General features: G+C 72.1%; 82 protein-coding genes and 1 pseudogene (1 of these 83 only partly in view). 43 read left to right on the top strand and 40 right to left on the bottom strand.

The genetic code is table 11. The features are described from left to right. The 9 genes from ABZ576_RS23165 to ABZ576_RS23125 form a co-directional block, all read left to right on the top strand. Nucleotides 1-1,157: alpha/beta hydrolase (locus ABZ576_RS23165; protein ID WP_360743848.1), on the top strand; the 1,157-nt coding region annotated here is incomplete at its 5' end. A 15-nt stretch (nt 1,158-1,172) separates the two neighbouring features. Continuing rightward, a complete protein-coding gene (locus tag ABZ576_RS23160; RefSeq protein WP_360743845.1) occupies nt 1,173-1,751 on the top strand; it encodes a hypothetical protein in 579 nt (192 codons plus the stop codon). Nucleotides 1,752-2,040: 289 nt separating this feature from the next. Further along, the gene (locus tag ABZ576_RS23155; RefSeq protein ID WP_360743842.1) at nt 2,041-3,276 is read left to right on the top strand and encodes a M20 family metallopeptidase; all 1,236 of its coding nucleotides are present in this window, start codon (nt 2,041-2,043) and stop codon (nt 3,274-3,276) included. 278 nt (nt 3,277-3,554) lie between these two features. Beyond that, nucleotides 3,555-4,607 (top strand): BMP family ABC transporter substrate-binding protein, encoded by a 1,053-nt coding sequence (locus tag ABZ576_RS23150; RefSeq protein WP_360743839.1) that lies wholly within the window; start codon nt 3,555-3,557, stop codon nt 4,605-4,607. Nucleotides 4,608-4,806: 199 nt separating this feature from the next. After that, entirely contained in the window at nt 4,807-6,333 is a 1,527-nt protein-coding gene (locus ABZ576_RS23145; RefSeq protein ID WP_360743889.1) for an ABC transporter ATP-binding protein, read from the top strand. After that, nucleotides 6,330-7,457 (top strand): ABC transporter permease, encoded by a 1,128-nt coding sequence (locus ABZ576_RS23140; protein WP_360743836.1) that lies wholly within the window; start codon nt 6,330-6,332, stop codon nt 7,455-7,457. The genes ABZ576_RS23145 and ABZ576_RS23140 overlap by 4 nt, the downstream gene beginning before the upstream one ends. Further along, entirely contained in the window at nt 7,457-8,743 is a 1,287-nt protein-coding gene (locus tag ABZ576_RS23135) for an ABC transporter permease (protein WP_360743833.1), read from the top strand. The genes ABZ576_RS23140 and ABZ576_RS23135 overlap by 1 nt, the downstream gene beginning before the upstream one ends. Then, a complete protein-coding gene (locus ABZ576_RS23130) occupies nt 8,740-9,144 on the top strand; it encodes a cytidine deaminase (RefSeq protein WP_360743830.1) in 405 nt (134 codons plus the stop codon). The genes ABZ576_RS23135 and ABZ576_RS23130 overlap by 4 nt, the downstream gene beginning before the upstream one ends. 76 nt (nt 9,145-9,220) lie before the next feature. Further along, nucleotides 9,221-10,504 carry a thymidine phosphorylase gene (locus ABZ576_RS23125; RefSeq protein ID WP_360743827.1) on the top strand — a complete coding sequence of 428 codons (1,284 nt, stop codon included), beginning with the start codon at nt 9,221-9,223 and terminating at the stop codon, nt 10,502-10,504. Nucleotides 10,505-10,624: 120 nt separating this feature from the next. On the opposite strand, the gene ABZ576_RS23120 is transcribed toward ABZ576_RS23125, so the two are convergent. Further along, nucleotides 10,625-11,545: an AEC family transporter gene (locus ABZ576_RS23120; protein ID WP_360743824.1), complete on the bottom strand. Its 921-nt coding sequence runs from the start codon at nt 11,543-11,545 to the stop codon at nt 10,625-10,627. Nucleotides 11,546-11,681: 136 nt separating this feature from the next. Between ABZ576_RS23120 and ABZ576_RS23115 the strand changes: the two genes are divergently transcribed. Then, complete coding sequence (locus ABZ576_RS23115; RefSeq protein WP_360743821.1) at nt 11,682-12,068, top strand: STAS domain-containing protein; 387 nt, start codon at nt 11,682-11,684, stop codon at nt 12,066-12,068. On the opposite strand, the gene ABZ576_RS23110 is transcribed toward ABZ576_RS23115, so the two are convergent. Both ABZ576_RS23110 and ABZ576_RS23105 read right to left on the bottom strand, forming a co-directional pair. Beyond that, a complete protein-coding gene (locus ABZ576_RS23110) occupies nt 11,952-12,965 on the bottom strand; it encodes a sigma-70 family RNA polymerase sigma factor (RefSeq protein ID WP_360743818.1) in 1,014 nt (337 codons plus the stop codon). The two genes, ABZ576_RS23115 and ABZ576_RS23110, sit on opposite strands and share 117 nt — an antisense overlap. A 192-nt stretch (nt 12,966-13,157) precedes the next feature. After that, a complete protein-coding gene (locus tag ABZ576_RS23105; protein WP_360743815.1) occupies nt 13,158-14,456 on the bottom strand; it encodes an MFS transporter in 1,299 nt (432 codons plus the stop codon). Between the two features lie 63 nt (nt 14,457-14,519). Between ABZ576_RS23105 and ABZ576_RS23100 the strand changes: the two genes are divergently transcribed. Further along, the gene (locus tag ABZ576_RS23100) at nt 14,520-15,482 is read left to right on the top strand and encodes a LysR family transcriptional regulator (protein ID WP_360743812.1); all 963 of its coding nucleotides are present in this window, start codon (nt 14,520-14,522) and stop codon (nt 15,480-15,482) included. Between the two features lie 19 nt (nt 15,483-15,501). On the opposite strand, the gene ABZ576_RS23095 is transcribed toward ABZ576_RS23100, so the two are convergent. Continuing rightward, nucleotides 15,502-16,263 carry an alpha/beta hydrolase gene (locus tag ABZ576_RS23095; protein WP_360743809.1) on the bottom strand — a complete coding sequence of 254 codons (762 nt, stop codon included), beginning with the start codon at nt 16,261-16,263 and terminating at the stop codon, nt 15,502-15,504. Nucleotides 16,264-16,397: 134 nt separating this feature from the next. Between ABZ576_RS23095 and ABZ576_RS23090 the strand changes: the two genes are divergently transcribed. Together ABZ576_RS23090 and ABZ576_RS23085 are read left to right on the top strand one after the other, a co-directional pair. Continuing rightward, nucleotides 16,398-17,585, top strand: a complete 1,188-nt coding sequence (locus ABZ576_RS23090; RefSeq protein ID WP_360743806.1) for an adenosine deaminase — start codon at nt 16,398-16,400, stop codon at nt 17,583-17,585. A 151-nt stretch (nt 17,586-17,736) separates the two neighbouring features. Beyond that, nucleotides 17,737-18,120, top strand: coding sequence for an ATP-binding protein (locus ABZ576_RS23085; protein WP_360743803.1), 384 nt, complete (start codon nt 17,737-17,739; stop codon nt 18,118-18,120). Nucleotides 18,121-18,195: 75 nt separating this feature from the next. Here ABZ576_RS23085 and ABZ576_RS23080 read toward each other — a convergent pair whose 3' ends face one another. The 5 genes from ABZ576_RS23080 to afsQ1 form a co-directional block, all read right to left on the bottom strand. Beyond that, nucleotides 18,196-18,396 (bottom strand): PspC domain-containing protein, encoded by a 201-nt coding sequence (locus tag ABZ576_RS23080; protein WP_360743800.1) that lies wholly within the window; start codon nt 18,394-18,396, stop codon nt 18,196-18,198. A 109-nt stretch (nt 18,397-18,505) separates the two neighbouring features. Continuing rightward, complete coding sequence (locus ABZ576_RS23075) at nt 18,506-19,072, bottom strand: VanZ family protein (RefSeq protein WP_360743797.1); 567 nt, start codon at nt 19,070-19,072, stop codon at nt 18,506-18,508. A 114-nt stretch (nt 19,073-19,186) separates the two neighbouring features. Further along, entirely contained in the window at nt 19,187-19,801 is a 615-nt protein-coding gene (locus ABZ576_RS23070) for a hypothetical protein (RefSeq protein ID WP_360743794.1), read from the bottom strand. Next, on the bottom strand, nt 19,798-21,396 hold the full coding sequence (locus ABZ576_RS23065) for a HAMP domain-containing sensor histidine kinase (protein ID WP_360743791.1): 1,599 nt from the start codon (nt 21,394-21,396) through the stop codon (nt 19,798-19,800). The genes ABZ576_RS23070 and ABZ576_RS23065 overlap by 4 nt, the downstream gene beginning before the upstream one ends. Beyond that, complete coding sequence (gene afsQ1, locus ABZ576_RS23060) at nt 21,393-22,070, bottom strand: two-component system response regulator AfsQ1 (RefSeq protein ID WP_106980762.1); 678 nt, start codon at nt 22,068-22,070, stop codon at nt 21,393-21,395. Before afsQ1 ends, ABZ576_RS23065 begins: the two co-directional genes overlap by 4 nt. Nucleotides 22,071-22,312: 242 nt before the next feature. Between afsQ1 and ABZ576_RS23055 the strand changes: the two genes are divergently transcribed. After that, on the top strand, nt 22,313-23,038 hold the full coding sequence (locus ABZ576_RS23055) for a SigE family RNA polymerase sigma factor (RefSeq protein WP_360743789.1): 726 nt from the start codon (nt 22,313-22,315) through the stop codon (nt 23,036-23,038). Between the two features lie 232 nt (nt 23,039-23,270). Here ABZ576_RS23055 and ABZ576_RS23050 read toward each other — a convergent pair whose 3' ends face one another. Further along, the gene (locus ABZ576_RS23050) at nt 23,271-23,906 is read right to left on the bottom strand and encodes a uridine kinase (RefSeq protein WP_360743786.1); all 636 of its coding nucleotides are present in this window, start codon (nt 23,904-23,906) and stop codon (nt 23,271-23,273) included. Nucleotides 23,907-24,033: 127 nt separating this feature from the next. On the opposite strand from ABZ576_RS23050, the gene ABZ576_RS23045 reads away from it, so the two are divergent. Then, the gene (locus tag ABZ576_RS23045; RefSeq protein ID WP_360743783.1) at nt 24,034-24,435 is read left to right on the top strand and encodes a hypothetical protein; all 402 of its coding nucleotides are present in this window, start codon (nt 24,034-24,036) and stop codon (nt 24,433-24,435) included. Nucleotides 24,436-24,516: 81 nt separating this feature from the next. On the opposite strand, the gene ABZ576_RS23040 is transcribed toward ABZ576_RS23045, so the two are convergent. Genes ABZ576_RS23040 through deoC form a run of 3 tightly spaced genes read right to left on the bottom strand, consistent with a single transcriptional unit; the run spans nt 24,517 to nt 27,790 of the window. Continuing rightward, nucleotides 24,517-25,404, bottom strand: coding sequence for an aldehyde dehydrogenase family protein (locus tag ABZ576_RS23040; protein ID WP_360743780.1), 888 nt, complete (start codon nt 25,402-25,404; stop codon nt 24,517-24,519). Continuing rightward, a complete protein-coding gene (locus tag ABZ576_RS23035; protein WP_360743777.1) occupies nt 25,397-26,827 on the bottom strand; it encodes an aldehyde dehydrogenase family protein in 1,431 nt (476 codons plus the stop codon). Before ABZ576_RS23035 ends, ABZ576_RS23040 begins: the two co-directional genes overlap by 8 nt. 6 nt (nt 26,828-26,833) lie before the next feature. Further along, complete coding sequence (gene deoC, locus ABZ576_RS23030; protein ID WP_360743887.1) at nt 26,834-27,790, bottom strand: deoxyribose-phosphate aldolase; 957 nt, start codon at nt 27,788-27,790, stop codon at nt 26,834-26,836. A 135-nt stretch (nt 27,791-27,925) separates the two neighbouring features. Between deoC and ABZ576_RS23025 the strand changes: the two genes are divergently transcribed. Next, nucleotides 27,926-28,627 (top strand): PH domain-containing protein, encoded by a 702-nt coding sequence (locus ABZ576_RS23025; protein ID WP_360743774.1) that lies wholly within the window; start codon nt 27,926-27,928, stop codon nt 28,625-28,627. A 98-nt stretch (nt 28,628-28,725) separates the two neighbouring features. On the opposite strand, the gene ABZ576_RS23020 is transcribed toward ABZ576_RS23025, so the two are convergent. The 3 genes from ABZ576_RS23020 to ABZ576_RS23010 form a co-directional block, all read right to left on the bottom strand. Continuing rightward, nucleotides 28,726-30,372 carry a phospho-sugar mutase gene (locus tag ABZ576_RS23020; protein WP_360743771.1) on the bottom strand — a complete coding sequence of 549 codons (1,647 nt, stop codon included), beginning with the start codon at nt 30,370-30,372 and terminating at the stop codon, nt 28,726-28,728. Between the two features lie 585 nt (nt 30,373-30,957). Then, nucleotides 30,958-31,782: a purine-nucleoside phosphorylase gene (locus ABZ576_RS23015; protein WP_360743768.1), complete on the bottom strand. Its 825-nt coding sequence runs from the start codon at nt 31,780-31,782 to the stop codon at nt 30,958-30,960. 132 nt (nt 31,783-31,914) lie between these two features. After that, on the bottom strand, nt 31,915-32,352 hold the full coding sequence (locus ABZ576_RS23010) for a gamma-glutamylcyclotransferase (protein ID WP_360743765.1): 438 nt from the start codon (nt 32,350-32,352) through the stop codon (nt 31,915-31,917). 96 nt (nt 32,353-32,448) lie between these two features. On the opposite strand from ABZ576_RS23010, the gene ABZ576_RS23005 reads away from it, so the two are divergent. Both ABZ576_RS23005 and ABZ576_RS23000 read left to right on the top strand, forming a co-directional pair. Continuing rightward, nucleotides 32,449-33,897 carry an NAD(P)H-quinone dehydrogenase gene (locus tag ABZ576_RS23005; protein WP_360743762.1) on the top strand — a complete coding sequence of 483 codons (1,449 nt, stop codon included), beginning with the start codon at nt 32,449-32,451 and terminating at the stop codon, nt 33,895-33,897. A 166-nt stretch (nt 33,898-34,063) separates the two neighbouring features. Then, a complete protein-coding gene (locus tag ABZ576_RS23000) occupies nt 34,064-35,005 on the top strand; it encodes a DeoR/GlpR family DNA-binding transcription regulator (RefSeq protein WP_360743759.1) in 942 nt (313 codons plus the stop codon). Between the two features lie 155 nt (nt 35,006-35,160). Here ABZ576_RS23000 and ABZ576_RS22995 read toward each other — a convergent pair whose 3' ends face one another. Beyond that, a complete protein-coding gene (locus ABZ576_RS22995; protein ID WP_360743756.1) occupies nt 35,161-36,933 on the bottom strand; it encodes a biotin carboxylase N-terminal domain-containing protein in 1,773 nt (590 codons plus the stop codon). A 364-nt stretch (nt 36,934-37,297) separates the two neighbouring features. Here ABZ576_RS22995 and ABZ576_RS22990 point away from each other — a divergent pair, with 364 nt between their 5' ends. Further along, nucleotides 37,298-37,882 carry a hypothetical protein gene (locus tag ABZ576_RS22990; protein WP_360743752.1) on the top strand — a complete coding sequence of 195 codons (585 nt, stop codon included), beginning with the start codon at nt 37,298-37,300 and terminating at the stop codon, nt 37,880-37,882. Here ABZ576_RS22990 and ABZ576_RS22985 read toward each other — a convergent pair. The 4 genes from ABZ576_RS22985 to ABZ576_RS22970 all read right to left on the bottom strand — a co-directional run bounded on the left by ABZ576_RS22985 (nt 37,854) and on the right by ABZ576_RS22970 (nt 40,623). Beyond that, on the bottom strand, nt 37,854-38,471 hold the full coding sequence (locus ABZ576_RS22985) for a nucleoside triphosphate pyrophosphatase (RefSeq protein ID WP_360743749.1): 618 nt from the start codon (nt 38,469-38,471) through the stop codon (nt 37,854-37,856). The two genes, ABZ576_RS22990 and ABZ576_RS22985, sit on opposite strands and share 29 nt — an antisense overlap. 32 nt (nt 38,472-38,503) lie before the next feature. Further along, nucleotides 38,504-38,632 carry a hypothetical protein gene (locus ABZ576_RS22980; RefSeq protein WP_360743746.1) on the bottom strand — a complete coding sequence of 43 codons (129 nt, stop codon included), beginning with the start codon at nt 38,630-38,632 and terminating at the stop codon, nt 38,504-38,506. 132 nt (nt 38,633-38,764) lie between these two features. Next, nucleotides 38,765-38,977 (bottom strand): acyl-CoA carboxylase epsilon subunit, encoded by a 213-nt coding sequence (locus ABZ576_RS22975; RefSeq protein WP_360743743.1) that lies wholly within the window; start codon nt 38,975-38,977, stop codon nt 38,765-38,767. Nucleotides 38,978-39,000: 23 nt separating this feature from the next. Then, nucleotides 39,001-40,623 (bottom strand): acyl-CoA carboxylase subunit beta, encoded by a 1,623-nt coding sequence (locus ABZ576_RS22970; protein ID WP_360743740.1) that lies wholly within the window; start codon nt 40,621-40,623, stop codon nt 39,001-39,003. Between the two features lie 110 nt (nt 40,624-40,733). On the opposite strand from ABZ576_RS22970, the gene ABZ576_RS22965 reads away from it, so the two are divergent. Together ABZ576_RS22965 and ABZ576_RS22960 are read left to right on the top strand one after the other, a co-directional pair. After that, nucleotides 40,734-41,594 (top strand): biotin--[acetyl-CoA-carboxylase] ligase, encoded by an 861-nt coding sequence (locus tag ABZ576_RS22965; protein ID WP_360743737.1) that lies wholly within the window; start codon nt 40,734-40,736, stop codon nt 41,592-41,594. Nucleotides 41,595-41,811: 217 nt separating this feature from the next. After that, on the top strand, nt 41,812-42,936 hold the full coding sequence (locus ABZ576_RS22960; RefSeq protein ID WP_360743734.1) for an adenylate/guanylate cyclase domain-containing protein: 1,125 nt from the start codon (nt 41,812-41,814) through the stop codon (nt 42,934-42,936). Between the two features lie 115 nt (nt 42,937-43,051). Here ABZ576_RS22960 and ABZ576_RS22955 read toward each other — a convergent pair whose 3' ends face one another. Beyond that, a complete protein-coding gene (locus ABZ576_RS22955; RefSeq protein ID WP_360743731.1) occupies nt 43,052-43,660 on the bottom strand; it encodes a hypothetical protein in 609 nt (202 codons plus the stop codon). A 193-nt stretch (nt 43,661-43,853) separates the two neighbouring features. Here ABZ576_RS22955 and ABZ576_RS22950 point away from each other — a divergent pair, with 193 nt between their 5' ends. From ABZ576_RS22950 to hutH, 3 genes are all read left to right on the top strand, one after another. Continuing rightward, nucleotides 43,854-44,648 carry an enoyl-CoA hydratase-related protein gene (locus tag ABZ576_RS22950; protein WP_360743728.1) on the top strand — a complete coding sequence of 265 codons (795 nt, stop codon included), beginning with the start codon at nt 43,854-43,856 and terminating at the stop codon, nt 44,646-44,648. 214 nt (nt 44,649-44,862) lie between these two features. Continuing rightward, the gene (locus tag ABZ576_RS22945) at nt 44,863-46,005 is read left to right on the top strand and encodes a GGDEF domain-containing protein (protein WP_360743725.1); all 1,143 of its coding nucleotides are present in this window, start codon (nt 44,863-44,865) and stop codon (nt 46,003-46,005) included. Nucleotides 46,006-46,093: 88 nt separating this feature from the next. Further along, nucleotides 46,094-47,632 (top strand): histidine ammonia-lyase, encoded by a 1,539-nt coding sequence (gene hutH, locus ABZ576_RS22940; protein ID WP_360743884.1) that lies wholly within the window; start codon nt 46,094-46,096, stop codon nt 47,630-47,632. 52 nt (nt 47,633-47,684) lie between these two features. Here the strand turns inward: hutH and ABZ576_RS22935 are convergent, their stop codons facing one another. Both ABZ576_RS22935 and ABZ576_RS22930 read right to left on the bottom strand, forming a co-directional pair. Further along, on the bottom strand, nt 47,685-48,476 hold the full coding sequence (locus ABZ576_RS22935; protein ID WP_360743722.1) for a hypothetical protein: 792 nt from the start codon (nt 48,474-48,476) through the stop codon (nt 47,685-47,687). Between the two features lie 42 nt (nt 48,477-48,518). Next, entirely contained in the window at nt 48,519-48,845 is a 327-nt protein-coding gene (locus ABZ576_RS22930; protein WP_360743719.1) for an LAETG motif-containing sortase-dependent surface protein, read from the bottom strand. A gap of 109 nt (nt 48,846-48,954) precedes the next feature. On the opposite strand from ABZ576_RS22930, the gene ABZ576_RS22925 reads away from it, so the two are divergent. The 5 genes from ABZ576_RS22925 (at nt 48,955) to ABZ576_RS22905 (ending at nt 56,657) form a co-directional block, all read left to right on the top strand. Next, a complete protein-coding gene (locus tag ABZ576_RS22925) occupies nt 48,955-49,299 on the top strand; it encodes a hypothetical protein (RefSeq protein WP_360743716.1) in 345 nt (114 codons plus the stop codon). Nucleotides 49,300-49,539: 240 nt separating this feature from the next. Then, nucleotides 49,540-50,790, top strand: coding sequence for an Ig-like domain-containing protein (locus tag ABZ576_RS22920; protein ID WP_360743713.1), 1,251 nt, complete (start codon nt 49,540-49,542; stop codon nt 50,788-50,790). 129 nt (nt 50,791-50,919) lie between these two features. Further along, nucleotides 50,920-52,368: an ABC transporter permease gene (locus ABZ576_RS22915; protein ID WP_360743709.1), complete on the top strand. Its 1,449-nt coding sequence runs from the start codon at nt 50,920-50,922 to the stop codon at nt 52,366-52,368. Nucleotides 52,369-52,426: 58 nt separating this feature from the next. Beyond that, on the top strand, nt 52,427-53,110 hold the full coding sequence (locus ABZ576_RS22910; RefSeq protein ID WP_360743706.1) for an ABC transporter ATP-binding protein: 684 nt from the start codon (nt 52,427-52,429) through the stop codon (nt 53,108-53,110). 241 nt (nt 53,111-53,351) lie between these two features. Next, nucleotides 53,352-56,657: a S8 family serine peptidase gene (locus ABZ576_RS22905; RefSeq protein ID WP_360743703.1), complete on the top strand. Its 3,306-nt coding sequence runs from the start codon at nt 53,352-53,354 to the stop codon at nt 56,655-56,657. Between the two features lie 52 nt (nt 56,658-56,709). On the opposite strand, the gene ABZ576_RS22900 is transcribed toward ABZ576_RS22905, so the two are convergent. After that, entirely contained in the window at nt 56,710-57,621 is a 912-nt protein-coding gene (locus tag ABZ576_RS22900) for a helix-turn-helix transcriptional regulator (protein WP_360743700.1), read from the bottom strand. A 167-nt stretch (nt 57,622-57,788) separates the two neighbouring features. On the opposite strand from ABZ576_RS22900, the gene ABZ576_RS22895 reads away from it, so the two are divergent. Next, the gene (locus ABZ576_RS22895; protein ID WP_360743697.1) at nt 57,789-58,832 is read left to right on the top strand and encodes an NAD(P)-dependent alcohol dehydrogenase; all 1,044 of its coding nucleotides are present in this window, start codon (nt 57,789-57,791) and stop codon (nt 58,830-58,832) included. A 130-nt stretch (nt 58,833-58,962) separates the two neighbouring features. On the opposite strand, the gene ABZ576_RS22890 is transcribed toward ABZ576_RS22895, so the two are convergent. From ABZ576_RS22890 to ABZ576_RS22880, 3 genes are all read right to left on the bottom strand, one after another. Further along, a complete protein-coding gene (locus ABZ576_RS22890; protein ID WP_360743694.1) occupies nt 58,963-60,063 on the bottom strand; it encodes a hypothetical protein in 1,101 nt (366 codons plus the stop codon). Between the two features lie 37 nt (nt 60,064-60,100). Continuing rightward, entirely contained in the window at nt 60,101-61,732 is a 1,632-nt protein-coding gene (locus ABZ576_RS22885) for a M48 family metalloprotease (protein ID WP_360743691.1), read from the bottom strand. A gap of 278 nt (nt 61,733-62,010) precedes the next feature. Then, nucleotides 62,011-63,129 (bottom strand): hypothetical protein, encoded by a 1,119-nt coding sequence (locus tag ABZ576_RS22880; protein ID WP_360743688.1) that lies wholly within the window; start codon nt 63,127-63,129, stop codon nt 62,011-62,013. A gap of 277 nt (nt 63,130-63,406) precedes the next feature. Between ABZ576_RS22880 and ABZ576_RS22875 the strand changes: the two genes are divergently transcribed. Next, on the top strand, nt 63,407-64,561 hold the full coding sequence (locus tag ABZ576_RS22875) for a cystathionine gamma-synthase (RefSeq protein WP_360743685.1): 1,155 nt from the start codon (nt 63,407-63,409) through the stop codon (nt 64,559-64,561). 10 nt (nt 64,562-64,571) lie between these two features. Here ABZ576_RS22875 and ABZ576_RS22870 read toward each other — a convergent pair whose 3' ends face one another. From ABZ576_RS22870 to ABZ576_RS22860, 3 genes are all read right to left on the bottom strand, one after another. After that, the gene (locus ABZ576_RS22870) at nt 64,572-64,820 is read right to left on the bottom strand and encodes a hypothetical protein (protein WP_360743682.1); all 249 of its coding nucleotides are present in this window, start codon (nt 64,818-64,820) and stop codon (nt 64,572-64,574) included. 79 nt (nt 64,821-64,899) lie between these two features. Beyond that, nucleotides 64,900-65,406, bottom strand: coding sequence for a sigma factor-like helix-turn-helix DNA-binding protein (locus tag ABZ576_RS22865; protein ID WP_360743679.1), 507 nt, complete (start codon nt 65,404-65,406; stop codon nt 64,900-64,902). Between the two features lie 130 nt (nt 65,407-65,536). Further along, nucleotides 65,537-66,043 (bottom strand): MarR family transcriptional regulator, encoded by a 507-nt coding sequence (locus ABZ576_RS22860; RefSeq protein WP_360743881.1) that lies wholly within the window; start codon nt 66,041-66,043, stop codon nt 65,537-65,539. Between the two features lie 161 nt (nt 66,044-66,204). Between ABZ576_RS22860 and ilvA the strand changes: the two genes are divergently transcribed. Then, nucleotides 66,205-67,434 carry a threonine ammonia-lyase gene (gene ilvA, locus ABZ576_RS22855; RefSeq protein WP_360743676.1) on the top strand — a complete coding sequence of 410 codons (1,230 nt, stop codon included), beginning with the start codon at nt 66,205-66,207 and terminating at the stop codon, nt 67,432-67,434. Nucleotides 67,435-67,515: 81 nt separating this feature from the next. Here ilvA and greA read toward each other — a convergent pair whose 3' ends face one another. Together greA and ABZ576_RS22845 are read right to left on the bottom strand one after the other, a co-directional pair. Further along, entirely contained in the window at nt 67,516-68,013 is a 498-nt protein-coding gene (gene greA, locus ABZ576_RS22850) for a transcription elongation factor GreA (protein WP_360743674.1), read from the bottom strand. A gap of 188 nt (nt 68,014-68,201) precedes the next feature. Further along, on the bottom strand, nt 68,202-68,600 hold the full coding sequence (locus tag ABZ576_RS22845) for a DUF4307 domain-containing protein (protein WP_360743671.1): 399 nt from the start codon (nt 68,598-68,600) through the stop codon (nt 68,202-68,204). 156 nt (nt 68,601-68,756) lie between these two features. Here ABZ576_RS22845 and mca point away from each other — a divergent pair, with 156 nt between their 5' ends. The 7 genes from mca (at nt 68,757) to ABZ576_RS22810 (ending at nt 78,777) form a co-directional block, all read left to right on the top strand. Next, on the top strand, nt 68,757-69,638 hold the full coding sequence (gene mca / locus ABZ576_RS22840) for a mycothiol conjugate amidase Mca (protein ID WP_360743668.1): 882 nt from the start codon (nt 68,757-68,759) through the stop codon (nt 69,636-69,638). Beyond that, nucleotides 69,631-69,879: a hypothetical protein gene (locus ABZ576_RS22835; RefSeq protein WP_360743665.1), complete on the top strand. Its 249-nt coding sequence runs from the start codon at nt 69,631-69,633 to the stop codon at nt 69,877-69,879. The genes mca and ABZ576_RS22835 overlap by 8 nt, the downstream gene beginning before the upstream one ends. 163 nt (nt 69,880-70,042) lie before the next feature. Further along, entirely contained in the window at nt 70,043-72,073 is a 2,031-nt protein-coding gene (locus tag ABZ576_RS22830; RefSeq protein WP_360743662.1) for a thioredoxin domain-containing protein, read from the top strand. A gap of 215 nt (nt 72,074-72,288) precedes the next feature. Next, the gene (locus ABZ576_RS22825; RefSeq protein ID WP_360743659.1) at nt 72,289-73,557 is read left to right on the top strand and encodes a glycosyltransferase; all 1,269 of its coding nucleotides are present in this window, start codon (nt 72,289-72,291) and stop codon (nt 73,555-73,557) included. Beyond that, nucleotides 73,554-75,203, top strand: a complete 1,650-nt coding sequence (locus ABZ576_RS22820) for a phospholipid carrier-dependent glycosyltransferase (RefSeq protein WP_360743656.1) — start codon at nt 73,554-73,556, stop codon at nt 75,201-75,203. Before ABZ576_RS22825 ends, ABZ576_RS22820 begins: the two co-directional genes overlap by 4 nt. Continuing rightward, entirely contained in the window at nt 75,200-76,384 is a 1,185-nt protein-coding gene (locus ABZ576_RS22815; protein ID WP_360743653.1) for a polyprenol monophosphomannose synthase, read from the top strand. Before ABZ576_RS22820 ends, ABZ576_RS22815 begins: the two co-directional genes overlap by 4 nt. Further along, on the top strand, nt 76,381-78,777 hold the full coding sequence (locus ABZ576_RS22810; RefSeq protein WP_360743649.1) for a galactose oxidase early set domain-containing protein: 2,397 nt from the start codon (nt 76,381-76,383) through the stop codon (nt 78,775-78,777). Before ABZ576_RS22815 ends, ABZ576_RS22810 begins: the two co-directional genes overlap by 4 nt. Here the strand turns inward: ABZ576_RS22810 and ABZ576_RS22805 are convergent. Then, entirely contained in the window at nt 78,774-79,496 is a 723-nt protein-coding gene (locus ABZ576_RS22805; RefSeq protein WP_360743646.1) for a Mut7-C RNAse domain-containing protein, read from the bottom strand. The two genes, ABZ576_RS22810 and ABZ576_RS22805, sit on opposite strands and share 4 nt — an antisense overlap. Nucleotides 79,497-79,529: 33 nt before the next feature. After that, nucleotides 79,530-80,171, bottom strand: coding sequence for a TetR family transcriptional regulator (locus ABZ576_RS22800; RefSeq protein WP_360743643.1), 642 nt, complete (start codon nt 80,169-80,171; stop codon nt 79,530-79,532). A 355-nt stretch (nt 80,172-80,526) separates the two neighbouring features. Between ABZ576_RS22800 and ABZ576_RS22795 the strand changes: the two genes are divergently transcribed. Then, a complete protein-coding gene (locus tag ABZ576_RS22795; protein ID WP_360743878.1) occupies nt 80,527-81,717 on the top strand; it encodes an elongation factor Tu in 1,191 nt (396 codons plus the stop codon). Nucleotides 81,718-81,740: 23 nt separating this feature from the next. Here ABZ576_RS22795 and ABZ576_RS22790 read toward each other — a convergent pair. Then, nucleotides 81,741-82,612: pseudogene (locus ABZ576_RS22790) on the bottom strand (IS5 family transposase); the annotation flags it as partial. A 44-nt stretch (nt 82,613-82,656) separates the two neighbouring features. Then, entirely contained in the window at nt 82,657-83,370 is a 714-nt protein-coding gene (locus tag ABZ576_RS22785) for a hemolysin III family protein (protein WP_360743641.1), read from the bottom strand. A 287-nt stretch (nt 83,371-83,657) separates the two neighbouring features. On the opposite strand from ABZ576_RS22785, the gene ABZ576_RS22780 reads away from it, so the two are divergent. After that, a complete protein-coding gene (locus tag ABZ576_RS22780) occupies nt 83,658-85,478 on the top strand; it encodes a phosphoenolpyruvate carboxykinase (GTP) (protein WP_360743638.1) in 1,821 nt (606 codons plus the stop codon). Between the two features lie 197 nt (nt 85,479-85,675). Here the strand turns inward: ABZ576_RS22780 and ABZ576_RS22775 are convergent, their stop codons facing one another. Next, entirely contained in the window at nt 85,676-86,098 is a 423-nt protein-coding gene (locus ABZ576_RS22775) for a hypothetical protein (RefSeq protein WP_360743635.1), read from the bottom strand. Between the two features lie 85 nt (nt 86,099-86,183). Next, nucleotides 86,184-87,395 carry a pyridoxal phosphate-dependent aminotransferase gene (locus ABZ576_RS22770; RefSeq protein ID WP_360743632.1) on the bottom strand — a complete coding sequence of 404 codons (1,212 nt, stop codon included), beginning with the start codon at nt 87,393-87,395 and terminating at the stop codon, nt 86,184-86,186. Nucleotides 87,396-87,520: 125 nt separating this feature from the next. Between ABZ576_RS22770 and ABZ576_RS22765 the strand changes: the two genes are divergently transcribed. Both ABZ576_RS22765 and ABZ576_RS22760 read left to right on the top strand, forming a co-directional pair. Continuing rightward, nucleotides 87,521-88,216, top strand: a complete 696-nt coding sequence (locus ABZ576_RS22765) for a hypothetical protein (protein WP_360743629.1) — start codon at nt 87,521-87,523, stop codon at nt 88,214-88,216. 196 nt (nt 88,217-88,412) lie between these two features. Next, entirely contained in the window at nt 88,413-89,273 is an 861-nt protein-coding gene (locus ABZ576_RS22760; RefSeq protein WP_360743626.1) for a serine protease, read from the top strand. An 18-nt stretch (nt 89,274-89,291) separates the two neighbouring features. On the opposite strand, the gene ABZ576_RS22755 is transcribed toward ABZ576_RS22760, so the two are convergent. Next, nucleotides 89,292-90,130, bottom strand: partial view of a D-aminoacylase gene (locus ABZ576_RS22755; RefSeq protein WP_360743623.1) — the 3' portion only. The gene runs 772 nt beyond the window's last position; only the last 839 of its 1,611 coding nucleotides appear in the window; the start codon falls outside the window, past its right edge — the gene reads right to left on this strand; the stop codon is at nt 89,292-89,294.

Raw genomic sequence — 90,130 nt, 5'->3', positions numbered from 1 at the left:
ACGCGGGCAAGAAGTACCTCGACTCGCTGCCGCAGCCCCCGAAGGACGGCAGCCCGAAGGACAACGCGGCCTGGTGGAAGGGGCTCACCGACGAGGAGCGCGCGGCCTTGGTCTCCCTGCGCCCGGACGCCGTCGGCGCACTCGACGGCGTCCCGTCGGCAGTGCGCGACGAGGCCAACCGTGTCGTGTTCGACGAGACCCGGGCACGGCAGCAGCTGGAACTGAACTCGATACCGAAGCCGCCGGCCAACGAATGGACCTGGATCACCGCAGGCGGGTATCCGGCCAAGGTGCACACCGACGAATGGATGGAGTGGCACCGGAAGTACGGCGACCGGTACGAATACCTCAACAAGTCCCTCCACGGCATGCAGGACATCCAGAAACGCTTCGACGCAACGGGCACGAACGGACTGCCCGAGGCATACCTTCTGGGGTTCAGCGCCGAAGGAGACGGCCGTGCGATCGTCGCCAACGGCAACCCCGACACGGCCGATCACCAGGCGGTCTACGTTCCGGGTACGACGTCCGACCTGAACGGCATCGGCGGCGATGTCGACCGTATGGTCAATCTGTGGAGCGCGGCCCGGAGCGAGGCCGACGGAAAGACCGTCTCCACGATCACCTGGCTCGGCTACGACGCACCGGACGACGTCGTGAAGGACGCACCGTTCGAGCACTACGCGTACGACGGTGCCCCGGCGTTCACCAGGTTCCTGGACGGGCTGGAGGCGTCACACTCCGGTGACACGCCGCCGCACCGCACCGTGATCGGTCATTCGTACGGAACGACCCTGATCGGCGCAGCGGCCGAGAAGGGTACGCTCAACGCGGACGACGTCGTCCTCGCGGGCAGCCCCGGCGTCAAGGTGTCCCACGCCACCGAGATGGACGTGCCGAAGGGCCACGTCTGGAACGAGGAGGCCAAGGGAGACGCCGTTCCCGACATCGGCCGCTGGGGGCACGGCGGGGACTGGTTCGTCATACCGAGTGACCCGGAATTCGGCGCCAATCAGCTGACCACGGACACGGAGGGGCACAGCGGGTACTGGAACCCCGGCTCCGACAGCCTGAAGAACCAGGCCCTGGTCGTGACCGGGAACGGAGCCGACGCACCGCTGAAGCCGCCGCCCGACCCCTGGGCGCATGTGAAGTAGGTGAAATCTCCCCACATGAAGATGACCACGCGCGCACTCGTGCTCGCCGTACCCCTCGTCCTCACCACCCTCACTGGATGCGGTATGACCGACAACAGCGCTGCCAACGACTCCGACCACACTCCCGGCGCCGGCTCCGGCAACGGTTCCGGCGGTGTCCGGTCCGCCGGCACGAGCACCTCACGGGACGCGTCGGACGCGATGGAGAGGGTGTCCAGCGGCATCTACGACCTCATCGGGGTCAAGGGGGAGGCGTCCGACACCCGTCCGGGTGTGCAGACGTGCCCGGGCAAGGACAGGGACACGTACTTCCAGATCTTCCACCCGTGGAGCTTCTATCCCGCGTCGGCGGCCGATCTCGACAGCGCGATGGAGAACCTCAGGGAGGGACTGCCGAAGCACGGCTGGAAGATCGTCGAGTACGGCCCCGACACCAGCCCGAACAAGAACATCGTCCTGATCGCCGACAACGACGAGAAGAAGGCCGGCGTGCACATCGCCAAGATGCCGAAGAGGGAGCGGCCCAAGCTCAGCCTGACCGTCGTCTCCGGTTGCTACAAGGTCCCGGACGGCCAGGAGGTCGAGCACTTCTAGCCCGGCCGGGCGGCGCCGGACGGGCCGGAGGCCGGCACTTCCGGTGCCTTCCCGGCCTCCCGCAGCCGGTCGTGTGGTGCATGTCGCAGGGGTCCGTTTTGTGGACATCGCGCGCGTGACCCGGGCGATGCGTGGTATGCGTGGAAGGAGAAAACAGAGGTTTTACCCATCCGAGTCCGCCGCCATGCGTCCGCCGGTCAGATTTTCTTCCCCTAACGGGCTGAACTTTTGTTGATCGAGGGGTAGTTGACCACCCGGGCGTCCTACCCTTCAGAGGGTGAAGCAATTGATGTCCCTAGAGTCCGAGGCCGGCCTCCCGGGGGATGTGCTCCCCGGCGTGCTGAGCGAGTCCCTGCACGCCGAACTCGTCGCGTTCCGTCGCGACTTGCACATGCACCCGGAGCTGGGCAACCAGGAGTTCCGAACGACCGCCGCGATCAAGGAGCGGCTGGAGCGCGCCGGGCTCCGGCCCCGCGTCCTCAGCACCGGAACCGGACTCGTCTGTGACATCGGGCTCGCGGAGGGTGAGCGGTCCACCGAGCCGGTGCTCGCACTGCGCGCCGACATCGACGCCCTGCCCATCCCGGACACCAAGACCGACTGCCCGTACCGGTCGACCGTGCCGGACCGGGCCCACGCCTGCGGACACGACGTGCACACGACCGTCGTGCTCGGCACCGGGCTCGTCCTCGCCGACCTGCACGCCAAGGGCCTGCTGCCCCGCCCGGTGCGGCTGATCTTCCAGCCCGCCGAGGAGGTGCTGCCCGGCGGTGCCCTGGACGCGATCGAGGACGGCGCGCTGGCCGGGGTGAGCCGGATCCTCGCCGTGCACTGCGACCCCCGGGTGGAGGTCGGGCGGATCGGACTGCGGCACGGGCCGATCACCAGCGCCTGCGACCGCCTGGAGATCGCTCTCGACGGGGCCGGCGGCCACACCGCCCGCCCCCACCTGACCACCGACCTGGTCACCGCCGCCGCCCGCGTCGCCGTCGACGTCCCCGCGCTGATCGCCCGCCGGGTCGACACCCGCGCCGGTCTCGCCGTCACCTGGGGCCGGATCGAGTCGGGCCACGCCCCGAACGTGATCCCGCAGCACGCGGAGCTGTCCGGCACGGTGCGCTGCCTGGACCTGGAGGCCTGGCGGCAGGCCCCCGACATCGTGCACGCGGCCATCGACGAGGTCGCGACCCTGCACCGGGCCAAGTCCGAGATCACCTACATGCGCGGGGTGCCGCCCGTCGTCAACGACCGGGAGTCCACCGAACTGCTGCGCCGGGCCATGGTCGCCCGGCGCGGGATGAAGTCCGTCGAGACCACCGAGCAGAGCCTGGGCGGCGAGGACTTCTCCTGGTACCTGGAGCAGGTCCCGGGCGCGCTGGCCCGGCTCGGGGTGCGCCGGCCCGGCGAGCGCACGGTGCGCGATCTCCACCAGGGCGACTTCGACGCCGACGAGCACGCGATCACGGTCGGTGTGGAGATGTTCACCGCCGCCGCCTTCCTGGACACGAACGCGGCGCCGAGGTGACCGGACGGCCCCCTCGGGGGCCGTTCCCCTGACTGGCGCAACACGCACGCAAGCCAATCGTGCACGGTGCGCGACGAGCCCGGCGGAGGGCCCCAGACCGAGTTCAAACAGTGTTTGCCTCGAATCGATAACGGCTTCGCGAGAGGGTTTTTTGCGACATCTACGCGCGTTACGATGCCGCGAAGCCGACGCCGAAGGAGGCGTTCCGGCTGGAGCACTGACATGGTGCTCTCATCAAGCGCCTACGTGGCGCTCAGGTCAGGTGAAGGAGCCTTCCCGTGCGCCGGGTAGCCAAGCTTTCCGCTGCGTGTATCGCGTCCGCAGCTCTCGCCGTGACTGCCACTGCCTGTGGCAGCACCTCCTCCGACAACAACGACTCGTCCTCCACCGGTGACGGCAAGGGCGTCAAGGTCGGTCTCGCCTTCGACGTCGGCGGCCGTGGCGACCGCTCCTTCAACGACTCCGCCGCGCGCGGTGTCGACAAGGCCAAGAAGGAGTTCGGCGGCGAGATCAAGGAGCTGACCGCGAAGACCTCGGACACCGAGGCCGACCGCGAGCAGCGTCTGTCGGACCTGGCCGAGGCGGGCTACAACCCGGTCATCGGCGTCGGTTACGCGTACGCCGCCTCCATGACCAAGGTCGCCGCGAAGTACCCGAAGACCAGCTTCGGCATCGTCGACTCGGTCGTGAACGGCAAGAACGTCGACAGCATCACCTTCACCGAGGAGCAGGGCTCCTACCTGGCCGGCGTCGCCGCCGCCCTGAAGACCAAGTCGAAGCACGTCGGCTTCATCGGCGGTGTGGACGTCCCGCTGATCAAGAAGTTCGAGGCGGGTTACGTCCAGGGCGTCAAGGACACCAACCCGAAGATCAAGGTCGACACGCAGTACCTGTCGCACGGCTCCGACACCTCCGGCTTCGCCAGCCCCGACAAGGGCAAGGAAGCCGCGCAGGGCATGCTGGACAACGGCGCCGACGTCGTCTACACGGCGGCCGGCTCCTCCGGCAACGGCTCGATCGAAGCCGTCAGCGGCAAGAAGGGCGCCTGGGCCATCGGCGTCGACTCCGACCAGTACGCCGTCCCGGGTCTGGCCAAGTACAAGAACTCGATCCTGACCTCGGTGGTCAAGAACGTCGACGTCGGCGTCTACGACCTGGTCAAGTCGGTCCACGACGGCAAGCCGCTGACCGGCACCAACAGCTACTCGCTCGCCAAGGACGGCGTCTCGCTGTCCACCAGCGGCGGCTTCATCGACGACATCCAGGCCAAGCTGGACGAGGCGAAGAAGAAGATCATCGACGGCTCCATCAAGGTCAAGACCACCCCGTGACCTGATGGGTCCCGTCGGACCCAGGCTCGGCGCAGGGGCGCCCTCCGGAGCCCCTCGCCGAGCCATAACAATGTGTCAACTCTACGCGTGTAGCGCGGAGTTGCCGCGCTAGCGTCGCCGACGCCTGCCCCCTCCCCGCAGCCCCTTTCCCCGAGGAGAGTGCGCCATCAACGCGTCCAGCCCTCCCGCTGCCGTCGAACTGCGCGGCATCACCAAGCGCTTCCCCGGCGTCGTCGCCAACCGCGACATCGACATCACGGTCCGCACCGGCACCGTCCACGCCCTGTGCGGCGAGAACGGCGCAGGCAAGTCCACCCTGATGAAGATCCTCTACGGCATGCAGCAGCCGGACGAGGGCACCATCACCGTCGGCGGCGAACAGGTCGTCTTCCACAACCCCGGCGACGCCATCGCCCGCGGCATCGGCATGGTGCACCAGCACTTCATGCTCGCCGACAACCTCACCGTGCTGGAGAACGTCGTCCTCGGCGCGGAGAAGCTGCACGGCATCGGGGGCAAGGCACGCGCCCGGATCAAGGAGATCTCCGACGCCTACGGGCTCGGCGTCCGCCCCGACGCCCTCGTGGAGGAGCTCGGCGTCGCCGACCGCCAGCGCGTGGAGATCCTCAAGGTCCTCTACCGCGGCGCCAGGACCCTCATCCTGGACGAGCCCACCGCCGTCCTCGTGCCGCAGGAGGTCGACGCCCTCTTCGACAACCTGCGCGAGCTGAAGGCCGAGGGCCTCACCGTCATCTTCATCTCCCACAAGCTGGGCGAGGTGCTCTCCGTCGCCGACGAGATCACCGTCATCCGGCGCGGCACCACCGTCGGCACCGTCGAGCCGCGGGGCACCACCCCCAAGCAGCTCGCCGAGCTGATGGTCGGCAGCGAGCTGCCCACGCCGGAGACCGAGGAGTCCACGGTCACCGACGTCCCGATGCTGAAGGTGGACGGCCTGCACCTGACGCAGACCGACCTCGACGGCGTCGAGCGGATCATCCTGGACGAGATCACCTTCACCATCCACAAGGGCGAGGTCCTGGGCATCGCCGGCGTGGAGGGCAACGGCCAGTCCGAGCTGGTCGAGGCGATCATGGGCATGCGCCACCCCGACGCCGGCGTGATCACCCTCGACGACACCGACATCTCGCACACCCCGACCCGCGACCGCCGCGAGTCCGGCATCGGCTACATCCCCGAGGACCGCCACCGCCACGGCCTGCTCCTGGAAGCACCGCTGTGGGAGAACCGCATCCTCGGCCACGTCACCGAGAAGCCCAACTCCCGCGGCGGGCTGCTCGACCTCAAGGCCGCCCGCGCCGACACCCAGCGCATCGTCGAGGCCTACGACGTCCGCACCCCCGGCATCGACGTCACCGCCGCCTCGCTGTCCGGCGGCAACCAGCAGAAGCTGATCGTCGGCCGCGAGATGAGCCACAACCCCAAGCTGCTGATCGCCGCCCACCCCACCCGCGGTGTGGACGTCGGCGCGCAGGCGGCCATCTGGGACTACATCCGCGAGGCCCGCCGCGAGGGCCTGGCCGTGCTGCTGATCTCCGCCGACCTCGACGAGCTGATCGGCCTCTCCGACACCCTGCGGGTGATGTACCGCGGCCGCCTGGTCGCCGACGCCGACCCCGCCACGATCACCCCCGAAGAGCTGGGCTCCGCCATGACGGGTGCGGCCACCGGCCACCTGGAGCACACAGAGGACGACGAGCGATGAACAAGCTGACCCAACGCATCGACAAGGAGCGGCTGCTCCTCGGCATCGCCGCGCCGCTGCTGGCGATCGTCGCCGCGCTCGTCGTGACCACCGTGGTGATCCTCGCGACCGGCAAGGACCCCGGCGCCGCCTTCAGCGACATGGCGACCTACGGCTTCGCCAGCGACAGCCAGGTCTACATCCTGAACAAGGCGACGACGTACTACCTCGCGGGTGTCGCGGTGGCCATCGGCTTCCGCATGAACCTGTTCAACATCGGCGTCGACGGCCAGTACCGGCTCGCCGCGTTCATCGCCGCCGTCCTCGGCGGGGCGCTCACCGTGCCCGGCTGGCTCGCCATCCCGCTGATCATCATCTGCGCCATGGCGACCGGCGCCCTGTGGGCGGCCATCGCCGGTGTCCTGAAGGTGAGCCGAGGGGTCAGCGAGGTCATCTCGACCATCATGCTGAACTCGATCGCCACCGCGATCATCGCCTACCTGCTCCAGCCCGGGAAGCTCGGCCAGCTCGACCAGGCCGGCACCCTCGTCTCCACCAAGCCGCTGCCGTCGTCCTCGTACTTCTTCAGCTTCGACACCGGCCCCGCCGGTGAGCTGTGGGGCTTCATCGTCGTCGCCGTGCTCGTCGGCATCGCGTACTGGTTCGTGCTCGGCCGCACCCGGTTCGGCTTCGACCTGCGCACCGTCGGCCAGTCCGAGAGCGCGGCCAGCGCCAGCGGTGTCTCGGTGAAGAAGATGATCGCCACCAGCATGATCATCTCGGGTGCGGTGGCCGGTCTGATCGGCATGCCGACCCTGCTCAACGACAGCCACCAGTTCAGCAACGACTTCCCGGCCGGCATCGGTTTCACCGGCATCGCCATCGCGCTGCTCGGCCGCAACCACCCGATCGGCATCGCGCTCGGCGCCCTGCTGTGGGGCTTCCTGGAGCGCACCACCAACCACCTGGAGTTCCAGGGCTACGACAAGGAAATCCTCGGCGTCATCCAGGGCGTCATCGTCCTGTGCGTCGTCATTGCCTACGAGGTCGTACGCCGCTACGGCATGAAGCGCCAGCAGCAGAAGGTCGGCGCCGAACTCGCCGCCCAGGCCGCCGCCGCGACGAAGAAGCAGGAGGTGGCGTGATGACTGCCACGATGACCGACGCGCCGCCGCCGGCGGCCCCCAAGGCGGAGGGCGCGCCCCGGCGCTCCGGCCGCTCCCTCGGGATGACCCTCATGATCGTCGCGGGCGCGCTGCTGCTCCTGGCGGCGGTCCGCATGATCACCGGCGCCAACCAGCTCGACTCGGCCGGACAGGTCGGCGCCGCCCTCGGCCTCGCCGTGCCGATCGGCCTCGCCGGCCTCGCCGGTCTGTGGTCGGAGCGGGCCGGCGTGGTCAACATCGGCCTCGAGGGCATGATGATCCTCGGCACCTTCGGCGCCGGCTGGGTCGGCTGGCAGACCAGCCCCTGGCTCGGCCTGCTGTGCGGCATCGGCTTCGGTGTCCTCGGCGGTCTGGTGCACGCCGTCGCCACGGTCACCTTCGGCGTCGACCACATCGTCTCCGGTGTCGCCGTCAACCTGCTCGCGCTCGGCGCCACCCAGTACCTCGCCAAGCTGTTCTTCGCCGAGGGCGAGGCCTCCGAGGCGGGCGGCAACCCCAAGCAGTCCCCGCCCGCCGAGTCCCTGCCGCACGTCACCGTCCCCGGCCTCTCCGACGCCCTCGCGTCGGTCGAGAAGCACCACTGGTTCCTGGTCTCGGACCTCGCCGGCATCGTCGGCGGCCTGATCACCAACCTGTCCGTGGTGACGATCATCGCCGTGCTGCTCTTCATCGGCAGCTGGTGGCTGCTGTGGCGCACCCCGTTCGGGCTGCGGCTGCGTTCCTGCGGTGAGAACCCCACCGCGGCGGAGTCGCTCGGCGTCGACGTCTACCGGTACAAGTACGCGGCCGTGGCCGTCTCCGGCGGCCTCGCCGGCCTCGGCGGCGCGTTCCTCGCACTGGTGACCTCGCACACCTACCTGGAGGGCCAGACCGGCGGCCGCGGCTACATCGGTCTCGCCGCCATGATCTTCGGCAACTGGCGGCCGGGCGGCCTGGCGATGGGCGCGGGCCTGTTCGGTTACTCCGACGCCCTCCAGCTGCGCAACGGCGGTGTGACGGTCCACGCCCTGCTGCTCCTGCTGGTCGTCCTGCTCGCGCTGCTGGCCGGCTGGAAGCTCTACAAGAAGGCCCTGCTCCAGGGTGTGATCAGCGCCGTCATGGCGGTGTTGGTCCTGGTCTGGTACCTGCTCACCGACGAGGTCCCGAGCGACTTCGTGGGCGCCACCCCGTACGTCGTCACCCTGCTGGTGCTGTCGCTGTCGGCGCAGCGCCTGCGGATGCCGAAGGCGGACGGCATGCGCTACCGGAAGGGCCAGGGCAAGTGACCCGGGAAGCCGCCGCGTTCGACTGGGAGGCGCTGCGCGCCGTGGCGCGGGAGGCCATGTCCCACGCCTACGCCCCCTACTCGGGGTACCCGGTCGGGGTGGCGGCCCGGGTCGACGACGGCCGCACGGTCACCGGCTGCAACGTCGAGAACGCCTCCTACGGGCTCGGCCTGTGCGCCGAGTGCGGCCTGGTCTCCGAGCTCCAGCGCACCGGCGGCGGCCGCCTGACGCACTTCACCTGCGTGGACGGCACCGGCGCCCTGCTGGTCCCGTGCGGCCGCTGCCGGCAGCTGCTGTACGAGTTCGGCGGGCCCGAGCTGCTCCTGGACACCCCCGCGGGCGTCCTGACGCTCTCCGAGATGCTGCCCCAGGCCTTCGGCCCGGACCATCTCACCAAGTAACGCCGTACGGCCCCCCTGACCCGCATCCGCGCAGGGGGGCCGTGCACTTCGCACCTCCGGAAGGAAGCCACCAGCCATGGCCATGGACGCCATCTCCGTGATCCGCACCAAGCGGGACCGCGGCGAGCTGACCGACGAGCAGATCGACTGGGTCATCGACGCGTACACCCGCGGCGAGGTCGCCGACGAGCAGATGTCCGCGCTCGCCATGGCGATCCTGCTCAACGGCATGAACCGCCGCGAGATCGCCCGCTGGACCGCGGCCATGATCGCCTCCGGTGAGCGCATGGACTTCTCCGCGCTGTCCCGCCCGACCGCCGACAAGCACTCCACCGGCGGCGTCGGCGACAAGATCACGCTGCCGCTGGCCCCGCTCGTGGCGGCCTGCGGCGCGGCCGTCCCCCAGCTCTCCGGCCGCGGCCTCGGCCACACCGGCGGCACCCTGGACAAGCTGGAGTCCATCCCCGGATGGCGCGCCCTGCTCTCCAACGAGGAGATGCTGCACGTCCTGGACACCACGGGCGCGGTGATCTGCGCCGCCGGTGACGGTCTGGCCCCCGCGGACAAGAAGCTGTACGCCCTGCGTGACGTCACCGGCACGGTGGAGGCGATCCCGCTGATCGCCTCCTCGATCATGTCCAAGAAGATCGCCGAGGGCACCGGCTCGCTGGTCCTGGACGTGAAGGTCGGCACGGGCGCCTTCATGAAGACGATCGAGGACGCCCGGGAGCTGGCCTCCACGATGGTGGGCCTCGGCACCGACCACGGCGTGAAGACGGTGGCCCTCCTGACCGACATGTCCACCCCCCTCGGCCTGACGGCGGGCAACGCGCTGGAGGTCCGCGAGTCGGTGGAGGTCCTCGCCGGCGGCGGCCCCGCGGACGTCGTCGAGCTGACGGTCGCCCTGGCCCGCGAGATGCTCGACGCGGCCGGCATCAAGGACGCCGACCCGGCGAAGGCCCTGGCCGACGGCTCGGCGATGGACGTGTGGCGCCGCATGATCGCGGCCCAGGGCGGTGACCCGGACGCCGTCCTGCCCACCTCCAGGGAGCAGCACGTCGTCAAGGCCCCGGCGTCCGGCGTCCTGACCCGCCTCGACGCCTACGACATCGGCATCGCCGCCTGGCGCCTGGGCGCCGGCCGCGCCCGCAAGGAGGACCCGGTGCAGGCGGCCGCGGGCGTCGAGATGCACGCGAAGCCGGGCGACACGGTGACCGAGGGCCAGCCCCTGCTGACCCTGCACACGGACACCCCGGAGCGCTTCGCGTACGCGCTCCAGGCGGTGGAGGGCTCCTACGACGTCGCGGCCCCGGGCACGGACTTCACGCCGTCGCCGGTGGTGCTGGAGCGCATCGCCTGACGCGGCGTCTCCCCTTCGGCTGGACGGGACCGGTGGAGCTCCACCGGTCCCGTCCGGCATGCCGGGGGCCGGTGGCGCCCCGGCGGCGGACCGGCGCGCTCCCCGCCGGCCGGTCCGGTGTCACCCCAGCACCGCCGCCACCCCCACCAGCACCGGTACCGACACCACCGTCGACAGCAGGACCGACTCGCGGGCCAGCGACTCGGCCACCCGGTAGCGGCTGGCGTAGGTGAAGAGGTTCTGGGCGCCGGGCAGGGCCGCGGTCACCACCACGTCCAGCAGGGCGGCGCCGTGCATGCCGAAGACGCCGCGCGCCAGCACCCACGCCACCAGCGGCTGGCCCACGGACTTCAGGGCGACGGACAGCAGCACCAGACGGCCGTCCCGGCCCCGCCCGGGCGGCGGATTGCCGTGCAGGGACATGCCGAAGGCCAGCAGGGCCGCCGGGACGGACATGTTGCCGATCACGGTGAGCGGGTCCAGCAGGGGACCGGGCAGCTGCCGGCCGGCCGCCGACACCACCACCCCGGACAGCGAGCCCACCGCTATCGGATTGCGCAGCGGTGTCAGCAGACGCCGCCACACCGTGCTCTTCCCGCCCGTGCCGGACAGGTCCAGGACCGTGAGGGCCACGGGCGTGACCAGCACGACCTGGAAGAGCAGCACCGGCGCCACCAGGGACGCGTCACCCAGCACGTACGCGGCGATCGGGATGCCGAGGTTGCCCGAGTTGACGTAACCGGAGCAGAGCGCGCCGATCGTCGTACGGCCCACGCCCCAGCGCCGGGCCACCCCGACCGCCACGAAGACGCCCGCGACCGCCGCCGTGCTCAGGGCCGTCACCAGCAGCCGGCTGGAGAAGAGGACGGACAGGTCGGCCGCGGCCAGGGTCGTGAACAGCAGCGTCGGCCCCGCCACCGTGAAGGCCAGCCGCGTCAGCACCTCACCGCCGTGCGCACCGAGCGTCCCGTACCGCCCGAGCACATAGCCCACCCCGATCACGACCGCGATCACCGCGAACCCGCTCAGCACCCCCGCCACAGGCCCCACCCTGCGGGGAGGAGGCGAGAGGGGTCAATGTGATCTCCGACGGCCGGGCGGCCGGGAAGGCGGGCGGTCGTGGGCGGGGAGGGCCGCGCCGGGTGGGGAGGGGAGACTGACGCCCGTACCGCCCGCGATGAGTTCCGGGCCGGCCGTCGGTCTACCGCACGTGGATGCCGAGATCCCCGCCGTCCTCGTGCTGCCCGGGCCCGTCAGCCGTGACGAGGTGCCCGGGCTGTGCGCCGACGCGCGGGCTGTGCTGGAGGGCGGCGGGGCCGGGGTGCTCGTGTGTGACGTGGGCGGGCTCGGGCCGCCGGGGCTGGCGGCCGTCGACCTGCTGGCCCGGCTGGAGCTGACCGCCCGCCGGGCCGGCGGCCGGATCCGGCTGCGGAACGCCGACCCCGCGCTACACGCCCTTCTCGGCCTGGTCGGGCTCCGCTTTCAGGTGGAGGGGGAGCCCGAAGAGGGGGAACCAGCGCGCGGTGTCGAGGAAGCAGTGGAATCCGGTGATCCGGCCGTCTGAGATCTCCAGCACCTGCACCGCCCACGGGGTGAAGCCGCCGCTGTCCGGGTCCGGCTTGTAGTGCGCGAACCCCGGCAGGCCGTTGGCCTGGACCGGGAGCAGCCGGGATCCGGCGCAGGAGGCGCCGAGGGTGGTCATGAAGCCGGTGATGTCGGCGGTGCCGCGCAGCCACAGGTCGAACGGCGGCATCGTCATGACGGCGTCCTCGTGCAGCAGCGCCGTCAGCGCCGTCATGTCGTAGCCCTCGAACGCCTTCACGTAGCGCTCCAGCAGCCTTTGCTGCTCCTCGTCCAGCGGATCGGACACCGCCCCCTCGGCGCCCGCGTCCGCGCGCTCCGCGAGCGTGGCCCGGGCCCGCTGCAAGGCGCTGTTCACCGAGGCGACCGTGGTGTCCAGCAGCTCGGCCACCTCGCTCGCCCGCCAGGCCAGCACCTCGCGCAGGATCAGCACCGCGCGCTGCTTGGGCGGCAGCTGCTGGAGGGCCGCCATGAAGGCCAGCCGTACGGACTCCTTGGCGACCGCGGCCTCCGCAGGGTCCTCGACCGTGGGCAGCACGCGCGCGTCCGGCACCGGCTCCAGCCAGGTGCTGTCCGGGCGCGGGGCGAGCGCCGCCCGGGCGAGCGGCGTCGACTCGCTCAGGTCCATGGGCCGCGCCCGCTTGTTGCCCGCCGTCAGCATGTCCAGGCACACGTTCGTCGCGATCCGGTACAGCCAGGAGCGCAGCGAGCTACGGCCCTCGAACCTGTCGTGGCTCCGCCAGGCCCGCACCAGGGTGTCCTGGACCGCGTCCTCGGCCTCGAAGGAGGACCCGAGCATGCGGTAGCAGTACCCCGTCAGCTCGGTCCGGTGTTTCTCCAGCGCGACCTCGAGGTCCGCCGTCGCCGTGCCCTCGCCCATCGTCCACCCACCCCTGCGGCCGTTCCCGTCGCGCGCCGTCGCGCCCCAGCACTTCGGAAGCTACCGCAGGGCACTGACAATGGCGCCCGGAGTTCACGAACGCGCAGGTGAGGGGCGGGAATAGCCGGGACGGCGGTGCGGACCGCAGGCGGGAGCGGCGCGGCGGCGGCCCCGCGCCGCCTCAGCCGCGGGTCACCGGGCGTCGGCCACCAGCGCGTCCCGCGCGGCGACCCGGGCCGCCCGGGTGCCGAGTACGGTGATCGCCACGACACCGAGGACCGCGAGGAGCCCGACGGCGACCGTGCCGGACCAGCCGCCCGAGTGGAAGGCCAGCGCGCCGGCGGTGCTGCCGACGCTGGAGCCGATGTAGTACGCGGACTGGTACAGCGCCGACGCCTGGGCCCGGCCCCGGGTGGCCGTCTTGCCGACCGCCGAGGAGGCGACCGCGTGCCCGGCGAAGAAGCCCGCCGTGATCAGCACCAGGCCCAGCAGGACCAGCGGCAGCGAAGCGGTCAGCGACAGCAGCAGACCCGCCGCCGTCGTACCGCCCGCCAGGTACAGCGCGCCGCGGCGGCCGAACCGGCCCACCAGCCGGCCCGCCGTGGACGCGGAGACCGTGCCCACCAGGTAGACCAGGAAGATGGAGCCCACGATGCCCTGCGGCAGCCCGAACGGCTCCGCCGTCAGCCGGTAGCCGATCACCGTGTAGACCCCGCCGAACACCGTCATGAACAGGGCGCCGATCGCGTACAGGCGGCGCAGCAGCGGGTCGGAGAGGTGGGCGCGGACGGTACCGAGCAGCACGCGCGGGCGCAGCGAGCCCGCCGAGAAGTGCTGCGGGGCGGGCAGCAGCAGCCGGAACGCCACCGCGCACGCGACCGCGAGCACGCCGATCACCCCGATCGAGACCCGCCAGCCCCACTCCTGCGCGACCCAGCCGGTGATCACCCGGCCGCTCATCCCGCCGACGCTGTTGCCCGCCACGAACAGCCCGATCGCCGTGACCAGCGCCTTCGGCCGGACCTCCTCGGCCAGATAGGCCGTCGCCGAGGCCGGCAGACCGGCCAGCGCCGCGCCCTGCACCGCCCGCAGCACCACCAGCGCGCCGAGCGACGGCGCGAAGGGCACCAGCATGCCGACCGTGACGGCGACGGCCAGCGAGGCCGTCATCACCGTACGGCGGCCGAAGCGCTCCGACAGGGCGCTCATGGGCAGGACGAACAGGGCCAGCCCGCCGGTCGCGGCCGCCACGGTCCAGCTCGCCTCGCTCGCCGCGACCCCGAACTCCGCGGAGATCAGCGGCAGCAGGGCCTGGGTGGAGTACAGGAGGGCGAAGGTCGCGACTCCGGCGAGGAAGAGGGCGAGGCTCATCCGGCGGTAGCCGGGGCCGCCCGGAGCCAGACGGGAGTCGGAACCGGGAGCAGGGTCGGGAACGGGGACGGTGGTGGCGGCGCCCACGCCGGTGGGCGCCCCGGTACTGGCGGGAGACATGCTTCGACGGTAGGAGCGGCGCCTCTCATCCGTCCAATGCATGGAATTGCCATAATCGTTCCCATGGTGCATCAGCAGAGGTCACAGGCGCGGCTGTCACCGTCCGGTGACACAGAAGACATGGCGGAGCTGACCACGCTGCTCGCGCCCCGCCTCGCGTACTTCGCCGGGGTGGCCCGCACGGAGCACGTCACCCGGGCCGCGCAGGAGATGAACGTCCCGCAGTCCACCCTGTCCCGCGCGATGGCCCGGCTGGAGCAGGACCTGGGCGTGGACCTGTTCGCCCGGCACGGCCGCACGGTCTCCCTGACCACCGCGGGCCGCACCTTCCTGGCCTCCGTGGAGCGGGCCCTCGCCGAGATCGAGCGCGCCGCCGAGGAGGTCCGCGCGGACGCCGACCCGGCCACCGGCAAGGTCGCCTTCGGATTCCTGCACACCATGGGCGCCGAGACCGTGCCCGGTCTGCTGCACGCCTTCCGCGCCGACCACCCGCGCGTGCGCTTCAGCCTGGTCCAGAACTACGGCGAGGCGATGCTGGAGCGGTTGCGGGCGGGCGAGCTGGACCTCTGCCTCACCTCACCCGTCCCGGACGCCCCCGACCTGGTCGCCCGCCGCCTCGACGAGCAGAAGCTGCGCCTGGTCGTCCCGGCCGACCACCGGCTGGCCGCCCGCCGCCGCGTCCGCCTGGCGGAGGCGGCCGAGGAAACCTTCGTCACCCTGGAGCCCGGCTACGGCCTGCGGCGCATCTTCGACGACCTGTGCCGCGAGGCCGGGTTCAAACCCCGGGTGGCGTTCGACGGCGAGGAGGCGGAGACCCTGCGGGGCCTGGTGGCGGCGGGCCTCGGCGTGGCACTCCTGCCACCGCCGACCGTCCCCCGCCCGGGCGTGGTGGAACTGGCGGTCACGGCCCCGAGGGCGGTCCGCGAGATCGGCGTCGCGTGGCTGGCCGACCGCCCGGACACCCCGCCGGTGGCCGCCTTCAAGAAGTTCCTGCTCTCCAGAAGGGGCAACCTGCTCCCCGGCTGACGGCCACCGCCCCGGGCGCCTACCGCTTCAGCGACCTGCCGAACCCCGCGGCCAGCGGCATGCGCAGTCCGATCGGCGGCGGTGCGGCCAGCGCGTCCTCCACCGGCCGTGACACGCAGTGCCCGAACAGCGCTCCCATCACGAAGTCCGCGGTCAGGCAGAGCACTTCCTCGCGGTGCCCGTGCAACCCGTGCCCGTCCGAATGGACTTCGAACCGGCACACCTCCCGGTTCGCCTTCTTCGCCCGCGCCGCGAACCGGAAGGACAGTTCGGGATCGGTCCGCTCGTCGTTGGTGCCGTGCACGATCAGCACCCGGCGCCCGGCCAGCTGCCGCACCGGCTCGGCGGGCGCGGCGACGTCGTCCTCGGGCAGCCAGGGGGCCAGCGCGACCACGGAGTTGACGGCCTCGTGGCCGCCCGCCCGCAGGGCGGCGCGCCCGCCCATGTCCACCCCGACCAGGCACACCGGTACGTCCCCGTACCGTCGTACGACCTCGTCGGCGGCCCACTCCGCGTCCGCCGCCAGATGGGCCTCGCCGCCGTTCCAGCCCCGGTAGCGGTAGTGGACGGGGTGGACGGCCAGCCCCTCGGCGCTGCCCGCGCGGGTGAGCGCGCGGCCCAGGGCGCGGATGAGGGTCATCGCCCGGACGGGGGACGGCCGGCGGGCGGAGACCTCCGTACCGGCGGGGAGCAGCAGCACCGCTCCGCTCACGGTCGTCGGCTGCGGGCCGACTGCCTTCCCCAGCCTGGCCGTTCGCACCGGCGTCGCTTGCTGTCCCATGACAGAACAGTGTCAGAAGCCGTGGTGTACGAAACCCGTACGTGCGGTCACCGTTGCGTATCGGCGGAAAAGCGCCGGAAAACAGTCGCCGCGCGCACCGGGTTCTCTACGCGCGTAGGAGTTAAAGTGCGGAAATGACGAGCCAGACTGCACCGACGGGGGCCGTCGCGGCGACCGCCCCGGCCCACGTGCCCACGCAGGACCAGATCCGACGGGCGCCCAAGGTACTGCTGCACGATCATCTGGACGGCGGGCTCCGCCCGCGCACGGTCGTCGACCTCGCCCGGGAGAACGGCTACGCCGACCTGCCCGAGACGGACCCGGAGAAGCTGGGGATCTGGTTCCAGGAGGCCGCCGACTCCGGCTCGCTGGAACGGTACCTGGAGACCTTCCGGCACACCGTCGGCGTCCTCCAGACCGAGCAGGCGCTGATCCGGGTCGCCCGGGAGTGCGCCGAGGACCTCGCCGAGGACGGCGTCGTCTACGCCGAGGTGCGGTACGCGCCCGAGCAGCACCTCGACCGCGGGCTGTCCCTGGAACAGGTGGTCGAAGCCGTCAACGAGGGATTCCGGCAGGGCGAGCGGCTCGCCCGGGAGAACGGCCGGCGCATCCGGGTCGGCGCCCTGCTCACCGCCATGCGGCACGCGGCCCGCTCCCTGGAGATCGCCGAACTCGCCAACCGCTACCGGGACACCGGCGTGGTCGGGTTCGACATCGCCGGTGCCGAGGCCGGCTACCCGCCCACCCGGCACCTGGACGCCTTCGAGTACCTCAAGCGCGAGAACAACCACTTCACCATCCACGCCGGCGAGGCCTTCGGGCTGCCGTCCATCTGGCAGGCGCTCCAGTGGTGCGGGGCCGACCGGCTCGGCCACGGGGTGCGCATCATCGACGACATCGAGGTCCGCGAGGACGGCACGGTCAGGCTCGGCCGGCTCGCCTCCTACGTCCGGGACAAGCGGATCCCGCTGGAGCTGTGCCCCAGCTCCAACCTGCAGACCGGGGCCGCGCCCTCGTACGCCGAGCACCCCATCGGGCTGCTGCGCCGGCTGCACTTCAGGGCCACGGTGAACACCGACAACAGGCTGATGTCGCACACCACCATGAGCCGGGAATTCGAGCACCTCGTCGAGGCGTTCGGTTACACGCTCGACGATCTCCAGTGGTTCTCCGTCAATGCGATGAAATCAGCGTTCATTCCTTTCGATGAACGACTCGCGATGATCAATGACGTCATCAAGCCGGGATATGCCGAGCTGAAATCCGAATGGCTGTTCCGCCAGACCGCTTCCACCAGCGGTTATGCCGGTTCGGAGGGGTGATCACCGGGTAATTCCCGGCCCGGGGTGCGGACACGCTTTCACAAGGTGTCCGCATTTCGGTGTTTGCGGCGGGTGCCTCCGGATGTTTACGGTCGTGGACCGCTCGGATCGTTCGTGATCTCCCGTCTCCGCATACAAGGACGCATTCACCATGAAGCAGTCTGCTGCCAAGACCCTCGGTGTCGCCGCCCTCGGCGCCGCTTTCGCCGCCGCCGGTGCGGGCGCGGCGAGCGCGGCCCCGGCCAGCCCGGACGCCGGTCAGGCGCTGGACACCGTGACCCGGACGCTGCCGCCCGAGCAGGTCATCGACGCGCTGCCGGACAGCGGCGCCGTGAAGACGCTCAAGCCCCTGGCCAAGCGCGGCGTCACCGCGGCGGTGCCGGTCGTCGGCAAGGGCGCGTCCGCCGCGCAGCCGGTTGTGGAGAGCGTCCTGGCCGAGGGTCCGACCAAGCCGGTCGCCGGCCTGCTCGGCGGACTGCCGCTGAAGGGCCTGCCCACGCACGGCGTGCCGGTCAACGGCATCCCGATCGGCTGAGCCGTCCCTTCTTGTGACGCACGCGGGGCGCCCCGGCATGTCCGGGCGCGCCCCTGCGGCGTGTCCGGGCCCCGCTCACCAGGCCGTACGGGCCTTGTCCTCGGACGGCAGCAGCAGCCACAGCGCTATGTAGAGCAGGAACTGCGGGCCCGGCAGCAGGCAGGACACCAGGAAGATCACCCGCATCGTCGTGGCCGAGGTGCCGAAGCGCCGGGCCAGTGCGGCGCAGACTCCGCCGATCATGCGGCCGTGGGTGGGGCGGGCAAGGGCGGTCATGTCGGCTCCTCCGTGATCGTCGGCTCGCTCCCGAGCCGCCGGCGGGCCCCGGTCGGGACCGCCTCGACTGACTTCCACGGTACGGAGACGAAGGGGACGAAGCATCGCTCTACGGGGCGATACCGACCCTGGGAATCGTCGGGGTACGGCCCTGAGACAGCTCCTCCTGCACGGTGACCGCCGCTCCGGCCGCACCGGGCTCCCGCACGCCCCGCCGCCGCAGCCAGGCCCGGCCCGCCGGCACGACGGCCAGGTGGGCCAGGACGACGCCCGCCGTGTTCAGCAGCAGCGAGTCGACGTCCACGACCCGGCCCGGGACGCCGGTCTGGAGCAGGGCGATGCCGAGGGAGAGCAGGGCGCCGGCCGCGGCCGTACGGGCCAGGGACGCGAGCGGGGAGACCGTGAGCCTGCCGTGCGCCATCGGCAGCAGCACGCCGAGCGGCGCGAGCAGCGCGAGCCCCTCGCCGAGGGGTCTGGCGGCCTGCGGCCAGCCCAGCGCCAGCTCGGCCCGGATGCCGGCCAGGGGCCGCAGGTTCGGGGGCATCACCCAGGGGACGTCCAGGGGACGCAGCATCAGCCAGGCGACGAGGGCGAGGTGGGCGACGAGGAGGACACCCCCTGTCACACGGACGCGGATCGCGGCGCTGCCGCCGCCGATGGAGCCTTGACGCTGCACGACCCCCTAGACGCGGGGCCCGGCACGATTGGTTCCGCCATGGAAGCTTTTGGCCGGGCACCCCGTGCCACGGCCCCCGGACGCGGACCGTCCGCGGCCGCGCGCCGGGCCGCCTCAGCCGTCCGTGACCTCGCTGGACGGCGGCTGGGTCGAGCCCGGGTGGTCGCGGACCTCGTCCGTGCACTCGTACCGCCGCGGCGGGCCGCTGTCGGGGCCGCCGGCCGGGCCGCCCAGGATCACCGAGCCGTCGCCCTCCGTCGCCGCCGAGTCGGACAGGGTGCACACCAGCTGGGCCAGGGCGTAGGCGGTCAGGCGCGACGGAGGCGTGCTCAGCCGCAGCGTGTCCTCGGGGTCCTTCGGGGCGGGCCCGGTGACGTTCGTGCCGCCCGGCACGTAGGTCGTGTAGCCCGCGGAGCGCTCCGCGGCCGAGGGCGCCGCGGCGAGCTGGTCGAGCAGCCCCTGCGCCACGATCACCCGGCGCCGGGCGTCCGGGGTGCCCTCCGGGACCCGCACGGTGCGGTCGACGGCCACCAGGGACGCGCCGCACAGCAGGAAGACCTGTACCGGCACCCCGCGCGAGGACTGCGCGGACTGGTCGGTCGCGGTCAGCGAGCACGGCACCCGGGACGGCGCCGGCCCGAAGTCGGTCGGTACCTCCGTGGGCCGGATCCCGCAGCCGGTGAGCAGCGCGCCGAGGAGGGGCAGCGCCAGCAGGCGTCGTACGGTCATGACCCCTCCTCTCCTGGTCTGTCCTGTCCGGTCTCGGTGTCCTTGGCGTTCCCGGTGTCCTCACCGGCTTCCTCGGTCAGCCGTGAGGCGTCCCGGGGCAGCCGGAGCGTGAAGACCGCGCCGCCCTCCGGCGAGTTCGCGGCGGTGATCTCCCCGCCGTGGATGTGGGCGTTCTCCAGGGCGATGGAGAGGCCGAGCCCGCTGCCCTCCGAGCGCGGCCGGGAGGCGCTCGCCTTGTAGAAGCGGTCGAAGACGTGCGGGAGGACGTCCTCGGGGATGCCGGGCCCGTGGTCGCGGACCGCGATCACCACGTCGCCGTCGGCCACGGTCACCGACACCCGCACCGGCGACCCGCCGTGCTTGAGCGCGTTGCCGATCAGGTTGGCCAGTATGACGTCCAGGCGGCGCGGGTCCAGGCGGGCGTGGACGCCGCGCTCGGCGTCCAGCTCCACCGCGTCCAGCCAGGCACGGGCGTCGACGCACGCGGTGATCTGGTCGGCCAGGTCCACGTCGTCCAGGACCAGCCGGGCGGTCCCCGCGTCGAAGCGGGTGACCTCCATCAGGTTCTCGACCAGGTCGTTCAGCCGCCGGGTCTCGCTGACCACCAGCCGGACGGCCGGCTCGATCATCGGGTCCATGCTCCCGGTCTCGGCCTCCAGCTCCTCCTCCAGCACCTCCGTGACGGCGGTGATGGCGGTGAGCGGCGTACGCAGTTCATGGCTCATGTCGGCCACGAAACGGCGTGAGGCATCGTCCCGCGCGGCCATCTCCGCGACCCGGTGCTCCAGCGCCTCGGCGGCGTTGTTGAACGTCCGGGAGAGGTCGGCGAGTTCATCGGTGCCGGACACCCGCAGCCGGGTGTCCAGCTTTCCCTCGCCGAGCCGCCGCGCGGCCACGCCGAGCCGGTGCACCGGTTTCAGCACGGTCGTGGCGGCGGCCTGCGCGAGCAGCGCGGCGCCGATCAGCGCGAGTCCGGTGGCGATCCCCAGCGACCAGGCCAGCGAGTTGAGGTCCTTCGCCTCCGGCTCCAGGGACTTCGCCATGTAGCCCGTCGGGCCGCCGCCGATCACGCGGGTGCCGGCCACCAGGTAGGGCGTGCCCTGGTCCGTGACCCGCTGCCAGTACAGGTGGTACGGCTCCTTGTTGGAGTCGCTCACCTTCTGCTTCTTGTTCACGGCCGTGCGCAGCGAACCGGGCACGTCCTCCAGCGAGAAGCCGTTGATGCCGCCCGAGTTCCCGTACACCGTCTTGCCGTCGGCGTCCTCGGCGACCAGCAGCACGCTGAAGCGCTGGCTGCTGGCGGCCATCTGGCCCGCCGCGCGCTGGAGCTGGTCCTGCGTCGGGTGCGCGGGCAGCGCCCCCGCGCGGTTCTCCATCTCCTGGCGGAAGTCGCGCAGCACCGCGTCCTGGGCGCGGGTGAGCACGGCCTCCCGGTTGAGCCAGTAGGCGATGCCCGACGCCGACACCGCGGCGGTGAGCGCGACCAGACCGAAGACCAGTACCAGTCGCAGTCTGAGGCTGGTGAACCGCAGCCGCGACAGACTTCCCGTGCGCCCCGCGGCCCAGCCGCGCAGCCCCCCTTGCGTATCGGTCACTGAGGCGCGTCCAGGCGGTAGCCGACACCACGGACGGTACGGATCAGGGTCGGTGACGACGGCACGTCCTCGACCTTGGCGCGCAACCGCTGCACACACGCGTCCACCAGGCGGGAGTCGCCCAGGTAGTCGTGCTCCCAGACCAGCCGCAGCAGTTGCTGCCGGGACAGCGCCTGACCGGGACGCCGGCTCAGTTCCAGCAGCAGCCGCAGTTCGGTCGGGGTCAGCTGGAGGTCCTCGCCGTTCTTCGTGACGGTCATCGCCGACCGGTCGATGACGAGGTTGCCGAAGGTCGCCGAGTCGCTGGACTCGCGCTCCCCGCGCCGCAGCACGGCCCGGATCCGGGCGTCCAGCACCCGCCCCTGCACCGGCTTGACGACATAGTCGTCGGCCCCCGACTCGAGACCGACCACGACGTCGATGTCGTCACTGCGCGCGGTCAGCAGGATGATCGGCAGCTGGTCGGTGCGCCGGATGCGCCGGCACACCTCGAACCCGTCGATGCCGGGCAGCATCACGTCCAGCACGATCAGGTCCGGCCGCTGCTCACGCAGCAGCTTCAGACCGTCCTCGCCGCTGGCAGCGGTGGCCACCCGGTGTCCCTGGCGCGTCAGGGAGAGCTCCAGGGCCGTACGGATGGCGTCGTCGTCCTCGATCAGCAACAGGGAAGGCACGCGCTCATTCTGGCCCATGGAGGGGCCGCCGTACGACCTGCCGGCACCAGCCCGTCGCCGGCGCCATGACCTGTGCACAGGCTGTGACGGCCCTGGCCGGAACCCCTGTGACAGGTCTGTGACAGTCGGCGGACACGGCCATGAAGTCACCCCGGCAGTCTTTTGGTCACGGGCAGGCGGCCGGACGGGAGCCGGCCCGGGCAAGGCCCGATTCACCGGAAGTCCACGACGGGGAGCGCGAGATGAACACGCTGCACGGCATGAGCACCAGCGCAGTGGTCACGCGTCTGCACGACGTGCACCGGGGATCCGAGAAGTCCGGTGCCGTGAGCGGGCGGGGGTGCGCTCGCGGCACCGGGCGTCAGCACACCGCCTATATGACGGTGGTTGACGCGCACACGGGGGAGACCGCGTACAGGGAGGGCTCGGGGGAGCGCCGCGCGCTGACCGAGGCGGAGTTCACCGCCTACGTCCAGGAGCGCCGCGCCTCCCTGTACGCCACCGCCTACCACCTGACCGGCGACCGCTTCGAGGCCGAGGACCTGCTGCAGAGCGCGCTGTTCTCGACGTACAAGGCGTGGGACCGGATCAGCGACAAGGCGGCGGTCGGCGGATACCTCCGCCGCACCATGACCAACCTGCACATCAGCGCCTGGCGGCGCCGCAAGCTCAACGAGTACCCGACCGAGGAACTGCCGGAGACGCCCGGCGAGACGGACGCGATGCGCGGCACCGAGCTGCGCGCGGTCCTCTGGCAGGCGCTGGCCCGGTTGCCCGAACTCCAGCGCACCATGCTGGTCCTGCGCTACTACGAGGGCCGCACGGACCCGGAGATCGCCGACATCCTCGGCATCAGTGTCGGCACGGTGAAGTCCAGCATCTGGCGGTCGCTGCGCCGGCTGCGCGAGGACGAGGTCCTCAGCTTCGGCCGTGACGAGGAGGACGCCTTCGGCGAACTGGTCGCCTGAGGGCCAGGGGTCACCGGGGGGGAGACCCCGAGAGGGGAAGCGGGGGGAACGGGGGAGGAACCGGGGCCCACTGGGGGGTGGGCCTCCGGGAAGAACGGGGACCACCGGGGGGTGGGCCCACGGGGGGACACGGGGGAGCGCAGAGGAACGGGACTGGACGGGCCGGGGGGCCCTGCCGGTCCCGTTTCGCGTGCCCGCCGCCCACGTCCCCCGACGGGTGCCGGTACGGCGCTCAGGCCGCCGTGTGCTGCCGTACCGGACGGCCGGCCGCGGCCGCCGCCAGCCGGTCCAGCGCCTCGTCCAGGTCACAGGGGTGCGCGCCGAGGGACACCTGGCGGGAGACGATCGAGCGCTCGTCGCGCATCAGCCGCCAGCCGCGGCGCAGCAGGAACGGCACCGACTTGCGGCCCTCCTTCAGGTCGCGCAGGAAGCGCCGCCGGAAGGTGGTGACCGGACCGCGGGTCAGGCACAGGGCGTCCGCGAGCAGACCCCGTTCCCGGCAGCGTTCGACGATCTCGGCGGCGAAGATGCCCTCCGCGATGAACAGCGGGGCGGGGCCGATGCCGAGCGTCTGCTCGCCGGTACGGGCGCTCAGCGCGATGTCGTACACCGGCACCGGCGTCTCGCCCGTGGCGCACAGCCGGGCGATGGCCTCGACGGCGACGTCCGCGTCCCAGGACCCCGGGTGGTCCCAGTCGATGTCCGAACTCGCCTCCACCAGGGGCAGGGTCGGGTCGTCGCCCTCCTTGTAGAAGTCGTCCAGACGCAGGACGGGAAGCCCGGAACGGGCGGCGACGAGGGACTTGCCCGAGCCCGAGGGGCCGCACAGCAGCACGACACGGGCGGGGGACGGGGGATGAAGGCTCACGGAACACCAGTTTGACGCATGGGAGCCGTGCTGCCGACCCCGCGGGTCGGCTTTTGAGCGTGAGTCTCCACTCAACTACCCTACGTGTCGACCTCATTACCCTGCGCACCAGAAGGTGGCACCAGCGATGGCCCGACACACCTCCCCCCAGTACCCCACCGCGCAGCGCGCCCTGATCGCTCTCGCCACCGCCGGAGCGGCACTGGGCGCGGGCGCGGCCACGGCCTCCGCCGAATCGATCCCCGGGGTCGGCGTCAACTACCGGCCCGCCGGACTCGGCAACATCGACGCGCAGGCCGGCCTGCGCGCCGTGACGGGCATGGTCGGCTACGTCACCGGCCCGGTCGCCGGTCTCAAGCCCAACCCGCTCGCGGGCACCGGCGTCGACCCGCTGGACAACGGCGTGGGCACCCAGCTGGCCGACTTCAAGCCGATCGGCTCCCAGACCCTGACCCGCCCCCTGGCCCAGGCCCCGTCGCTGGGCAGCGTGCCGGTGCTGGGCCAGGCCCTGGGCTCCCTGGGGCGCTGAGCGCACCCCGAAGGGGCGCGGGGAACCGCGCGGCCGGCCGCGGCGGACCCGCGGCCGGCGGCGGGTCCCCACCGGGCCCGGTCAGTAGGAGGAACCGGACGCCCCCAGCGACCCCGTCGGGTGCCAGACCGTCTTCGTCTCCAGGAACGCCGTCATCCGGTCGATGCCGGGCGTCTCGAAGTAGTCCACAGCCTGTGGACGCAGCACGCGCTTCAGGTTGTCGGCCGCCGCGATCTCCAGCTCCTTCGCCAGCGTCTCGTCCGCGCCCGCGAGGTCGATCGCGTTGACGTCCTGGTGCGCGGCCAGCGGAGCCGCGAGCTCCGCCGTACGGCCGGACAGGACGTTGACCACGCCGCCCGGGACGTCGGAGGTGGCCAGCACCTCGCCCAGGGACAGGGCGGGCAGCGGGGCCTTCTCGGAGGCGATCACGACCGCCGTGTTGCCGGTGGCGATCACCGGGGCCACGACCGACACCAGGCCGAGGAAGGACGACTCCCGCGGGGCCAGGACGGCGACCACGCCGGTCGGCTCGGGGGAGGAGAGGTTGAAGTAGGGGCCCGCCACCGGGTTGGCGCCGCCGATCACCTGGGCGATCTTGTCCGTCCAGCCCGCGTACCACACCCAGCGGTCGATCGTGGCGTCCACGACCGCCGCCGCCTTCGGCTTCGACAGGCCCTCCGCGTCCGCGACCTCCCGGACGAACTGCTCCCTGCGGCCCTCCAGCATCTCCGCGACGCGGTAGAGGACCTGACCGCGGTTGTACGCCGTGGCGCCGGCCCAGCCGCCGAACGCCTTGCGCGCGGCCACGACCGCGTCCCGCGCGTCCTTGCGGGAGGAGAGGGGGGCGTTCGCCAGCCAGTTGCCCTTCGCGTCGCTCACCTCGTACACCCGGCCGCTCTCGGAACGCGGGAACTTGCCGCCCACGTACAGCTTGTAGGTCTTGAAGACGGAAAGTCGTGCGTCAGACATCGAGGTACGCCTCCAGGCCGTGGCGGCCGCCCTCGCGGCCGAAGCCCGACTCCTTGTAGCCGCCGAACGGCGAGGCCGGGTCGAACTTGTTGAACGTGTTGGACCAGACGACACCGGCGCGCAGCTTGTTCGCGACGGCCAGGATCCGGGAGCCCTTCTCGGTCCAGATGCCCGCGGACAGGCCGTACTGGGTGTTGTTCGCCTTGGCGACGGCCTCGTCCGGCGTGCGGAAGGTGAGGACCGACAGCACCGGGCCGAAGATCTCGTCACGGGCGATGGTGTGGGCCTGGGTGACGTTCGTGAAGAGCGTCGGGGCGAACCAGTAGCCGCTCTCCGGCAGCTCGCAGGCCGGGGACCAGCGCTCGGCGCCCTCCGCCTCGCCCCGCTCGGCCAGCGCGGTGATCCGGGCCAGCTGCTCGGCGGAGTTGATCGCGCCGATGTCGGTGTTCTTGTCCAGCGGGTCGCCGAGGCGGAGCGTGGACAGGCGGCGCTTGAGGGCGTCCAGCACCTCGTCGTGGACCGACTCCTGGACCAGCAGGCGGGAGCCCGCGCAGCAGACCTGGCCCTGGTTGAAGAAGATGCCGTTCACGATGCCCTCGACGGCCTGGTCGACCGGGGCGTCGTCGAAGACGATGTTGGCGCCCTTGCCGCCCAGTTCGAGGGTGAGCTTCTTGCGCGTGCCGGCGACCGTGCGGGCGATCTCCTTGCCGACGGCGGTGGAGCCGGTGAAGGCGACCTTGTTCACGTCCGGGTGCGCGACCAGCGCGGCACCCGCGTCGCCGTAGCCCGGGAGGATGTTGACGACACCCTTGGGCAGGCCGGCCTGGCGGCAGATGTCCGCGAAGAACAGGGCGCTCAGCGGAGTGGTCTCCGCCGGCTTCAGCACGACCGTGTTGCCGGTCGCCAGCGCCGGGGCGATCTTCCACGCCAGCATCAGCAGCGGGAAGTTCCACGGGATGACCTGGCCGGCCACGCCCAGCGGCTTCGGGTCGGCGCCGAAACCGGCGTGGCCGAGCTTGTCGGCCCAGCCCGCGTAGTAGAAGAAGTGGGCGGCCACCAGCGGGAGGTCCGCGTCGCGGGTCTCCTTGATCGGCTTGCCGTTGTCCAGAGTCTCCAGGACGGCCAGTTCGCGGCTGCGCTCCTGGATGATGCGGGCGATGCGGAACAGGTACTTGGCGCGCTCGGAGCCGGGCAGCGCCGACCACTTCCCGAACGCCGCGCGGGCGGCCCGCACCGCGCGGTCGACGTCGTCGGCGCCGGCCTGGGCGACCTCGGAGAGGACCTCCTCCGTCGACGGCGAGACCGTCTTGAAGACCTTGCCGTCGGCGGCCTCGGTGAACTCGCCGTCGATGAACAGGCCGTAGGAGGGCGCGATGTCGACGATCGCGCGGGACTCGGGGGCGGGTGCGTACTCGAATGCCATGGGGGATCAGTCCACCGTCACGTAGTCGGGACCGGAGTAGCGGCCGGTGGCCAGCTTCTGCCGCTGCATCAGCAGGTCGTTCAGCAGCGAGGAGGCGCCGAAGCGGAACCAGTGGTTGTCCAGCCAGTCCTCGCCCACGGTCTCGTTCACCAGGACCAGGAACTTGATCGCGTCCTTGGTGGTGCGGATGCCACCGGCGGGCTTCACGCCGACCTGGACGCCGGTCTGGGCCCGGAAGTCGCGGACCGCCTCCAGCATGAGCAGGGTGTTGGCGGGGGTCGCGTTGACGGCGACCTTGCCGGTGGAGGTCTTGATGAAGTCGGCGCCGGCCAGCATGCCGAGCCAGGAGGCGCGGCGGATGTTGTCGTACGTCGACAGCTCGCCGGTCTCGAAGATGACCTTCAGCCGGGCGCTGCCGCACGCCTCCTTCACGGCGACGATCTCGTCGTACACCTTCAGGTACCGGCCGGCGAGGAACGCGCCACGGTCGATGACCATGTCGATCTCGTCGGCGCCGGCGGCGACCGCGTCGCGGACGTCGGCCAGCTTCACGCCGAGGGCGGCGCGGCCGGCCGGGAAGGCGGTGGCCACCGAGGCGACCTTCACGTCCGAGCCGGCGACGGCCTCCTTGGCGGCGGCCACCATGTCGGGGTAGACGCAGACCGCGGCCGTGGCCGGGGTCGTGCGGTCCGTGGGGTCGGGGTGGACCGCCTTGGCGCCGAGCGCCCGGACCTTGCCCGGGGTGTCCGCGCCTTCCAGCGTCGTCAGGTCGACCATCGAGATGGCGAGGTCGATGGCGTACGCCTTCGCGGTGGTCTTGATGGAACGGGTGCCGAGAGCCGCGGCGCGAGCCTCCAGGCCGACCGCGTCGACGCCGGGCAGCCCATGCAGGAAGCGGCGCAGCGTGCTGTCGGACGCGGTGACGCCGGCGAGAGCGGGTGCTGTGGGTGCAGAGGTGGGCATGGTCACCAGACGAGCATATCTACGCGCGTAGCGGCTGTACACCCCCGCCGCTCGTCCACGCCGCGGAGATCACGGATGAGCGCCGGTTGCCGGGCGTGTGACCGCGCCCCGGGCGGCGTCGTGCAGAATCGGGCCATGACCACCCAGGACCACCCGTCACCCGCGTCACAGCCTCCCGCGCCCGCCGGCCGGGACCGCGTCTACCGCTCGCCCCTGGGCCTCGCGGGCGGCGTGCTGCTGCTCGTGGTCGTCCTCTGGCTGGGCTTCGACGCGCTGATCCAGGGCGACGGCCGGACGCCGTGGCTGGCGCTGGCCGGGATGATCCTGGTCGTGCCGCTGGTGACCGCCTTCACGCTCCGCCCGGCGGTCTTCGCCAACGAGGACCGGCTGCGCGTCCGCAACCCCTTGCGGGTCATCACCCTGCCCTGGAGCGAGGTCGCCGGGCTGCGCTCCGGCTACTCCAACGAGGTCGTGACCAAGTCCGGCGGCAAGTACCAGCTGTGGGCCGTCCCCGTCTCGCTGCGCGCCCGCAAGAAGGCGGCCCGTCGGCAGCAGCGGGCGGCGGCGGACGCGGCCCGGGGTGTGACGCCGGGCGGCAGCACCGGCGGACTCGCGCCGAGCGGCCTCGGCCTCGGCGGCTTCAGCCTGCGCGGTGCGGACGCCGGGCCGACCCGGGCGGCGACCGACCAGGTCATCGACGACCTGCGGGAGATGCTGGAGCGCCACGGGGAGAAGGAGACGGTACCGGGCGAGGTCACCGTGCGCTGGGCCTACGAGGTGGCGGCGCCGGCGGTCGCCGGGGCGGTGCTGCTGGCGATCCTGCTGGCTGTGGGCTAGGCGGGACGCGGGGCGGGACGTCCCGCCGGGGCCGCCGGGCCCGGCGGGCCGGGGCCGTCCGGCTTGTGGGCGGGACGGCCCCGGCCCGGCGCATCCGGTCAGATGCCGGCAGCCGCCGCGAGGTCACGCTTGACCGCGGCCAGCAGCTCGGTGGCGCGGGTGCGGGCGGCCGGGAGGCCGGCGTGGCCGGCCACCGGTACGACGACCTCCAGGTAGCACTTCAGCTTCGGCTCGGTGCCGCTCGGGCGGACGATCACCCGGGCGCCGTCGAGGGTGTACCGCAGGCCGTCCGTCGGCGGCAGCGTGTCCGTACCCCGGGTCAGGTCCTCGGCCCGGGTGACGGGCAGGCCGGCCAGCTCGGTCGGCGGCTGCTCGCGCAGCCGCCGCATGGCGTCCGCGATCAGCGACAGGTCCTGGACGCGGACCGACAGCTGGTCGGTGGCGTGCAGGCCGTGCTCCACGGCGAGGTCGTCCAGCAGGTCGAGGAGGGTGCGGCCCTCCTCCTTCAGCACCGACGCGAGCTCGGTGATCAGCAGCGCGGCCGTGATGCCGTCCTTGTCGCGCACGCCCTCCGGGTCCACGCAGTAGCCGAGGGCCTCCTCGTAGCCGTAGCGCAGGCCGTCCACCCGGGCGATCCACTTGAAGCCGGTCAGCGTCTCCTCGTACGGCAGCCCCGCCTTCCCGGCGATCCGGCCGAGCAGGGAGGAGGAGACGATGGACTCGGCGAAGGTGCCCCGGGCGCCGCGCCGGACCAGGTGGGCGCCGAGCAGGGCGCCGACCTCGTCCCCGCGCAGCATGCGCCAGTCGCCGCCGTCCCTGACGGCCACCGCGCACCGGTCGGCGTCCGGGTCGTTGGCGATGACCAGGTCCGGCTCGCTCGCGCGGGCCCGCGCGAACGCCAGGTCCATCGCGCCCGGCTCCTCCGGGTTCGGGAAGGCGACCGTCGGGAAGTCCGGGTCCGGGTCGGCCTGCTCGGCGACCAGCACCGGCTCGGGGAAGCCGGCCCGGGCGAAGGCGGCCAGCAGGACGTCCTTGCCGACGCCGTGCATGGCCGTGTAGACCGTGCGGGCGGTGCGCGGGGAGCCCTCGGCCAGGACGGCGTCCGTACGGGCCAGGTAGGCGTCCAGGACCGCGTCGTCCAGGGTCTCCCAGCCGGCGTCCGGGCGGGGTACGTCGTGCAGCGAGGCGATCGCGTCGATCTCGGCGGCGATCTCCGCGTCGGCGGGCGGCACGATCTGGGAGCCGTCGCCGAGGTAGACCTTGTAGCCGTTGTCCCGGGGCGGGTTGTGGCTGGCGGTGACCTCCACGCCCGCGACCGCGCCGAGGTGCCTTATCGCGTAGGCGAGGACGGGGGTGGGCAGCGGGCGCGGGAGTACGGCGGCGCGCAGGCCGGCGCCGGTCATCACGGCGGCGGTGTCGCGGGCGAAGTCGGCGGACTTGTGGCGGGCGTCGTAGCCGATGACGACGAGGCCGGCGGCGCCGTCCCCGTGGGGGGTGCCGTTCTTCTTCAGGTACGCGGCGAGGCCGGCGGCGGCGCGGATGACGACGCTGCGGTTCATGCGCATGGGGCCGGCACCGAGTTCGCCGCGCAGGCCGGCGGTGCCGAACTGGAGGGTGCCGCTGAAGCGGGCCGACAGCTCCTCGACGTCTCCGGCGTCGATCAGCTGGGCCAGTTCCTCGCGGGTCTCCTGGTCCGGGTCCTCGGCGAGCCAGGTCCTGGCCCGGGCGATGAGATCGTCGTGCACCTTGGGATCAACCTCTCTGTGTTTGCCTGGTCCGGCCGGGGGCTCCGCCCCCGGACCCCCGTTCCTCCGCCCACCCGCCACCCGACTCGGTCGGCTGGGAAGCGGACGAGCGGGCCCACGCCACCGTTCCCGGCAGCGGCACCCGCCCAACGCGCCTGGCGCGGGCCGACCGCGACCGCCGCACCCCGCCGACCGAAGCCGCCGACGGCCCGTACGCGCCCGGCGCCGACGAGCCTCCCCGGCCCGAAGCCGACGGCGGCCCGTACGCGCCGATGAAACGCGCACGCGCCTTGCGGCCCACGCCGTAGCGTCGCGTGGTCACGCGGAAACGTCCCGCACCCACGCCGACGCGTCCTCGCTCACGCCGAAGCGCCGCACGCCCACGCCGACGCGTCCGCGCTCACGCCCCCGCTCACGCCGAAGCGCCGCAGGCCCGCGCCGCAGGCCCGCGCCGCAGGCCCGCGCCGCACGCCCGCGCCGCGGCCCCGCTCCGGAGCGGGCCAGCGCCGGGACGGGTGTGCGCCGGGACGGGTGTGCGCCGGGACGGGTGTGCGCCGGGACGGGTGTGCGGGCGGGCGGGTGTGGTCAGATCCTGCCCAGTACCTGGGTCAGCAGCTGGCCCATGCGGGCTGCCGAGTCGCGGCCCGCCTGGAGGACCTCCTCGTGGTTGAGGGGTTCGCCGGTCATGCCCGCGGCCAGGTTGGTGACCAGGGAGATGCCCAGGACCTCGGCGCCGGCCTCGCGCGCGGCGATGGCCTCGAGGACCGTCGACATGCCGACCAGGTCCGCGCCGATCACGCGGGCCATGCGGATCTCGGCCGGGGTCTCGTAGTGCGGGCCGGGGAACTGGGCGTAGACGCCCTCCTCCAGCGTGGAGTCGATCTCCTTGCACATGGCGCGCAGGCGCGGCGAGTACAGGTCCGTCAGGTCGACGAAGTTGGCGCCGACGATCGGGGAGGTCGCCGTGAGGTTGATGTGGTCGCTGATCAGCACCGGCTGGCCGGGGCGCATGCCCTCGCGCAGGCCGCCGCAGCCGTTGGTGAGGACCACGGTCTTGCAGCCGGCCGCGACGGCGGTGCGCACGCCGTGGGCGACGGCGGCGACGCCACGGCCCTCGTAGTAGTGCGTGCGGCCCAGGAAGACCAGGGCCCGCTTGTCACCGAAGGAGTACGAGCGGATCTTGCCGCCGTGCCCCTCGACGGCCGGCGGCGGGAAGCCGGGCAGCTCGGTGACCTGGAACTCGGCGTCGGGTGCGCCCAGGGCGTCGACGGCCGGAGCCCAGCCGGAGCCCATCACGAGGGCGACGTCGTGGGTCTCGGCGCCGGTGAGTACGCGCAGGCGCGCGGCGGCGGCGTCGGCGGCGGCGTACGGGTCGCCCTGGATGTCGTCCGGAAGAAGAGATGCGTTCACGCCGACGAGGGTAACCGGTCTTCGCCTACGCGCGTAGATGCCAGAGCCGACGGAAGTGTGTTCGTTGTCTTGTGGGTTTTGCCAAACGCTGCGCGAGGAGAGGGAAAAGCGCAGGCAGGCGGGGTGAAGCGGTCAGCAGGGGCGCTTGCGGAGCTCCATCACGTAATCGTGCGGTGCCCCCGCCGACTCCGCCGCGTCGGCGACCTCCCCCAGGTAACGCGCCGAGGGCAGGCCGCCCTCGTAGGCGTTGAGGACGTACGTCCAGGCGGACTCCTCGCCGTCCAGGGTGTGCACGCGTACGCGCATCCGCCGGTAGATGTCGAGCCCCACGCCCTCCCACCGGTCGAGCGACTCCTCGTCCATGGGGGCGATGTCGTACAGGCCGACGAAGACCTGGGCCAGCGGGTCCTCGACGATCGTCGCCAGCGCGCCCTCCCAGCCCAGGTGCTCGCCGCCGAAGGTCAGCCGCCAGCCGTTGAGCCAGCCGGTGGCGCGCAGCGGGGAGTGCGGGGCGCGGCGGGACATCAGGCGCGCGTCGAGGTTGCCGGCGTACGCGGCATAGAGCGACATGGGGAGAGGGTACGGCAGCCGCCCCCCAAGCCCCCGGCGTCCCCGGAGTGACCTCGTGGCGCCCCCGGGCAGTAGCACCTTGAAGCGTGCGGGACAATGGAGTACGTGACTCGGATCGTGATCATCGGTGGCGGACCCGGCGGATACGAGGCGGCGCTGGTGGCCGCCCAGCTCGGTGCGGAGGTGACCGTCGTCGACTGCGACGGTCTGGGCGGAGCGTCGGTACTGACCGACTGCGTGCCGTCGAAGACGCTTATCGCTACGGCCGAGGTGATGACCACCTTCGACTCCTCCTACGAGGAGCTGGGGATCATCGTGGCCGACGACACCCCGCCGCTGGAGCAGTCCGCCCGGGTGGTCGGGGTCGACCTCGGCAAGGTCAACCGGCGTGTGAAACGCCTCGCGCTCGCCCAGTCGCACGACATCACCGCCTCCGTCACCCGCGCCGGCGCCCGGGTCATGCGCGGCCGTGGCCGGCTGGACGGCATGCAGGCCCTCGACGGCTCCCGGAAGGTCGTCGTCACCGCCGCCGACGGCACCGAGGAGACCCTCACCGCCGACGCCGTCCTCATCGCCACCGGCGGACACCCGCGCGAGCTGCCCGACGCCCAGCCCGACGGCGAGCGCATCCTGAACTGGACCCAGGTCTACGACCTCACCGAGCTGCCGGAAGAGCTGATCGTGGTCGGCTCCGGTGTCACCGGTGCCGAGTTCGCCGGCGCCTACCAGGCCCTCGGGTCGAAGGTCACCCTGGTGTCGTCCCGGGACCGCGTGCTGCCCGGCGAGGACCCGGACGCGGCCGCCGTCCTGGAGGACGTCTTCCGGCGCCGTGGCATGAACGTCATGGCCCGCTCCCGCGCGCAGTCCGCCAAGCGCGTCGGCGACCGGGTCGAGGTGACGCTGGCCGACGGCCGGGTCATCACCGGCAGCCACTGCCTGATGGCCGTCGGCGCCATCCCGAACAGCGCGGGCCTGGGCCTGGAGGAGGCCGGCGTCAAGCTGCGCGAGTCGGGTCACATCTGGACCGACAAGGTCTCGCGGACGACCGCCCCGGGCGTGTACGCGGCCGGCGACGTCACCGGTGTCTTCGCCCTCGCGTCCGTCGCCGCCATGCAGGGACGTATCGCCATGTACCACTTCCTCGGCGACGCGGTGGCCCCGCTGAACCTGAAGACGGTCTCGTCGAACGTCTTCACCGACCCCGAGATCGCGACCGTCGGCTACACGCAGGCGGACGTGGACGCCGGCAAGATCGACGCCCGGGTCGTCAAGCTGCCCCTGCTGCGCAACCCGCGCGCGAAGATGCAGGGCATCCGGGACGGCTTCGTGAAGATCTTCTGCCGGCCGGGCACCGGGATCGTCGTCGGAGGTGTCGTCGTCGCGCCCCGCGCCTCGGAACTGATCCACCCCATCTCGATCGCCGTCGACAACAATCTGACGGTCGAACAGATCGCGAACGCCTTCACCGTGTACCCCTCCCTTTCGGGGTCGATCGCGGAAGTCGCCCGGCAGTTGCACACGCGCAAGGCGAGCGCGGAGGGCTGACGGTCCGTCCGGCATCGCCGCTGGTCACGGGGGATCGTGGCGTGTGCGTACGGCATAGTCGGGGCGGGTGGGTCCTATACCACTTCCCGCCCCCTCATGCGAACAACATCTGTTATTCGGCGCAAACTGCTGAAACCAGACGGTCGCTGGGGTTACTGTCAGTTTCGTGTTCGCTGCTGAACGTCGCCAATTGATCCTCGAAATGGTGCGAGCGAACGGTGCCGTGTCGCTCCGTGAACTCGCCCGCGTCGTCCAGACCTCCGAAGTGACCGTACGGCGGGACGTGCGCGCACTGGAGGCAGAAGGACTCCTCGACCGCCGGCACGGCGGTGCGGTACTGCCGGGCGGGTTCACGCGCGAGTCGGGCTTCCCCCAGAAGTCCCACCTCGCGACCGCCGAGAAGACGGCCATCGCCGACCTCGCCGCCGGCCTCGTCGAAGAGGGCGAGGCCATCGTGGTCGGGGCCGGTACGACCACGCAGGAGCTGGCCCGCCGGCTCGCGCGCGTGCCGGGCCTGACGGTGGTCACCAACTCCCTGCTGGTGGCCCAGGCGCTGGCCCACGCCAACCGGGTGGAGGTCGTGATGACCGGGGGGACCCTGCGCGGTTCCAACTACGCCCTCGTCGGCTCCGGCGCCGAACAGTCCCTCCAGGGGCTGCGCGTGTCGAAGGCGTTCCTCTCCGGGAGCGGCCTCACCGCCGAGCGCGGCCTGTCCACGTCCAACATGCTCTCGGCATCGGTCGACCGGGCTCTCGTCCAGGCCGCCGCCGAGGTCGTGGTCCTCGCCGACCACACCAAGCTCGGCACGGACACGATGTTCCAGACGGTGCCGACGGACCTCATCACCCGGCTGGTCACCGACGAGCCGCCCGCCCACGACGACCGTGCCGCGACGGAGTTGCAGGCGCTCGCCGACCAGGGGGTGCAGATCGCCGTGGCGGGGGCGAGCGGGAACCCGGGGGGTGACCAGGTCCCGGCGGCGCGACGCGCTCTGCCGGGACCGCGCAGGGGGCACGTACCGGGCTCCTCCGCCCTCCGCTCGACCACGGGCCTGGGCGACCAGGCCGCCTCCGACCGGGGGCGCGTCGCCGACCTGCGCCGCCGCTGACCCCCCGGCGCCCCCGGGCGCCGGGAGCCCGGCGTGCGGTGCGAGCGCCTCGTTCACGAAGCCCCCGGAGCCGGCACCGGAGAAACGCCACGCCCGGCGTACCGGGAGCCGGTACACCGGGCGTGGGCGGACAAAACCGTCCGGGTCGGTCCGGGTCAGTCCTTGATCTCGCAGATCGCGGCGCCCGACGTGATGGACGCGCCGACCTCGGCGCTCAGGCCCTTGATGGTGCCCGCCTTGTGGGCGTTCAGGGGCTGCTCCATCTTCATGGCCTCCAGGACGACGACCAGGTCGCCCTCCTTGACCTCCTGGCCCTCCTCGACCGCGATCTTGACGATCGTGCCCTGCATCGGCGAGGCGAGGGTGTCGCCGGAGGCGACCGGGCCGGACTTCTTGGCCGCGCGGCGCTTGGGCTTGGCACCGGCCGCCAGGCCCGTGCGGGCCAGGCTCATGCCCAGGGACGCCGGCAGCGAGACTTCCAGGCGCTTGCCGCCGACCTCGACGACGACCGTCTCGCGGCCCAGCTCCTCCTCGGCCTCGGCGTCGGCGGGAGCGGCGAACGGCTTGATCTCGTTGACGAACTCGGTCTCGATCCAGCGGGTGTGGACCGTGAAGGGCGCCTCGGAGCCGGTCAGTTCGGGGGCGAACGCCGGGTCCCTGACGACCGCGCGGTGGAACGGGATCGCGGTGGCCATGCCCTCGACCTGGAACTCCTCCAGCGCGCGGGCGGCCCGCTCCAGGGCCTCCTTGCGGGTGCGGCCGCTCACGATCAGCTTGGCGAGCAGCGAGTCCCAGGCCGGGCCGATGACCGAGCCGGACTCCACGCCGGCGTCCAGCCGGACGCCGGGGCCGGACGGCGGGTCGAACCGGGTGACCGTGCCGGGGGCCGGCAGGAAGTTGCGGCCCGGGTCCTCGCCGTTGATGCGGAACTCGAACGAGTGACCGCGCAGCACCGGGTCGCCGTAGCCCAGCTCCTCGCCGTCGGCGATGCGGAACATCTCGCGGACCAGGTCGATGCCGGCGACCTCCTCGGTCACCGGGTGCTCCACCTGGAGGCGGGTGTTGACCTCCAGGAAGGAGATGGTGCCGTCCTGGCCGACCAGGAACTCACAGGTGCCCGCGCCCTCGTAGCGGGCCTCCTTCAGGATGGCCTTGGAGGCGCGGTACAGCTCGGCGACCTGCTCCTCGGAGAGGAACGGTGCCGGGGCCTCCTCCACCAGCTTCTGGTGCCGGCGCTGGAGGGAGCAGTCACGCGTCGAGACGACGACCACGTTGCCGTGCTTGTCGGCCAGGCACTGGGTCTCCACGTGCCGCGGCCGGTCCAGGTAGCGCTCGACGAAGCACTCGCCGCGGCCGAAGGCGGCCACCGCCTCGCGGACGGCGGACTCGTACAGCTCGGGGACCTCTTCCAGGGTCCGGGCGACCTTCAGGCCGCGTCCGCCGCCACCGAAGGCGGCCTTGATGGCGATCGGCAGGCCGTGCTCCCGGGCGAAGGCGACGACCTCCTCCGCACCCGACACCGGGTCGGGGGTGCCGGCGACCAGGGGCGCGCCGGCGCGCTGGGCGATGTGCCGGGCGGCGACCTTGTCACCCAGGTCCCGGATGGCCTGCGGCGGCGGGCCGATCCAGATCAGGCCGGCGTCCAGGACGGCCTGCGCGAAGTCGGCGTTCTCCGAGAGAAAGCCGTAGCCGGGGTGGACGGCGTCCGCCCCCGACTCGCGCGCCGCGTTCAGGATCTTGTCGATGACCAGGTAACTGGTGGCCGGGGTGTCACCGCCCAGGGCGAACGCCTCATCCGCGGCGCGGACGTGCAGAGCGTCCCGGTCGGGGTCTGCGTAGACGGCCACGCTCGCGATCCCGGCGTCCCGGCAGGCCCGGGCCACGCGGACAGCGATTTCGCCACGGTTGGCGATGAGCACCTTGCGCACGATTGAGGCTCCCTCCTTGAAACAAGCCGAGTTTAGGGACTGCCGACACGGCACTTCGACCCGTCCCCAGTGGTGAGCTTGCCCACACGGAGCGTGATGCGAGGCCCGCTCGACCAGAGAAAGCCCATGTCGCACCTCGGTACGCAGGACTCCTTCGGAAAACCCTAGCCCTGTCATGTGGCCAAGGTCTCTGTGAGAGCGTGCTGCGGCCCACTCTGTTTCTTTGTCGAGTCCCTACGAATGGCCCAATGATTCTTTGCTGCCGCCCGAACCCTTGTCCCAGGGTTTACCCGTTAGTAGCGTTCGCGCTGTCCCGGACGTACCTGAGGTAACAGGCTGATGGTGTGAGAGTGGGTGGGGGCCGGTGGTGCGCAGACCGGTGGCATGGGTGGTGGCGGTCGTCCTCCTCGCGGAGGCCGTCCTCGTCGCCGCGCTCAACTGGTTCCTCGGGGTGGTCGTCGACCGGCAGGACATGTCGCTCGCCGGTCTCGACCCGGACGTCATGGCGACGTCCTCGAAGGTCGGCGGGGTCGTCTTCGGGCTCTACTTCGCGCTGTGCGCGCTGGTGGCGGTGCTCGTCGCGGTACGCGACCGCGCCCCGGCCGGCTTCGGCCGCGTCCTGCTGGTCAGCGCCGCCGTGGTGCACGGGCTGCTCGGCGCCTTCGTCTGGGGCCTGGTCGGCTGGACGGCGTTCCTGTTCATGGTGGCCGTGCTCGGGCTGATCGTGCTGCTCCTGATGACGTACGACCGCGGCCGCGGCCCGGAGCGCGCCGCGGCCGGCGGTGCGCCCGGGGCGGGGGAGGGGCCGGCGGACCGGGCCGAGCCCGGCACGGCCCCCGCCGCCGGCGCGCCGGCAGGCGGCGGTACGGACGAGCCGCGGGACGGGGACGACGAGCCGCAGGACTCCGTCCCCGCCCAGATCACCGCTCCGGCGACCACAACTCCGTGATGCCCACACCCAGTTCCGCGAGGAGCCGGCGGACGAGCGGCAGGCTGATGCCGATCACGTTGCCGTGGTCGCCCTCGATGCCCTCGATGAACGGCGCCGAACGGCCGTCCAGGGTGAAGGCGCCGGCGACGTGGAGGGGCTCTCCGGAGGCCACGTAGGAGGCGATCTCCGCGTCGCTCGGGTCACCGAACCGGACGACGGTGGAGGCGGTCGCCGACACGTACCGCTTGGCCTGCGTGTCCCACACACAATGACCCGTCTGGAGTACACCGGCCCGGCCGCGCATGGTCTTCCAGCGGGCGGTGGCCTCCTCGGCGTCGGCCGGCTTGCCGAGCGCCTGCCCGTCCAGCTCGAGCACCGAGTCGCAGCCGATCACCAGGGCGCCCTGCACCTCCGGCCGGGCCGCCACGACCGACGCCTTCGCCTCGGCCAGGGCGAGCGCCAGCTCCGCCGGGGTGGGGGCGGTGACGGCGTCCTCGTCGACACCGCTCACGATCACCTCGGGGGCCAGACCGGCCTGCCGGAGCAGGCCCAGCCGGGCGGGGGACTGGGAGGCGAGCACGAGTCGCCTGCGGCGTTCAGCAGTCATGCGGCCAGGTTAGTCAGGGTGCGCGGGCCGGCTCACCTCAGACCGCTGACGATCATGAACAGGACCATGGCCAGGGCCATGACGAGACCGAGCCGCCGAAGCATGTTCTGCATGTCGCGCAGTTCTTCCGGCGGCTCGTTCTCGGGGTCTGACCACAGCACCCCACCAGCGTGCGGCCCGGGCGGGCCGGGGCGCCTGAGTAGGGGTACTCAATTCGGCGCACCGTGCCGGCCGGGCCGCCGGCTCCGCCCGGCCGGGCCGGTGGCGTGGGCCCGCCGGCCCGCCGGCTCCGCCTAGCCGGGCCAGTAGGTGCGCGTCCAGGACGCCTGACCCGGCCGGGGCACGCGCGCCGCCGCGATCCGCGAGGGGTCGGACCACGCGTCCCTCGGGCCGCTCTCCGCGCCGGACGGCACGACGGCCGCCGCCGCGGCGCGGGCGCGGACCACCGCCAGGGCGGCGGCCAGCTCCTCCGGGGTCGGATTGCCTCGTACGACCTTGATGTTCATGACGCTCCCAGGGTCCGCGGGGCCTAGAGGGGGATGTTGCCGTGCTTCTTCGGAGGCAGGGATTCCCGCTTGGTGCGCAGTTGACGCAGCCCGCGGACGATGTGGGCGCGGGTGTCGGACGGCATGATCACGGCGTCGATGTAGCCGCGCTCGGCCGCGACGTAGGGGTTGAGGAGGGCGTCCTCGTACTCCTGGATCAGGCGCGCCCGGACGGCCTCCGCGTTTTCGGGGTTCTCGCCGTTCGCCTCCGCCTCGGCGAGGGTGCGGCGGTGCAGGATGTTGACCGCGCCCTGCGCGCCCATGACGGCGATCTGGGCCGTGGGCCAGGCGAGGTTGAGGTCGGCGCCCAGGTGCTTGGAGCCCATGACGTCGTACGCGCCGCCGAACGCCTTGCGGGTGATGACGGTGATCAGGGGGACCGTGGCCTCGGCGTAGGCGTAGATCAGCTTGGCGCCGCGCCGGATGATGCCGGTGTGCTCCTGGTCCACGCCGGGCAGGAAGCCGGGCACGTCCACGAAGGTCAGCACGGGCACGTTGAAGGCGTCGCAGGTCCGCACGAAGCGGGCGGCCTTCTCGGAGGCGTCGATGTCCAGGCAGCCGGCGAACTGCATCGGCTGGTTGGCGACCACACCGACCGGGCGCCCCTCGACCCGGCCGAAGCCGGTGACCATGTTGGGCGCGAACAGCGCCTGCGTCTCGAAGAACTCGGCGTCGTCCAGGACGTGCTCGACCACCGTGCGGATGTCGTACGGCTGGTTGGCGCTGTCCGGGACGAGCGTGTCCAGCTCCCGGTCCTCGTCGGTGAGGGTGAGGTCGGCCTCCTCGGGGAAGACCGGGGGCTCGGAGAGGTTGTTGGACGGCAGGTACGACAGCAGCTGCTTGACGTACTCGATGGCGTCCTTCTCGTCGCCCGCCATGTGGTGGGCCACGCCGGAGGCGGAGTTGTGGGTGCGGGCGCCGCCCAGCTCCTCGAAGCCGACGTCCTCGCCGGTGACGGTCTTGATGACGTCGGGGCCGGTGATGAACATGTGCGAGGTCTGGTCGACCATGACCGTGAAGTCGGTGATGGCCGGCGAGTACACCGCGCCGCCCGCGCAGGGGCCGACGACCAGGCTGATCTGCGGGATGACACCGGAGGCGAGGGTGTTGCGGCGGAAGATCTCGCCGTACGCGCCCAGGGAGGCCACGCCCTCCTGGATCCGCGCGCCGCCGGAGTCGTTGATGCCGATGACCGGGCAGCCGGTCTTCAGCGCGAACTCCATCACCTTGACGATCTTCTGGCCGTAGACCTCGCCGAGGGCGCCGCCGAAGACCGTGAAGTCCTGGGAGAACACGGCCACCGGGCGGCCGTCGATCGTGCCGTACCCGGTGACGACCCCGTCGCCGTACGGGCGGTTCTTCTCCAGGCCGAAGTTGGTCGAGCGGTGCCGGGCGAACTCGTCCAGCTCCACGAACGAGTCCTCGTCGAGCAGCAGCTCGATCCGCTCACGGGCCGTCAGCTTGCCCTTGGCGTGCTGCTTTTCGACGGCGCGCTCCGAGCCGGCGTGCGTCGCCTCGTGGATGCGCCGCTGGAGATCCGCGAGCTTCCCCGCGGTCGTGTGAATGTCGATCTCTTGGATCTCGTGACGCTCTTCCGGCTCGGACATCGGGATGCGGCTCCCTGCCTGCTCAAAAGGGGGGACGGTTACTCGTTCGTAGAGTAGTGGGGGGACTACCGATCAGCAGTGCGTCGTTTACCACACCTAGGGTGGCTTGCATGACGCCGCAGAATCCATCAGACGACAGCCGCTGGTCCGACCTGGACCGCCCGCCCCTGAACGCCGCGGCACTGCGGCGCGGGCTGATCCGGGAGGGGAGCCTGTACCGCCGGATCGACGTGGTGCAGCGGACCGGTTCCACCAATGCCGACCTCGTCGCGCGGGCCGCCGCCCGGGACGCCGGCGAGGGCACGGTGCTGGTGGCGGAGGAGCAGACGGCCGGCCGGGGCCGGCTGGACCGGCAGTGGACGGCTCCGCCGCGCTCCGGCCTGTTCTTCTCCCTCCTGCTGGAGCCGCGCGAGGTGCCGGTGGCGCGCTGGGGGTGGCTGCCGTTGCTGACGGGCGTGGCGGTGGCGACCGGGCTGGCCCGGGCGGCCGGCGTGGACACGGCACTCAAATGGCCCAACGACCTGCTGGTGACCGTCGGCGGGGAGGAGCGCAAGGCCGGGGGCATCCTCGCCGAGGGGGCCGGCGCGGACGGCGTCGTCATCGGCGTGGGGATCAACGTCTCCCTGCGGGAGGCGGAGCTTCCCGTTCCGCAGGCGGGCTCGCTGGCCCTCGCCGGGGCACAGACCACGGACCGGGACCCGCTGCTGCGGGCGGTGCTGCGCTCGCTGGAGGAGTGGTACGGGCGGTGGCGGGACGCGGACGGCGATCCCGCGGTGAGCGGCCTCCAGGAGACCTACACGGCGGGCTGCGCCACGCTCGGCCGGACCGTGCGGGCGGAGCTGCCGGGAGACCGGGCGCTGGTCGGGGAGGCCGTGGCGCTGGACGGTGACGGACGCCTGGTCATCGCCACGGACCAGGGTGTGCAGGAGCCGGTGGGCGCGGGCGACATCGTGCACCTGCGACTGGCGTGACCCGCCCTCGCGGCCGGGGCGCCCCGCGCCCGTGACCGGCACGGCACGCCGTCGCGGCCGGGTGCGGCGACGGGGCGTCGTCGGACCGGGCGGGGTCCCCCGGCCGGTGCCGGGCGGCGGCCCGTCGGCCGAACCCGACGGAGTGAGCTGGCGCACACCTGCCGTAGAGTTGAGGCCGGTCGAAACCTGACCGCGGCAGATCGGAAGGGCAGCAGGCGTGACCGTCGACGACACGGGCTCCGGCGCGGGCGGGGACGGCCGGATGGACCCCCACGCCCCGGACGGCGGCGAGGACCCGCTGGCCCTGCGGCTCGAACAGCTCATCCTGGGCGCCGAGCGCCGGTACACCCCGTTCCAGGCCGCCCGCAGCGCCGGTGTCTCCATGGAGCTGGCGTCGAGGTTCTGGCGGGCCATGGGCTTCGCGGACATCGGCCAGGCCAAGGCCCTCACCGAGGCCGACGTCCTGGCCCTGCGCCGGCTCGCCGGTCTGGTGGAGGCGGGGCTGCTGAGCGAGGCCATGGCGGTGCAGGTGGCCCGGTCCACCGGGCAGACCACCGCCCGGTTGGCGGAGTGGCAGATCGATTCCTTCCTGGAGGGGCTGACCGAGCCCCCCGAGCCCGGCATGACGCGCACCGAGGTGACGTACCCCCTGGTCGAGCTGCTGCTGCCGGAGCTGGAGGAGTTCCTGGTCTACGTCTGGCGCCGGCAGCTGGCCGCGGCGACGGGCCGGGTCGTGCAGGCCGCCGACGACGAGGAGATGGTCGACCGCCGGCTGGCCGTCGGCTTCGCCGACCTCGTCGGCTTCACCCGGCTCACCCGCCGGATGGAGGAGGAGGAGCTCGGCGAGCTGGTCGAGGCCTTCGAGACCACCGCCGCCGACCTGGTGGCGGCACGCGGCGGCCGGCTCATCAAGACCCTCGGCGACGAGGTGCTCTATGCCGCCGACGACGCCGGCACGGCCGCGGACATCGCGCTGCGGCTGGTGGAGACGCTGGCGAACGACGAGACGATGCCCGAACTGCGGGTCGGCATGGCGTTCGGCACGGTGACCACCCGTATGGGCGACGTGTTCGGCACGACGGTGAACCTGGCCTCCCGCCTGACGTCCATAGCCCCCCGGGACGCGGTCCTGGTGGACAGCGCCTTCGCCGAGGAGCTGATCCGTACGGGTGAGGCTCCGGCCTCCGAGGCGGAGGCCGCCGAGGCCGCGGCCGCCGCGGAGAAGGAGGGCGAGGAGCCGCCGGCGTACCGCTTCGCGCTCCAGCCGATGTGGCAGCGCCCGGTCCGCGGACTCGGCGTGGTCGAGCCATGGCTGCTCGCGCGCCGCGCCGGCCGGCCCTGACAGGGGCCCCTCGCCCCTCTCGCCCTCTCACCCCTCTCGCCCCCTCACCCCTCTCGCCGGGCTCCCGCTGATCCGGCCTGATCAGCGAGGCACCTCCGTGGGGGCGTCCGGCCGGTCAACCGGACCCGACCTCCACGCACAGCCCGATGACCGGGACGCACACGCCGCCCGGATCGGGCCGGTCCGGGCCGTCATCCGTCGGTGTGGATGAAGGCGCGGGGGGCGGTGTCGCCGGAGCGGACGCCGTCGGCGCGGGCCGCGGGGTGCGGCCGGGGGTGTCCGGAGCGCCGGTCGGGATCGTGGTCGGGGCGGCGCCCGGTACGGCGGTGCGGCCGGGCGGTGCCGCGGCCGTGGCCCCGGCCGTGCCCGGCGCCGCGGGGGCCGGGGACCCGGAAGGCGCCGCCGCGGGGCCGCGGCCGCCCAGGACGGAGGACGCCGAGGGCAGCGCGGTGGGGCCGGCGGCGACGCGGGCCCCACCGTCCGCCGCGCGGGCCGGGGCCTCGCCGCCCGTGGCGGTCCCGGGCCCGGACTCCGCCGTGCCCGGCGCGCCGGCCCCCGGCTCCGGGGTCACCCGGACCAGGCCGAGCACGCCCGCGGCGAGGGCGAGACCGCCGGCGGCCAGCAGCGCCTTGCGGGGGCGGGGCTTGCGGTGCCGTCCGCGCCGCGGCCCCGGGGGGCTCCCCGGCTCCCGTCGCGCGCCGGACTGTCCGGGTATCGGTGTCATCGGTTCCCTCCCCGCCGCGCGCCCGGGGCGCGTCATGGCGGAGCGCACGCTATGCGTTCGTGTGGGCGGTGTGCGGGGAGACGGCCGGGATGTCACTCGAACGGGCGTAGCCCCCCGGGCTTTCCCCAGGTCGGGTCCGGCTGCGATGATCGGGCCGACAGTGAGTTAACCCGCGTTAACCGGAGGGTGTGTCATGAGCGAGGAGCGGTACGGGGAGTTCGTGCTGGTACGGCGGCACGGGCACGTCGCCGAGCTGGTACTGGACCGGCCCAAGGCCATGAACGCCGTCTCCACGGAGATGGCCCGCTCCCTCGCGGGCGCGTGTGCCGCGCTCGCCGCCGACCGGGACGCCCGGGTGGTCGTCCTGACCTCGTCGCACGAACGGGCGTTCTGTGTGGGGGCGGACCTGAAGGAGCGGAACTCCTTCACCGACGCCGATCTCGTCCGCCAGCGGCCGGTGGCGCGGGCGGCGTACACCGGGGTGCTGGAGCTGCCGATGCCGACCGTCGCGGCGGTGCACGGCTTCGCGCTGGGCGGCGGTTTCGAGCTGGCGCTGTCCTGCGACCTGATCGTGGCCGACCGTACGGCGGTGGTCGGGCTGCCCGAGGTGTCCGTGGGGGTCATCCCGGGCGGCGGCGGTACGCAACTGCTGCCCCGGCGGGTCGGCGCGGCGCGCGCGGCCGAGCTGATCTTCTCGGCCCGGCGGGTGGAGGCGGCCGAGGCGGCCGGGCTGGGGCTCGTGGACCGGCTGGTGGAGGAGGGGCGGGACCGGGAGGAGGCGCTGGCGCTCGCGGAGCGGATCGCCGGCAACTCGCCGGTCGGTCTGCGTGCCGCCAAGCGGGCGCTGCGGCTCGGGCACGGGCTGGACCTGCGGGCCGGGCTGGAGGTGGAGGACGCGGCGTGGCGTTCGGTGGCGTTCTCCGGGGACCGCGCGGAGGGCGTGGCGGCGTTCAACGAGAAGCGCGCGCCGCGGTGGCCCGGAGAGTGAGCCGGCCCGCGGCGGAGCGCCCCGAAAGGGGTGCGGGCCACCGCGCGGCCGGCCACGACGAGCCGGCACCCGGCGGTGGCCCGCGGTGACCGCGTGGCCGGCCACCGCGCATCCGCACCCGGCGACGGCCCGCGGTCCCGGCTCGTAGCCGTACATTCCACCTGATCGCCGCAGTAACAGTCCCAAGTGCACTATTCCTCCCTAATCTGGAGTAATGGGTGAGGACAAGCGGCTGGCCGCGGTCGTGGCGCTGGCGCAGGGCATGGCGGCGGCGCACACCCCGCGGGAGTGCTGGCAGGCCGCCGCCCTCGGCGCCTGCCACGCGCTGGACGGCAGCTTCGCCGCGCTGTCGGTGTGGGAGCGCGAGCTGGGCCGGCTGCGGGTCCTCGTGAACGTGGGGGACCGCGCCCCGGACGAGGAGGACTTCCCGGAGGCCGAGGCGTACCCGGTGCACCAGTTCCCGGAGATCACCGAGTTCCTGCACGAGCGGTGGGCCGGCGGCGGTGGGCCGAACGCCTGGGTGGAGACGGCCGAGGGGACCGCGAAGGGCGAGCCCGGTTACTTCCACCAGCGCGTCGCCGCCCTGCGCCGCCGGGGCCGCGGCTGCTGCGTGGTCGCCCCGGTCGTGCTGCACGGCCGGGCCTGGGGCGAGCTGTACGTGGCCCGCCCGGCCGGCGCGCCCCTGTTCGTGCGGGACGACGCCGACTTCGCCACCGTGCTCGCGGCCGTCGTCGCCGCGGGCATCGCGCAGACCGAGCGGCTGGAGGAGGCACGCCGGCTCGCGTACACCGACGCCCTGACCGGTCTCGCCAACCGCCGTGCCGTGGACGTACGCCTGGAGGAGGCCATCGAGCGGCACCGCGCGGAGGGCGCGGTGGTCAGCCTGGTCGTCTGTGACCTCAACGGGCTCAAGCGGGTCAACGACACCTGCGGGCACGCCGTCGGCGACCGGCTCCTGGAACGCTTCGGCTCGGTGCTGTCCCTGTGCGGTGCGATGGTGCCGGGCGCGCTGGCCGCACGGCTCGGCGGGGACGAGTTCTGTCTGCTCGCGGTCGGCCCGCCGGCCGACGACGTGGTGAAGGCGGCGGACGAACTGTGCCGCAGGGCGGCGGAGTTGGAGCTGGGCGAGGGGGTCGCCTGCGGGATCGCCTCCACCGAGGACCCGATCGGGGAGGTGCGGGACGCCCGCCGGCTGTTCCGGCTCGCGGACGCCGCCCAGTACCGGGCCAAGGCGCTGCGCCTGGACCGTCCGGTGGTGGCGGGCCGGGAGGGGCCCGACGATCCGGTCGTACGGCTGGCCGACGAGCCGCCGCCCTCGCGTGCCGAGCGGCGCCGGTTCCGCGGGCGCCGGACGTGAGGCGAAGCCCACACCGGGCGGTAAGGGTCGCCCCCGCTCCCCACTAGTGACACCGCCGCATTCAATGCGTACGCTCCTGAATATGGATATGCACACTGTGGTGGTGGGGACGTCCGGTGTCACGGCGTCCGACGTTCTCGCCGTGGCGCGCGGCGGTGCCCGCATCGAGCTGTCGGCGGAGGCGGTGGCGGCCCTCGCGGCGGCCCGGGAGATCGTGGACGCGCTGGCGGCCAAGCCGGACCCGGTCTACGGCGTCTCCACCGGTTTCGGCGCCCTGGCGACCCGGCACATCAGCCAGGAGCTGCGCGCCCAGTTGCAGCGCAACATCGTCCGCTCGCACGCCGCCGGCATGGGGCCGAGGGTGGAGCGCGAGGTCGTACGGGCCCTGATGTTCCTGCGGCTCAAGACCGTCTGCTCCGGGCACACCGGCGTCCGTCCCGAGGTCGCCCAGACCATGGCCGACGTGCTGAACGCCGGGATCACCCCGGTCGTCCACGAGTACGGCTCGCTCGGCTGCTCCGGCGACCTGGCGCCGCTGTCCCACTGCGCCCTCACCCTCATGGGAGAGGGCGACGCGGAAGGCCCCGACGGCGCCGTCCGCCCGGCGGGCGAGCTGCTCGCCGAGCACGGCATCGCCCCCGTCGAGCTGCGCGAGAAGGAGGGCCTCGCCCTCCTCAACGGCACCGACGGCATGCTCGGCATGCTGATCATGGCCCTCGCCGACCTGGACACCCTCTACAAGTCCGCCGACGTCACCGCCGCCCTCAGCCTGGAGGCGCTGCTCGGCACGGACAAGGTCCTCGCGCCCGAGCTGCACGCCATCCGCCCGCACCCGGGGCAGGGCGCCTCCGCGGCGAACATGCTCGCCGTACTGGAGGGTTCGGGACTCACCGGGCACCACCAGGACGACGCGCCCCGGGTCCAGGACGCCTACTCGGTGCGCTGCGCCCCGCAGGTCGCCGGCGCCGGACGCGACACGATCGCACACGCCCGCCTGGTCGCCGAGCGCGAGCTGGCCTCGGCCGTCGACAACCCCGTCGTGCTGCCCGACGGCCGCGTGGAGTCCAACGGCAACTTCCACGGCGCGCCCGTGGCCTACGTCCTGGACTTCCTCGCCATCGCCGCCGCCGACCTCGGCTCCATCGCCGAGCGCCGCACCGACCGGCTGCTGGACAAGAACCGCAGCCACGGCCTGCCGCCGTTCCTCGCCGACGACGCCGGCGTCGACTCCGGCCTGATGATCGCCCAGTACACGCAGGCCGCCCTGGTCAGCGAGCTGAAGCGGCTCGCCGTGCCCGCCTCGGCGGACTCCATCCCGTCCTCCGCCATGCAGGAGGACCACGTGTCCATGGGCTGGTCGGCCGCGCGCAAGCTGCGCACCGCCGTGGACAACCTCACCCGGGTCGTCGCGATCGAGCTGTACGCGGCCACCCGCGCCATCGAGCTGCGCGAGGGCCTGACCCCGGCGCCCGCCTCCCAGGCGGTCATCGACGCCGTCCGGGCCGCCGGTGTGCGGGGCCCGGGCCCGGACCGCTTCCTGGCCCCGGACCTGGCCGCCGCCGACGCCTTCGTGCGCGGCGGTGACCTGGTGGCGGCCGTGGAGAAGGTCACCGGCCCGCTCCGGTGAAACGCACGGGGGCCCCGGCGACAGCCGGGGCCCCACGGTGTCGATCCCAGGGTCACTTCAGCTTGGCGGCCTGCGCCTTCACGACCGGAGCGGAAACCGTGTAGGGCTTCTTGCTCATCATCGCGCCGATGTTGATCGTGGTGTAGGTCGCGAGGGTGTTGCCGTGCCGCACCACCTCGGCGTGCAGCGGCAGGGAGCCGTCCTTGCCCGCGTCGTTGGTCGCGGTGAAGGCCACCGACTCGTCACCCGTGCCCGAGGACTTCTCCTCGGCGACCTTGGTGAACTTGCCCTTCTCGCCGTCCTGCTCGCCGGAGAAGCCGCCGGTGCACGCCTTGACCGCGTCGGAGACGGACTTCAGGGCCTGCTCGGCGCCGTCACCGTCGTACGAGGCCAGGGTGACCACGGTGACGTCCAGGTCCATGGACTCGTTGATCGCGTCCTCGAACTTGCCGTCGGCCATGTCGTCCAGCGACGTGGCGTCGTCCGTCGGGTCCTTCTTGTCCTGGGTGGCCATGCGGCTGGTGTTCGCCGCCGGCTCGCCCGGGGCGATGCCGGTGAACGCCTGGAGCACCGGCTGGCACTTGGCGTCGTCGGACTTGACCTTGCTCTTGTCCGGGATGCCGCCCTCGACGGGGCCCACCTTGTACCCGGACACGTCGCCCTGGGCGATGATCTTCTGCTTCAGCTCGGCGGCGGTCAGCGCCTTCGCCGCGCCGGCGCCCTTGGCGTCCTTCGAGCCCTTCGAGTCCTTCGAATCCCCGTCGGCACAGCCGGTGATGAGGGCGAGCGACAGCACGCTCACAGCTGCGGTGGCGCACAGCCGCACGCCCGATGATCTCTTCATGAGCGAACTATGTGTGGCCTGTCAAGGATTCGTCAAGACAGATTAAAACCCCAGACGTTCCCGACGGGCTGAATACATGACGAAACCGGCACCCACCGCGAGGAAGAGGCTCCCGCCGACCACGTAGGGGGTGGTGTCGGGGCTTCCCGTGTCGGCCAGTTCGGTCTCGTCCGCCGCCTGGGGCGCGGAGTCGGTGGTCGCCGCGGTCACCGCCCTGGCCTGCGTGATCCGGGCCGGGGACGACACGGCGTCCGCCGTCTGTCTCGCCGGGGCGTCCTGCGAGGCGTTCGCGGACGGGACGAACCACAACGCGCACAGCAGGGTCCCCGCGGCGGTGGCGGTCAGCAGCGGACGGCGAGCGGATGACACGGAATATCGATCCCCTTGTGACGCTGGCGAATTGGCCGTGTGGGGCGATGTTAGTGAAAGGCGCGGGTCACAGGAAAGTCACGGGAGGTTTCGGTCGTACGCTCGCGCCATGAGTACTGAAGAGACATCACGTTTTGTACGGCTTCGCGTGGAGCTGGTCCTGGAGGTGCAGGACGACGACGCGGTCACCAAGGCCGCGCTGCGCCGCCTCGCCCAGGACTCCGAGGTGCCCGAGGCGGAGCGGGCCCAGGCGGAGAGCGCTGTGACGGAGGACACCGCGGAGGCGCTGGCGTACCTCGTGGACCCCTTCGACCTGGTCGGTGAGGTGCCCGGGGTGGAGCTCCAGCAGGCGTCCTGGTCCAGCGAGCGCATCGACTACGACCCCGATTCGCCCGAGTGGGACCTCGACGGGGAAGATGGGGACGGCGACGAGGAAGAGGGCGGCATCGGCTGATCGTCCCGGGGCACTCCTACCCCGGACGGCAACCGCCGTCCGGGGTTTCGTCGTCTCTGGGGGCGCACGGACGGCCTCCGCCCCACCCGCACCACCCGAGCCGCCGCGGACCCGTGCCGCGGACGTGGGATGCCCCACAGCCGCCGGGGGTGGGGAACGGGAGGGACCGGCCGTAGCGTTGAAGGTTCTTGACGGGGACTCCCGGGGTTATCGCGACTCGCAACGATGGAGAAGCTTGTGATGACGGACAGTAAGCGGCGCAAGGGCCTGGCGGCCGCGTCCGCTCTGCTCGGCGGTGTGCTGGTGCTCACGGCGTGTTCCGGCGGCGACGACAAGGCCTCGGGCAGTGGCAGCGGCGACTCCTCGCAGGCCAAGGTCGACGAGGCGGCGGCCGAGAAGTCGTCGGAGGCGCAGATCGCGATCACGCCCAAGGACGGCTCCAACAACGCCTCGATCAACAACTCCGCGGCCGTGAAGGTGAGCAAGGGCACGCTCACCGGTGTCACGATGACCACCCAGGACGGCAAGGCCGTCGCCGGGCAGCTGTCCGCCGACAAGAAGAGCTGGAAGCCCACCGTCCAGCTGGAGCGCTCCACGACCTACAAGGTCGCCGCCGAGGCCGAGGACTCCGAGGGCCGCATAGCCCACGAGAACGCCACCTTCACCACGGTCTCCCCGGCCAACAGCTTCATCGGCACCTTCACCCCGGACGACGGCGCCACGGTCGGCGTGGGCATGCCGGTGTCGATCACCTTCGACAAGGCGATCAGCGACAAGGCGGCCGTGCAGAAGGGCGTCACGGTCAGCACCAGCAGCGGCCAGGAGGTCGCCTGCCACTGGTTCAACGCCAACCGCATGGACTGCCGTCCGGAGGAGTACTGGAAGGAAGGCTCCACCGTCACCCTGAAGCTGGCCCTCGACGGCGTCGAGGGCGCGAGCGGCGTCTACGGCGTCCAGCAGAAGACGGTCACCTTCCACATAGGCCGCAACCAGGTCACCTACGTCGACGCGCAGACCAAGCAGATGAAGGTCACGCGGGACGGGAAGGTCGTCAAGACCATCCCGATCTCCGCAGGCTCGCCCGACAACAAGACGTACGAGGGCCAGATGGTCATCTCGGAGAAGTTCAAGCAGACCCGGATGAACGGCGCGACGGTCGGCTTCACCGACGACGACGGCAAGGGCGAGTACGACATCAAGGACGTGCCGCACGCCATGCGCCTGACCACCTCCGGCACCTTCATCCACGGCAACTACTGGGGCGCGCCCTCGGTGTTCGGCAACGTCAACACCAGCCACGGCTGCGTCGGCCTCCAGGACAAGAAGGGCGCGGGCGACTCGAACACGCCGGCGGCCTGGTTCTACGACAACTCGCTCATCGGCGACGTCGTCGTCGTCCAGCACACCGGCGACAAGACGGTCTCGCCGGACAACGGCCTCAACGGCTGGAACATGGACTGGGCGCAGTGGAAGGCCGGTTCGGCCGTCTGACGCCTCCCCGTATCCGCTCCAGTGCCGCCCCCCGGGGCGGCACTGGCGTTCGTGGGCCCCTCAGCCTTCTCATGCTGCTCTTATGCCGGCCTTACCGTGTCATCAGGGTCGGTCCCTAGCTTGCGGGCCATGTTCTTCACCTACCTGAGGCGCGAACTGCGCCGCCGCAGAAAGGCGGCCCTCGTCGTCGCCTCCGGCCTGGCGCTGGGTATCGCGCTGGTCATCGTCGTCAGCTCCGTGTCCAACGGCATGGGCAAGGCGCAGGACAAGGTCCTCCAGTCGCTGTACGGGCTGGGTACGGACATGACCGTCACCAAGGCGGCGTCCGCGTCCACCGGCGACACGCAGCGGCCCCGCTTCCGCTTCGACGCGCAGGGCGACGACGACTCCACCCAGAGCAGCGACCGGGTCATGGTGCAGGGCTTCCAGACCCTGGCGGCCTCGACGGTGACCGAGGTCGGCGCGCAGCCCGGGGTCTCGGACGCGGTCGGCGGACTGAGCCTCCAGGTCCTCAAGGTCAGCGGCCAGTTCACGCGGGGTCAGTTCCAGCAGGACGGCGGCGGGTTCCAGCGCGGTGGCGAGGCCGGGCAGCCGCAGGGCGAGGTCACGGGCGGCGGCGCCGACTTCGACGTCAACAACTACTCCGTCTACGGCACCGACGTCACCGAGCCCGCCCTCGGCCCGCTGACCTCCTCGAAGATCACCAGCGGCCGTACGTTCAAGGAGACGGAGACCGACGCCGAGGTCGTCGTCGTGGACTCCGCCTACGCCAAGGAGAAGAAGTACAAGGTCGGCTCCACCGTCACCGTCAAGGGCGTGAAGTTCACGGTGATCGGCATCGCCACCGCCGACAGCGGCGACGCGGCCGCCGACCTGTACATCCCGCTCAAGCAGGCGCAGACCCTCGGCGACGTGAAGAACAAGGTCACCACGGTCTACGTCAAGGCGACCGACTCGCAGAAGATCGACAGCGTCAAGTCGCGGATCCGGAAGAACGTCCCGGGCACGACGGTGACCACCTCCGCCGACCTCGCGGACACCGTCTCCGGCTCGCTGTCCACGGCCTCCTCCCTCGCCGCCGACGTGGGCACCTGGCTCTCCGTCGCGGTGCTGGTGGCCGCCTTCCTCGTCGCCGGCCTGCTCACCTCCGCCGCCGTCTCCCGGCGCGTCAGGGAGTTCGGCACGCTGAAGGCCCTGGGCTGGAAGTCCGGCCGGGTGACCCGGCAGGTGATCGGCGAGGCCATGGTCAACGGCCTGGTCGGCGGCGTCCTCGGCATCGCGCTCGGCCTGGCGGGCGCGTACGCCGTCACCGCCGTCAGCCCGAACCTGCAGGCACAGCTCGGCGGCGGCACCGGCGGCGGCAACCCGGGCGGCGGCCCCGGCGGCGGGGGCGGCCTCGGCGGACCGGGCCGGCAGGCGGCGAAGACCCTGGAGGTGGCCCTCACGGCCCCGGTGAGTGTGACGACGATCGTCCTCGCGGTGGGCCTGGCGGTGGCCGGCGGCCTGATCGCCGGAGCCTTCGGCGGCTGGCGGGCGTCCCGGCTGCGTCCCGCGGACGCGCTCCGGCGGGTGGAGTAGCGGCCACCCACCCGCGGCCGCACCCCGACGCGCACACCCCGAACCCCCAGGAGCCACCATGTACGAACTGAAGAACGTCACCAAGCGCTACGCGCGGGGCAAGGACACCGTCCACGCCCTCGACGGGATCGACCTCACCATCGCCGACGGGGACCGGCTCGTCATCCAGGGCCCGACCGGCGGCGGGAAGTCCACCCTCCTCCAGATGCTCGGCGCCCTCGACCGTCCCACCTCCGGCGAAGTCGTCCTCGACGGCACCGATCTGGCCGGGCTGACCGAGGCCCGGCTGACCCGGATCCGCAGCGAGAGCATCGGATTCGTCTTCCAGTCCTTCAACCTCATCCCGACGCTGACCGCGCAGGAGAACGTGGAGACGGCACTGGTGCCCCTCGGCATCAAGGCCGGGGAGCGGCGGGAACTGGCCGCCGAGGCACTGCGTTCGGTCGGCCTCGGCGAGCGTCTCGGACACCTTCCCGGCGAGATGTCCGGAGGGCAGCAGCAGCGCGTCGCCATCGCCCGCGCCGTGGTGAAGAAGCCGAAGGTGCTGCTGGCCGACGAGCCGACCGGCAATTTGGACGAGGGTATGCGGGACGAGATCATGGACGTGCTCGAACGGCTGTGGAAGGAGCACGGGCTGACCTTCGTCATGGTGACCCACGACTCCACGCTCGCGAAGAAGGCCCCGCGCCTCGCCACCCTGCGCAAGGGCAGGATCACCGTGACGGAGAACGCACGGGCCTGACGGCGTATAACACCCTTTGCGCGCACGGCACTTCGCGGTTCTGTAACGGTGTCCCGGCCGGCGCGTAACAGTTTCCCGGCGTGCTTCCATGCCGTCCCGTCAGCTATTGAGCCCTCTGATCACCCCCCGGCATACTTCGTGAACCGGGGGGTGACGTGCATGCGTACGAAACCGCCCCCGGCCGGGTGAACGGGGAATTCGCCCGGTACTTCATCTCCAGGGGGAGAACTTGCGCAGACAAGTGAAAAGAGCAGCTGCGGCCACCGTGGCAACGGCCGCAGCGGTCGCCCTCGCAGCGGGTATGACCAGCCCGGCGTCGGCGAAGCCCGCGGGTGCCCCGGCATCCGCCACCGCCGCCTCGAGGACCACCGCCAAGCACCACGTCACGCTCATCACCGGTGACCGCGTCGCCCTCGACGGCAAGGGCCGCATCGTCGGCCTGGAGCGGGCCGAGGGCCGCGAGCACATAGCCTTCCAGGTCCGCAAGTCCGCCGGACACACGCTGGTCATCCCCGCCGACGCGGCCCGCCTGGTCGCCTCCGGCACGCTGGACCAGCGCCTGTTCGACATCACCGAGCTGAACAAGGCCGCCACCCGCAAGGCCCAGAAGAACGGCCTGAAGGTCATCGTCGGCTACCGCGGCTCCGCCACGGCCGCCAAGGCCGACGTCCGGGACGCGGGCACGCTGCGCCGCAGCCTGAAGGCGCTCAACGCGGACGCCGTGCAGGCCCCGGTCCAGGACACCGCCGAGCTGTGGGACGCGGTGACCAACGGCGACCGCTCGGCCTCCGGCATCGCCCACGTCTGGCTCGACGGCGTCCGCAAGGCGTCGCTCGACAAGTCCGTGCCCCAGATCGGCGCCCCGACCGCGTGGAAGGCCGGCTACACGGGCAAGGGCGTGAAGGTCGCCGTCCTGGACACCGGTGTGGACACCACCCACCCGGACCTCAAGGACCAGGTGGTCGGGTCCAAGAACTTCACCCCCGCCGCCGACGCCACCGACCACTTCGGTCACGGCACCCACGTCGCGTCCATCGTGGCGGGCACCGGCGCCAAGTCGGGCGGCACGTTCAAGGGTGTGGCCCCGGACGCCGAGCTCCTCAACGGCAAGGTCCTGGACGACACCGGCTCCGGCGACGACTCCGGCATCCTCGCCGGCATGGAGTGGGCGGCCTCCCAGGGCGCCTCCGTCATCAACCTGAGCCTCGGCGGCTACGACACCCCCGAGATCGACCCCCTCGAGGCCGAGGTCAACAAGCTCTCCGCCGAGAAGGGCATTCTGTTCGCGATCGCCGCGGGCAACGAGGGCCCCCAGTCGATCGGCTCGCCGGGCAGCGCGGACGCCGCGCTCACCGTCGGCGCCGTCGACGGCAAGGACAAGCTCGCCGACTTCTCCTCCACCGGCCCGCGCGCCGGCGACGGCGCCATCAAGCCGGACGTCACCGCGCCCGGCGTGGACATCACCGCCGCCGCGGCCAAGGGCAGCGTCATCGACCAGGAGGTCGGTGAGAAGCCCGAGGGCTACCTGACCATCTCCGGCACGTCGATGGCCACCCCGCACGTCGCGGGCGCCGCCGCCATCCTGAAGCAGCAGCACCCCGACTGGGGCTACACCGAGCTGAAGGGCGCCCTGACCGGCTCCACCAAGGGCGGCGCGTACACGCCGTTCCAGCAGGGCTCGGGCCGCATCCAAGTCGACAAGGCCATCAAGCAGTCGGTCGTCGCCGACCCGGTTTCGGTGAGCTTCGGTGTGCAGCAGTGGCCGCACACCGACGACAAGCCGGTCACCAAGCAGCTGACCTACCGCAACCTCGGCGACAAGGACGTCACGCTCAGCCTGGCCAGCACCGCCACCAACCCCAAGGGCGCGGCGGCCCCGTCGGGCTTCTTCAAGCTCGCCGCGACCAAGGTGACCGTCCCGGCGCACGGCAAGGCGTCGGTCGGTTTCACCGTCGACACCAAGCTGGGCGGCACCGTCGACGGCTCCTACTCGGCGTACGTGACGGCGACCGGCGGCGGTCAGACGGTCCGTACCGCCGCCGCGGTCCAGCGCGAGGTGGAGTCCTACGACCTCACGCTGAAGTTCATCGGCCGTGACGGCAAGCCGGCCCCGAACTACGGCGCCGACCTCAGCGGCGTGGCGGGCCTCGCCAACGGCGTCTGGCTGAACCCGTACAACAAGTCCGGCACGGTGAAGGTGCGCGCGCCCAAGGGCACGTACATCCTCAACACCTCCGTCTTCGCCGACCCGCAGGACGCCTCCAAGGGCATCGACTGGATCGCGCAGCCGAAGCTGACCGTCGGCAAGAAGCAGACGATCACCATCGACGCGCGCAAGGCCAAGCCGGTCGACATCACCGTCCCGGGATCGGGCCTGAAGGACCAGTTCGCGTTCCCGGAGTTCGACGTCACCGTCGGCAACGGCACCTACGGCTACGGCTGGTTCCTCGACAGCTACAAGAACTTCCACACCGCCCACCTGGGTCCGGAGCTGCCCTCGGGCGCGCTGTGGCAGCAGTGGGACGGCCACTGGACCAAGGGCGCGAACGAGCAGTACGACGTGACCACCGGCGGTCCGGTCAAGAAGCTCGCCACCGGCTACACCAAGCACTACAAGGCGGGCGACCTGGCCACGGTGAAGGTCCGCATGGGCGCGGCGGCGAGCGGCAAGAAGGGCTCCGTCGACGCGGTGGGCTGGCTGCCCGGGAGCTCCGGCGCCTCCTCCATCAGCATCCCGCAGAAGCTGCCCGGCACCCGCACCCTGCACCTGTCGGCCAAGGACGGCGTGAAGTGGCAGCTGGGGTTCGCCCAGGACGGCGGGGTCGACCAGGACGGCTTCCCGCTCTCCGAGGCCGGCTACGACATCGGCTCGTTCGCCTTCAAGGGCGGCCAGACGTACACCAAGACGGTCAACACCGCGGTGTTCGGCCCGCACGTCGGCAAGGACTACGGCATCTTCCGCGACGGCAACGAGATCTTCGGTGCGCTGCCGCTGGTCGCCGACTCCGCCAAGCACGCCGGGTACTCGGACTTCACCTCGGTGAAGACCACCCTGTACCGCAACGGCACCAAGGTCGGCACCAACGACGACCCGCTGTTCGGCGACAAGACCTTCAAGGTCCCGGCCGGTGACGCGGCCTACAGGCTGACCACCTCGGTCACCCGGTCGCCGAAGGTGTCGGAGGCCTCGACGCGGATCGACGCGGCCTGGACCTTCCGCTCCAAGAAGCCGGCCGACTTCGTCCAGCTGCCCGCCTCCGCCCTGCACTTCGGCGCCACGACCGGCCTGGACAGCCGCGTCGAGGCCGGCAAGACGGTCACCTTCCCGGTCACCGTCGAGGGCTCGGCCGCGGGGAGCAACCTGAAGTCCCTCGCCGTCTACGTCTCCTACGACGGCAAGAACTTCAAGAAGGTCACCGTCAAGAACGGCAAGATCACCGTCAAGAACCCGGCGAAGAACAAGGCCGTCTCGTTCCGCGCCAAGATCACCGACAAGAAGGGCAACACGTCGGAGATCACGATCCACAACGCGTACTACGGCAAGTAGGCCCTGACGCACCTGGATGGGGGCACACCGGGGACAGTCTCCGGTGTGCCCCTCAGCGCGTCGCCGCGCGCGTCGCGTCCGCGCCCCAGCTGGCCAGCAGACGCAGCGACTCGGCCGACGCGGAGTCCGGCTCGGCGTGGTAGGTGACCAAGGACTGGTCCGAGCCGTCCGTCAGCCGGAAGCTCTCGAAGCTGAGGGAGAGGTCGCCCACCAGCGGGTGGTGCAGCCGCTTGACGCCGTGGCTCTTCTCCTTGACGTCGTGCGTGGCCCACAGCCGGCGGAACTCCTCGCTCTTCACCGACAGCTCACCCACCAGCGCCGACAGCCGCGGATCGTCCGGATGACAGCCCGCGTCCATCCGCAGCGCGCACACGATGTCGATCGCCTTCTGCTCCCAGTCGACGAAGAGGTCCCGGTAGTCGGGCCGCAGGAACACCAGCCGGGCCCAGTTGCGCTCGCCCGGCGGCAGTTCCGCCCAGTCACCGAAGAGGGCCGCCGCCATCCGGTTCCAGGCGAGGATCTCCGCACGCCGGCCCACCACGTACGCCGGTACGGCCTCCAGCGCGTCCAGCAGCTGCCGCAGCGCCGCCCGCACCTGCTGCTGCCGTGCCGCCGGCTTCTTCTTGTGCGCCTTCGGCTTCGCCAGGTGCGTCAGGTGGGCGTGCTCGGCGTCCGTCAGCCGCAGCGCCCGCGCGATCGCGTCCAGCACCTCCGCCGAGACGTTGCGGCCGTTGCCCTGCTCCAGCCGCGTGTAGTACGCCACCGACACCCCGGACAGCTGCGCCAGCTCCTCGCGGCGCAGCCCCGGCACCCGGCGGTGCCGTCCGAAGTCGGGCAGTCCCACGTCCTCGGGCTTGAGCCGGGCCCGCCGGCTGCGCAGGAACTCGCTCAGCTCCGCCCGCCGGTCCAGGGTCCGGCCGGTGGCTGCCGCTGCCGCGCCGGGCTGCTCGTTCCTGCCGTCCATGCGTCCAGTATCGCTGGTCGTAGGCACGGCAGCCTGATCCCGCCAGTGGTACGCACGGCAGTCGTACGCAAAGCCGTGGACTGGGTGGCCGCGCCCATCGCAGGCACGCTGGAACCGTGCCCGGACGGAAGGCGGCCGGGCGCGACCCCACCTAGGAGAACCCTGGCATGACCACTGTTGCTGCTTACGCCGCGCCCGCACCGAAGGCCCCGCTGGAGCGGACCACCATCGAGCGGCGCGCGGTCGGCGAGTCCGACGTCCTGATCGACATCAAGTTCGCCGGTATCTGCCACTCCGACATCCACCAGGTGCAGGACGGCTGGCGCCCCGGCACCTTCCCGATGGTCCCGGGCCACGAGATCGCGGGCGTCGTCGCCGAGGTCGGCCCCGGTGTGACCAGGTTCGCCGTCGGGGACCGGGTGGGCGTCGGCTGCATGGTCGACTCCTGCCGCGCCTGCGACAACTGCGCGGCCGGCCTGGAGCAGTACTGCACGGGCGGCGGCCCCACCTGGACCTACAACGACACCGGCAAGGACGGCGAGCCCACCTACGGCGGCTACGCGCAGAAGATCGTCGTCGACGAGAACTACGTCGTCCGGATCCCCGAGGGCCTGGCACTGGACGTGGCCGCGCCGCTGCTCTGCGCGGGCATCACCACGTACTCGCCGCTGAAGCACTGGAACGCCGGCCCCGGCAAGAAGGTCGCCGTGGTCGGCCTGGGCGGCCTCGGCCACATGGGCGTCAAGATCGCGCACGCGCTCGGCGCCGAGGTCACCGTCCTGTCGCAGTCGCTGCGCAAGAAGGACGACGGCCTGCGGCTGGGCGCCGACCACTACTACGCCACCAGCGACCCGAGCACCTTCGAGGAGCTGGCGGGCACCTTCGACATCATCCTGAACACCGTCTCGGCGCCGCTCGACTTCTCCGCGTACGTCTCCCTGCTGCGCACGGACGGCACCATGGTCAACGTCGGCCTGCCCGAGGAGCCGGTCCAGATCGTGCTGCAGTCGCTGTTCGGCAACCGCCGCAGCATGAGCAGCTCCGGCATCGGCGGCATCGCCGAGACCCAGGAGATGCTGGACTTCTGCGCCGAGCACGGCCTGGGCGCGGAGATCGAGCTGATCGGCGCCGACCGGATCAACGAGGCGTACGAGCGGGTGCAGGCCAGCGACGTCCGCTACCGCTTCGTGATCGACACGGCCACCATCTGACCGCGGGCCGCTCGCCGGGTTCGCCGCCGGGGGAGCGGCCCCGCCGGCGAACCGCGTGGGCCGGCCACGCGCGGGTGCGGGGGGACGCCCCGGCGGCGCCGCCCCCCCGCGCGCGGAGCGTCCGGGCCGGTCAGACCGTCGCCGGTGCTCCCTCGGCCACCAGGTGGGCCACCGTGTTGCGGACCTGGCAGAAGTACCCGGCCTTGTCGCCCCGGTAGCGCCAGGGCAGCGCGTCGACGTACCCGTCGACCAGCTTGAACTGCTCCAGCGCCGCCTCGTTGCGGTCCTGGAGGTGCAGGTAGAACGCCAGCAGGTGCCGCAGCTCCGGCAGCCGCGGGTGGGCCGGGTCCGCCGCGGCCGCGTCCGCGAGCGCCGCCTCGACCCGGGCCCGCATCTCCGGGGTGTTGTCGGCCGCGGTGTCCTCCGAGTCGTCGTGCTCGAAGTGCGCGATGAGCGGCAGCGCCGTCAGCAGGCTGCCCGGCGGAGCCGCGGCCGCGGCGCGCTCGGCGAACTCCATGGCCAGCCGCTCGGAGCCGCGCCACTTCGCGCACCAGTACTGCAGCGCCGAGAAGTGCGCCTCGTAGTGGTGCGGGGCGCGGGCGGTGATCTCCGCCCAGAGCTGGTCCATCTTCGCGTTCGGGTAGCCGAGGCCCAGCGCCACCCAGATCTCCGTGATGTACGGCGTCGGGTCGTCGGGGTTCAGCGCCGCCGCCCGCGCGATCTCGTCCCGGGCGGAGGCCAGCGTGCGGTGGAAGCCCTCGGCCTGCTCCCGGGTCGTGTACTGGGCCGTCTTGGCGCCGCGCAGCTTCCAGGCGAGGATCACCGTGCTGCGCGCCCGGACGACGGCCGCGTCGGGATCGTCGCGCCGCGCCGCCTCCCACGCCAGCAGCCACGTGTCCTCCTCGGCCGCGCACTCGGCGAGCAGGTAGGCGGCCGACGACCGCCGCTCCCAGTCCCGGCCGATCGCCGCGAGCAGCTCGGCGGCCGGCTGCCAGTCGCCGCCCCGCACCGCGGTGAGCGCGGCCGTCCACCGCTCCGGCAGGGGCGCGGCGAGGTCGGTGTTCTGCCGCTCGGCCGGGAGCAGGCCGAGCTTCTGCGCGCTCGCGGCCTCCTCCGCGCCGTCGGCGGGGCTGGGGGAGAAGAACTCCTTCAGGAACACCCAGGCCAGCCACAGCACGAAGAGCAGTGTGGGCACGGCCAGGATGCCGAGGATCCAGTAGAGGACGGTCATCGGGTCGGTCCGTTCGTTTCCTTGGCGGGAGGGTCGGTCAGGCGTTCTGGATCGCCGGCGGGAGCAGGGCGCGCAGCGGCGTGGTGTCGGGGTGGTCGGCGACCGCCGCGTCCACCGCCGCCGTCAGCGCCGCCTCGGGACCGTCCTCCTCCGTCTCGGAACCCCAGCCGGGCAGCCGCACCGACGCCGGCTGGGTCCAGGAGAACTCCCAGTGCAGCAGCGAACGGGAGCTGAACTCGGCCAGCACCATGGTGCGCAGCGACCGGCGCAGCACGGGCCGGACGAACTCGCGGAACGCCCGCCCCTTCGCCGCGGCCGCCTCCTGGGACAGCGGCAGCTGTTCCGCCAGCCGCCACAGCCGGCCGTCGTCGATGGCGTCCAGCAGCGCGGCCAGGGTCGCCGGCTGCCCGGTGTACCCGGCCAGCGCCCGGTGCAGCGGGGTCTGCGTGGCCGACAGGCCCGAGGCCATCGAGGCGTCCAGCAGCTCCTGCCAGCCGGCGGCGCGCGGGTAGCCGAGCAGCTCGTCGGCGAGGACGGCGTCCTCCAGGGCGGCCAGGGTGCGCGCCGGGTCGGCGAGCAGGGCCAGCGCCGCACCCTTGGCCTCGCCGGCGCGCCCGTCGGCGGGCAGCGCCTCGATCCGGCGGACACGATCGGCGATCGGCGGGTGGGAGTCGTACGGCGAGACGGGCTCCTCCGGCAGCTGCGTGCGCAGCTCCACCAGCTCCAGCTCACGGGCCGTCAGCAGCCGGCCGAAGCCGCCGAAGAACTCGCCGCGCGGCGGCAGCATCCGGGCCTGGAGGCCCAGGGTGGCGTACGACTCCAGGTAGAAGTCGTGGGAGGCGGACAGGACCGGGATCTCGCGCAGCGCCGACGCGGTCGCGTCGCGTCCGGCGATCCGGGCGGCGGTCAGGTCGGCGGCGTACTCCTGGCCGCGCGCGGTGGACAGGGAGGCGCGCAGGTAGAGCTTGCCGTAGGCGGTGTAGATCCGTGCCATCGTCCGGTACGTCGCCCCGACGCCGGTCGTGTCGACCTGCTTGGCCTTCTTGCCCTTGGCGACCCGCTTGGCGGACGCCTTCTCCTGCCGGGCGCGGTCGGCGGCCACCTTGTCGTCCGCCCTGGCGTGGAACTGGCCGATGACCCGGCCGATCTGCACGCGCCCGCGCACCACCAGCGCGGACAGCCGGGTGTCACCGCCGGTGAAGTGGCCGTACTCGTGGGCGAGCACGGAGCGCAGCTGGGCCTCCGTCAGGCCGGTCAGCAGCGGGACGCCGAGGTAGAGCAGGCGCGGCCCGGGGAGCAGGCCGAGCAGCCGCGGGCTCTCGCTGACGGCCGCGTTGACCTCGCCGGTGAGCAGGATCCGGTCGGGGGCGCGGGTGCCGGCCGCCGCGGCGAGCTCGCGGACCAGCGCCCACAGCCGGGGCTCGTCGGCCTCGGTGACCGGGATGCCGGGCGCGTCCTCGCCCTTGGGGGTGCGCAGCATCAGCATGCCGCGGACGACCGGGACGGCCAGCAGCACCGTGACGATGCCGACCTTCAGCGTGAGCGGGCCGTGCCCCCAGGAGTAGACGAGGACGTCGAGGCCGATCAGCGCGGCGAGCAGGACGAGGCTCAGCAGATAGAAGCCGAGCAGCAGGACGAGAGCGCGCAGTGCACGCAGAGTAGCGCCCATCGGGCAGATCCCCCCACAGGACCTCAGGAACAGGACATGAACAGGACATGACGGAGCACCGGCCGGCGGAAAAGATCGGTGCGGGCGGTGCGGTGTGGGGGGATGCGGAGTATGCCCTACCGCAGGTCAGAAGGGCAATGCGGGCAGGGACGAAGGGTGCTGTGCGGGGGCGAAGGGGGCACTGCCGGGGGGCGGGGCGGGGCCAGCCGGGCGGTGGCGCCGCGTCAACCGGGCAGGGTGGCCGGCCAGCCGGGCGGTGGCGCCGGGTCAGCGCCGGGTCAGCCGGGCAGGGTGGCCGGGCTGCCGCCGTTGGCCTCGTAGCCGGCCACCGCCAGCGCGCGGTACACGGCGAACGCGGCGGCCGGGTCGGCGGACAGGGTCCACGGCAGCGCGCCGACGTGTCCGTCGACGTGTATCAGCTGGTGCATGGCCTCCGCCCAGCGTTCGGAACGGACCAGGAAGAGGACGAGCAGGTGCCGGACGTGCGCGAGCATCGGGTCGTCGGGGCGGGCGGCGTGCACCGCGTGCAGCGCGCCGTGGATCGCCTTGGTGACGACCTCGCTCTGGTAGAAACTCGCGACCAGGTTCACCTCCGGGAGGTGCTCGAAGACCGCGAACAGCGGCAGCGCGGCGAGCAGCGAGCCCTCCGGGGCGCGGGCCGCGGCGGCCTCCGCGAAGGCGTACGCCTGCTCGCGCGAGCCGTGCCACTTCTCGCACCAGTAGTGCAGCGCGGCCAGGTGCGCGCCCATGTGCTGCGGGGCGCGGTCGAGGATCTTCAGCCACAGCTGCTCGAACTCGGCCCGCTCATAGCCCAGGCCGCGCGCGATGGACAGCTCGACGATGTACGGCACCGGGTCGCCGGGGGCCAGCAGGGCCGCCTGCGCGCACGCGGACCGGGCCTCCTCCATGATGATCCGGAAGTCGTCCCGGCCCGGCCGCGACGTCCGCCAGGCCTGCTGCACCAGGAACTCGGCGTGGACGGCGGCGCCGCCCGCGTCCTTGGGCCGCTCGGCCCGCCACACCCGCAGCCACTGGCCGCCCGGCACCTCGTGCACCCCGCCGGGCCGCTCGCCCAGCTCCAGCGCGGCGGCGCCGGCGAAGGCCTGCACCCGCTGCCAGCGCACCTCGCCCTCGGACTCGGTTCCGGCCAGCAGCTGGGCGGCGGCCCGGTAGTCCCCGGTGCGCTGCACCAGCTCCAGGACGTCCAGCAGGTCCTGGTCCGGGCCGGGCACGCGGACGTCCAGCTCCTCCTCGCGCACGAAGCCGTAGTCCGCCGGGTCGGCGGCGTCCGGGTGCCCGGGGGGAACCTGCTCGACCATCCCGCGCCTGCGCCGCATGACCGGGACCAGGACGAGGCTCAGCATGAGCAGCGCCATCAGCAGCCAGAGAATCGCCATGCCTCAAGCGAACCAGACACCGCCACCACTTGGCGAACCCCGCCACCGCCCCTGTGGAAAACTCCCGACCAGGGCAGGTCAGCGAGCCGCGGGGCCGCGCCGGACGTCACAGGCGCCCCCGGGCCCACCACCGCCTCACCACCGCACGTGTGCATGACAGCCGGCGCGCGGTGCGGGCGCGCCGGCGTGGGTGCTCCTGCGCGGAAGACCCTCGCGCCCGTACCCGGGATGCCCGTCGGGCGCCAGGATCCGGTCAGGAGCACTACGCTCGATGCACATGAGCGACAGGCATATCAGTCAGCACTTCGAGACCCTCGCGATCCACGCGGGCAACACCGCGGATCCCCTCACCGGCGCGGTCGTCCCGCCGATCTACCAGGTCTCGACCTACAAGCAGGACGGCGTCGGAGGGCTGCGCGGCGGCTACGAGTACAGCCGGAGCGCCAACCCGACCCGCACCGCCCTGGAGGAGAACCTCGCCGCGCTGGAGGCCGGCCGCCGCGGCCTGGCCTTCGCGTCCGGCCTGGCGGCCGAGGACACCCTGCTGCGTACGCTGCTCACCCCGGGCGACCACGTGGTGATCCCCAACGACGCCTACGGCGGCACCTTCCGGCTCTTCGCCAAGGTCGCCACCCGCTGGGGGGTGGAGTGGTCGGTCGCCGACACCGCCGACCCGGCCGCCGTCCGGGCCGCGATCACCCCGAAGACCAAGGCCGTCTGGGTGGAGACCCCCTCCAACCCGCTGCTCGGCATCACCGACATCTCCGCCGTCGCCCAGGTCGCCCACGACGCGGGCGCGAAGCTGGTCGTCGACAACACCTTCGCCACCCCCTACCTCCAGCAGCCGCTCACGCTCGGCGCGGACGTCGTCGTGCACTCGCTCACCAAGTACATGGGCGGACACTCGGACGTGGTCGGCGGCGCGCTGATCGTCTCCGACCAGACGCTCGGCGAGGAGCTCGCCTACCACCAGAACGCGATGGGCGCCGTCGCGGGCCCCTTCGACTCCTGGCTGGTGCTGCGCGGCACCAAGACCCTCGCGGTGCGCATGGACCGGCACAGCGAGAACGCCACGAAGATCGCCGACATGCTGACCCGGCACCCGCGCGTGACGAGCGTGCTCTACCCGGGGCTGCCGGAGCACCCGGGCCACGAGGTCGCCGCCAAGCAGATGCGGGCGTTCGGCGGCATGGTGTCGTTCCGGGTCGAGGGCGGCGAGGAGGCCGCGGTCGAGGTGTGCAACCGCGCCCGCGTGTTCACCCTCGGCGAGTCCCTCGGCGGTGTCGAGTCCCTCATCGAGCACCCCGGCCGGATGACGCACGCCTCCGCGGCCGGCTCCGCGCTGGAGGTGCCGGGCGACCTGGTGCGCCTGTCGGTCGGCATCGAGAACGTCGACGACCTGGTGGAGGACCTCCAGCAGGCCCTCGGCTAGCAGCCGGGTCTCACCAGCCGGTGACCGGTGGAGTCGTCTGCGAGGGCGGCTCCACCCACGGGTGGGCGTCCGCCGCCCACACGGCGAACGCGACGGCCGCGGCCCACGCCAGCAGCCACAGCACCCGGCGGACGAGCCGCCACCGCCGGAGCAGACGGTCCCCGTGGCGCACCGCGTCCGCGCACAGCTCCGGCGGCACCGCCACCGTGCCCTGCTCCATGATCCGCCGCACGGCGGCCTCCCGTTCGGACCGGTTCACCGCGACCTCCCGTCCCGCGCTCCACGGCCCCGGCGACGGGGCCTTCCGTGCGCCGGGCGGCGCACCCGCCGTGTCCCCCTCATGACGCAGCCGGCTCAGGGCCGCCCGCCGCGCGGGGCGCGGCCGGCCGGACGGGGTGCAGGAGGGTGGCCGCCGCGCGGTCGCAGACGGTGCGGACCCGTTCCGCGGGCAGAGCGAGCAGGGCGGCCGTCTGCTCCTCGGCGACCCCCTCGTACAGCCGCAGCACCAGGACCAGGCGCTCCCGCGGGGCCAGCGAGGCGAGCGGGGCGCGCGGATCCGGCCGGGCCCGGACCAGGGCGCCGTACCGGTGCCAGGTCACGCGCGCGAAGCGCGTGGCGAGGTGCTGCCGGGCGCAGTCGTACGGGTCCTCGCCGCGCAACCGGTCCCAGCGGGCGTAGGTGTGGGCGAGCGCGAGCGTCAGCAGCCGGCGGGCGCGCGGGTTGGCGTCCGGCGCCTCCGCGGTCAGCAGCGTGGCGGCGTGCAGCAGGCGCCCGGCCGCACCCGCGACGAACGCCTCGAACTCCCGGGCCCGCCGGGCCTCCCGGGCCACCCGCCGATCACGCACCGCGCCTCCCCCCGCCGGGGCCCCGTCCGCTGCGGCACAGGCGGACCGCGCACGGCGGGGACCCGGTCTCATATGAGGCCAGTGGCGGCCCGGGGTCAAGACCGCGGACCGCACCCGCGCACCAGGCGGCTCAGGAGGCCGGCGGCTGCTCCGCCGCCGGGACCCCCTGCAGGGCCATCCGCGCGGAGAGGGCGTCATTGAAGCGGGTGAGGAGCGTGCAGAACTGCTCGCGCTCCTGCGGCGCCCAGTCGTGTGTCAGCTCGGCCATGAGCTGACGCCGGGAGGAGCGCACCTCCTCCAGCCGGGCGGCGCCGCGCGGGGACAGCTGCAGCACCACCGCGCGCCCGTCCTCCGGGTGCGAGGTCCGCTTGACGAGGCCGGTGTCGACCAGGGGCGCCACCTGCCGGGTGACCGTCGAGGAGTCGATGCCCATGCTCGCCGCGAGCGCCTTGACGCCCATCGGGCCTTCCTTGTCGAGACGGTTGAGCAGCAGGTACGCGGCCCGGTCCATGGAGTTGCGCACCTGGCCGACGCCGCCGAGCCGGGTCTGTTCGGCACGGCGGGCGAACAGCGCCACCTCGTGCTGGAGGGTGTCGAGGAGACCGGTGTCACCGACGGTCGTCATGTCCATCGACATTTCAGGTGTTGTGGGCATGGCCGGAGGCTCGCTTCATGAAGGCTGCTGGGTTGGGGGACAGGGTACGCGGCCCGGCGCCGGGCCGTACCGGGGCTGCGCAAACCGGTCTCGCAGCTTGGTCACACCCGTCGTGCGCCATCGTGAACTGCGATGCTGGGGTTATGAGCTACGGCACGGCCGACATCCTGCGTTCCGTCACCCTGGACGATGTGCGCGGCGCCCAGAAGATGCTCTCGGGCGTGGCGCGGGTGACCGCGATGGAGGGCAGCCGGCACCTGTCCCAGCTGGTCGGGGCACCGGTGCACCTGAAGTGCGAGAACCTCCAGCGGACCGGCTCCTTCAAGCTGCGCGGCGCCTACGTGCGGATCGCCGGACTGCTGCCGGAGGAGCGGGCGGCCGGCGTGGTGGCCGCGAGCGCCGGCAACCACGCGCAGGGCGTGGCGCTGGCCTCCGCGCTGCTGGGCGTGCACGCGACGGTGTTCATGCCCCGGGGCGCCCCGCTTCCGAAGATCAGCGCGACCCGGGAGTACGGCGCCGAGGTGCGCCTGCACGGCCAGGTGGTCGACGAGACGCTGGCCGCCGCCCAGGAGTACGCGGCCGGGACCGGCGCGGTGTTCATCCACCCCTTCGACCACCCGGACGTGATCGCCGGCCAGGGCACGGTCGGCCTGGAGATCCTGGAGCAGTGCCCGGAGGTGCGGACCGTCGTGGTCGGCATGGGCGGCGGCGGGCTGGCGGCCGGCATCGCGGTGGCGGTCAAGGCGCTGCGGCCGGACGTCCGGATCGTCGGCGTGCAGGCGGAGGGCGCCGCCTGCTACCCGCCCTCGCTGGCCGCCGGGCGCCCGGTGTCGCTGGAGAACCCCGCGACGATGGCCGACGGCATCAAGGTGGGACGGCCCGGCGAGGTGCCGTTCGGCATCGTCGGCGAGCTGGTGGACGAGGTCCGCACGGTCAGCGAGGACCAGCTGTCGGCGGCGCTGCTGCTGTGCCTGGAGCGGGCCAAGCTGGTCGTGGAGCCGGCCGGGGCGAGCCCGGTCGCGGCGCTGCTGGCCGCGCCGGACGCCTTCGAGGGCCCGGTCGTCACGGTCCTGTCCGGCGGCAACGTCGACCCGGTGCTGATGCAGCGCGTGCTGCGGCACGGCATGGCGGCGCAGGGCCGCTACCTGGCCGTACGACTGCGGCTGACGGACCGGCCGGGCGCCCTCGCCATGCTCCTCGGGGTGCTGTCCGCGGTCGACGCCAACGTGCTCGACGTCAGCCACGTCCGCACCGACCCCCGGCTGGGCCTGACGGAGGCGGAGGTGGAGCTGCACCTGGAGACGAAGGGCCCGGCCCACTGCACCGAGGTCGGCCAGGCCCTCCGGGGCGCCGGCTACACGGTCATCGACTGACCCGGCCGGCGGACGGGCGCAACGCACAGGCCCCCGGCCGCCCTGCGGGCGCCGGGGGCCGGGAATCGGTCCGGGGGCGGCTCAGGCGGTGTAGGGCTCGGCCTTCAGGATCCGCACCGAGGCCTTCTTGCCGTTCGGCAGCTCGTACTCCGCGTCCTCGCCGACCTTGTGGCCGATGACACCGGTGCCGAGCGGGGACTGCGGCGAGTAGGTCTCGATGTCGGCGCTCGCGTACTCACGGGAGGCGAGCAGGAACGTCAGCGTGTCGTCCTCGTCACCGTCGAAGGCGATCGTGACGACCATGCCCGGCGCGACGGCACCGTTCGCGGCCGGCGCCTCGCCGACCTTCGCGTTCTCGAGGAGCTGGGTCAGCTGGCGTACACGCAGCTCCTGCTTGCCCTGCTCCTCCTTGGCCGCGTGGTACCCGCCGTTCTCGCGCAGGTCGCCCTCCTCGCGCGCGGCCGCGATCTTGGCGGCGATCTCCGTGCGCGCAGGACCAGTAAGGTACTCAAGCTCGTCCTTGAGCTTGTTGTACGCCTCCTGGGTCAGCCAGGTGACGTTCTCGCTGGTCTGGGTCACAGGGTGCTCCTCGTCGGTACTGGGAATACAAAGCATCGCCCTCCCCAGAAGCATGTCTCCTCTTGGATGGGCGAAACCACGAGCCTAACAATTCACCGGCCGAAGGGGGAGGACATAAGCCATGAGAGTTACGTCAACGCAGGTCGGGGCCTACGTATTCCGGGCGGACGGAGGAGCGCCGCGGCGTGTCAGCCGGCGTGGCAGCCCAGCAGCTGGGCCGTCGTGCCCCGGTTCGTCGTACGGAGGGTGACGACCTCGTCGATCCGTGTGGCCGGTCCGGAGAAGCGGAAGTCGGCCCTGCCCACCTCGGCGCCGTCCACCGACTGGGACCGCAGGGTGCAGTAGCCGGAGGCACCGGAGTCCTTGCGCACCTCCAGGTGCACCCGGACCGCGTCGTCGGACGCCTGGAAACTGATGACCTCGGCGCTGATCTCGTTGCGCGCGACATAGTGGTAGGCGAAGTAACCGACCAGCGCGAGCAGGACCGCGCCCAGCACCGCGCCGGCGATCTTGAGCTTGCGGTCGGCGCGCTCGTCCGAGGAGCGGCCGTAGCGGCCCTCGGGCAGCCGCGTGCTCGCGGTACTCATGATCGTCCTCTCCGCGGAATTATTCGCCCCCCGTTTCGGTCACTATAGAAGCCTCCAGCCCGCCGCCCGACCGCCACCCCTCAACGACGTCCCGCCGGGACGGCACCCTATGAATGCCCCAGGAACCCGGGGCGCCGACTGACCGAGGATTGAGTCTTGACTGACCAGTTGCGACTGATGGCCGTGCACGCGCACCCCGACGACGAATCGAGCAAGGGTGCGGCCACCATGGCGAAGTACGTGTCCGAGGGGGTGGACGTGCTGGTGGTGACCTGCACCGGCGGCGAGCGCGGGTCCATCCTCAATCCGAAGCTCCAGGGCGACGCCTACATCGAGGAGAACATCCACGAGGTGCGCCGCAAGGAGATGGACGAGGCCCGGGAGATCCTCGGCGTCAAGCAGGAGTGGCTCGGCTTCGTCGACTCCGGCCTGCCGGAGGGCGACCCGCTGCCGCCGCTGCCCGAGGGCTGCTTCGCCCTGGAGGACGTCGACAAGGCGGCCGGCGAGCTGGTGCGGAAGATCCGCTCCTTCCGTCCGCAGGTGATCACCACCTACGACGAGAACGGCGGCTACCCGCACCCCGACCACATCATGACCCACAAGATCTCCATGGTGGCGTTCGAGGGCGCGGCGGACACCGAGAAGTACCCCGAGGCCGAGTTCGGCCCGGCCTACCAGCCGCTGAAGCTCTACTACAACCAGGGCTTCAACCGCCCCCGCACCCAGGCGCTGCACCAGGCCATGCTCGACCGCGGCCTGGAGTCGCCGTACGGGGAGTGGCTCAAGCGGTGGGACGAGTTCGAGCGCACCGAGCGCACGCTGACCACGCACATCCCGTGCGCGGACTTCTTCGAGATCCGCGACAAGGCGCTGATCGCCCACGCCACGCAGATCGACCCGGACGGCGGCTGGTTCAAGGTGCCGATGGAGGTCCAGAAGGAGGTCTGGCCGACGGAGGAGTACGAGCTGGCGAAGTCCCTGGTCGATTCCTCCATCCCCGAGGACGACCTCTTCGCGGGCATCCGGGACAATGCCTGACATGAGCGCAAGCGTGAGCCTGGCAGTGACGCACCTCGTCCCCCTCGCCGCGGAGGTGGACAAGAACAAGGTCACCCCCGGCGTCCTCGGCTTCGTCGTCTTCGCGGTGATGGCCGTGGCCGTGTGGGGCCTGATGAAGTCGATGAACAAGCACATGCAGAAGGTCGACTTCAAGGAGTCGCCGGACCCCGACGCGGAGCAGGCCGGGGCGAAGACCGACTCCACGGCCCGGCAGGGCTGACCGCGGGGCCACGGCCCCGCCGTACCGCCACCCCCGGCACCTGTCGGGCGTGGCGGTCCGCAGCCGTGCGCGGCGGCCGGCCCCGCCGCGGAGGGGCCGCAGGTGGCGCGCCCGGTGCTCTCGCGTCTCTCCGCGGTGCCGGAGCCCGTGGGAGAGTGGAACGGTGAACCGACTGGCCCATGAGACGTCCCCGTATCTGCTCCAGCACGCCGACAACCCCGTCGACTGGTGGCCGTGGTCGGCCGAGGCCTTCGACGAGGCCCGCAGGACCGGCAGACCCGTACTGCTGAGCGTCGGGTACTCCAGCTGCCACTGGTGTCACGTCATGGCCCACGAGTCCTTCGAGGACCGGGCCACCGCGGACTACCTCAACGAGCACTTCGTCAGTGTCAAGGTCGACCGCGAGGAGCGGCCGGACGTCGACGCCGTCTACATGGAGGCCGTCCAGGCGGCCACCGGCCAGGGCGGCTGGCCCATGACCGTCTTCCTCACCCCGGACGCGGAGCCGTTCTACTTCGGCACCTACTTCCCGCCCGCGCCGCGCCACGGCATGCCCTCCTTCCGGCAGGTGCTGGAGGGCGTCCAGCAGGCCTGGGCGACGCGGCGCGACGAGGTCGGCGAGGTCGCCGGGAAGATCGCCCGCGACCTCGCCCAGCGGGAGATCGTCCGCCAGGCCGCCGAGGCCCCCGGCGATCAGGAACTCGCCCAGGCCCTCCTCGGCCTCACCCGCGAGTACGACCCGCAGCGCGGCGGATTCGGCGGCGCCCCGAAGTTCCCGCCGTCCATGGTGCTGGAGTTCCTGCTGCGGCACCACGCGCGGACCGGCGCCGAGGGCGCTCTCCAGATGGCCCGCGACACGTGTGAGCGGATGGCCCGGGGCGGGATCTACGACCAGCTCGGCGGCGGGTTCGCCCGCTATTCCGTCGACCGCGACTGGGTCGTGCCCCACTTCGAGAAGATGCTGTACGACAACGCGCTGCTGTGCCGGGTGTACGCCCACCTGTGGCGGGCCACCGGCTCGGACCTCGCCCGGCGGGTCGCACTGGAGACCGCCGACTTCATGGTCCGGGAGCTGCGCACCGACGAGGGCGGGTTCGCCTCCGCCCTGGACGCCGACAGCGACGACGGCAGCGGGCGGCACGTGGAGGGGGCGTACTACGTCTGGACGCCCGAACAGCTGCGCGAGGTGCTCGGCGAGGACGCCGAACCGGCCGCCCAGTACTTCGGTGTGACCGAGGAGGGCACCTTCGAGCACGGCAGGTCCGTCCTCCAGCTCCCGCAGACCGAGGGCGTGTTCGACGCCGAGAAGATCGCCTCCGTCCGCAGCCGGCTGCTGCGGGAGCGGGCCGGGCGGCCCGCCCCGGGCCGGGACGACAAGGTCGTCGCCGCCTGGAACGGGCTCGCCGTCGCCGCGCTCGCCGAGACCGGCGCCTACTTCGACCGGCCCGACCTGACCGAGGCCGCCCTCGGCGCCGCCGACCTGCTCGTCCGCGTCCACCTCGACGAACACGGCCGGCTGGCCCGCACCAGCAAGGACGGCCGCGTCGGTGCCAACGCGGGGGTGCTGGAGGACTACGCCGACGTCGCCGAGGGCTTCCTCGCGCTCGCCTCCGTCACCGGCGAGGGCGTCTGGCTCGACTTCGCCGGTCTGCTGCTCGACCACGTGCTGACCCGCTTCACCGACCCGGAGACCGGCGGCCTGTACGACACCGCCTCCGACGCCGAGCAGCTCATCCGCAGGCCCCAGGACCCCACGGACAACGCCGCCCCCTCCGGCTGGACCGCCGCGGCCGCGGCCCTGCTGGGCTACGCCGCCCACACCGGCTCCGAAGCCCACCGCACGGCCGCGGAACGGGCACTGGGGATCGTGAAGACGCTCGGGCCGCGCGTGCCGCGGTTCATCGGCTGGGGGCTGGCCGCCGCCGAGGCGCTGCTGGACGGGCCGAAGGAGGTCGCGGTCGTCGGGCCCTCCCTCGCCGACGAGGGCACGGCCGCCCTGCACCGCACCGCCCTCCTCGGTACCGCCCCGGGCGCCGTCGTGGCGGTCGGCACGCCGGACAGTGACGAATTCCCGCTCCTCGCCGACCGGCCGCTGCTGGCCGGTGAACCGGTCGCGTACGTCTGCCGTAACTTCACATGCGATGCCCCGACGGCGGATCCGGAGCGGCTGCGCACGGCGTTGAACCCGCGCTGACCGGTGCACTCCGGGAAAAACGGACGGCGGGAACCGGTCGAATACGGGCAAGTGTTCGGAAAGATCCCGCTATCCGCACCAGCGATGCGAAACAGGCTTTTTATCTGAAGAGCTCCCGCACTTCACAGATCCCGCCTACTCTCTCCACAGCGACGAAGCGGACGTGACGGGTCGTCACGTCCGCTTGGGGGGTTTTCGGATCTGGGGGGATCTGTTTGCTGACGTCTGTCTTCATCGCTGCCGTCTCACTGGCCCTGTTCTGGATGGCCGCGTTCACGCTGTGGTGGCAGATGCACGCGTGGCGCACGCCCGAGGTGCTCGCCTCCACCCGGTTCGGCAGACCGGACGGAGCCGGGCACCGGTCGTTCTCACTGCTCGTGCCGGCCCGGCACGAGCAGGCCGTGCTCGACCACACCATCCAGCGGCTGCTGGAGTCCACACACACCGCCTTCGAGATCATCGTGATCGTCGGGCACGACGACCCCGAGACCACGGCCGTGGCCGAGCGGGCCGCCGCCCGGGACCCGCGCGTGCGGGTGGTCGTCGACACCCACGACAAGAAGAACAAGCCCAAGGCCATGAACACGGCGCTGCCGCACTGCCGCGGCGACGTCGTCGGGGTCTTCGACGCCGAGGACCAGGTCCATCCCGAGCTGCTCGCCCACGTCGACCACGCGTTCCGGACGACCGGGGCGGACGTCGTCCAGGGCGGTGTGCAGCTCATCAACTTCCACTCCAGCTGGTACAGCCTGCGCAACTGCCTGGAGTACTTCTTCTGGTTCCGCTCCCGGCTGCACCTGCACGCGCAGAAGGGGTTCATCCCGCTCGGCGGCAACACCGTCTTCGTCCGCACCGACGTGCTGCGCGAGGCGGGCGGCTGGGACCCCGACTGCCTCGCCGAGGACTGCGACCTCGGCGTCCGGCTGTCCAGCGTCGGCAAGAAGGTCGTCGTCGCCTACGACTCGGACATGGTCACCCGCGAGGAGACCCCGGGCACGCTGATGTCGCTGCTCAAGCAGCGCACCCGCTGGAACCAGGGCTTCTTGCAGGTCTACCGGAAGAAGGACTGGAGGCAGCTGCCCGGCTTCGGGCAGCGGCTGCTCGCCCGGTACACCCTGATGACCCCGTTCCTCCAGGCGTTCTCCGGCGTGATCATCCCGCTGAACGCGGCCGTCGCGCTCTTCCTGGACGTGCCCGTCGGGGTCGCCTTCCTCACCTTCCTGCCGCTGGTCACCGCCGCCGTCACCTTCGTGTTCGAGGTGGTCGGACTGCACGACTTCGGCCGGCAGTACGGGCTGCGGGTCCGCTTCGTCCACTACGTCAAGCTCATCGTGGGCGGCCCCTTCTACCAGGTCCTCCTCGCGGGGGCCGCGATCCGTGCCGTATGGCGCGAACAGCGCGGCCGCAACGACTGGGAGCTGACCACCCACGTCGGCGCTCACCTCGGCGCGGCCGAGCCGATCCGAGAGGACGTTCCCGCGTGACCTCCACCCTTCCCGCGGCGACCGGAGCGAAGGTCCCCGCGCAACGCCGGCCTGCGCCCGCGACCGGTCCGGCCGGCCGTCCGCAGCCTCCCGTGAGGCTCCGCTCCTCCCGCCCCGACCTGCTGCTCTGCGGTGTCCTGCTCGCGGCGATCCTCGTCGTCCAGGGCTGGAACACCGCCGCCTACCCGACCCTCAGCGACGACGAGGGCACCTACCTGGCCCAGGCCTGGGCCGTCCAGCAGGGCCGGGGCCTCGCCCACTACACCTACTGGTACGACCACCCGCCGTTCGGCTGGATCCAGATAGCCCTGCTCACCTGGATACCCTCCGCGCTCAGCCCCGGCTCCATGACGGTCGGCGGCATGCGGACCGCCATGCTCCTGGTCAGCGGGACCAGCGCCGTCCTCGTCTACGTCCTCGGACGCCGGCTCTCCCTGCCCCGCTGGGCCGCCGGACTCGGCATGGCCCTGTTCGGGCTCTCCCCGCTCGCGGTCGTCCTCAGCCGGGAGATCTTCCTCGACAACATCGCCGTGACGTGGCTGCTGCTGGCGTTCTGCCTCGCCGCCTCGCCCAGCCGCCACCTCTGGCACCACTTCGGCGCGGGACTCGCCGCCGCCGCGGGCGTCCTCACCAAGGAGACGATGCTCGTCGTCCTGCCGGCCCTGTTCGTCACCATGTGGCGGCACAGCCACCGCGACACCCGCAAGTTCGCCCTCACCGGAGCCGTCACGGCCTGCTTCCTGATCGGCGTCTCCTACCCGCTCTTCGCCCTGCTCAAGGGCGAACTATTCCCGGGCAGCGGGCACGTGTCGCTGCTGGAGGGCATCAAGTACCAGATGTCCCGGCCCGGTTCCGGATTCATCCTGGAGCCGGGCTCCGGCTCGTACGGGGTCCTGCACTCCTGGCTGTACTACGACCGCGTCCTGCCCCTCGGCGGGCTCGCCGGAGCCCTCCTGCTGCTCCTCACCTGGCGCTGGTCGGTCACCGCGCGCGCCCTCGCGGGCCCGTCCCTGGCGGTGGCCGTCCTCGCCGCCGTGGCGATGCGCCCCGACGGCTACCTGCCCGCCATGTACGTCATCGGCGCGCTGCCCTTCCTCGCCCTGGTGCTGGCCGGCGGCGCGGCCTCGGTGACCCACGCGGTGCTGCGCCGGTGGCGCGCCGAGGGCGAGCGACGGGCCGTCTCCGCGGGCCGGTACGCGCTGGCCGGCGTCCTCGCACTCGCCGCGGGCGCCTATGTCGTCCCCCACTGGTACGACGGCGACCGCACCGCCCTCACCGCCGACGCCAACAAGCCCTACCGGCAGGCCTCCCACTGGCTCGCCGGCGAGGTCGACCACCCGGAGGACACCCGGGTCCTCGTCGACGACGCCCTCTGGCTGGACCTCGTGCACGCCGGGTACCGGCCCGGGCTCGGCGCCATCTGGTTCTACAAGGCCGACCTCGACCCGGCCGTCACCAAGACCATGCCGCACGGCTGGCGGGACCTCGACTACGTCGTCGCCTCGCCGACCGTCCGCCGGGACGCCAAGGACCTGCCGAACGTCCGGGCCGCCATCGAGCACTCCACCCCGGTCGCCACCTTCGGCAGCGGCGACGACCGCGTCGAGATCCGGCGGATCCTGGCGGCGGCGGGAGGCGCCCGATGAGCAACCACGAGTACACCGCCCCCGTACCCGGCCTCGACGCCGTCGAGGTGCCGGAGCCCGGGGCCGTCACCATCGTCGTACCGACCTTCAACGAGTCGGGGAACGTCCGCCGCCTGCTGCGCCTGGTCACCGAGTCGGTGCCGGCCCGGCTGCCCTGCGAGGTCGTCTTCGTGGACGACTCCACCGACGACACCCCGGAGGTGATCCGCGAGGCCGCGCAGGACTGTCCGTTCCCGGTGGCCGTGCTGCACCGCGAGGAACCCGCCGGCGGGCTCGGCGGGGCCGTGGTCGAAGGGCTCAGGGCGGCGGCCTCGGAGTGGATCGTCGTCATGGACGGCGACTGCCAGCACCCGCCGTCCCTGGTCCCCGAGCTGGTCGCCACCGGTGAGCGCGCCCGCGCCGAACTCGTGGTCGCCTCCCGGTACATCGAGGGCGGCAGCCGGGCCGGACTCGCCGGCGGCTACCGGGTGGCCGTCTCCCGCGGTGCCACCTGGCTCACCAAGGCCCTGTTCCCCCGCCGGCTGCGCGGCGTCAGCGACCCGATGAGCGGGTTCTTCGCCATCCGCCGCAGCACGGTCACCCCGGACGTCCTCAAGCCCCTCGGTTACAAGATCCTGCTCGAACTGGCCGTCCGCAGCCGCCCCCGCCGGGTCGCCGAGGTGCCCTTCGTCTTCCAGGACCGCTACGCCGGCGAGTCCAAGTCCACGGCCAAGGAGGGCTTCCGCTTCCTGCGGCACCTGGCCGGTCTGCGCACCGCCTCGCCCCTCGCCCGGCTGATCGGCTTCGGCCTGATCGGCGTGAGCGGTTTCCTGCCCAACCTGCTGGGCCTGTACCTCCTCACCGCCCTCGGCCTGCACTACCTCCCCGCCGAGATCCTCGCCAACCAGCTCGGCGTCGCCTGGAACTTCCTGCTCATCGAGCAGCTGCTGTTCCGGGACCGGCGCGCCCACCGCCGCCGCCGGGACCGGCTCGGCCGGTTCGCCCTGCTCGCCAACGCCGACCTCGTCCTGCGCATCCCGCTCATCGCGCTGCTCGTGGACCGCTTCGGCGTGGGCGCCCTGCCCGCCACCGCGCTCGCGCTGGTGCTGACGTTCGTCCTGCGCTTCGTGGGCACGGAGGCGCTGGTCTATCTCCCGCGCCGCCGACGCGGGAACCGTACGACCGCAAGGAGAGCCGTGTGAGCAGACACCGCAGACGGACCGCGCTGGTCGGGGTGGGCGCCCTGACCGTCGGCCTGCTCCTCACCACGCCGCAGAGCGCCGCGGCCGCCAACCTCGTCAAGAACCCCGGCTTCGAGACCGCCGGCACCGGCGACATGCCGTACTGCTGGGAGAAGTCGGGCTGGGGGGACAACGACTTCGGCTACGAGACCGTCTCCGACGCCCACTCCGGCGCCCGGGCGATGAAGGTCACGCTGACCCGGCGGGTCGACGGCGACCGCAAGGCACTGATCACCGAATCCACCGACTGCGCGCCGGTGGTCACCGCCGGCAGGCAGTACGACCTCGGGCTCTGGTACAAGACCACGACACCCGACGCCAACGTCACCGTCTTCCGGCACGACACCACCGCCGGCTGGCAGTACTGGACCGACCTCAAGACCCTGGCCCCGGCCGCCGGCTGGACGCGGGCCACGGTCCGCACCCCGGAGGTCCCCGCCGGCACCGACCGGATCACCTGGGGGGTCTCCGTCTACGGCACCGGCTCGGCGACCACCGACGACTACACCATGGAGCAGGTCGCCGACCCGCTCCCGCCCGCCGGGTGCACCGGCACCGCCGACCAGTGCGCGGACGGCCGCTGGACGGTCCTGCCGACGCGGAACCCGGTCCGCTCCATGCACTCCGTCGTCCTCAACAACGGCAAGGTGCTGCTCATCGCCGGCTCCGGCAACAGCGAGGAGCAGTTCCGGGCGGGCACGTTCACCTCCGCGGTGTACGACCCGGCCAACGGCGGCTACAAGGTCGTCCCCACGCCGAAGGACATGTTCTGCGCGGGCCACGTCCAGCTCCAGGACGGCCGGGTGCTCGTCATGAGCGGCAACAAGGCCTACCCGGTGGCGGGCGGGCACGGCTACGAGGGGTTCAAGGACAGCTACCTCTTCGACCCGGAGACCGAGACCTACACCAGGACCAACGACCTGAACGACGGCCACTGGTACCCGTCGGCGACCGAACTGGGCAACGGCGACGTCATCTCCTTCGGCGGGCTCCGCGAGGACTCCACCGGGTCGGTGACCGCCGAGCGCTGGTCGGACAGGGAGCAGCAGTGGCAGCCGCTGTGGAAGGTCAACCAGACCTGGTCGTACTGGGGCCTGTACCCGGCGATGATCCTCATGCAGGACGGCCGCCTCTTCTACTCGGGCAGCCATGTCTTCGGCAACAACATCCCGGGCACCGGCTCGGCGGTCTACGACTACGACGCCAACACGGTCACCCAGATCCCGGGCCTGCAGAAGAAGGACGAGCGTGACCAGTCGGCGTCCGTGCTGCTGCCCCCGGCGCAGGACCAGAGGGTGCTCACCCTCGGCGGCGGCAACATCGACTCCAACCCCGACGCCAACCGGCTCACCGACCTGATCGACCTCAAGCAGCCGGACCCGTCGTACGTCGCCGGCCCGCCGATCCCGCAGGGCACGGTCGACCTCGGCAACGGCAAGGTGGCGCAGACCGGCGGCCAGGGCAAGATGTACGTCTCCGCGGTGCTCCTGCCCGACGGCAAGGTGCTGGAGACCGGCGGCGCCCTGCACAACCGGGCCGACCCGGTGTACGAGTCGTCGCTCTACGACCCCGGCACCGGCACCTTCGACCCGGTGGCCGCCGACCCCGAGGCCCGCGGGTACCACTCGTCGGCGTTCCTGCTGCCCGACGGCCGCGTGATGGCCACCGGCGACAACCCGGGCAACGGCACCTGGAACCACAACGTGTCCATCTACACCCCGCCCTACCTGTACAAGGGCACCCGGCCGGCGATCACCTCGGTGATCAACCAGGAGTGGAAGTACGGCGACACGCAGCGGATCACGGTCGACCGGCCCGTCGCCAAGGCGGAGCTCATCCGCCCGGCCGCGGTGACCCACTCCTCCGACCCGAACCAGCGCTTCGTCGACCTGCCGCTGTCGGTGGACGGCAACAACGTCGACCTGAACGTGACGAACAACCCCAACCTCGCCCCGCCCGGCTGGTACATGCTCTTCGCGGTGGACGCGAACGGGGTGCCGTCGGTGGCGAAGTGGGTGCACCTCGGCGGGCCGACGGCCCTGAGCGCCGCCTCCCCGCACGTCCACTCCTTCGCCGACTCCCTGACCGGCAAGGTCACCGGCCCCGGCGGCAAGCGCACCTCGCAGAAGGTCGGCACGGCGATCTCCGGCTGCGACCGGCACTACGGGTCCGCCAACGTGTGCGTGCCGACGGTCTTCCCGCCGCAGGTGAAGAAGACGGCCGCCGCCCGCTGCGCCTGGCTGGAGCGCAACCACTACGGGCGGCTGAAGGTCAACGGCGGTGACGACCCGCTCGGGCTGGACCGCGACCGGAACGGCACCGCGTGCGGGAAGAGGGACGTGAGCAGGCGCTAACCGTGCTCCGCCAGGGCGCGCTCCACGATGGCCTCCAGCTGTTCGTGGTGCGCGCCCTTCCAGTACGCCCGGCCGCAGGCCGTGCACTGGGCGAAGACGTCGTACGACCGCTGGGTGCCGCCCTTGAGCTGGCCGGCGACCTCGTCCTTGGTGGCCTGCCGGAGCAGCCCGTTGCAGGCGGTGCAGCGGGTCCACGGGCGCAGGTCGGGGGCGAAGCGGTCCAGGACGTCGTTCAGCTGGTCGTCGGGGCGGGTGCTGTAGACGAACGCGCCCGCCCACAGTTCCCGGCGGCGCAGCAGCCCCCGGTCGCGGCTGAGCATCACCCGCTTCTCGGCCGCCGAGCGGGCGGCCAGCGCCGGGTCCCCGATGTCCGTCGACTCGTACGCCGTGTCCACGCCGAGCAGCCGCAGCCGGCGGGCCAGGGTGCCGAGGTGGACGTCGAGGAGGAAGCGCAAGGGGGCTCCGGGAACCCGCTGCGGGCGTTCCACCGCACGGACCGAGACGCGTTCGCCCGCGCGCGGCACGTGGGAGGCGGGCACCGCGCGGTCGTCCACGACCAGCGTGCCGACCTCGGTCAGCGGCACCCCGAGGGACTCGATCACATGGCCGAGCGTCGAGACGCCGTCCGTGGCCAGTGCCGTGGCGCCGCCGCGCCGGGCGGCCGGTACGAACAGGTGGAGGGCGGGGGCGACTTCGACGTGGATCTCGGGTCCGTTCACCCCGTCAGGATGTCACGGACCGTGTGCTCACCCTCAGGGGTTTGCGGGGCCGAGGCCGTCCCGCAGGACGTCCAGGGCCCGGTCCATGAGGTCGCGCAGTTCGCCCTGGAAGCCGTTCTCCGCCCAGTACAGGGAGACCTCCATCATGCCGCCGACGAGGGCCATCGCCTGGACGCGCACCTCCAGGCTCTCCGGGTCGCGGCCCGTGCGCTCCCCGAGGGCCTGGCGGAGCAGGCGGCCGGTCTCCGCCATGCTCTCGAAGTAGCGGGAGCGGACGGCGGGTACCTCGACCCCGAGGCGTGCCCGCAGCCGGAGCACCTCGGGATCCTCCTGCTCGCTCAGCTCCAGGGACTTGCGGATCACGTGCCGCAGGGAGTCCGTCCACGGCTCGTCGGCGGGCCGTGCGCGCAGCTCCTGGAGCATCAGCGGGTCGTACTCGTCGGTGAGGACGATGTCCTCTTTGGCGGGGAAGTACCGGAAGACGGTCGACGGCGACACCTCGGCCCGCTCGGCGATCCGCTCGATCGTCGTGGCGTCGTACCCCCGCTCCCTGATCAGCGCGTAGGCCGCCGCGCGGATCGCCTCCCGCGTCTTGATCTTCTTCCGCTCCCGCAGCCCGGGTCGGGGGCGGCCGGCGGGGGAGTAGGGGGAACGCGCGGCGGTCATGCGGGTCATTGTCCGGCATGGGTTCCGGACGCGGCCATCGGACCGGACCGGCCCGGCACGCCGTCGGCGGGACGGGAACGGCCACGACTCGGGCCAGTCGTGGCCGGGGGAGAGACGGGGGCGCGGCCTAGGGCGTGTTGTGAAAGTGGCCCTGCTTCTTGAGGCTGCGCGGGACGAAGAGTGGTGAGTGGGCCCGAGCAGACGCCGTCAGCCTGATGCCGAACTCTGCGGACGCGGATGTGGAAGCGGCGAGGTCCATCGCCTTCGGAGCTACTCGGATGAGTAGCTGAGAGGCCACCTTGAACACTTTCGGTAACGGTATGATTACCTAATGTACTGGCCGACTGGTAGTGAGGAGCCTGAAATGACGGAGCGCGCAGAGTTCGATCGGTCCCTACCGCACGTGAACGTGGCGACCATCGGTCACGTCGGTCACGGGAAGACCACGCTCACAGCGGCACTCGCCCGTGTCTGCTCTGAGGCTGTCGGTGATGCTGCGGTGGGTGTCGACCAGCTTGATTCCTCGCCGGAGGAGAAGGAGCAGGGAGCCACCATCCACCCCCGGCATGTCGAGTACAACACCGACAGGCGCCACTACGCGCACACGGACACACCGGGGCGCCACGACTTGGCCGGCAACATGATGTGGGGGGCGTCCGTGGCGGACGCGGCTGTCCTGGTGGTGTCCGCTGCGGACGGACCCATGCCGCAGACCCGCGAGCACATTGTGCTGGCCCGCCAGGCCGGCGTCCCGTACATCGTCGTCTTTCTCAACAAGGCGGACCTGACCGACGACGCCCACCTGATCGAACTCGTCGAGGCGGAAGTCCGCGACCTGCTCGACACGTACGACTACCCGGGCGGCGACACGCCGGTCATCGTCGGGTCGGCCCGGATGGCCCTTGAGGGCAAGGACGACAACGAGATGGGAACCACCGCGGTCAAGAGACTGGCGGAGACCCTGGACGCCTACGTGCCGGAGCCCATCCGGGCGGTCGACCAGCCCTTCCTCATGCCTGTCGTAAGCACTACTGCCGGTGCTGGTGGCACCCTCGTCACCGGACGCGTCGAACGCGGCATTGTGAGGCGCGGCGACAAGGTCGAAATCCTGGGCGGCACCACCCGGATCGACTCCTGCGCCGATCTGGAGATGTTCGCCAAGACCCTCGACGAGGGCAGGGCTGGAGAGCTCGTCACCATCCTGCTGGCGAACACCACCGCAGACGACGTTCGCCGGGGCAGTGTTCTCGTCAAGCCCGGCAGCATCACGCCCAAGACCCGCTTCACCTGCGACACGTACATCCTGGACCCGTACGAAGGCGGCCCCGATAGCCCCCTCGTCACCGGCTCGAAGGTGCGCGTCATGCTGCGCGCAGCCGAGATCACGGGCACGTGCGAACTGCCCGCCGGCAGCGACCAGGCCATGCCGGGCGACAACGTGCAGATGAACATCACGCTGGATACTCCCACGGTGATCGAGGAGGGCCTCAGGCTCGCCCTGCGCGGGGGCGGCCGGACCCTCGCCGCCGCCGTGATCCGGGGAATTCTCGGCTGAAGCGAGCTCGACCGTGCTGGCCACAACCATTCGTTGATGGCTGCAACCAGCACGGTCGCCTCGTAGCGGACGGCGAGCTTGTCGTACCGCGTGGCGACGGCCCTGTGCCGCTTGAGCCGGTTGATCCCACACTCGACCGCGTGCCGCTGCTTGTAGTCGTCCTTGTCGAACTTCGGTGGGCGGCCGCCGCGCGAGCCGCGTTTCAGCCGGTTGCGCACCCGGTCCGCAGGCACCGGAATCGTTGCCTTGATTCCGCGTCTGCGCAGGTAGGAGCGGTTGCTCCGGGAGTCGTACGCCTTATCGGCCCGCACGAGGTCCGGACGCTTGCGCGGCCTGCCGAGCCCGATCCGGGGCACCCGGATCGCCTCCAGGACCGGCTCGAACTGCGGGGAATCGCCGCGCTGCCCGGCCGTGATCACCACGGACAGGGGCTTTTGTCCCTGCTCAACCGCGAGGTGGATCTTGCTAGTCAGCCCGCCACGGGAGCGTCCGAGGCCGTGGTCGGCCGGCTCGACGAAGACACCGCCGGGCGGCTCCTTCTGGAGGTCCCCTTTTTCGCCGCCCCGGCGGCGTGCTGGTGGGCCCGGCAGACGGTGGAGTCGACGTTGACCTCCCAGGTGATCAGGCCTTTCACATCGGCTTCGGCCTGGAGCCGGGTGAGGATCCGGGCCCAGGTCCCGTCCCGCTGCCAGCGGCGGAAGAGGTCGTAGACCCGGTCCCACGGCCCGTAACGTTCGGGCACGTCCCGCCAGGGGGCACCGGTCCGGGTCCGCCACCGTATGCCGTCTATCAGTTGCCGCCGCGTCCACACCTGCGGCCGGCCCGGCTTGATGCCCGTCGGCAGCAAGGGCTCAAGCCGGGCCCACTGGCCGTTCGTCAGATCACCACGTCCCACGACAAGTGATCATCAACGAACAAGATCCACTTTCGCAACAGGCCCTAGCCGTGCTGGTAGGCGACCAGGGAGATGCCGACGTAGTGGACCACGAAGGCGGCCAGGGTGAAGGAGTGGAAGACCTCGTGGAAGCCGAACCAGCGCGGTGACGGGTTCGGGCGCTTGATGCCGTAGACCACGCCTCCGGCGCTGTAGAGCACGCCGCCGACGACGATCAGGACCAGGACGGCGACGCCGCCGGTGCGCAGGAAGTCGGGCAGGAAGAAGACGGCGGCCCAGCCCATCGCGATGTAGCAGGGCGTGTAGAGCCAGCGCGGGGCACCGACCCAGAAGACGCGGAAGACGATGCCGGCCGCCGCCGCGGCCCAGATGCCCCACAGCAGCCACTGCCCCTTGGCGCCGGGCAGGAGCAGCATGGTCAGCGGGGTGTAGGTGCCCGCGATGATCAGGAAGATGTTGGCGTGGTCCAGGCGGCGCAGGACGCCGTCCATGCGGGGGCTCCAGTCGCCCCGGTGGTACAGCGCGCTGACGCCGAACAGGAGGCAGGCGGTCAGGGCGTAGATGCCGCAGGCGATGCGGCCTCTGGTCGAGTCGGCGAGCGCCGTGAGCACGAGGCCCGCGATGAGTACGGCCGGGAACATGCCGAGGTGCAGCCAGCCGCGCAGGCGGGGCTTGACCGGGTGCGGCAAGGAAAGCGCCACGGGGCCGCGGCCGGCGGCCGGCGAGTCCGTGGGCGCGTCGGGGGCGGACGCAGTCATGGGCCGCATGGTACCGACGCCGCCGTAAGTCGACCATCAGCGCGTGCCCTGGTCGATCGAACGCAAAAAATCCTTCAGGTTACGCAAATCGGTACGTAAAGGGACCGCAAAGCGGCCTGGAAACCGTGGTCTTCCTCACGTCGCTCACTTGTGACGTCCCCTGGACAGATGGGCGTTCCCGTCGGATGATCAAATGAGTGCAGTCGGCACCGGATGAGCACCCTGAAGCGTCCGGGTCGCAGCCCCCACGGGGCCGCAAGGACAAAATCCCTCATTTAGGAGCAACCGTGGCGCGCGACAACTCGGCTTCCAGCGTTCCCACCGACCATCAGGAACTGATCTCGTGGGTCAACGAGATCGCCGAACTGACGCAGCCGGACAACGTGGTCTGGTGTGACGGATCCGAGGCCGAGTACGAGCGCCTCTGCGAGGAGCTCGTGGCCAAGGGCACCTTCAGGAAACTCGACCCGGTCAAGCGCCCGCACTCCTACTACGCCGCCTCCGACCCCACCGACGTCGCGCGCGTCGAGGACCGCACCTTCATCTGCTCCGAGAAGGAGGAGGACGCGGGCCCGACCAACCACTGGAAGGCCCCCGCCGAGATGCGGGAGATCTTCGCCGGCGACAAGGGCCTGTTCCGCGGCTCGATGCGGGGCCGCACGATGTACGTCGTCCCGTTCTGCATGGGCCCGCTCGGCTCCCCGCTGTCCGCGCTGGGCGTGGAGATCACCGACTCCGCCTACGTCGCCGTCTCCATGCGCACCATGACCCGCATGGGGCAGCCGGTCCTCGACGAGCTCGGCTCCGACGGTTTCTTCGTCAAGGCCGTCCACACCCTCGGCGCCCCCCTGGAGGAGGGCCAGGAGGATGTGCCGTGGCCGTGCAACTCCACCAAGTACATCTCGCACTTCCCCGAGTCGCGCGAGATCTGGTCCTACGGCTCCGGCTACGGCGGCAACGCCCTGCTCGGGAAGAAGTGCTACGCCCTGCGCATCGCCTCCGTCATGGCGCGGGACGAGGGCTGGCTCGCCGAGCACATGCTCATCCTCAAGCTGACCCCGCCGCAGGGCGAGGCCAAGTACGTCGCCGCCGCCTTCCCGAGCGCCTGCGGCAAGACCAACCTCGCCATGCTGGAGCCCACGATCTCCGGCTGGACCGTGGAGACCATCGGCGACGACATCGCCTGGATGCGGTTCGGCGAGGACGGCCGGCTGTACGCGATCAACCCCGAGGCCGGCTTCTTCGGCGTCGCGCCCGGCACCGGCGAGCACACCAACGCCAACGCGATGAAGACCCTGTGGGGCAACGCGGTCTTCACCAACGTCGCGCTCACCGACGACGGCGACGTGTGGTGGGAGGGCATGACCGAGGAGCCCCCGGCCCACCTGACCGACTGGAAGGGCAACGACTGGACGCCGGCGTCCGAGACGCCCGCCGCCCACCCCAACGCCCGCTTCACCGTGCCCGCCTCGCAGTGCCCGATCATCGCGCCCGAGTGGGAGGACCCCAAGGGCGTGCCGATCTCGGCCATCCTCTTCGGCGGGCGGCGCGCCACCGCGGTGCCGCTGGTGACGGAGTCCTTCGACTGGAACCACGGCGTCTTCCTCGGCGCCAACGTCGCCTCCGAGAAGACCGCCGCGGCCGAGGGCAAGGTCGGCGAGCTGCGCCGCGACCCGTTCGCGATGCTGCCGTTCTGCGGTTACAACATGGGCGACTACATGGCCCACTGGGTCAAGGTCGGCCAGTCCGCGGACGCGGCCAAGCTGCCGAAGATCTACTACGTCAACTGGTTCCGCAAGGACGACCAGGGCTCGTTCGTCTGGCCGGGCTTCGGCGAGAACTCCCGCGTCCTGAAGTGGATCGTGGAGCGGCTGGAGGGCCGGGCCGAGGGCGTCGAGACCCCGATCGGCATCCTGCCGACCCGTGAGGCGCTGGACACCGACGGACTCGACCTGTCCGAGTCCGACCTGGACTTCCTGCTCACGGTCGACAAGGAGGTCTGGCGCGAGGAGGCCGCGCTGGTCCCCGCCCACCTGGAGACCTTCGGCGACCACACCCCGAAGGAGCTGTGGGACCAGTACCGCGCCCTGGTGGAGCGCCTGGGCTGAGCGCCCGCCGCAGACTCCACGGCCGGCCGGGGTGTGCCCTGACCAGCGATCGTCACGACCGGCCGTGGAACACACACCCGAGGGGCCCCGCACAACGGCGTGCGGGGCCCCTCGCCTCGTCGCGGTGTGTGGCGCCCGGTCCGCGCGTCGCTGCGGGTGCACGCGGACCGGGGCCGTCTCGGGACCCCCTGACGGGGTCAGCGGGCCGGGCTGAGTTCCCTCGGCCCGGCCGGGGCGGCGGCGCCGTGGGCGTCCATCCGCTCGGCGGCCAGGATCGCCACCGCCGTGTCCGCACGCGAGGCGGCGACCACCAGCGCCCGTCCGGCGAGCGTGTGCGCCCGCCGGTGCAGCGCCTGCGGCTCGCCCGCCGCGGCCGGCGCGGCACGCAGCGGCGCCCGCCCTCCCCGCAGCCGGGCCACCTGGGCCGCGAGGCGCTCGGCGGCCGTGTCCAGGTCGGCGGAGGGGGCCAGGGCGCGCAGCTCGTCGGTGACCGCGAGCAGCGCGGACAGGTGCCCGGCGAGCTGGATGTCCAGCTCCTCCTCGCGCGACCGGTGGGGGAAGTCGGAGGTGGTGCCGGCCATCGTGCTGTGGACCGACTTGGTGCGGATCGGTTCGTACATGGGACGGCCTCCTGTGCTCTGACAGGAAGCCATCTTACATTGGATTTCGTCTAAAGTTGAGTCGGGTCGCCTGGCGGCCGGGCGGTCACGGCTGGCTGTACCCGTCCAGGAAGTTCCCGATCCTGGTCACGGCGTCCCGCAGGTCGCCGACCGTGGGCAGGGTCACGACGCGGAAGTGGTCCGGTTCGGGCCAGTTGAAGCCGGTGCCCTGGACGACCATGATCTTCTCCCGGCGCAGCAGGTCGAGCACCATCCGGCGGTCGTCCTTGATCTTGAAGACCTGCGGGTCCAGCCGCGGGAAGAGGTACAGCGCGCCCTTCGGCCGGACGCAGGTCACGCCCGGGATCTGCGTCAGCAGCTCGTAGGCGGTGTCCAGCTGCTCCTTCAGCCGCCCGCCCGGCAGCACCAGGTCGTTGATCGACTGCCGGCCGCCGAGCGCGGCGACCACTCCGTGCTGGCCCGGCATGTTGGCGCACAGTCGCATGTTCGCCAGGATCGTCAGACCCTCGATGTAGGAGTCGGCGTGCGCGCGCGGGCCGGAGATCGACATCCAGCCGACGCGGTAGCCCGCCACCCGGTACGCCTTCGACATGCCGTTGAAGGTGAGGGTGAGCAGGTCCGGGGCGATCTTCGCGGTCGGGGTGTGCGTGGCGCCGTCGTAGAGGATCTTGTCGTAGATCTCGTCGGAGCAGACGAGCAGGTTGTGCCGGCGGGCGATGTCGGTCATCCCCTTGAGCACGGCCTCGTCGTACACCGCGCCCGTGGGGTTGTTCGGGTTGATGACGACGATGGCCTTGGTCCGGTCGGTGACCTTGCGCTCGATGTCGGCGAGGTCGGGCATCCAGTCGGACTGCTCGTCGCAGCGGTAGTGGACGGCGGTGCCGCCCGACAGGGACACGGCGGCGGTCCACAGCGGGTAGTCCGGCGCCGGTACGAGCACCTCGTCGCCGTCGTCCAGGAGTCCCTGCATGGCCATCACGATCAGCTCGGAGACGCCGTTGCCGATGAAGACGTGCTCGACGTCCGTCTCGATGCCGAGGGTCTGGTTGTGCATGACGACCGCGCGCCGGGCGGCCAGCAGCCCCTTCGCGTCGCCGTAGCCGTGCGCCGTGGAGACGTTGCGGAGGATGTCCTCCAGGATCTCCGGCGGGCACTCGAAGCCGAAGGCGGCCGGGTTGCCGGTGTTGAGCTTGAGGATGCGGTGGCCCGCCGCCTCCAGCCGCATGGCCTCCTCGAGAACCGGGCCCCGGATCTCGTAACAGACGTTGGCGAGCTTGGTCGACTGGATCACCTGCATGACGCGAGCTTACGGCCCGGTCCCGCCGCGCGGGTCGTGTTTTCCGACACGTGAGACGGGGAGGTTTGTCCGGATATCGACGCCGACTGTCTCAGTGACCGCTTGCATCTCTACAATCCGCTGGCATGTCCACGGAACGGGAGTATGAGGCGGAGGCGTTCGGCGCCCAGACGGCGAGCGGTGCGCCCGCCGTCCGGCCGAACGTGTACCTGCCGCAGGAGGCTCCGGCCCCCGCGTACGACGCCTACGCCGACCCGGCCGCCGCGCACGGCTGGCAGGACGCGTACGACGAGACGCGCGAGCTGCCCCCGCTGCCCGCGGAACCCGCCCCCGCGGAACCCGCCCCCGCGGAGCCCGGCGCGGGACGGGCCGCGCGCCGGCGTGCCCGGCGGCGCGGCGGCGGCCGGCGCCGGCTGGCGGTCGTCGCGGGCGCCCTCGGCGTGGCCGGGACCGTCGCGGTGATCGCCGCTCTGGCCGGATCCGGGTCCTCGGACGGCTCCCGCCCCGCGGACGGCGGCCGGGTCACCGACGGCTCGGCCGTGGACGAGGGCGGTACGACCCCGGACGCGAAGCCCACGACGGCACCGGCCGCGGGCGCGGACTCCGCCGCCCCCGCGCCCGCGCCCTCCGGTCCGGCGTCCGGCCTCCCGTCCGGCGGCTCGTCCCCGAGCGCCACCGCCGCCGACCCGGGCGACAGTCCGGCGGCCTCCGCCTCGGCCACCCCCGCACCCACCGAGCCGTCCGCCGGCGCCACGGTGTCGGACCCCGCCGACGTCCCCGCCCGGGGCCGCGGCCACGGCGCGACGAAACGCCCGCGCTGACGGGCGGCCGGCCCGGCCGCGCGCTCGCGCCGTCATACCGCCGCCCCTTTTCGCACACAGGGAAACCCCTACGGCCTGGCGCCGCTCCTTGTCCCCGCCCGCGCCAGCCGTTGACAATGCGCATGACAACCGCATGACAACCGCATGGGCGACCGGAAGACCACCGGTCGCCCACGTCGTAAGAGGGGACCCCCACGTGCAGAAGCCTCTCCTTGCCGCCCTCACCGCCCTGGCGATAGCCGGGCTGGGCGCGACCCCGGCGATCGCCGCCCCGCACACCGCGGCGAAGACCACCGCCCCGCACTCCACCCCGGCCGTCAAGGCCACCGTCGACTTCGCCGGCACCGTCTCGCTCAGCAACTGCTCCGGCTCCGTCATCCGCTTCCCCGGCTCCGTCGACACCGACCCGGCCCTCGTGCTGAGCAACGGCCACTGCCTGGAGACCGGCTTCCCGGCCCCGGGCCAGGTCGTCACCGGCCAGTCCTCCAGCCGCAGTTTCGGCCTGCTGAACTCCGCCGGCACCAGGGTCGCCACCCTGCGCGCCAACCAGATCGTGTACGCGACGATGACCGACACGGACGTCTCGATCTACCGCACCACCACCACGTACGCGGCGATCAAGAGCTCCTACGGGATCAGCCCGCTGACCGTGCAGGACACGCACCCGACGGCCGGCACCGCCATCAAGGTGGTCTCCGGCTACTGGAAGCGCATCTACAGCTGCAACATCGACGGCTTCGTGTACCGGCTGAAGGAGGGCTCCTGGACCTGGAAGGACTCGGTCCGTTACACCTCCGCCTGCAACACCATCGGCGGCACCTCCGGCTCCCCGGTCGTCGACGCCGCCACCGGCAAGGTCGTCGCCGTGAACAACACGGGCAACGAGGACGGCGAGCGGTGCACGGACAACAACCCGTGCGAGGTCGACGCCAACGGCACCGTCACCGTCCGCCAGGGCATCAACTACGGCCAGCAGATCTACAACATCCCCGCCTGCTTCACCACCGGCAACAGGCTCAACCTCGCCGCCGCCGGCTGCACCCTGCCCAAGCCGTGACCCCGCCGGGGCGGGCGGTCACACCGGGGTGCGCCGGACCGCCCGCCCCGCCAGCACGTCCGTCCGCCGGCCGTCCTCGATGACGAACCGGCCGTCGACCAGCACGTAGGGGATGCCGGCCGGCAGCGTCCGGGGCGCGGCGAAGGTGGCGCCGGGCGCGACCGTCTCCGGGTCGAACAGGACCAGGTCGGCCCGGTACCCCTCGCGCACCAGCCCCCGGTCCGGCAGCCGCAGCCGGGCCGCGGGCCGCGAGGTGAGACGGGCGACGCACTCCTCCAGCGTCAGCACGCCCAACTCCCGCACGTAGTGCCCGAGATAGCGCGGGAAGGTGCCGTACGCCCGCGGGTGCGGCTTGCTGCCCCGCAGGATGCCGTCCGAGCCGCCGGTGTGCGCGCGGTGCCGCATGATGGCGCGGACGTTCTCCTCGTGCCCGACGTGCTGGAGGACCGTCGTACCGAGCCGGTCGCGCACCAGCAGCTGCCGGGCCGTGGCCCAGGGCGTCTCGCCGCGCAGGTCCGCCGCCTCCCGGACGGTACGGCCCACCAGCCCGGCCAGCGCCGGATCGGTCACCCCGGAGATCTCGATCGTCTCCCACTCCACCGGTACGCCGTGGCAGCCGTCCGAGCCGGTCACCTCCAGGTCGTGCCGCACGCGCTCGGCCGTTTCCGGGTCGGTCAGCCGGGCCAGCACCTCCTCCGGCCCGCCCTCGCTCGCCCAGCCGGGCAGCAGCGCGGCGAGGGTGGTGCAGCCGGGCGTGTAGGGGTAGGTGTCCAGCGTGATGTCCGCGCCGGCGTCCAGGGCCCGGTCGAGCAGGGCCAGCAGCTCCGGTGCCCGGCCCTCGTTCACCCCGAAGTTCA

It is taken from the genome of Streptomyces sp. NPDC013455 (assembly GCF_040632975.1).
Classification (GTDB): Bacteria; Actinomycetota; Actinomycetes; order Streptomycetales; family Streptomycetaceae; genus Streptomyces.
This window is presented reverse-complemented; position numbering and strand designations above follow the sequence as displayed.

What these genes read in the sequence shown, in the direction of transcription:
- ABZ576_RS23160 (WP_360743845.1), top strand. Translation starts at nt 1,173, where the DNA reads ATGAAGATGACCACGCGCGCACTCGTGCTCGCCGTACCCCTCGTCCTC.
- ABZ576_RS23155 (WP_360743842.1), top strand. Translation starts at nt 2,041, where the DNA reads ATGTCCCTAGAGTCCGAGGCCGGCCTCCCGGGGGATGTGCTCCCCGGC.
- ABZ576_RS23140 (WP_360743836.1), top strand. Translation starts at nt 6,330, where the DNA reads ATGAACAAGCTGACCCAACGCATCGACAAGGAGCGGCTGCTCCTCGGC.
- ABZ576_RS23135 (WP_360743833.1), top strand. Translation starts at nt 7,457, where the DNA reads ATGACTGCCACGATGACCGACGCGCCGCCGCCGGCGGCCCCCAAGGCG.
- ABZ576_RS23125 (WP_360743827.1), top strand. Translation starts at nt 9,221, where the DNA reads ATGGCCATGGACGCCATCTCCGTGATCCGCACCAAGCGGGACCGCGGC.
- ABZ576_RS23115 (WP_360743821.1), top strand. Translation starts at nt 11,682, where the DNA reads ATGAGTTCCGGGCCGGCCGTCGGTCTACCGCACGTGGATGCCGAGATC.
- ABZ576_RS23110 (WP_360743818.1), bottom strand. Translation starts at nt 12,965, where the DNA reads ATGGGCGAGGGCACGGCGACGGCGGACCTCGAGGTCGCGCTGGAGAAA.
- ABZ576_RS23105 (WP_360743815.1), bottom strand. Translation starts at nt 14,456, where the DNA reads ATGTCTCCCGCCAGTACCGGGGCGCCCACCGGCGTGGGCGCCGCCACC.
- ABZ576_RS23100 (WP_360743812.1), top strand. Translation starts at nt 14,520, where the DNA reads ATGGTGCATCAGCAGAGGTCACAGGCGCGGCTGTCACCGTCCGGTGAC.
- ABZ576_RS23095 (WP_360743809.1), bottom strand. Translation starts at nt 16,263, where the DNA reads ATGGGACAGCAAGCGACGCCGGTGCGAACGGCCAGGCTGGGGAAGGCA.
- ABZ576_RS23090 (WP_360743806.1), top strand. Translation starts at nt 16,398, where the DNA reads ATGACGAGCCAGACTGCACCGACGGGGGCCGTCGCGGCGACCGCCCCG.
- ABZ576_RS23085 (WP_360743803.1), top strand. Translation starts at nt 17,737, where the DNA reads ATGAAGCAGTCTGCTGCCAAGACCCTCGGTGTCGCCGCCCTCGGCGCC.
- ABZ576_RS23080 (WP_360743800.1), bottom strand. Translation starts at nt 18,396, where the DNA reads ATGACCGCCCTTGCCCGCCCCACCCACGGCCGCATGATCGGCGGAGTC.
- ABZ576_RS23070 (WP_360743794.1), bottom strand. Translation starts at nt 19,801, where the DNA reads ATGACCGTACGACGCCTGCTGGCGCTGCCCCTCCTCGGCGCGCTGCTC.
- ABZ576_RS23055 (WP_360743789.1), top strand. Translation starts at nt 22,313, where the DNA reads ATGAACACGCTGCACGGCATGAGCACCAGCGCAGTGGTCACGCGTCTG.
- ABZ576_RS23045 (WP_360743783.1), top strand. Translation starts at nt 24,034, where the DNA reads ATGGCCCGACACACCTCCCCCCAGTACCCCACCGCGCAGCGCGCCCTG.
- ABZ576_RS23040 (WP_360743780.1), bottom strand. Translation starts at nt 25,404, where the DNA reads ATGTCTGACGCACGACTTTCCGTCTTCAAGACCTACAAGCTGTACGTG.
- ABZ576_RS23035 (WP_360743777.1), bottom strand. Translation starts at nt 26,827, where the DNA reads ATGGCATTCGAGTACGCACCCGCCCCCGAGTCCCGCGCGATCGTCGAC.
- deoC (WP_360743887.1), bottom strand. Translation starts at nt 27,790, where the DNA reads ATGCCCACCTCTGCACCCACAGCACCCGCTCTCGCCGGCGTCACCGCG.
- ABZ576_RS23025 (WP_360743774.1), top strand. Translation starts at nt 27,926, where the DNA reads ATGACCACCCAGGACCACCCGTCACCCGCGTCACAGCCTCCCGCGCCC.
- ABZ576_RS23010 (WP_360743765.1), bottom strand. Translation starts at nt 32,352, where the DNA reads ATGTCGCTCTATGCCGCGTACGCCGGCAACCTCGACGCGCGCCTGATG.
- ABZ576_RS23005 (WP_360743762.1), top strand. Translation starts at nt 32,449, where the DNA reads ATGGAGTACGTGACTCGGATCGTGATCATCGGTGGCGGACCCGGCGGA.
- ABZ576_RS22985 (WP_360743749.1), bottom strand. Translation starts at nt 38,471, where the DNA reads ATGACTGCTGAACGCCGCAGGCGACTCGTGCTCGCCTCCCAGTCCCCC.
- ABZ576_RS22975 (WP_360743743.1), bottom strand. Translation starts at nt 38,977, where the DNA reads ATGAACATCAAGGTCGTACGAGGCAATCCGACCCCGGAGGAGCTGGCC.
- ABZ576_RS22970 (WP_360743740.1), bottom strand. Translation starts at nt 40,623, where the DNA reads ATGTCCGAGCCGGAAGAGCGTCACGAGATCCAAGAGATCGACATTCAC.
- ABZ576_RS22965 (WP_360743737.1), top strand. Translation starts at nt 40,734, where the DNA reads ATGACGCCGCAGAATCCATCAGACGACAGCCGCTGGTCCGACCTGGAC.
- ABZ576_RS22955 (WP_360743731.1), bottom strand. Translation starts at nt 43,660, where the DNA reads ATGACACCGATACCCGGACAGTCCGGCGCGCGACGGGAGCCGGGGAGC.
- ABZ576_RS22950 (WP_360743728.1), top strand. Translation starts at nt 43,854, where the DNA reads ATGAGCGAGGAGCGGTACGGGGAGTTCGTGCTGGTACGGCGGCACGGG.
- ABZ576_RS22945 (WP_360743725.1), top strand. Translation starts at nt 44,863, where the DNA reads ATGGGTGAGGACAAGCGGCTGGCCGCGGTCGTGGCGCTGGCGCAGGGC.
- hutH (WP_360743884.1), top strand. Translation starts at nt 46,094, where the DNA reads ATGCACACTGTGGTGGTGGGGACGTCCGGTGTCACGGCGTCCGACGTT.
- ABZ576_RS22935 (WP_360743722.1), bottom strand. Translation starts at nt 48,476, where the DNA reads ATGAAGAGATCATCGGGCGTGCGGCTGTGCGCCACCGCAGCTGTGAGC.
- ABZ576_RS22925 (WP_360743716.1), top strand. Translation starts at nt 48,955, where the DNA reads ATGAGTACTGAAGAGACATCACGTTTTGTACGGCTTCGCGTGGAGCTG.
- ABZ576_RS22920 (WP_360743713.1), top strand. Translation starts at nt 49,540, where the DNA reads ATGACGGACAGTAAGCGGCGCAAGGGCCTGGCGGCCGCGTCCGCTCTG.
- ABZ576_RS22915 (WP_360743709.1), top strand. Translation starts at nt 50,920, where the DNA reads ATGTTCTTCACCTACCTGAGGCGCGAACTGCGCCGCCGCAGAAAGGCG.
- ABZ576_RS22910 (WP_360743706.1), top strand. Translation starts at nt 52,427, where the DNA reads ATGTACGAACTGAAGAACGTCACCAAGCGCTACGCGCGGGGCAAGGAC.
- ABZ576_RS22900 (WP_360743700.1), bottom strand. Translation starts at nt 57,621, where the DNA reads ATGGACGGCAGGAACGAGCAGCCCGGCGCGGCAGCGGCAGCCACCGGC.
- ABZ576_RS22895 (WP_360743697.1), top strand. Translation starts at nt 57,789, where the DNA reads ATGACCACTGTTGCTGCTTACGCCGCGCCCGCACCGAAGGCCCCGCTG.
- ABZ576_RS22890 (WP_360743694.1), bottom strand. Translation starts at nt 60,063, where the DNA reads ATGACCGTCCTCTACTGGATCCTCGGCATCCTGGCCGTGCCCACACTG.
- ABZ576_RS22885 (WP_360743691.1), bottom strand. Translation starts at nt 61,732, where the DNA reads ATGGGCGCTACTCTGCGTGCACTGCGCGCTCTCGTCCTGCTGCTCGGC.
- ABZ576_RS22880 (WP_360743688.1), bottom strand. Translation starts at nt 63,129, where the DNA reads ATGGCGATTCTCTGGCTGCTGATGGCGCTGCTCATGCTGAGCCTCGTC.
- ABZ576_RS22875 (WP_360743685.1), top strand. Translation starts at nt 63,407, where the DNA reads ATGAGCGACAGGCATATCAGTCAGCACTTCGAGACCCTCGCGATCCAC.
- ABZ576_RS22860 (WP_360743881.1), bottom strand. Translation starts at nt 66,043, where the DNA reads ATGTCGATGGACATGACGACCGTCGGTGACACCGGTCTCCTCGACACC.
- ilvA (WP_360743676.1), top strand. Translation starts at nt 66,205, where the DNA reads ATGAGCTACGGCACGGCCGACATCCTGCGTTCCGTCACCCTGGACGAT.
- ABZ576_RS22845 (WP_360743671.1), bottom strand. Translation starts at nt 68,600, where the DNA reads ATGAGTACCGCGAGCACGCGGCTGCCCGAGGGCCGCTACGGCCGCTCC.
- ABZ576_RS22835 (WP_360743665.1), top strand. Translation starts at nt 69,631, where the DNA reads ATGCCTGACATGAGCGCAAGCGTGAGCCTGGCAGTGACGCACCTCGTC.
- ABZ576_RS22815 (WP_360743653.1), top strand. Translation starts at nt 75,200, where the DNA reads ATGAGCAACCACGAGTACACCGCCCCCGTACCCGGCCTCGACGCCGTC.
- ABZ576_RS22800 (WP_360743643.1), bottom strand. Translation starts at nt 80,171, where the DNA reads ATGACCCGCATGACCGCCGCGCGTTCCCCCTACTCCCCCGCCGGCCGC.
- ABZ576_RS22795 (WP_360743878.1), top strand. Translation starts at nt 80,527, where the DNA reads ATGACGGAGCGCGCAGAGTTCGATCGGTCCCTACCGCACGTGAACGTG.
- ABZ576_RS22785 (WP_360743641.1), bottom strand. Translation starts at nt 83,370, where the DNA reads ATGACTGCGTCCGCCCCCGACGCGCCCACGGACTCGCCGGCCGCCGGC.
- ABZ576_RS22775 (WP_360743635.1), bottom strand. Translation starts at nt 86,098, where the DNA reads ATGTACGAACCGATCCGCACCAAGTCGGTCCACAGCACGATGGCCGGC.
- ABZ576_RS22770 (WP_360743632.1), bottom strand. Translation starts at nt 87,395, where the DNA reads ATGCAGGTGATCCAGTCGACCAAGCTCGCCAACGTCTGTTACGAGATC.
- ABZ576_RS22765 (WP_360743629.1), top strand. Translation starts at nt 87,521, where the DNA reads ATGTCCACGGAACGGGAGTATGAGGCGGAGGCGTTCGGCGCCCAGACG.